General features: G+C 56.8%; 93 protein-coding genes and 1 riboswitch. Of the genes, 63 read left to right on the top strand and 30 right to left on the bottom strand.

All coding sequences use genetic code 11. The features are described from left to right. The 3 genes from trmB to R6U90_RS08575 form a co-directional block, all read left to right on the top strand. Window positions 1-689, top strand: a 689-nt coding sequence (gene trmB, locus R6U90_RS08585) for a tRNA (guanosine(46)-N7)-methyltransferase TrmB (protein WP_410352265.1), incomplete at its 5' end; no start/stop codon positions are given. Between the two features lie 214 nt (window positions 690-903). Next, complete coding sequence (locus R6U90_RS08580) at window positions 904-1,215, top strand: GIY-YIG nuclease family protein (protein ID WP_410352264.1); 312 nt, start codon at window positions 904-906, stop codon at window positions 1,213-1,215. A gap of 80 nt (window positions 1,216-1,295) precedes the next feature. Beyond that, window positions 1,296-2,042 (top strand): DUF4197 domain-containing protein, encoded by a 747-nt coding sequence (locus tag R6U90_RS08575; protein ID WP_410352263.1) that lies wholly within the window; start codon window positions 1,296-1,298, stop codon window positions 2,040-2,042. A 53-nt stretch (window positions 2,043-2,095) separates the two neighbouring features. Here the strand turns inward: R6U90_RS08575 and R6U90_RS08570 are convergent, their stop codons facing one another. The 10 genes from R6U90_RS08570 to R6U90_RS08525 all read right to left on the bottom strand — a co-directional run bounded on the left by R6U90_RS08570 (window position 2,096) and on the right by R6U90_RS08525 (window position 9,282). Continuing rightward, window positions 2,096-2,983, bottom strand: coding sequence for an ROK family protein (locus tag R6U90_RS08570; RefSeq protein WP_410352262.1), 888 nt, complete (start codon window positions 2,981-2,983; stop codon window positions 2,096-2,098). Between the two features lie 3 nt (window positions 2,984-2,986). Then, window positions 2,987-3,346 carry a cupin domain-containing protein gene (locus R6U90_RS08565; RefSeq protein WP_410352261.1) on the bottom strand — a complete coding sequence of 120 codons (360 nt, stop codon included), beginning with the start codon at window positions 3,344-3,346 and terminating at the stop codon, window positions 2,987-2,989. Then, entirely contained in the window at window positions 3,346-3,606 is a 261-nt protein-coding gene (locus tag R6U90_RS08560) for a transcriptional antiterminator, Rof (RefSeq protein WP_410352260.1), read from the bottom strand. Before R6U90_RS08560 ends, R6U90_RS08565 begins: the two co-directional genes overlap by 1 nt. Beyond that, a complete protein-coding gene (locus R6U90_RS08555; protein ID WP_410352259.1) occupies window positions 3,599-3,787 on the bottom strand; it encodes a CPXCG motif-containing cysteine-rich protein in 189 nt (62 codons plus the stop codon). The genes R6U90_RS08560 and R6U90_RS08555 overlap by 8 nt, the downstream gene beginning before the upstream one ends. Continuing rightward, the gene (hemW, locus tag R6U90_RS08550; RefSeq protein ID WP_410352258.1) at window positions 3,777-4,934 is read right to left on the bottom strand and encodes a radical SAM family heme chaperone HemW; all 1,158 of its coding nucleotides are present in this window, start codon (window positions 4,932-4,934) and stop codon (window positions 3,777-3,779) included. The genes R6U90_RS08555 and hemW overlap by 11 nt, the downstream gene beginning before the upstream one ends. A gap of 144 nt (window positions 4,935-5,078) precedes the next feature. Further along, entirely contained in the window at window positions 5,079-5,708 is a 630-nt protein-coding gene (locus tag R6U90_RS08545; RefSeq protein WP_410352257.1) for an OmpW/AlkL family protein, read from the bottom strand. Between the two features lie 335 nt (window positions 5,709-6,043). Then, a complete protein-coding gene (locus R6U90_RS08540; RefSeq protein WP_410352256.1) occupies window positions 6,044-6,646 on the bottom strand; it encodes an XTP/dITP diphosphatase in 603 nt (200 codons plus the stop codon). Between the two features lie 2 nt (window positions 6,647-6,648). Beyond that, entirely contained in the window at window positions 6,649-7,365 is a 717-nt protein-coding gene (gene rph / locus R6U90_RS08535; protein ID WP_410352255.1) for a ribonuclease PH, read from the bottom strand. 156 nt (window positions 7,366-7,521) lie between these two features. After that, window positions 7,522-8,379 carry a PP2C family protein-serine/threonine phosphatase gene (locus R6U90_RS08530; RefSeq protein WP_410352254.1) on the bottom strand — a complete coding sequence of 286 codons (858 nt, stop codon included), beginning with the start codon at window positions 8,377-8,379 and terminating at the stop codon, window positions 7,522-7,524. 3 nt (window positions 8,380-8,382) lie between these two features. After that, window positions 8,383-9,282: a serine/threonine protein kinase gene (locus R6U90_RS08525; protein ID WP_410352253.1), complete on the bottom strand. Its 900-nt coding sequence runs from the start codon at window positions 9,280-9,282 to the stop codon at window positions 8,383-8,385. A 133-nt stretch (window positions 9,283-9,415) separates the two neighbouring features. On the opposite strand from R6U90_RS08525, the gene R6U90_RS08520 reads away from it, so the two are divergent. From R6U90_RS08520 to R6U90_RS08500, 5 genes are all read left to right on the top strand, one after another. Beyond that, on the top strand, window positions 9,416-10,279 hold the full coding sequence (locus R6U90_RS08520; RefSeq protein ID WP_410352252.1) for a YicC/YloC family endoribonuclease: 864 nt from the start codon (window positions 9,416-9,418) through the stop codon (window positions 10,277-10,279). A gap of 19 nt (window positions 10,280-10,298) precedes the next feature. Then, window positions 10,299-10,943: a guanylate kinase gene (gene gmk, locus R6U90_RS08515; protein ID WP_410352251.1), complete on the top strand. Its 645-nt coding sequence runs from the start codon at window positions 10,299-10,301 to the stop codon at window positions 10,941-10,943. Between the two features lie 224 nt (window positions 10,944-11,167). Further along, window positions 11,168-11,614, top strand: coding sequence for a DNA-directed RNA polymerase subunit omega (gene rpoZ, locus R6U90_RS08510; RefSeq protein ID WP_410352250.1), 447 nt, complete (start codon window positions 11,168-11,170; stop codon window positions 11,612-11,614). Next, window positions 11,614-13,773 (top strand): bifunctional GTP diphosphokinase/guanosine-3',5'-bis pyrophosphate 3'-pyrophosphohydrolase, encoded by a 2,160-nt coding sequence (spoT, locus tag R6U90_RS08505; RefSeq protein ID WP_410352266.1) that lies wholly within the window; start codon window positions 11,614-11,616, stop codon window positions 13,771-13,773. The genes rpoZ and spoT overlap by 1 nt, the downstream gene beginning before the upstream one ends. 257 nt (window positions 13,774-14,030) lie before the next feature. Then, window positions 14,031-14,414 carry a RidA family protein gene (locus R6U90_RS08500; RefSeq protein WP_410352249.1) on the top strand — a complete coding sequence of 128 codons (384 nt, stop codon included), beginning with the start codon at window positions 14,031-14,033 and terminating at the stop codon, window positions 14,412-14,414. Between the two features lie 9 nt (window positions 14,415-14,423). On the opposite strand, the gene R6U90_RS08495 is transcribed toward R6U90_RS08500, so the two are convergent. Continuing rightward, entirely contained in the window at window positions 14,424-16,082 is a 1,659-nt protein-coding gene (locus R6U90_RS08495; RefSeq protein ID WP_410352248.1) for a diguanylate cyclase domain-containing protein, read from the bottom strand. Window positions 16,083-16,239: 157 nt separating this feature from the next. Between R6U90_RS08495 and recG the strand changes: the two genes are divergently transcribed. The 11 genes from recG to R6U90_RS08440 all read left to right on the top strand — a co-directional run bounded on the left by recG (window position 16,240) and on the right by R6U90_RS08440 (window position 27,222). Next, the gene (gene recG / locus R6U90_RS08490; protein WP_410352247.1) at window positions 16,240-18,336 is read left to right on the top strand and encodes an ATP-dependent DNA helicase RecG; all 2,097 of its coding nucleotides are present in this window, start codon (window positions 16,240-16,242) and stop codon (window positions 18,334-18,336) included. A gap of 15 nt (window positions 18,337-18,351) precedes the next feature. Further along, on the top strand, window positions 18,352-18,912 hold the full coding sequence (locus R6U90_RS08485; protein WP_410352246.1) for a chorismate--pyruvate lyase family protein: 561 nt from the start codon (window positions 18,352-18,354) through the stop codon (window positions 18,910-18,912). A gap of 91 nt (window positions 18,913-19,003) precedes the next feature. Further along, entirely contained in the window at window positions 19,004-19,897 is an 894-nt protein-coding gene (ubiA, locus tag R6U90_RS08480; RefSeq protein ID WP_410352245.1) for a 4-hydroxybenzoate octaprenyltransferase, read from the top strand. 232 nt (window positions 19,898-20,129) lie between these two features. Further along, complete coding sequence (pilM, locus tag R6U90_RS08475; protein WP_410352244.1) at window positions 20,130-21,059, top strand: pilus assembly protein PilM; 930 nt, start codon at window positions 20,130-20,132, stop codon at window positions 21,057-21,059. Further along, complete coding sequence (locus tag R6U90_RS08470; RefSeq protein ID WP_410352243.1) at window positions 21,056-21,673, top strand: PilN domain-containing protein; 618 nt, start codon at window positions 21,056-21,058, stop codon at window positions 21,671-21,673. Before pilM ends, R6U90_RS08470 begins: the two co-directional genes overlap by 4 nt. Beyond that, the gene (locus tag R6U90_RS08465) at window positions 21,670-22,332 is read left to right on the top strand and encodes a hypothetical protein (protein WP_410352242.1); all 663 of its coding nucleotides are present in this window, start codon (window positions 21,670-21,672) and stop codon (window positions 22,330-22,332) included. The genes R6U90_RS08470 and R6U90_RS08465 overlap by 4 nt, the downstream gene beginning before the upstream one ends. Then, window positions 22,325-22,657, top strand: coding sequence for a general secretion pathway protein GspB (locus R6U90_RS08460; RefSeq protein ID WP_410352241.1), 333 nt, complete (start codon window positions 22,325-22,327; stop codon window positions 22,655-22,657). Before R6U90_RS08465 ends, R6U90_RS08460 begins: the two co-directional genes overlap by 8 nt. 50 nt (window positions 22,658-22,707) lie before the next feature. Next, entirely contained in the window at window positions 22,708-24,432 is a 1,725-nt protein-coding gene (gene mshL / locus R6U90_RS08455; protein WP_410352240.1) for a pilus (MSHA type) biogenesis protein MshL, read from the top strand. Window positions 24,433-24,456: 24 nt separating this feature from the next. After that, entirely contained in the window at window positions 24,457-25,386 is a 930-nt protein-coding gene (locus R6U90_RS08450) for an ExeA family protein (RefSeq protein ID WP_410352239.1), read from the top strand. Further along, window positions 25,383-26,480, top strand: a complete 1,098-nt coding sequence (locus R6U90_RS08445; RefSeq protein ID WP_410352238.1) for a tetratricopeptide repeat protein — start codon at window positions 25,383-25,385, stop codon at window positions 26,478-26,480. The genes R6U90_RS08450 and R6U90_RS08445 overlap by 4 nt, the downstream gene beginning before the upstream one ends. A 40-nt stretch (window positions 26,481-26,520) precedes the next feature. Further along, window positions 26,521-27,222 carry a hypothetical protein gene (locus tag R6U90_RS08440; protein WP_410352237.1) on the top strand — a complete coding sequence of 234 codons (702 nt, stop codon included), beginning with the start codon at window positions 26,521-26,523 and terminating at the stop codon, window positions 27,220-27,222. A 243-nt stretch (window positions 27,223-27,465) separates the two neighbouring features. Here R6U90_RS08440 and R6U90_RS08435 read toward each other — a convergent pair whose 3' ends face one another. Continuing rightward, window positions 27,466-28,161 (bottom strand): ComF family protein, encoded by a 696-nt coding sequence (locus R6U90_RS08435; RefSeq protein WP_410352236.1) that lies wholly within the window; start codon window positions 28,159-28,161, stop codon window positions 27,466-27,468. Between the two features lie 86 nt (window positions 28,162-28,247). Between R6U90_RS08435 and R6U90_RS08430 the strand changes: the two genes are divergently transcribed. The 10 genes from R6U90_RS08430 to R6U90_RS08385 all read left to right on the top strand — a co-directional run bounded on the left by R6U90_RS08430 (window position 28,248) and on the right by R6U90_RS08385 (window position 38,353). Next, the gene (locus tag R6U90_RS08430) at window positions 28,248-28,709 is read left to right on the top strand and encodes a hypothetical protein (protein WP_310692500.1); all 462 of its coding nucleotides are present in this window, start codon (window positions 28,248-28,250) and stop codon (window positions 28,707-28,709) included. Next, window positions 28,710-29,684, top strand: coding sequence for a biotin synthase BioB (bioB, locus tag R6U90_RS08425; RefSeq protein WP_410352235.1), 975 nt, complete (start codon window positions 28,710-28,712; stop codon window positions 29,682-29,684). A 226-nt stretch (window positions 29,685-29,910) separates the two neighbouring features. Beyond that, a complete protein-coding gene (bioF, locus tag R6U90_RS08420; protein ID WP_410352234.1) occupies window positions 29,911-31,068 on the top strand; it encodes an 8-amino-7-oxononanoate synthase in 1,158 nt (385 codons plus the stop codon). Window positions 31,069-31,071: 3 nt separating this feature from the next. Further along, window positions 31,072-31,869, top strand: coding sequence for a pimeloyl-ACP methyl ester esterase BioH (bioH, locus tag R6U90_RS08415; RefSeq protein WP_410352233.1), 798 nt, complete (start codon window positions 31,072-31,074; stop codon window positions 31,867-31,869). Further along, on the top strand, window positions 31,859-32,737 hold the full coding sequence (gene bioC / locus R6U90_RS08410) for a malonyl-ACP O-methyltransferase BioC (RefSeq protein ID WP_410352232.1): 879 nt from the start codon (window positions 31,859-31,861) through the stop codon (window positions 32,735-32,737). The genes bioH and bioC overlap by 11 nt, the downstream gene beginning before the upstream one ends. 8 nt (window positions 32,738-32,745) lie before the next feature. Next, window positions 32,746-33,438, top strand: a complete 693-nt coding sequence (gene bioD / locus R6U90_RS08405; protein ID WP_410352231.1) for a dethiobiotin synthase — start codon at window positions 32,746-32,748, stop codon at window positions 33,436-33,438. A gap of 469 nt (window positions 33,439-33,907) precedes the next feature. Beyond that, window positions 33,908-35,047, top strand: a complete 1,140-nt coding sequence (gene coxB, locus R6U90_RS08400; protein ID WP_410352230.1) for a cytochrome c oxidase subunit II — start codon at window positions 33,908-33,910, stop codon at window positions 35,045-35,047. A 21-nt stretch (window positions 35,048-35,068) separates the two neighbouring features. Then, a complete protein-coding gene (gene ctaD, locus R6U90_RS08395) occupies window positions 35,069-36,640 on the top strand; it encodes a cytochrome c oxidase subunit I (RefSeq protein ID WP_410352229.1) in 1,572 nt (523 codons plus the stop codon). 170 nt (window positions 36,641-36,810) lie between these two features. Further along, entirely contained in the window at window positions 36,811-37,449 is a 639-nt protein-coding gene (locus R6U90_RS08390; RefSeq protein WP_410352228.1) for a cytochrome c oxidase assembly protein, read from the top strand. A gap of 37 nt (window positions 37,450-37,486) precedes the next feature. Next, window positions 37,487-38,353: a cytochrome c oxidase subunit 3 gene (locus R6U90_RS08385; protein ID WP_410352227.1), complete on the top strand. Its 867-nt coding sequence runs from the start codon at window positions 37,487-37,489 to the stop codon at window positions 38,351-38,353. A 218-nt stretch (window positions 38,354-38,571) separates the two neighbouring features. Here R6U90_RS08385 and R6U90_RS08380 read toward each other — a convergent pair whose 3' ends face one another. After that, window positions 38,572-38,778 (bottom strand): twin transmembrane helix small protein, encoded by a 207-nt coding sequence (locus R6U90_RS08380; protein WP_410352226.1) that lies wholly within the window; start codon window positions 38,776-38,778, stop codon window positions 38,572-38,574. Window positions 38,779-38,851: 73 nt separating this feature from the next. Between R6U90_RS08380 and R6U90_RS08375 the strand changes: the two genes are divergently transcribed. The 14 genes from R6U90_RS08375 (at window position 38,852) to R6U90_RS08310 (ending at window position 53,623) form a co-directional block, all read left to right on the top strand. Continuing rightward, the gene (locus R6U90_RS08375) at window positions 38,852-39,592 is read left to right on the top strand and encodes an SURF1 family protein (protein WP_410352225.1); all 741 of its coding nucleotides are present in this window, start codon (window positions 38,852-38,854) and stop codon (window positions 39,590-39,592) included. Then, window positions 39,579-40,196 carry an SCO family protein gene (locus R6U90_RS08370; RefSeq protein ID WP_410352224.1) on the top strand — a complete coding sequence of 206 codons (618 nt, stop codon included), beginning with the start codon at window positions 39,579-39,581 and terminating at the stop codon, window positions 40,194-40,196. Before R6U90_RS08375 ends, R6U90_RS08370 begins: the two co-directional genes overlap by 14 nt. Before the next feature lie 6 nt (window positions 40,197-40,202). After that, window positions 40,203-41,216 carry a COX15/CtaA family protein gene (locus tag R6U90_RS08365; protein ID WP_410352222.1) on the top strand — a complete coding sequence of 338 codons (1,014 nt, stop codon included), beginning with the start codon at window positions 40,203-40,205 and terminating at the stop codon, window positions 41,214-41,216. Next, window positions 41,216-42,139: a heme o synthase gene (gene cyoE, locus R6U90_RS08360; RefSeq protein WP_410352221.1), complete on the top strand. Its 924-nt coding sequence runs from the start codon at window positions 41,216-41,218 to the stop codon at window positions 42,137-42,139. Before R6U90_RS08365 ends, cyoE begins: the two co-directional genes overlap by 1 nt. A gap of 239 nt (window positions 42,140-42,378) precedes the next feature. Then, complete coding sequence (gene ccoN, locus R6U90_RS08355; protein ID WP_410352220.1) at window positions 42,379-43,833, top strand: cytochrome-c oxidase, cbb3-type subunit I; 1,455 nt, start codon at window positions 42,379-42,381, stop codon at window positions 43,831-43,833. A 25-nt stretch (window positions 43,834-43,858) separates the two neighbouring features. After that, window positions 43,859-44,608 carry a cytochrome-c oxidase, cbb3-type subunit II gene (ccoO, locus tag R6U90_RS08350; protein ID WP_410352219.1) on the top strand — a complete coding sequence of 250 codons (750 nt, stop codon included), beginning with the start codon at window positions 43,859-43,861 and terminating at the stop codon, window positions 44,606-44,608. A gap of 17 nt (window positions 44,609-44,625) precedes the next feature. Beyond that, complete coding sequence (locus R6U90_RS08345; RefSeq protein ID WP_410352218.1) at window positions 44,626-44,823, top strand: cbb3-type cytochrome c oxidase subunit 3; 198 nt, start codon at window positions 44,626-44,628, stop codon at window positions 44,821-44,823. Then, complete coding sequence (ccoP, locus tag R6U90_RS08340) at window positions 44,816-45,724, top strand: cytochrome-c oxidase, cbb3-type subunit III (protein WP_410352217.1); 909 nt, start codon at window positions 44,816-44,818, stop codon at window positions 45,722-45,724. The genes R6U90_RS08345 and ccoP overlap by 8 nt, the downstream gene beginning before the upstream one ends. A gap of 127 nt (window positions 45,725-45,851) precedes the next feature. Continuing rightward, complete coding sequence (ccoG, locus tag R6U90_RS08335) at window positions 45,852-47,258, top strand: cytochrome c oxidase accessory protein CcoG (RefSeq protein WP_410352216.1); 1,407 nt, start codon at window positions 45,852-45,854, stop codon at window positions 47,256-47,258. A gap of 10 nt (window positions 47,259-47,268) precedes the next feature. Beyond that, the gene (locus R6U90_RS08330; protein WP_410352215.1) at window positions 47,269-48,093 is read left to right on the top strand and encodes a FixH family protein; all 825 of its coding nucleotides are present in this window, start codon (window positions 47,269-47,271) and stop codon (window positions 48,091-48,093) included. 11 nt (window positions 48,094-48,104) lie between these two features. Continuing rightward, a complete protein-coding gene (locus tag R6U90_RS08325; protein ID WP_410352214.1) occupies window positions 48,105-50,600 on the top strand; it encodes a heavy metal translocating P-type ATPase in 2,496 nt (831 codons plus the stop codon). A 32-nt stretch (window positions 50,601-50,632) separates the two neighbouring features. Next, window positions 50,633-50,836: a cbb3-type cytochrome oxidase assembly protein CcoS gene (gene ccoS / locus R6U90_RS08320; protein ID WP_410352213.1), complete on the top strand. Its 204-nt coding sequence runs from the start codon at window positions 50,633-50,635 to the stop codon at window positions 50,834-50,836. A gap of 406 nt (window positions 50,837-51,242) precedes the next feature. Next, entirely contained in the window at window positions 51,243-52,925 is a 1,683-nt protein-coding gene (locus tag R6U90_RS08315; RefSeq protein WP_410352212.1) for a vWA domain-containing protein, read from the top strand. Beyond that, complete coding sequence (locus R6U90_RS08310; protein WP_410352211.1) at window positions 52,922-53,623, top strand: hypothetical protein; 702 nt, start codon at window positions 52,922-52,924, stop codon at window positions 53,621-53,623. Before R6U90_RS08315 ends, R6U90_RS08310 begins: the two co-directional genes overlap by 4 nt. A gap of 457 nt (window positions 53,624-54,080) precedes the next feature. On the opposite strand, the gene rpoH is transcribed toward R6U90_RS08310, so the two are convergent. From rpoH to ftsY, 5 genes are all read right to left on the bottom strand, one after another. Beyond that, window positions 54,081-54,932: an RNA polymerase sigma factor RpoH gene (gene rpoH, locus R6U90_RS08305; protein ID WP_410352210.1), complete on the bottom strand. Its 852-nt coding sequence runs from the start codon at window positions 54,930-54,932 to the stop codon at window positions 54,081-54,083. A 127-nt stretch (window positions 54,933-55,059) separates the two neighbouring features. Then, window positions 55,060-56,403: a diguanylate cyclase gene (locus R6U90_RS08300; protein WP_410352209.1), complete on the bottom strand. Its 1,344-nt coding sequence runs from the start codon at window positions 56,401-56,403 to the stop codon at window positions 55,060-55,062. Between the two features lie 91 nt (window positions 56,404-56,494). Beyond that, on the bottom strand, window positions 56,495-57,484 hold the full coding sequence (gene ftsX / locus R6U90_RS08295; RefSeq protein WP_410352208.1) for a permease-like cell division protein FtsX: 990 nt from the start codon (window positions 57,482-57,484) through the stop codon (window positions 56,495-56,497). 4 nt (window positions 57,485-57,488) lie between these two features. Beyond that, a complete protein-coding gene (gene ftsE, locus R6U90_RS08290) occupies window positions 57,489-58,160 on the bottom strand; it encodes a cell division ATP-binding protein FtsE (protein WP_410352207.1) in 672 nt (223 codons plus the stop codon). Between the two features lie 212 nt (window positions 58,161-58,372). After that, a complete protein-coding gene (gene ftsY / locus R6U90_RS08285) occupies window positions 58,373-59,368 on the bottom strand; it encodes a signal recognition particle-docking protein FtsY (protein WP_410352206.1) in 996 nt (331 codons plus the stop codon). Between the two features lie 134 nt (window positions 59,369-59,502). On the opposite strand from ftsY, the gene R6U90_RS08280 reads away from it, so the two are divergent. The 6 genes from R6U90_RS08280 to ggt all read left to right on the top strand — a co-directional run bounded on the left by R6U90_RS08280 (window position 59,503) and on the right by ggt (window position 65,984). Next, entirely contained in the window at window positions 59,503-60,861 is a 1,359-nt protein-coding gene (locus tag R6U90_RS08280; RefSeq protein ID WP_410352205.1) for a M16 family metallopeptidase, read from the top strand. Window positions 60,862-60,896: 35 nt separating this feature from the next. Beyond that, window positions 60,897-62,252 (top strand): M16 family metallopeptidase, encoded by a 1,356-nt coding sequence (locus R6U90_RS08275; RefSeq protein WP_410352204.1) that lies wholly within the window; start codon window positions 60,897-60,899, stop codon window positions 62,250-62,252. Between the two features lie 248 nt (window positions 62,253-62,500). Beyond that, a complete protein-coding gene (gene rsmD / locus R6U90_RS08270; RefSeq protein ID WP_410352203.1) occupies window positions 62,501-63,067 on the top strand; it encodes a 16S rRNA (guanine(966)-N(2))-methyltransferase RsmD in 567 nt (188 codons plus the stop codon). A 77-nt stretch (window positions 63,068-63,144) separates the two neighbouring features. Next, window positions 63,145-63,624, top strand: a complete 480-nt coding sequence (gene coaD, locus R6U90_RS08265; RefSeq protein ID WP_410352202.1) for a pantetheine-phosphate adenylyltransferase — start codon at window positions 63,145-63,147, stop codon at window positions 63,622-63,624. A gap of 35 nt (window positions 63,625-63,659) precedes the next feature. Beyond that, window positions 63,660-63,908, top strand: coding sequence for a YfhL family 4Fe-4S dicluster ferredoxin (locus tag R6U90_RS08260; RefSeq protein WP_410352201.1), 249 nt, complete (start codon window positions 63,660-63,662; stop codon window positions 63,906-63,908). Between the two features lie 408 nt (window positions 63,909-64,316). Next, a complete protein-coding gene (gene ggt, locus R6U90_RS08255) occupies window positions 64,317-65,984 on the top strand; it encodes a gamma-glutamyltransferase (protein WP_410352200.1) in 1,668 nt (555 codons plus the stop codon). Between the two features lie 197 nt (window positions 65,985-66,181). On the opposite strand, the gene mutM is transcribed toward ggt, so the two are convergent. From mutM to R6U90_RS08230, 5 genes are all read right to left on the bottom strand, one after another. Next, complete coding sequence (mutM, locus tag R6U90_RS08250; protein ID WP_410352199.1) at window positions 66,182-66,997, bottom strand: bifunctional DNA-formamidopyrimidine glycosylase/DNA-(apurinic or apyrimidinic site) lyase; 816 nt, start codon at window positions 66,995-66,997, stop codon at window positions 66,182-66,184. A 422-nt stretch (window positions 66,998-67,419) separates the two neighbouring features. After that, window positions 67,420-68,295, bottom strand: a complete 876-nt coding sequence (locus R6U90_RS08245; protein ID WP_410352198.1) for a DUF4340 domain-containing protein — start codon at window positions 68,293-68,295, stop codon at window positions 67,420-67,422. Further along, window positions 68,295-69,671 carry a GldG family protein gene (locus R6U90_RS08240; RefSeq protein ID WP_410352197.1) on the bottom strand — a complete coding sequence of 459 codons (1,377 nt, stop codon included), beginning with the start codon at window positions 69,669-69,671 and terminating at the stop codon, window positions 68,295-68,297. Before R6U90_RS08240 ends, R6U90_RS08245 begins: the two co-directional genes overlap by 1 nt. Window positions 69,672-69,689: 18 nt before the next feature. Next, window positions 69,690-70,451, bottom strand: a complete 762-nt coding sequence (locus R6U90_RS08235; protein ID WP_410352196.1) for an ABC transporter permease subunit — start codon at window positions 70,449-70,451, stop codon at window positions 69,690-69,692. Beyond that, window positions 70,448-71,401, bottom strand: a complete 954-nt coding sequence (locus tag R6U90_RS08230; protein WP_410352195.1) for an ABC transporter ATP-binding protein — start codon at window positions 71,399-71,401, stop codon at window positions 70,448-70,450. Before R6U90_RS08230 ends, R6U90_RS08235 begins: the two co-directional genes overlap by 4 nt. A gap of 292 nt (window positions 71,402-71,693) precedes the next feature. Here R6U90_RS08230 and R6U90_RS08225 point away from each other — a divergent pair, with 292 nt between their 5' ends. Beyond that, complete coding sequence (locus tag R6U90_RS08225; RefSeq protein ID WP_410352194.1) at window positions 71,694-73,706, top strand: hydantoinase/oxoprolinase family protein; 2,013 nt, start codon at window positions 71,694-71,696, stop codon at window positions 73,704-73,706. A gap of 1 nt (window position 73,707) precedes the next feature. Here the strand turns inward: R6U90_RS08225 and R6U90_RS08220 are convergent, their stop codons facing one another. The 6 genes from R6U90_RS08220 to metK form a co-directional block, all read right to left on the bottom strand. Continuing rightward, the gene (locus tag R6U90_RS08220) at window positions 73,708-74,766 is read right to left on the bottom strand and encodes a succinylglutamate desuccinylase/aspartoacylase family protein (RefSeq protein ID WP_410352193.1); all 1,059 of its coding nucleotides are present in this window, start codon (window positions 74,764-74,766) and stop codon (window positions 73,708-73,710) included. A 4-nt stretch (window positions 74,767-74,770) separates the two neighbouring features. After that, complete coding sequence (gene rimK / locus R6U90_RS08215; RefSeq protein ID WP_410352192.1) at window positions 74,771-75,676, bottom strand: 30S ribosomal protein S6--L-glutamate ligase; 906 nt, start codon at window positions 75,674-75,676, stop codon at window positions 74,771-74,773. Window positions 75,677-75,724: 48 nt separating this feature from the next. Further along, entirely contained in the window at window positions 75,725-76,171 is a 447-nt protein-coding gene (locus tag R6U90_RS08210; RefSeq protein ID WP_410352191.1) for an ATP-dependent zinc protease, read from the bottom strand. Window positions 76,172-76,372: 201 nt separating this feature from the next. Then, window positions 76,373-77,230 (bottom strand): methylenetetrahydrofolate reductase [NAD(P)H], encoded by an 858-nt coding sequence (gene metF, locus R6U90_RS08205; protein ID WP_410352190.1) that lies wholly within the window; start codon window positions 77,228-77,230, stop codon window positions 76,373-76,375. A gap of 88 nt (window positions 77,231-77,318) precedes the next feature. Then, a complete protein-coding gene (ahcY, locus tag R6U90_RS08200; protein WP_410352189.1) occupies window positions 77,319-78,737 on the bottom strand; it encodes an adenosylhomocysteinase in 1,419 nt (472 codons plus the stop codon). Between the two features lie 17 nt (window positions 78,738-78,754). Then, window positions 78,755-78,886: riboswitch (S-adenosyl-L-homocysteine riboswitch) on the bottom strand. Between the two features lie 68 nt (window positions 78,887-78,954). Then, complete coding sequence (gene metK, locus R6U90_RS08195; RefSeq protein ID WP_410352188.1) at window positions 78,955-80,115, bottom strand: methionine adenosyltransferase; 1,161 nt, start codon at window positions 80,113-80,115, stop codon at window positions 78,955-78,957. Between the two features lie 698 nt (window positions 80,116-80,813). Here metK and R6U90_RS08190 point away from each other — a divergent pair. After that, window positions 80,814-81,632: a class I SAM-dependent methyltransferase gene (locus tag R6U90_RS08190; RefSeq protein ID WP_410352187.1), complete on the top strand. Its 819-nt coding sequence runs from the start codon at window positions 80,814-80,816 to the stop codon at window positions 81,630-81,632. Then, the gene (locus R6U90_RS08185) at window positions 81,625-82,467 is read left to right on the top strand and encodes an SAM-dependent methyltransferase (RefSeq protein ID WP_410352186.1); all 843 of its coding nucleotides are present in this window, start codon (window positions 81,625-81,627) and stop codon (window positions 82,465-82,467) included. The genes R6U90_RS08190 and R6U90_RS08185 overlap by 8 nt, the downstream gene beginning before the upstream one ends. 182 nt (window positions 82,468-82,649) lie before the next feature. On the opposite strand, the gene R6U90_RS08180 is transcribed toward R6U90_RS08185, so the two are convergent. Next, window positions 82,650-83,456 carry a phosphate/phosphite/phosphonate ABC transporter substrate-binding protein gene (locus R6U90_RS08180; RefSeq protein WP_410352185.1) on the bottom strand — a complete coding sequence of 269 codons (807 nt, stop codon included), beginning with the start codon at window positions 83,454-83,456 and terminating at the stop codon, window positions 82,650-82,652. 136 nt (window positions 83,457-83,592) lie between these two features. On the opposite strand from R6U90_RS08180, the gene R6U90_RS08175 reads away from it, so the two are divergent. From R6U90_RS08175 to R6U90_RS08125, 11 genes are all read left to right on the top strand, one after another. Next, a complete protein-coding gene (locus R6U90_RS08175) occupies window positions 83,593-84,156 on the top strand; it encodes a thioredoxin family protein (RefSeq protein WP_410352184.1) in 564 nt (187 codons plus the stop codon). 368 nt (window positions 84,157-84,524) lie between these two features. Further along, window positions 84,525-86,513: a transketolase gene (gene tkt, locus R6U90_RS08170; protein WP_410352183.1), complete on the top strand. Its 1,989-nt coding sequence runs from the start codon at window positions 84,525-84,527 to the stop codon at window positions 86,511-86,513. A 42-nt stretch (window positions 86,514-86,555) separates the two neighbouring features. Then, window positions 86,556-87,557: a type I glyceraldehyde-3-phosphate dehydrogenase gene (gene gap, locus R6U90_RS08165; protein WP_410352182.1), complete on the top strand. Its 1,002-nt coding sequence runs from the start codon at window positions 86,556-86,558 to the stop codon at window positions 87,555-87,557. 183 nt (window positions 87,558-87,740) lie between these two features. Next, on the top strand, window positions 87,741-88,925 hold the full coding sequence (locus R6U90_RS08160) for a phosphoglycerate kinase (RefSeq protein ID WP_410352181.1): 1,185 nt from the start codon (window positions 87,741-87,743) through the stop codon (window positions 88,923-88,925). 123 nt (window positions 88,926-89,048) lie between these two features. Continuing rightward, window positions 89,049-90,509 carry a pyruvate kinase gene (pyk, locus tag R6U90_RS08155; RefSeq protein ID WP_410352180.1) on the top strand — a complete coding sequence of 487 codons (1,461 nt, stop codon included), beginning with the start codon at window positions 89,049-89,051 and terminating at the stop codon, window positions 90,507-90,509. Window positions 90,510-90,577: 68 nt separating this feature from the next. Beyond that, window positions 90,578-91,654, top strand: a complete 1,077-nt coding sequence (gene fba, locus R6U90_RS08150; RefSeq protein ID WP_410352179.1) for a class II fructose-bisphosphate aldolase — start codon at window positions 90,578-90,580, stop codon at window positions 91,652-91,654. Between the two features lie 278 nt (window positions 91,655-91,932). Beyond that, a complete protein-coding gene (locus R6U90_RS08145; protein WP_410352178.1) occupies window positions 91,933-92,196 on the top strand; it encodes a hypothetical protein in 264 nt (87 codons plus the stop codon). A 393-nt stretch (window positions 92,197-92,589) separates the two neighbouring features. Next, window positions 92,590-93,699 carry a 4Fe-4S dicluster domain-containing protein gene (locus tag R6U90_RS08140; protein ID WP_410352177.1) on the top strand — a complete coding sequence of 370 codons (1,110 nt, stop codon included), beginning with the start codon at window positions 92,590-92,592 and terminating at the stop codon, window positions 93,697-93,699. Beyond that, window positions 93,696-94,529 (top strand): FAD/NAD(P)-binding protein, encoded by an 834-nt coding sequence (locus R6U90_RS08135; RefSeq protein WP_410352176.1) that lies wholly within the window; start codon window positions 93,696-93,698, stop codon window positions 94,527-94,529. Before R6U90_RS08140 ends, R6U90_RS08135 begins: the two co-directional genes overlap by 4 nt. Before the next feature lies 1 nt (window position 94,530). Then, window positions 94,531-95,322: a sulfhydrogenase subunit delta gene (locus tag R6U90_RS08130; protein WP_410352175.1), complete on the top strand. Its 792-nt coding sequence runs from the start codon at window positions 94,531-94,533 to the stop codon at window positions 95,320-95,322. Continuing rightward, window positions 95,322-96,376 (top strand): Ni/Fe hydrogenase subunit alpha (locus R6U90_RS08125; protein WP_410352174.1); only part of this gene is annotated, 1,055 nt, incomplete at its 3' end. The genes R6U90_RS08130 and R6U90_RS08125, both read left to right, overlap by 1 nt.

The raw sequence follows: 96,376 nt of genomic DNA, 5'->3' as shown, positions 1-96,376 counted from the left end.
CTGAAGAAAAACCGTTTTACCGCCGTATCCGCAGTTTCGTGCGCCGCGAGGGTCGTTTAACCAAAGGCCAGCATCGGGCGCTGGAGGAGCTCTGGCCCCGCTTCGGGGTCGACTTCACGCCGCAGTTACTGGATCTGGATGCGCTGTTCGGCCGAACCGCGCCGCGCATCCTGGAGATTGGCTTCGGCAACGGCGGCGCGCTGGCGCAACTGGCGCAGCAACATCCACAGAACGATTACTTCGGTATCGAGGTCCATCGCCCCGGCGTCGGCAATCTGTTGCTGCATATCGAGCAGGATCAGCTGAGCAATGTCCGGGTCAGCCAGCACGACGCGGTGGAGGTGCTGGAGCAGCAGATCCCTGACCACAGCCTGGACGCGCTGTATTTGTTTTTCCCCGATCCCTGGCACAAGAAAAAACACCACAAGCGTCGTATCGTCCAGCCCGCGTTCGTGGAAATGGTGCAGGCCAGACTGAAAAGCGGCGGCGTGTTTCACATGGCCACCGACTGGGAAGACTACGCCGAACACATGCTGGAAGTGATGCAGCAGGCTCCCGGTTTTGAAAACACCGCCGGCGCCGGGTGCTTTGCCGAACGTCCCGAATACCGGCCCCTGACCAAGTTCGAACAGCGCGGCCAGAAGTTGGGTCACGGCGTGTGGGATCTGATTTTCGAGAAGTTGGATTAGCGGGAATACCGGGTATTGATTGGAAGATTGCTTCGTCACGTTGTTCCTCGCAATGACGGTAGTCGTTGAAGTTCTAAATAAAGAGGAGTCATTGCGAGCGCAGGAATCGCATGATATCTGTAAGAACAGGAGAAATGACAGTCATTGCGAGCGAAGCGAAGCAATCTCTTGATGATCACGTAAATTCAGCTAGATAGATAATCGGAGATATGCCATGGACCGGCAATATTATGTCTACATTCTTACGAATAGAAAAAATACGGTACTCTATACCGGTGTAACCAACAATCTGCTGCGCAGGGTGTACGAGCACAAGGAAAAACTACAGCCAGGATTCACCCGAAAATACAACGTAGATAAACTCGTGTATTACGAAATGTTCATTGATCCGGAAAACGCTATATTACGAGAAAAGCAGATAAAAGCAGGTTCCAGGCAGAGAAAGCTGGATTTGATTCTCGGGTTCAATCCAGACTGGAGTGATTTGTACTATGATTTGCAGAATCACAATGTAATCGAAGATTAAAAATAAGGGCCTGAACCTAACCGTAGTGTCATTGCGAGCGAAGCGAAGCAATCTTCTGGAAGCCAGAAAGAATATAAAAAATGAATAGACAAAGATATGATTTAAGCACAGCGAAAGCACTCGTCTTCGTGATCTTCAGCAGCGGATTGCTGATTTCCTGTAATAGTGACTTACTCAAACAGGGCGAAGATATGCTGAATCAATACCGCCCGCTGACCGAAGACGAGATCACCGCCGGCCTGAAAGAGGCGCTGAAGGTCGGAACTGAACGAGCCGTCGACCAGGTTGGGCACCAGGGCGGTTATTACCAGGACCGGGCGATTCATATTCCCCTGCCGGCCAAACTGCAGCCGGTGCAGGACGCGCTGGTCAAAATCGGCCAGGGCCATTACCTGGCCGAACTGGAACAGGGCATGAACCGCGCCGCCGAAGTCGCGGCCCCGAAAGCCCGGGCATTGTTTGTCGACGCCATTCGGCAAATGAGCTGGCAGGACGTCAAACAGATCTACGACGGCCCGGAGGATGCGGCCACACGCTATTTCCAGAAAACCATGACACCGGAACTCAAACGCACGATGCGCCCGGTGATCGACGACAGTCTGGCACAGGTGGGCGTGGTACAAACCTATGACAGGGTCATGGACCGCTACCGCGCCATCCCGTTCACGCCAGAATTGAACTTTGATTTAAACGATTACGTCATCCAGCACGGTATCGACGGCATGTTCTATTACCTGGCCAAAGAAGAAGCCGCCATTCGCCAGGATCCGGCCAAGCGGACCACCGAGATCCTGCAGCGCGTCTTTGGCCCTGCGGACCGGGGCTAGATACTAGCGGCCAGCATCTAGAAACCAGTTACTGGCTTTGGTCCCGTTACGGGTTAAAGCCATGCCGCACCCCTGACGCCACTGGAGTCGCCATGCTTCGGCGGCACCAGTTTGGTGTCGACCCGATCGGAGAAGACGTAGGTGGTCCAGAGTTTGGGGACGTTGTCGTACAGGCGCTGAATGTTGGACATGCCGCCGCCCAGCACGATGACCTGCGGATCCAGGATATTGATTACCGAGGCCAGGCTCTTGGCCAGGCGTTGTTCGTAACGTTCCAGTGAGGCTTCGGCCAGGGTGTTGCCCTGTGCGGCCAGTTGCGCGATTTCGGGCGCCGGTAGATGGCCGCCGCCGCTGAGCTGGTGATCGCGGCTGAAGCCGGGGCCGGAGAGCCAGGTTTCGATGCAGCCTTTTTTGCCGCAGTAACAGTCCCGTCCCGGGTATTCGTCGGGCCGGGGCCAGGGCAGGGGATTATGGCCCCATTCGCCGGTGATGGCGTTGAGACCGACGATCGAGTTGCCGCGTACGTACACGCCGCCGCCGGTTCCGGTGCCGATGATCACGCCAAACACGACATCGGCCCCCTGTGCCGCGCCGTCGGTCGCTTCGGAGACGACAAAACAATTGGCGTCGTTTTCTATTTTGATTTCACGGCCGAGTTGCTGCTGCAGATCTTCGAGCAGGGGCTGGCCGATCAGCCAGGTGGAGTTGGCATTCTTGACCCGGCCGCTGGCCGGCGAGATGGCGCCGGGAATACCGATACCTACCGTGGCTGGTTTGTCGAGTTCGCGTTCCAGTTGGCTAACGAGATCGCCGATCGCCTGCACCGTGGCGTCATAGTCATTACGCGGGGTATCGAGGCGCTGGCGCTGTTGTTCACGGCCCTGCTCGTCGAGCAGGATGCCCTCGATCTTGGTACCGCCCATGTCGATGCCGATACGCATGACTTACTCCAGCAGTTCGGTGTCGTCGTGGGCGTAGGGCGGGGAGCAGCTGCAGAGGATGTGCAGGGGATCCTCGCCGATGTTTTTGATGCAATGCGCGGTGCCGGGCGCGATGGCGACGGTGTCGCCGACGTTCACTTCGAACTCCTGCTCGCCCAGAGTCATCCAGCCTCGGCCGCGGGTGATGTGATAGAGCTCTTCGCTCTTGCCATGGCGATGCAGTTGAGTGATCTCGCCGGGCGAAACGATGGCTTCGGCCAGGCTCTGGTTGCGGTTGCCATGAACGTCGGGGTGCATCAGCTCGCGGATTTGCGAGCCATCCTTGGTGGTGTAGGTGTCGATGTCGCGGTCGCGGGTATGCATCAGGCTTCATCCGGGTTGCAGCGCAGGATTCGATCCAGGCGAATGTGGAGGGACTCTCCGCCGCTGACCGGTCTGGCGATCAGAAACTCCTGCCCGCTGCGGGATTGTAAATCGAGCGGTTGCAGCAGGCCGATGTATTCCTGGCCCTGTGCATCGCGCCAGGCGAGTTGCAGCCGTTGCCCGTGCAGGATCCACAGTTCATAGCGGCTGTAGTCCGCACAGGAGATGGCCTGGTAGCGGTCGTCGTTATCGTCACTCATTGTCCTGTCGGGTGATGACCTCGGCCAGTTCACCGTTGATATCCACCATAACGCTAAAGCGGATCGGTCGGCAACAGACATAACAGTCTTCAATGTACTCCTGATCGCCGGCGGAATAGTCCACCACGGTGGTGAATACTTCGCCACAGTAGGGACATGCGATGCTGATTTCATCCAGCATCGGGTAAAAACCGGGCAATCAGATCGTTGAGATATTGTTGTCCACGCATACTGCTTTTTATATGGTCGCTTCTCTGTTCGATCAAGCCACCGGCGACGGCCTGTTGCAACGGCGCCTGCAACACGTCGCGGGAGAGGCCGGTATGGTGCTCGAACAGGGCCAGCTCAAAACCCTCATTCAGACGCAGCGCGTTGAGCATGAACTCGAACAGCACCTCCGTTTCATCCGGGACCTGTTCGCTCTGAACAAAGTTTTCGCCCTGCAGATAATCCCGCGGATGGCGCTGTTTGCTACGGCGCATGATCCGCCCGGCGGGGGCATCGCTCAGCTTGTCATGGGCGCCGGCACCGATCCCCAGGTAGTCACCGAACTCCCAGTAGTTGCGGTTATGCCGGCACTGGCGGTCGGGCCGGGCATAGGCCGAGACTTCATACTGGGCATAACCGTGCTCCCCCAGTACGGCCTGACAGCGGGATTGCATCTCCCAGGCCAGATCGTCATCCGGAAGCGCTGGCGGATGGTGATGGAACCAGGTGTTGGGCTCGATCGTGAGCTGGTAATGGGACAGATGGGTTGGCTCCAGGGCAATGGCATTGTGCAGATCAGCCAGGGCCTGATCGAGGGTTTGCCCGGGCAGGGCAAACATCAGATCCAGATTGAAATTATCAAACCCCGCCGCGTGGGCGGCCTCGGCGGCGGCAAAGGCCTGCTGGCGATCGTGAATGCGGCCCAGTTTTTGTAACTGATCCCCGTCGAAGCTCTGGATGCCGATGGAGAGCCGGTTGATCCCCGCCGCACGAAACTCGGCGAACCTGGCCGCCTCGGACGAGCCGGGATTGGCCTCCAGGGTAAGCTCGCAATCGGCGGCCAGGGCCAGCCGGGCGCGCAGTTGCGAGAGCAGGTATTCCAGCGACTCGGGCGAAAACAGGCTGGGCGTGCCGCCGCCCATAAAAATCGAGATGATCCGGCGCCCCCAGATCAGCGGCAGGTCCTGATCCAGATCCCGCAGCAGGGCATCGATATAGGCCCGCTCCGGCAACGCGTCGCTCAGGGCATGGGAATTGAAATCACAATAGGGGCATTTGCGCGTACACCAGGGGAAGTGGATGTACAGCGACAGCGGGGGCAGGGTTGTAAAACGGAGCATGCGGCTATTGTAAGCCAAACCCGCCGGGAAGGGACGAGGTACGAGGAAATAAAAACACCGGAACTTCAGGTCGTTCAACCTGAAGCTCCGGTAGTAGGGGGGGGTGGGCTTGTGACTCGTCCCTCGTCACTCGGCCCTGTATTTTTAGAACGTGGTGCCTACGCCCAGGCCGACGACCCAGGGATTGATCTCCACATCAACACTGCCGCTGCCGACGAAAGTTGCGGTTGTCTCGATGTTCATGTAACGCAGATCGGCATTGAAGAACCAATCCTCATTGATGTCGACATCCACACCAACCTGGGCGGCCAGGCCCCATGAATCATCCAGGCTCGTAGGGAGCCCCCCGGCGATATCTTTTTCACTGAAGAAGGTGGTGTAGTTGATACCGGCACCGACATAGGGTCGCACGTCATTTTTTGGAGTGAAATGATATTGTACGCCTACGGTGGGTGGCAGGTGCTTGGTTTCAGCGGACTTAACGCCATTGACGGTGATGTCGTGGGTGAACGGCGTGGCGCCAAGGATGTCCAGACCAAGGTTATCGGTGAACATCCAGGTTACGTTGATGAACGGCTGGGTGTCGTCCTCTACACCGACCGCATCGGCAGGCAAACTGAGCGATGCTGAAGCGTCGCTGCCATCATTGGGGCTGACGTTGGCCAGACCGAAACGCAGCAGCAGGTCGCCTTCTTCGATGGCGGTGGCGGGCTGGCTGGCCAGGCCCAGGGCTACGGCGGCGGCCAGGGTAGAGAATAAAGTCGTGTGTTTCATAGTGTGTGCCTCATCTCGTCATGAAATTTGTTGTTGACGCCGACTGTGGCAGAACTGGGGATAAGAATATTGATCTGGATCAGGTTGTGTCAGTAATGTGACAGAGAAGCCGGGCTTTGTTGATCTGGATCAAAATTCTTGAGTGCTGAGTGCTGAGTGCTGAGTGCTGAGTGCTGAGTGCTGAGGAAGATGCCCGATACCGCTTTGCTATATCGGGCCTACTAATAATGTGGCCAGTCGGTAGGCCGGACATAGCGCAGCGGTGTCCGGCAATCGGGATGCCCGATAATGCTGTGGGCCTACACATAATATGGCCCGTCACTGGCGGCTGGAAACTAGCCCCTGTTGCCGTGCGACAGCGCGGTAACCAGCTGACGCAGCGCCTGGCCGCGGTGGCTGAGCCGGTTCTTGGTTTCGGCGGGCAGCTGGGCGGCGGTGCAGTGCTGGTCCGGGACATAAAACACCGGATCGTAACCGAAGCCGTTGTCACCCTGCGGTTCACGGGTGATCAGGCCTTCCCAGGTACCCTGGCAGATCAGGGGGGTGGGATCGTTGGCGTGGCGCAGGTAGACCAGCAGGCATTGAAAGCGGGCGGCGCGCTCTGGCTCGGGAACGTCTTTCAGATCGGCCAGCAGTTTTAGCAGGTTCTGTTCGTCACTGGCGCCGGGCCCGGCATAACGGGCCGAGTAGATGCCGGGCGCGCCATCCAGGGCGTCAACTTCCAGGCCGGAATCGTCGGCGATGGCCGGCAGGCCGGCGTGTTGCGCGGCGTTGCGAGCTTTGAGAATCGCGTTTTCGACAAAGGTCAGGCCGGTCTCGTCCACTTCGCCGGCGTTGAACTGGGACTGGGGCAGCACCTGCATGTCGATCCCGGCCAGCATCTGATCGATTTCCCGCACCTTGCCCGGGTTGTTACTGGCCAGCACGATGCGCTGCATGCTCAGGCCCCCAGGGCTTCGCGCTGTTTGTCGATCAGCTGGTCGATGGCCTGCTTGCCGAGATCCAGCATGGCTTGCAACTCCTGCGGCGAGAACGGCTCACCTTCGGCCGTGCCCTGTATCTCGATGAACTTGCCCTCGTCGGTCATCACCAGGTTCATGTCGGTTTCGCAGTTGGCGTCCTCGGCGTAATCGAGATCCATCACCGGGGTACCGTTGTAGACGCCGACCGAGATGGAGGCGACATGGTTGATGAGGGGATCTTTTTTGATCTGTCTGGTTTCCAGCATGTGGCTGATGGCATCGGCCAGCGCCACGTAACCGCCGGTGATCGAGGCGGTGCGGGTGCCGCCGTCGGCCTGGATGACATCGCAGTCGACGGTAATGGAAAACTCACCCAGCGCCTTGAGGTCCACTGCGGCGCGCAGGGAACGACCGATCAGTCGCTGGATTTCAACCGTGCGCCCGCCCTGCTTGCCTCGTGCCGCTTCACGGCCCATGCGACTGCCGGTGGATCGCGGCAGCATGCCGTATTCGGCGGTGATCCAGCCCTGGCCCTGGCCGCGCAAAAAGCCCGGGACCCGATCCTCGACACTGGCGGTGCAGATCACCTTCGTGTCGCCAAACTCGATCAGCACTGAACCCTCGGCATGCTTGGTGTAATGACGGGTGATCTTGATATCGCGTAACTGATCGGGGTTTCGGCCACTGGGTCGCATAATTTTTGAATCTCGTCGCTTGAATGAGGCGGCAGTATAGCGCGTCTGGCTCCGGCCGTTAACGCCTGAAAATATTCACCACCAAGACACCAAGGCACAAAGAAAAGATATTTAATTTGGAAAACTTTGTGTCTTTGTGTCTTGGTGGTGAGCTGTTTATTTCATTTCGTCTTCGTAGGTTTTGATGGCGCGTTCGATCTCTTCGATGGCGTCGTCAAGGTTGTTGATGTTGCGCTGCTGCCGGGTTTGCTGACGGGGTTTTTTGTGCAGTTGTTGCAGGGAGATTACGCGCGCGGCGACGGCGCTGGTGTTGTCGCTGTGGGGGTAGCTGGACTGTTCGGCCCGTTCGGCCAGTTGATCGACCGTGTCGCGCAGGCTGCCGGATTCAAGGCTGGAGCCGATCAGGGCATCGTCCAGCGGTTCCCAGAAGCCGTCCGAACATAACAGCAGCACGTCGCCTTCCTGGATCGGGACGCTGTTACTGATCGAGACCTGCGGCTCGCCGGGATTGAGTCCGATGCACTGGGTGACGAAGTTGCGCATCGGATGGCCGTGCCGCTTGGCCAGCGAGATGCGACCTTCCTGATAGAGCTGTTCCACATAGGAATGGTCCCGGGTGCGGTAGATCGGCAGGCCGTCCCGGAACAAATAAAAGCGGCTGTCGCCGACATGCGCCCACCATGCCTTGCCTTCCTGAACCAGGCACAACACCGCGGTGGTGCCGGGTGCCAGCGGCGGGTCCTGTTCCTGGCCCTTTAACAGCACGGCGCGATGGGCCCGGCGTAGCAGTTCACGCAAAAAGCGCGGCGGATCCTCGGCGGGCAGGGGGTGCATTTCCAGTTCGGTCTCGATGGTGTCCACCAGTGCCTGGGCGGCCAGATCCCCGCCGGGGCGGCCGCCCAGGCCGTCGCCCAGTACCAGCAGGGCCCCCTGTTCACTGATAAAGGCGCCAAGTCGATCCTGGTTGACCTCGCGGTTGCCAAGGCGGCTGGTACGACCAATCTCCACCTGCACGATTCAGCCTCCCCCTTCCACCACAGTGTCGGGCTCGCCGCGTTCCAGCAGAGTCTGTAATTCATCCACTGACTGGGGACGCAGCATCGGGTCAACCTCCATGGCACGATCCACGGCGGTGAGCAGGCGTTGTGAATAACCCTTTTTAAAGGCATAGACGGCCGGGCGCAGGTTATCCCGTTCGCGGCGCTTGGTGGCGGACATGGGCGGCTGGCCGCTCATGCAGGTGCGCAAGGTAGCGCCGATGGCATAGATATCGGTCCAGGGTCCCACATAACCACCAGGGTCCAGCTGTTCGATGGGGGAGTAGCCGGGCGTGACCACCTGGTTGGGCTGGAACTGGCGAGTGTGCATCATCTCGTGCACGGCGCCGAAATCGAGCAACAGCGGCCGGCCGCCCGGGCGCAGGTGAATATTGCCGGGCTTGATGTCCAGATGCAGCAGGCCCCTGCTGTGAATATGCTGCAGGCCGTTAAGCAGGCCGTTGAACACGGTGAGGATGAAGGCCTCGCTCATCTTGCCCTTGTGTTTGAGGATATAGCCCTGCAGGTTCACCCCTTCCTCGAACTCCATCACCATGTAGACCGTGCCGTGCTGGCGAAAAAAATTGATCACGTTGACGATATTGGGGTGCTTGATGGTCGACAGGGTCCCTGCTTCCTGAAAGAACAGACGCCGGCCGTGGGCGAAGCGTTCGACAAAATGATCCTGCGAGGCCACCACATCCAGCTGCTCGTCGCGTACCGCCAGCTTGCTGGGCATATATTCCTTGATCACCACCTTGTGGCCGCTATCATCGGTAGCCAGATAGACGATACTGAAGCCGCCACCGCCGATCACGCGCTGGATGGTGTACCCGTCAAGTCGGGTGCCATTGGGAAGTTCGTGGGTGATTTTGGCCATAGCGTTTTGTTGCCCTTATCAGCCCGGCAAGGTTACCACACTCCTGGTCCGGATGGATGGTCAACCCCGGTAGCTTGCTGTACGCTACAAGTATCGGCATCTACCACCAATTCATAAAATAAAGATAACGCACATGGTCTACAGCATGACCGCCTTTGCCCGCCAGCGCTGGTCGGGTGAACCGGGCGAATTCAGTATTGAGATACGTTCCGTCAATCATCGTTATCTTGATTTGAACCTGCGGCTGCCCGAGGATATGCGTGCCTTTGAACCACTGATTCGCGAGCAGGTGAGCGCACGAGTGGCGCGTGGCAAGCTGGATATCAGCCTGCGGTTTCAGCCCGCGGTGGCGGCCCAGGAACTGGATGTGGATCTGGCGCTGGTCGAAAAGCTGGCCAAAACCAGCCACGCGATAGATAAGTATATTTATAATCCGGCGCCGGTCAGTTCGCTGGAACTTATGCGCTGGCCGGGCGTGATGCGCAGCGGGCCGGCCGATGAGGCGCAATTGCGTAAAGCCCTCGGCGAGTTGCTTGATAACGCGCTGGAGGATCTGCAGGCCATGCGCCGGCGCGAGGGAGAAAAACTGCGCGAGGTTCTGTTGCAGCGTTGCGAGGGCATCGAGACGATCGTGGCCGAGCTACAATCGACGCTGCCCGGAATTCACCAGGCATGGCGCGACAAGCTACGCGCCCGCCTGGCGGAATTGCGCCACGAAGTCGATGAAGATCGGCTGGAACAGGAACTGGTATTGCTGGCGCAAAAGGCTGACGTGGACGAGGAGCTGGATCGCCTGCGCATGCATCTGGGGGAAATCCGCCAGGTGCTGGCGGGCGATGAGCCCGTGGGACGCCGGCTCGATTTTCTGATGCAGGAGTTACATCGCGAAGCCAATACGCTGGGTGCCAAGTCGGTCGACAAGCAGATGACCCGGGCCTCGGTCGATTTAAAAGTGCTGATCGAACAGATGCGCGAACAGGTCCAGAACATCGAATAACAGATACGGATAACAACCAATGGCACTGACAGACAAAGAGTCCACCCTGGGCACCCTGTATGTGATCGCCGCTCCCTCCGGGGCTGGCAAGACCTCGCTGGTGGCGGCCCTGGTAGAGAGCACGCCCGATATCGACGTCTCCGTTTCGCACACTACCCGGCCCATGCGTCCCGGAGAGCAGGACGGTATCCATTACCACTTTACCGATGTGCCGACCTTCGAGCGAATGATCAACGAGGGCCGCTTTCTCGAACATGCCAGGGTGTTCGATAACTATTACGGCACGGCCATGGCTAATATTGAACAGGAACTGGAAGCCGGGCGTGACGTGATCCTGGAGATCGACTGGCAGGGCGCGGCACAGGTGCGCAAGCAGGTTCCCGATTGCGTCAGTATTTTCATCCTGCCGCCCTCCCGCGAGGCGCTGGAAGAGCGGCTACGTGGCCGCGGTCAGGACCCTGATGAGGTCATCGCCCGGCGTATGCGCGACGCGGTCAACGAAATGTCCCACTACGCCGAATTCGACTATCTGGTCATCAACGATGATTTCGAAACCGCCCTCGCCGATCTGCAAAACATCGTCCTGGCCCGGCGCCTGCGCTTCGCTGCCCAGTCCCGACGCCACGCGGACAGCCTCAAGCAACTGCTTGAGGCTGGTAACTAGGTCCTGGGGGCTAGGTTCTAGGTTTTTGCCGGGGGCTGATTTTCTATCACCCCATCCTCGTGGCTCCTGGCCCCTGACCCCTGGCCCCTAGCCCCTAGCCCCTAGCCCCTAGCCCCTGATTTTATGTCTGGCACCACCGTCCCCGGATGTCTATAATAATCGGTCCCTGACCGAATTGTCGGTCGCGCCAGCAGGGGCGCGACCCGAAATCTCCGGAGTAAATAATGGCACGAGTTACTGTAGAAGATTGTCTGGAAAACCTCGAAAACCGCTTCGAGCTGGTACTGGTCTCCGCCCGCCGGGCGCGCCAGATTGCCAATGGCCGTGAGACGATGGTGGAGCCGGGAAACGACAAGCCGACGGTGGTCGCCCTGCGCGAGATTTCCGAAGGTCTGGTCGATGCCTCCATTTTGAACGAGGTGCCGGAAGTGGTGGACCACTTCGCCGAGCTCAGCGATGAGCAGGCCGCCGCCGAACTGGAAGCGGCCGCTGATCTGGAAGCCGGCAGCACCCCGCCTGATCAACCCGAAGCCAGTGATGAGGAAGAAGTGGACGTGGCCGCCGCGATCAAGGCGGCACTGGGTGCCGAGCTGGGAAGTGACAGCGAGGATAATACCGCCGGTCAGGCCTCCGGCGAAGCCGCTCCTGATTCAGAAAAGGACAGCGAGTAATCGCTCGCCCGATTTCAGAGCTTCCAGATGCCCGGCACGAGACGTTTCGCATCAGACACCTGTGTGAGACGCTCGATGAATATCTTGAGCCCGAACAGGTCGCCGAAGTCTACCAGGCCTACCTGTTCGGGGCAGAGGCGCATGACGGCCAGCACCGCCTGAGCGGCGAACCCTATATCACCCACCCGATCGCCGTGGCCCGCATCCTCGCGGAGCTGCATGTAGATCACCTCAGCATCATGGCGGCCATATTGCATGATGTGATCGAAGACACCGAGATTCCCAAAGAACGCGTCGAAAAACGTTTCGGTAAAGACGTGGCCGAACTGGTTGACGGGGTCTCCAAGCTGACCCACATCCACTTCGAGAACAAGGCCGAGGCGCAGGCGGAAAACTTCCGCAAGATGATGCTGGCTATGACTCGTGATATCCGGGTCATTCTGATCAAGCTGGCCGACCGGCTGCACAACATGCGCACCCTGGGCGTGATGCGCCCGGACAAGCGCCGGCGCATTGCCCGCGAAACACTGGACATTTACGCACCCATTGCCAACCGCCTGGGCATGAACAACGTGCGCCTGGAACTGGAAGATCTCGGTTTTTCCGCCATGTATCCCTGGCGCAGCCGGATTCTTGACGAAGGCCTGCGCAAGGCGAGAGGCAATCGCAAAGAGATCGTCACCAAGATAGAAGAAACCATCAAAACCCGACTGGAGCAGGAAGCGTTGAACGGCCAGGTGATCGGTCGCGAAAAACATCTGTACAGTATTTATAAAAAGATGCGCGAAAAGCATCTGGCTTTCAGCGAAGTGATGGATGTCTATGCGTTTCGCATTATTGTCGACAGCGTTGATGCCTGTTACCGGGTACTGGGCGTGATACATAATCTCTATACACCGGTCCCCGGTCGTTTCAAGGATTACATCGCCATTCCCAAGGCCAATGGTTATCAGTCCCTGCACACCGTCTTGATGAGCCCTTACGGAGTGGCCATTGAAGTACAGATTCGTACCGGGGATATGCACAAGGTTTCCGAAGCCGGGATTGCCGCTCACTGGCTGTACAAGACCAACGAAAACATCAGCAACAATGCCCAGATGCGGGCCCGTCAATGGCTGCACGAGCTGCTGGAGATGCAGCAGAACGCCGGTAACTCCATCGAGTTCCTCGAACACGTCAAGATCGATCTGTTTCCCGACGAGGTTTATGTGCTGACCCCGCATGGCGAGATCAAGGTCCTGCCGCGCGGGGCAACCGCCGTAGACTTTGCTTATGCCGTGCACACCGATGTGGGCAATCAGTGCGTGGCGGCCAAGATCGATCGACGTCTGATGCCACTGCGCACTGTGTTGCTCAATGGACAGACCGTCGAGATCGTCACCTCGAAAGGTGCTCAGCCCAACCCGGCGTGGCTGGACTTTGTCACTACTGCCAAGGCCCGTTCCAACATTCGCGCGTTTTTGAAAAACCTGCATAAGGAAGAGGCAACCATTCTCGGTATGCGATTGCTCAACAAAAGCCTCGCTGCGCACGGTTCGGGACTCGACAATATGGCCGAAGAGCAGGTTCAACAAGTACTCAATGAGTTTAATTTCGAGAACATGGAGCAGATGTTCAGTGAGATAGGTTTCGGTAATCAGATGGCCATGGTTATTGCCCGCGCCCTGATGTCCGGCGAAAGCGAGGCCGCCGGAGAGAGCGACAAAACCGCGGCCCGGCCATTGGCGATCAAGGGTACTGAGGGCACGGTAGTGACCTACGCCAAATGTTGCCGGCCTATCCCGGGTGACCCGATTCTGGGCTTTGTTACCTCGGGTCGCGGTATTGTCATTCATACCGAGGATTGCAAAAATGTCGCCGAGTATCGCAACCGGCCCGAGAAATGGATCGACGTCAAATGGGAACAGGATATTGAAGGTGAGTTCCCCATCGATATTCGGATGCTGGTCCATAATCAACGTGGTGTCCTGGCAACCATCGCCGCGACGCTCTCGGAAATGGAAGCCAACATCGAAAACGTCAGCATTGAAGAGCGCGATGGCCTGCATTCGACCCTGAGTTTTACCGTCTCGGTGAAACACCGCCAGCACCTGGCGCGTGTTATGCGGCGTCTTCGGTCGCTGGATATGGTTTCCCGTATTCATCGTTTGAAACGGTGAATGCGGAGTTGGCAGTATTCAATTTTCTGCAAACTGCATACTGATGACTGTCAACTTTTCAGGTTGTGCAGCGATAGAATAATAAGCTCTCGCCAAGACGCAGAGGCGCAAAGAGTTCAAAGATAAGCATGATTCTCTAACAAGTCGGTTGACGTTAATTTCAGGTAGCCAGATTCATATGACGTGGCGGGCTTTGCGTCTTTGCGAGAGACAATTTTTTTGTGTAATAAGTATAGGTTTAATCACAGGAGTTAAGTATGACTCGCCAAATCATCCATACCGATAACGCCCCGGCCGCCATTGGCCCCTATTCCCAGGCGGTGAAGGTCGATAACACCGTCTATCTGTCCGGCCAGATACCGCTGATTCCCGAGAGCATGGAACTGGTGACCGGTGATATCAACGGTCAGATCCGCCGGGTGTTCGACAACCTGAGCGCGGTATGCCAGGCCGCTGGTGGCAGTCTGAACGATATTGCCAAACTGAATATCTTTTTGACCGACCTGAGTCACTTCCCGACGGTCAACGAGATTATGAGCGAATACTTCGACGAGCCCTGGCCTGCCCGCGCCGCGATTGGTGTGGCTTCTCTGCCCAAAGGAGCCGAGGTGGAGATGGATGCTATTATGGTAGTCGAGTAACTAACCCCGTTATTTCAGATTCGGGTGGTAAACATAATAGCGGTTCTTGCCGGTTTGCTTGGCCTGGTACATGGCGAGATCGGCATGACGCGTCAGTGAGTCCATATCAGTACCGTCTTTGGGGAAACAGCTGATACCGATGCTAACGCCAATATCGATCGCATTGTCCTTTAGCTTCAGCGGTTGGTTGATTATGGCGATGATTTTTTCTGCGATAACGATGGCATCGTTGGGAGTGTCGATATTCACGGCGATCAGCGTGAACTCATCACCTCCGATCCGGGCAATCGTATCTTCTTCACGGACCACACTTCTCAGACGTGCCGCCATCTCTTGCAGAAGTATGTCGCCGGACTCGTGACCGAAAGTGTCGTTGATCTCTTTAAAGCCATCAATATCTGCATATAAAAGTGCCAGTTCATGCTGATGGCGACGCGCGCTGGACAATTCCTGTTTGAAACGGGTGGTAAACCGGAAGCGGTTGGGCAGGCCTGTCAAGGTGTCGAAATTGGCCAGTTGTTCCAGTTTCTCGTTGGCTCTCTGCAGTTCCCAGGTACGTTGTTCGACGCGTTTCTCGAGTTCTGCCTGTGTTGCGCGTAGGTCCGCTTCATATTCTTTTTGTCGGGTAATGTCGCGTATAGTTCCGATAAAGATTTTTGAGTCATCGAGTCGACACTCGGTCAGGGCGACTTCAATCGGGAAGACAGAACCATTCTTGCGTTTGCCCAGCAGTTCGCGGCCCTTGCCCATTACCGTGGTTTTACCGGTTGAAGTATAGTTCTTCATGTACTTGTCATGCGATTTACTATGTTCCTCTGGCATGATGATGCTGATGTTTTCACCGAGTGCTTCCTGCTGTGAGTAACCGAACATTTGCTGTGCCCGGGTGTTGAAGTCCTGGATAATGCCGCGCTCATCCGTGGTGATGACAGCATCGAACACCCCTTGCAGAATAAGCCGCTCACGCTTTTCCTGCAGTTTCAGTTTGCCCGTGAAGTTCGACAACTCGCGAACGAAGTGACTGGTTTTTACGAAAACATACGCCGCGATCAGAGTGATCAGCAGTATTATAATCATACCCAGCGGAATCAGGATATTTAAACTGGATTCAAACGCGCTGGCAGCATCCGATAAAGTAGACTGATATTTTGACTGTTCCCGGGCAATCATCCTGTCCAGGCGTTCGAGAAGTATCTCGATATTGGGGAGCATGTTTTGCATCATTATCTGCCGGGCCGGCTTGAGTTTCTCCTGCCGCAGTAATTCGATGATTTGATAAGTGTATTGGGCCGTATTGTCTGCAGCAGCAATGACTCGTTCCAATCGCTGTGCTTCGTGCCCGGATAGCTCAAGTTGTTCCAGGTTTTTGCGTGCCTTGATAAAGATTGAACCCTGCTTGAGTACTCTTTGCAGAAATTGATCGCGTTGGAACGGATCCTCGGAAGACACCTTGGCAAACAGCGCCAGCGCTCGTTCCCTGGCGGCAGTGCGCATGGTATAGGCATAATTCAGCTTGAGATTCTGGGCGTGGACGGCCCGGGTCATGTTGGTACCGTAATTGATCAGGTAATAGAGGCTAATCCCGGTCAGGCTGAAGGTGAGAAGAATGACCAGGGCAAAGCTGGCCAAAAGCAGGGATTGGGGCGAGAGAGGGCGCTGACTTTTCATGGTTCCGGGTATACTACTCAGGTTCCCAGAGTTATCGGCAATGGCCGGCGGATATTTAGAGATGCCGGGCTGATGGCACGAACAAGTGACATTTCAGATAGAATGACTCGGATATATAGCAATTTCAGACCAGACAGGGAAGGTTCGGGCAGACTTCATGGCCAGTAGCACTCACGCTGTTTCAGCAACCCCCCTGACCCGTCTCAAAGGGATCGGCGACAAGATGGCCGAGCGCTTTGCTCGCCTGGGCATTGAGTCGGTGGAGCAGTTATTGTTTCACCTGCCGTTGCGTTACGAGGACCGGACCCGGATTACCCCGCTGGGGGCATTACGTGCCGGCGTGCATGCGGTGATTCAGGGGGAAGTGCAGCTCAGCGAGATCAAGTTTGCCCGTCGGCGCATGTTGTTGACGCGGCTGAGCGATCGCACCGGATTTATCACCCTGCGCTTTTTCCATTTCAATGCCCGTCAACAGGAAAGCCTGTCTCGAGGTAACTGGTTACGGGCCTACGGCGAGGTTCGCCGGGGCAGTGCCGGACTGGAGATGGTGCATCCCGAATTCAGTATGATCGAACCGGCGTCGGCCCCCGAGGTTGAGCCGAGTCTGACACCGATCTATCCGGCCACCGAGGGACTGCATCAGCTGACCCTGCGCAATGCCATGCATCAGGCGCTGGCGTTGTTGCGTTCGGACCGCTTGCAATTGCCCGAACTGTTACCGGCCGAACTGCTAAATGGTGAAAGCCTGCCGGGGCTCAAACAGGCGCTTTTGTATGTCCATCAGCCGCCGGTGGAAGCGGACCTGGATGAGCTGCTGGAAGCGCAACACCCGGCCATGCAACGGTTGATCATCGAGGATTTGCTGGCACATGTGCTGAGTTTGCGTCAGTTGCGCCAGCGCAGCCAGACCCATCAGGCGCGAATCCTGTGCGTACATAATGAGCCGGGAGAACGATTCCTGGCGGCGTTGCCGTTTGAGCTGACCGGCGCGCAGCAACGGGTGGTGAACGAGATAGATCGGGATTTGCAGCAGGGGGTACCGATGCAGCGCCTGGTACAGGGCGATGTCGGTTCGGGCAAGACGGTGGTCGCGGCGCTGGCGGCGCTGGCGGCGGTACAGACCGGCGCCCAGGCGGCGATTATGGCACCCACCGAGATCCTGGCCGAACAACATTATCGCAACTTCGATCAGTGGCTGGCGCCGCTGGGGATTAACGTGACCTGGTTGTCGGGCAAGGCGAAGCAGGGTGAGCGACGCGCGGCGCTGGAGAAGCTGAGCTCGGGCCAGGCGGCTATCGCCGTGGGAACTCATGCCCTGTTCCAGGAGGAGGTGATGTTCGATGATCTGGCGCTGGTGATCATCGACGAGCAGCACCGCTTCGGCGTGCATCAGCGCCTGGCGTTGCGTGAGAAAGGGCGCCGGAACGATGTTCTGCCGCATCAGCTGATCATGACCGCGACACCGATTCCCCGTACTCTGAGCATGGCAGTATACGCCGATCTCGATTGTTCGGTGATCGACGAGTTGCCGCCGGGGCGCACACCGGTGGAGACCGTCGTGATTCCCGATACCCGACGTGACGAAGTGGTGGCACGGGTTCACCAGGCCTGCCGTGCGGGCAGCCAGGTCTACTGGGTCTGCACGTTGATCGAGGAGTCAGAAGCATTGCAATGCCAGGCGGCGGAGGAGACGGCGCAGGTGCTGGCGGAGGCCTTGCCCGATGTGCGTATCGGTCTGGTACACGGGCGGCTCAAGCCGGCCGACAAGGAAGCGGTCATGACCCGTTTCAAGGCCGGCGAGCTGGATTTACTGGTGGCGACTACCGTGATCGAAGTCGGGGTGGATGTGCCCAACGCCGGGCTGATGATCATCGAAAACGCAGAACGGCTCGGCCTGGCCCAGTTACATCAGTTGCGCGGGCGGGTCGGGCGAGGTAGCCGGGCGAGTGCCTGTGTTCTCATGTATCATGGCTCGCTTTCAACCAATGCGCGTGAACGACTGGCGGTGATGCGCCGCAGTAACGACGGGTTTGAAATCGCGCGCAAGGACATGGAACTGCGCGGTCCCGGCGAAGTGCTGGGTACGCGCCAGACCGGGATGCTGCAATTGAAAATCGCCGACCTGCAACGTGATGAAGCGCTGATGCCCACCGTGATCCAGCTGAGCGATCAGCTGCTCAGGGATCGTCCCGAAGCCGTCACGCCGCTGATTCAACGCTGGGTGGGCCAGGCCGTGCGTTATGGCAGTGTCTGAGGTGGGGATGGGTCGATGAGACGTTGCCTGCACACGTTTTGTGAACCGGTCTGGCGTCGGCGCGAACAGCTGTTACCCGGTACTCTGCCCCCGATACAGGCCTGGTTATTCGACAAGGGCTCGCTGACCCGGCGTTTGCAACAGGCCTGTGGTAGTACTTTCCGGGTCGAGGTGGTGGAGCAGTGCTGGCAGCGTCCCCGGCTCAATGAACGTCGCCGTCTGGCCATGCCGGCATGGCAGGTCGCGCTGGTGCGCCAGGTCTATCTGTATTGTGGCGACCAACCCTGCGTGTTTGCCCGTACCATTATACCCCGGGCCACGCTGGCCGGTGCCCAAAGGCATCTGGCTGTGCTGGGTACCCGCCCGCTGGGCGCGGTATTGTTTGCCGACCCGCGCATGCATCGCGAACCGATGGAGTTCACCCGCCTGCAGCCCGGTGAACGGTTGTTTGAGACGGCCGTGCAACGGCTCGATGCCCCGCCGTCAGAAATCTGGGGGCGCCGTTCGCTGTTTTACCTGGCGGCCAGGCCACTGCTGGTGAACGAAATTTTTCTGCCCGCAATTGAAAAACTGTGAACTTCGTCTTTGACAGATTCTGATTCCGTATACCTCTGGATTATTGTTACAATTCGGCATCCACCTTGGCCCGGCACACGACAGAGGTTGAATGAATTCGCAGCGACCGGTGATAAACCGCGAACAGATTCTCGACCGCCTGTATCAGTATTTTCTACTGACCCGCCTGCACCGACCGATTGGTATTTTCCTGCTGTTATGGCCCACCCTGTGGGCGCTCTGGATAGCGGCCGAGGGATTCCCGCGGCTGGAAGTGTTCGTGGTGTTTGTGCTGGGCGTGATCCTGATGCGCTCGGCCGGTTGCGTGATTAACGATTATGCCGATCGCGAGTTCGACCCGCATGTGGCGCGCACCCGCGAACGGCCCCTCGCCAGTGGCAAGGTGCAGCCGCGCGAGGCCCTGGGACTGTTCGTGGTGCTCTGCCTGGCGGCTTTTTTGCTGGTGCTGACCATGAATCGGCTAACGATTTATCTGGCCTTCGTCGGGGTGGCGCTGGCGGCTCTGTATCCGTTCATGAAGCGGTATACCCATCTGCCGCAGGTGGTGCTGGGTATGGCCTTCGGCTGGGCGATTCCCATGGCCTTCGCCGCCCAGACCGGCGAGGTGCCGAAAGTGGCCTGGCTACTGTTTGTGATCAACGTGGTCTGGTCGGTGGCCTACGACACCATGTATGCCATGGCTGACCGTGAGGACGATCTGAAAGTCGGGGTCAAATCCACCGCCATCCTGTTCGGCGACGCGGATCGGATGATCGTCGGTTTGCTGCAGGGGCTGGTCTTGCTGGGGCTGCTGCTGCTGGGCGGCCAGCTGGCATTGGGAACACCTTATTATACAGGCCTGCTCGTGGCGCTGGGTTTTGTCCTGTACCAGCAGTACCTGATCCGGGAGCGGGAACCGGCAGCCTGTTTCCGCGCCTTTTTGAATAACAGCTGGCTGGGCGGGGCCGTATTTACCGGGTTGCTGGTGGCCTATGCCTGGAGCTGAATTCCGGGCTTAACAGGAAGGAATCCTGCCCGGACTGTAAATTGCACTACAATACTATATACTACAATAAGTTAGGCCGGATTTCTCCAGCTGGACATGAAGAGCCGGTCATAACTTCGATGCCAGAAACATCGGGTAATTACTGAAGGGATTCCGGGTTTCCCACTAAACAAGGGGGTGTTCCCTGTTCGGATGGCTGAAAAAATCCAGGGCGGTACCGGGACTGGTCGGAGTGCATCTTTCCGATCAGGGCATCGCCGTGGCGGCCGTACGTCATCAGGCACAGCAACCGGTACTGGTTGCGTGTGAGTTTGTGGCTGTCCCCCTCGCTGAACGCCCCCGGGCTCTGGCCAGATTACTGGACGCAGAGGACCTGAACGGCATGCGGGTCAGCACCGTGCTCAACCACGGCGAGTTTGACCTGCAAATGATCGAGGCGCCGGAGGTGGCCGAAGACGAGTTGCAGGCGGCAGTGCGCTGGCGCATCAAGGACCGGCTCGAGTTCGATATCAATGAGGCGGTGCTGGATGTATTTACTATCCCCGGTCAGCAGGAGCGCGGCCGTCGGCCCATGGTCTATGTGGTAGCGGCGCATCAGGATCGGGTCAAGCAGTATATCGATGAACTGGAGGAGGCCGGCGCGGATCTGTGCTGCGTGGATATTCCCGAGCTGGCGCAACGCAATCTGGCCGTTCGCCTGCCCGAGGATGCCCGCGGAGTGGCCATGTTGTCGCTGGGCCCCGATTCGGGCCTGCTGACCCTGACCCGCGAAGGGGCGATTTATCTGGCGCGGGAACTGGATGTCGGTTATCGCATGCTCGAATCGTCCACCGCCACGGCAGACGGTGACAGCGACCTGCAACTGGAGGCCGACATTTCACCGGATCAACAGCGCGCGTTTGACACCATCGTGCTGGAAGTCCAGCGCTCGCTGGATTATTTCGAAAGCCATTTCGGGTTGCCACCCATCGGCCATCTGGCGCTGGCCCCGACCCCGAGGCCGCTGCCGGAGTTGCTCGAATACATGAGCAGTAACCTGGGAGTTCAGATCAAACCGCTGGAACTGGGTGAGCTGGTCGAGGCGGAATCCCTGCCGGATCGAAACACCCGGGCCGAAACGTTGCTGGCCATCGGGGCCGCCCTGCGGGAGCCGGGAACATGATGGCCAATCAGCAGATCAATCTCTACCAGGACATCTTCCGCGAGCAGCAGCAGCCGGTTTCCGCACGGCAGGTGGGCCTGGCGGTGCTGGGCCTGATCGTGTTGCTGGCGCTGGTCTCCGGATTTTTGCAGTGGCAGCACCAGGGGCTCAATACCAAGCTGGCCGAACGGGAGCAGCGCAAGGCCGAACTGGAACAACAGGTCGCGACACTGCGCCAGAAACTTGAAGCTCGCCAGGGCGATCGGCAATTGCAGGAGGCCGTCGAAGCCCTGAATAACGAGCTGGCGGCCAAGCAACAGATTCTGCAGGCGCTGTCGGGCAAGCGCTTCGGCAATACCGATGGCTTTGTGGAACATTTGACGGGACTGGCACGCCAGCGCATCGATGGTTTGTGGTTGACCGAACTGGCCCTGCGCCAGGGTGGTACACGCCTGGATATGCAGGGGCGCAGTCTCAAGCCCGAGTCTGTGCCGAATTATTTGCAGAAACTGTCTGCGGAGACGATTTTCGCCGGTACCGAATTCGATAACCTGTCCATCAGCCGCAATGCGGAGCAACCCCGACACATGGACTTTCAGTTGCAAAGCCGGGTGAAGCAGGAGCCGGCCGAATGAAGCAGACACTGCAACAGTGGGCTGAACGATTTGATGCGCTGACGTTACGCGAGCGCCTTATTCTGGGCGTGGGGGCCCTGCTGGTGATCGGCATCGTCTGGCTGGAGTTTATCTATCTGGTCCAGACCGGGGAGAACGAGAGCCTCGGTAACCGCATACAGACCGCCGATTCGCAGATTGCGGCCCTCGAACAACAGATTGCGGCGATGAACAGTGAGTCAGGGCGCGATCCCGATCAGGCCAACCGTCGGCGTCAGGAAAAATTGCAGGAGCAACTGTCCGAGGTCGATGCCCGGCTGCAGGAAAAAACCGCCAGTCTGATCAGTCCGGCGCAGATGGCGCAGGTACTGGAAGCGGTGTTGACGCAAAAAACCGATCTCAAGTTGATCGCGGTGCGTAATCTGCCGATTCAACCGTTGCTCGAATTGTCCGCGGATGGCGAAGGTGACTATCCCGACTCCGGAGTATACCGTCATGGAATGCAGATCGAATTCAGCGGTAGTTACCTGAGTACGCTGGAGTACCTCAAGGCATTGCAGGAATTGAAATGGGATTTTTACTGGGACAGTCTGCAACTGCAGGTGAAAAGTTATCCGGTTTCCAGTGTGACCATTACTGTGCATACACTGAGTCTGGAAGAGGGCTGGATCGGTGTTTGACAGAACCGCCACAGGATTATTGATATTGGGACTGGTGTTTGCCGTGCCGGTGAACGCCCGGCTGGATGATCCAACCCGGCCGCCGGGGTATCGACTGTATGTGCCAGGGGGTAAATCCACGGCGCCCAGCTGGCATGTCGATACCATCAAGATCGGCGAGCGGCAACGTATCGCTGTGATCAACGGCAAGCGCGTGCGGGAGGGCGACAGCGTCCACGGCGCCAGGGTGCTGGCAATTCAGCCGGGATATGTACAGTTGCGCTACAAACAGGAAGAGTTCGTCATCCGGCTGGTGCCGGGTGGTATTCGCAAACAGTTTCGCTAGACAATGATCGCGGCCTGGCCGCGGAGCAGGTAATCGTGCTGGAACATGCTATGACAAAAACACTGAAAATGACCCTCGTCGCCGGTTGTATCGCGCAACTGGTCGCCTGTGCAGGTACCCAGCCGCCACCGGCGACGCTGGAATCGATTGACGAGGCGCTCAATGAAGCGGGAGCCCGTTCGGCCGATCGACAGGGTGACGCCCCGGCCAGTATCAGCGAGGCCCTGATGCCGGAGTTTCATCTGCAGTTGCCCGACAGCAGCGGCATTGATACCGAGCCGCGTTTTGATATCAAGGTCAATCGCGCCGACGTGCGGCGTTTTTTCATGGAACTGGTAGAAGGTACACCGCACAACATGGTGATGCACCCGGATGTGGACGGGCGCATTACGCTGGATTTGAAGAATGTGACGGTGGCTGACGTGATGGAAGTCGTGCGCGATGTCTATGGTTATGATTATGACCAGACCCGCACCGGGTTCAGGGTGTTTCCCAATACGCTGACCTCCCGTATTTTCAGTCTTGATTATCTGGACATCAAGCGCAAAGGGGTCTCCAACCTGCGGGTCAGTTCCGGGCAAGTCACCGAGAATGCCCCGGCCAGCGGGACAGGAAGTACGGGAGGGCTGGCCGGCGGGGGAAGCAATATCAACCAGCCGGGCGGGCAGACCAATACCCTCTCCGGCAGTTCCATCAACACCGAATCCGAGTCGGATTTCTGGAAGGGTATGGAGTCCGCCCTGAAGACTATCGTGGGCAACAAGGAAGGGCGCAATGTGGTGGTCAATCGCCAGTCAGGACTGGTCGTGGTCAATGCCATGCCGGCGGAACTGCGCGCGGTGGAACGCTTTATCAAATCCACCCAGAATGTCGTTCAACGGCAGGTCATTCTTGAGGCCAGGATTATCGAAGTCGAACTCAATGAGCGGTTTCAAAGCGGTATCAACTGGTCAGCTCTGCACGATACGGCCAATAACAGCTTTTTGATCAACCAGACCGGCGGCGGCAGTGTCTTCGGCGGCTCGGGCGTGGCGAATACTGCCGGCGGTGACGGGAATCTCAATCCCAGCGCCCTCAACCAGGTGGATGGCTCGGCGGCTTCGGCTTTTGGCGGCGTTTTCTCCATGGCGCTGAACATCGGTAACGATTTTGCTGCCTTTATCGAACTGCTCAAGACCCAGGGTGATGTACAGGTCCTTTCCAGTCCGAAGGTCTCGACCATTAACAATCAGAAGGCGGTCATCAAGGTTGGCGAGGATGAGTTCTTTATCACCGACGTCGCCTCCAACACCGACATTACCACCGGGACCTCGACCACCAGCAGTAACGTGGAACTGACGCCGTTCTTCAGCGGGGTGGCGCTGGATGTGATCCCCCAGATCAGCGATGACGGCAATATCATTTTGCATGTTCATCCGTCAGTCAGTACGGTCACCGAAAAAACCAAAAATATCAGTGTCTCCTCGAGCACCAACTTCAGTGTGCCGCTGGCAATCAGTACTATCAGGGAATCAGACAGCATTATCCGTGCTCGCAGTGGCCAGGTTGTTGTCATCGGGGGGCTGATGCAGGATTCGGTCACCGATGAGGATGCCTCGGTGCCGTTACTCGGCGATTTGCCGTTGATTGGCGGTCTGTTCCGTCATACCCGTGAAGTGACTCGCAAGAGCGAACTGATCATTTTGCTCAAGCCGGTACTGGTCGAAGGAGATGATACGTGGTCCGATGCGGTTCGTTCCTCGCAGGAACGGATACGGCAGATGCGTAACCGATAGTAGGCAAAAAATGGGCGCAAGAACATGATGTATCTGCAACATTTCGGACTGCGGGAAGTGCCCTTTTCGATAACTCCGGATACGGCCTATTTTTTTTCTTACGGGCATTATGCCGACGCCCTGAATACCTTGCTGGTAGCCCTGCGCAGTGGTGAGGGATTTATCAAAGTGACCGGCGAGGTCGGCACCGGTAAAACATTACTGTGTCGCAAGCTGCTCAACACACTGGATAAGGATTTTTTCACTGCTTATATTCCCAATCCGATGGTGACACCTTCCGGTCTGCTGGCCGGCCTGGCTACGGAGTTGGGTGTTACCCTGTCTAACCGGCCTTACGGACAGTACCAGTTGCAAAAGCTGATCAGTGATCGACTGATTGAACTGACTGCTGAAGGCTGTAAAGTTGTGTTATGTCTGGATGAGGCTCAGGCCATACCGACCGATACCCTGGAGACTCTGCGCCTGTTGACCAACCTGGAAACGGAAAAATACAAGCTGATGCAGGTGGTATTGTTTGGTCAGCCGGAACTGGATGATCGGCTGAATACCCGGCAGGTTCGTCAGCTCAAGCAACGCATTAGTTTCTCCTATCGACTGGAGCCGATCGATCGCGAGGGACTCGATTCCTATGTCTCTCACAGGCTGGTGGTGGCCGGCTACCAGGGAGGCGGACTATTCGAGCACGGGGCGATGCGCACGTTATATAAATGCAGTCGCGGTATACCGCGGTTGATCAATATTCTGTCACACAAAGCGATGATGGCCGCCTATGGACGGGGCGATACCACGGTTGACGAGCAACATATGCGTCTGGCGGTCAGGGATACCGAGGATGCCCAGCTGTCACGTCCGCCTCGGCGCTACTGGTCGTGGTGGCTGGTTGCGGTGACCGTGCTGGTGTCGGTTATAGTGTTCTACTGGCAGGGTGACAGGTTGCCGGGAGTCAGTTTATGAGCCTGATTAACCAGATGCTCAAGGATCTGGAAAAACGGCGGGCCGATTCGGTGGCATCGCCGGACGGTACGTTGCAAGGCGTGAATCGGTATACGGTGTCCCGTCGGCGTCCGCCCTATCTGATTTATACCCTGACTGCGGCACTGGTATTACTGGTAGTGGTCGTCGGTGTGCTTGGCTGGTTCTATTTCAATGTGCCGCAATCGTCCGGGGCAAGCGCGCCGCCGGTCGCCACGGCCCCGGTGCAAGCGGTCGAAACCGCCCCGTTGCCACAAGCGGACGGCGAGCAAACTGCTCCACCCACTGAGAGAGTCAGGTCCGGGTTGGCAACGGCGGAACAGGATGCGACCGAGGAAAACGCCGCGCCGAAAACTGCGGACCCGTCGCAGAATAAACCGGCCGCCAGGCCCGAGCCGGAATCCGCCTCGTCACGGCCCGAACGCCGTTCGGCGCAGACCGATACGGCGAACAGGGCATCGCAACCGGTCACCAAGCGCAGTCGGCCATTGAGCGATGAACAGCGCGCGGAGCTGGCATACAAAAAGGGTTATCAATTACTCGGCCGGGATCAAAATGAAGCCGGCGAACGCCACTTGCGGGAAGCATTGCAGCATTACCGGCAACATCACAGGGCCCGGGAGCTGCTGGCCGGGGTTTATATTAAAAGCGGGCGTTATGTGGAAGCGGCCACCTTGTTGAAAGAGGGTGTGTCCCTGGCGCCGCAGAACAGTACGTTTGCCAAACTTTACGCCCGGGTTCTGCTCAAGCAGGGCAAAGCGGCGCAGGCCATCACCGTGCTCGAACGTCAGCCGCCGCAGATGGGGGTGGACAGTGATTATCATGCCCTGCTGGCGGCGATCTATCAGCAGGCGGGCTACCATCTCAAAGCCGCGGCAACCTACCGGGATCTTTTGCGGCTCAACCCCCGTCAGGGGAACTGGTGGATCGGGTTGGGGATTTCCCTGGAACAGCTGCAGAAATACACCGAGGCACGCTCTGCCTATAAACGGGCCAGGAACAGCCCGGCCCTGCCGGGAAATCTTAAAGAGTTTGCCGAAAAACGACTGAGCGCGCTGGCGGCTGCGGGATTGTAAATTCCGCACCAGGTCACGTTTTGGCGAGTGGTTTGCGCTGGTGGTCTGTTCTATAATCAGTGGCAACGAATTCTTGCCGACCTTGCCCATGTTCCTGATCAAGTATCTCAATGCCGGATTGCTCAGTGTCGCCGTGAGCCTGCTGCTCATGGCACCGCCGCTGTATGCCGGTGAGCATGAGCCGGGCTACTTGCCGCAGTTTAGTCTGAACCTGGATGCAGAAACCCGGCGGACCCTGCAGCTGCATGACGACAGCGAATCCCGCCAGACTATTCTGCAACCCCGGTTACAGAACGTGGACGCACTTTCGGCCTCGGCCGGTACGGCCGATCGTTTGCAGGAATATGACACCCGCTTGTTCTATCCGGTCAGTACGGCGCACGGTATGTCACTGGATCTGGGGCTCAATATCAAGTATCTCGAAGCGACAGGTCGTTATCCGCAGGCGGAAGGCCCGGCTGCCGTACATAATTTCAACCAGGCCATTCCCATGTTTTATGCCACCGCCCTGTTCGAACTGCCGTTTGACGGATTGTCGGCTTCACTGGAAGGCAGCCATCGCGATAGCGAACGGGCCCGTGCCTTTGATTATCAGGCCAAGCTGCAATACAAATGGCATCGCGGCCTCGGGCTTGAAGGCGGCTGGCGACACCAGCAATATTCCCTGGATAACGGCCAGACCGCCCCCCCACTGGAATATGAATCCAGAGGCATCTTCCTCGATCTGTTCATGGATTTCTGATCTTGGGGGCGGGTTGCAGGCAATAACCTTAAAACAGAAGGATGTATCCTGCTCGCCCACTGCCTTGAACATACCGGATCCAGCGACGATTCCATTTACTGTTTTTCCGGTACTGTTCGGTGATTATGTCCATGCTGGACGCCGTTTTATTCACCCCACAACAATAAATCATTATCTTCTTTGCGCTCTTTACGCTTTTTGCGTTAATTCCAGCGCTCGTCACTCGGTGAAGATACCGGCGTTTCAGCGTGGAAAGTCAGCACGAGCAACCGCGATGACGGTGATTGGCCCCGCCCCGGCGCATTGCAGGCAATGGGCCAGTTCGTTAACGGTATGACCGCTGGTGACCACGTCGTCAATGATCCCAATGGCGCAACCTTGCAGATCGGCATGGGTATAAAATGCCCGGTGCAGATTCCTCGCCCGTTGCGCCAGAGGCAGGCTGCTCTGTACGGCGGTTGGACGAACCCGGTGACAGAGATGCACCGGCAAAGGCAACTGGTACTGCCGTGCGAGGAAACGACCGATCTCCAGTGACTGATTGTAGCCCCGTTCACGCAGACGTTGCGGATGCAGGGGGACCGGCAACAGGACATCCAGCGTTGCGAGGCGATTTGGTGGCAGGAGCTCGCTCAGCAATTCGCCCAACAGGCGGGCATATTGCAGCCGCTGTTGGAACTTGAAAGCGGTAATCAACTGGTCGATGGGACGCGCATAAACGAAGGGAATCAGCGCCTGTTGATAGTGCGGTGGACGGACCAGACACTGGCCACACAGGGTCTGGTCGGGGGCCGTAGGCAGGGCACAACGGTGGCAGGCATGTTGATTGTGCGGCAGGGCGGCGAGACAGGCGGCGCACAGGGGTTGGCCGGGCGCCAGCGGTGCATGGCAGAGCCAGCAGATCGGCCGAAAAAGCTCGAAATTTAACCAGTTGTTCACTCTGCGCATCCTTGCGAGTTGACACCGGCGGTGGGGTGTCTATTATGCGGTTCCTTGCCCCCCAGTCTAGCCGAGAGTCATGCGCCGTGGAATCGCAAAACAGCACTTCAAGCTATTTTATCAGTGCTGACAGTTGTCGCCGGATGGCGCGCCTGTTCAATATCGGCAATATCATTGCCGTGGCGCCGGGGCTGATCATGGCGCCCTGGATCCTGCTGGGGGAGCCGCCCGCCATGACTCTGATTTTCATGTTTATTCTGATGGTGGTGCCGCCGATTTTGTGGTTTGGTGTCTCCATCGCGGTCTACACCATCGCCCGCCACCATCCCAATGAGCGGGTCGGGCATTACACCCAGCAGGCGGCCTACCGGTTTTATGGGGCATTCGGCATCGTCATCCCGGTAGGTACCTTTTATGGCACACAGTGGCAGTTGTGGATCATCACCGGCGGTATCGTCGCGTTGATTCTGATCCCCTGGTCGCTGTGGGAGCTGTATCGCATTCAACAAGAGCCCTGGCAAGACACGTACGGGGAAGGGGAGAACTAAATGTCACAAATCGCCAGCGCTACCACGATCGATAACAATCTTCGCCATGACTGGCAGGTCGAGGAGATCGATGGCCTGTTCAATCTGCCATTCAATGATCTGCTGTTCCATGCCCAGCAGGTACACCGCCACTATTTCGAGCCCAACCAGGTGCAGGTCAGCACGCTGCTGAGCATCAAGACCGGTAAATGTCCGGAGGATTGCGGTTATTGTCCGCAAAGCATTCGTTACGATACCGGCCTGGAAGTCGAACCGCTCATGCCCCTGGAAGAGGTAATCGAATCCGCGAAGGCGGCCAAAGCCAATGGCTCCAGCCGCTTTTGCATGGGCGCGGCCTGGCGCAGCCCGAAAGATCGGGATCTGGAGCCGGTCATCGAGATGGTACGGGCGGTCAAGGATCTCGGACTGGAAACCTGCCTGACCCTGGGGATGCTGACCGAAAGCCAGAGCCGGCGGCTCAGGGAAGCGGGACTCGATTATTACAACCATAACCTGGATACCTCGCCGGAATATTACGGCGAGGTAATCACTACCCGGACCTACCAGGATCGCCTCGATACCCTGGAACACGTGCGCAATGCCGGCATGCATGTCTGTTGCGGCGGCATCCTCGGCATGGGTGAGAGCCGTTATGATCGTGCCCGGCTGATGCAACAACTGGCCAATCAGCCGCAGCATCCCGAAAGCGTGCCCATCAACATGTTGGTACGCGTGGAAGGCACGCCGCTGCAGGAAGCCGGGGATTTCGACCACATCGAATTCGTGCGCAGCATTGCCGTGGCCCGGATCCTGATGCCCGGATCCTACGTGCGCCTGTCGGCCGGACGCGAGGAGATGTCCGATGAAATGCAGGCACTGTGCTTCCTGGCCGGCGCCAACTCGGTCTTCTACGGCGAAAAACTGCTGACTACCCCCAACCCCGGTGCCGACCACGATATGCAACTGTTCGACAAACTCGGCATCCAGGCGGTTTAAAAAATTCATAACGCAAAGGCGCAAAGAACGCAGAGGATTTATTATTTGATTGTTCTTGTCGTACCGGGTTACCAGGCAGTTAATAGCACCGGTTGGAGTTCTTTTTGATGACCAGCGCGACTGAAAGAGGACGACCAAAATGAAAACGGCGTTGATGGTACACGAATCATTTTATTCCATTCTTTGCGACCTCTGCGCCTTTGCGCCTCTGCGTTAATCTCTTTTTATGGTCAGTTATCAGAAGTTGCAGGAAGGTCTTGAGGAACGCCGGGCGCGGCATTTGTATCGCTCGCGGCAGGTGCTGGAGGGGCCACAGGGGCCGCGGGTGGTGATTGACGGGCGCGAATATCTGAATTTCTGCAGTAATGATTATCTCGGTCTGGCCAATCACCCCGAGGTTAAACAGGCGTTCAAACGCGGCGTCGATGAGTACGGCGTGGGCAGCGGGGCGGCACATCTGGTGAGCGGGCATGCCCGGCCACATCATCAGCTGGAAGAAGAGCTGGCCGGGTTCGTCGGACGGCCCCGGGCACTGCTGTTTTCCACGGGCTATATGGCTAACCTCGGTGTGGCCAGTGCCTTGCTCGGGCGCAGGGATGCGATATTCGAAGATCGCATCAACCATGCCTCGCTAATCGATGCGGCACAATTGTCCGGCGCGCGATTGCAACGCTACCGGCATGCTGACAGTGAACACCTGCAGCAGTTGCTGGACAGCAGCAAGGCAACAACCCGGCTGATTGCTACTGATGGCGTGTTCAGCATGGACGGCGATCTGGCGCCGTTGCCGTCACTGGCGCAACGGGCCCGGCAGCAGGACGCGTGGTTGATGGTAGATGATGCTCACGGGCTGGGTGTCATCGGCGGCAGCGGCCGGGGCTCGCTGGAACAGTATGATCTGGGAATCAATGAGGTGCCAATTCTGGTCGGCACACTGGGCAAGGGTTTTGGGACTTTCGGCGCGTTTGTCGCCGGCGAGGAAGCCCTGATAGAAAGCCTGATTCAGCAGGCCCGCAGTTATATCTATACCACGGCATTGCCCCCGGCCGTGGCCGAGGCAACCCGGGCCAGTCTGCAACTGGTACAGACGGAAGCCTGGCGGCGAGACAAACTGCAGCAGTTGATCACACAGTTTCGTGCCGGCGCCGCGCAGCTGGGGTTGGATCTGGGTGCATCGACCACCCCCATACAGCCGTGGATTGTCGGCGAGACCGAACGGGCGCTGGCCTTGAGTGACAAGTTGAAACAGCAGGGCATTCTGATCAGCGCGATCCGTCCGCCGACGGTGCCCCGGGGCACGGCGCGTCTGCGTATTACTTTTTCGGCCACGCATGAGCCGGCGGATATCACGCAGCTGCTGGACAGGATCGAGACGGTGTTATAAAGCATGACGAACACATCACCACTTCAGGTGACTCGCACGGGACAGGGGCCGGACCTGGTGTTATTGCATGGCTGGGGCATGCATAGCGGTATCTGGTACACGGTGAGCGAGGCGCTGCAGGCGCAGTACCGTCTGCATCTGGTGGATTTGCCCGGGCACGGGCAAAGTCAGCACGCTGACAGTGAGTTTGACTTGCCGCAACTGGCGGAAAGAATATGGCAAAGTGTGTCGCCGCAACTGGACGGGCCGGCTTTCTGGCTGGGCTGGTCACTGGGGGGGCTGGCGGCTCTGCAGATTGCGCTGCAACGACCCGAACAGATTCGGGGAATGCTGCTGGTGGCCAGTACCCCGCGTTTCAGCCAGGCCGACGACTGGCCGCATGCGATGCCGCCACAACTGCTGGAGAGCTTCGCGGCACAACTGCGCGAAGATCATCGAATGACTCTGCAACGTTTCCTGGCACTGCAGGTCAAGGGCAGTGAGTCGGCCCGGGAGGCATTGCGTACCTTACGTCAGCAGGTACTGGAGATGGCCGGGGTTAACGTAACGGCGCTGCAAAGCGGACTGACCATTTTGAAAGAGGCGGATTTGCGCGAACAGTTAGCGCGAATCCGCCAGATGCCGCTGCTGCTGGTGATGGGAGAACAGGACATGCTGGTGCCAGCGGCGGCCGCAGTAGCTCTGGCAGGCGAATTTGAAGACAGTCAGACTGTGGTTATCGAGGGGGCGGGACATGCGCCGTTTGTCTCTCACCCGCAGACATTTATTCAACAAGTGATGATGTTTCTACATGCAAGATAATGACGCACAGATGGTCGACAAGCGGCAGTCCCGTACAGCGTTTGATCGTGCCGCCAAAAGTTATGATCAGGCCGCGGTATTGCAGCGGGAAGTGGCTGATCGCATTCTGGAACGACTCGATTACATAAAACATGTTCCGCAACGTCTGCTGGATGTGGGCTGCGGTACGGGCTATACATTACCCGCGCTGGCACAGCGTTATCCTGGCAGCGAGATATGGGCACTTGATGTATCCTTGAATATGCTGGGTCAGGCCCGGGGCAAACCGGGTTTATGGCAGAAGATGCGCAGCCGCTTTCGGTATGTAGCCGGCGATGCCGAGCAACTGCCGCTGGCCGATGCCAGTGTGGATATGATTTTTTCCAGTCTGGCCATCCAGTGGTGCGTGGATCTGGAACAGACCTTTGCCGAAATGCGTCGCGTCCTGAAGCCGAACGGGTTGTTAATGTTCAGCACCTTCGGGCCGGATACCCTTGGCGAGTTGCGCCAGTGTTTTGAGGCAGTGGATGCATACTCACATACCAACCGGTTTATTGATATGCATGATATTGGCGATGCCCTGTTGCGTCACGGTTTTGGCGACCCGGTCATGGACATGGAAATGCTGACAGTAACCTATCCGGATCTGTTTTCCATCATGCGTGATCTAAAACAAATTGGCGCGCATAACGTTACCCGGGGACGTGCCCGTGGCCTGACCGGCAAGCGGCGCATGCAGGCGGTCAAAGAAGCCTATGAGAAATTTCGCCGTGAGCAGCGACTGCCGGTAAGTTATGAAGTGTTATATGGGCATGCCTGGGCAATGGAATCCAGTGGTCAGAGCTGCGCGGATCCCCGTGAAGTACCTGTCAAATTCATCGGCCGATGAGTAGTTCAATGACACAATACCCGGGCGTGTTTGTTACCGGTACCGACACGGAGATCGGGAAGACCTTTTGCAGCCGTTTGTTGATCGCGGCTTTGCAACAGCATGGGTTACGGGTCGCCGCGATGAAGCCTGTTGCCAGCGGCGGGGAGTATCAGCAAGGGCAGCTGGTCAATGATGATGCGCTGCAATTACAACAGCAGTCTGGTCTGCCGCTGGCGTATGAATTGATCAATCCCTATGTGTTCGAGCCCCCGATCGCCCCGCATCTGGCGGCCAGTCAGGCAGGTGTTCGTATTGAGCGTGAACCGATCCTCCGGGCTTTTGAGCAATTACAACGACACAGCGATCAGGTTATTGTCGAAGGTGTCGGTGGTTGGCGCGTACCCCTGAATGACAGTTTTTCTGTTTCAGATTTACCTGGCTTGCTGGGCTTGCCGGTAGTGCTGGTAGTCGGAATGCGACTGGGTTGTTTGAATCATGCAATGCTAACGATCGAAAGTATCGAACAACAGAATATCCCGGTGGTCGGCTGGATCGCCAATGGGGTCGACCCCGATTTTGCGGCTCAACAGGGCAATCTGCAGACCCTCGAGTCCCGTCTTCCTGTACCCTGCCTGGCGCAGATTCCCTACCAGCGCACTCCACTTGCTCCGCAACAATTCGAACAACTGGTAGCAAGCATCAATATAAGTTTGTTGTAATATTCTGAATGAATGAAACTCATTGGCAATTTCCAGGTTAATCGTTAAGCTCATTAAGCAAGCCACACCACTGAAAGTACATTACTGGTTAGCAGGTAGCAGAAAACCGGCAAATAGCTAATTAGAAGATAATCATATTAGCGGTTACTTTTATATCTGTTTGTTATAAGCCCATACTTTCTTTTTTATTGCGGAGCCGGATACGCCTGACTACCATGGATAATAATCTGTAAAAGATGGCATTCCGCTGGCCGGCAAAAACAGGCCGGGGCAGTTGTATTTGAAAAACAAGAATAAACAAAAGCCTGCTGCCAGCAGGTAATCAACAGTCTCAGGCAGCAGATAAGATTCAATTTATAAATTTTCCACTCTGGCTGATCATAAATATTAAAACAAGCGTGTGTGGCGAGAGCATAGAAAAACCATAATCAATAAAATCAAGTGATTCCCAACCGGAAGAGGTAGAGGTATGTCGGCAAATACTATAACGAGAAAGCTCCGAAGCTTCCTATATGCTGTTTTGTTGTTGGGTCCGGGCAGCGCATTTGCAGAATACGGCCTGAATATGTCCGAGACAGTGACTGTCGTCGGCAAGGAGATTTATGGCCTGCACATGCTGGTGCTGTGGATTGTCACTATCGTTGGTATCGGTGTATTCGGGGTAATGATTTATTCCCTTTTCAAGCACCGTAAATCCAGGGGAGCGAAACCGGCGCAGTTTCATGAAAGTACCACCGTGGAAGTCATCTGGACTATTGTCCCGCTGGTGGTTCTTGTCTTGATTGCCATACCGGCGACCAAGACGCTGATTAAGATAGAGGACACCAGCAATGCCGACGTTACCGTCAAGGCGACCGGCTGGCAATGGAAATGGCAATACGAATATTTGGATGAAGACGTAAGCTTTTTCAGTAACCTTGATTCAGCCAGTAACGAAGCTCGACAAAAAGACTCTGGCGTGGATGTACGGACAGTAGAAAACTATCTGCTGGATGTAGACAACCCGATCGTGGTTCCGGTTAACAAAAAAGTCCGGATACTGACCACGTCAAATGATGTGATTCATGCCTGGTGGGTCCCCGACCTCGGGGTCAAGCGTGATGCTATTCCCGGCTATATCAATGAAAGCTGGTTCGAAGCGACTGAAACCGGGACCTATCGCGGTCAATGTGCCGAGCTATGTGGCAAGGATCACGGCTTTATGCCTATCGTCGTCAAGGTGGTCGCTGAGAATGAGTATCAGGACTGGGTTGCAGAGCAAAAACAGGCTGCCGCAGCAGCCAGTGCCGGAAGCGACCAGGAATGGGCCGAGGAGGAACTGCTGGCCCGGGGCGAAGAAGTGTACAAAGCCAACTGCGCTGCCTGTCACCAGGCCAACGGACAGGGCATTCCAGGTACTTTCCCGGGGCTGGTCGACGGGGAGATTACTACCGGTCCGGCTGAAGGCCATATCGATATTGTTCTGAATGGCAAGAGCGGGACTTCAATGCAGGCCTTTGGTCCGCAGCTCAATGATGCCGATCTGGCCGCGGTTATCACTTATGAACGTAAAAGCTGGGGCAACGACGCCAGCGTTGTGCAACCGTCAGCCGTAAAGGCAGCACGCTAAGGCGTAGCGGAGGAGATAAGAATGAGTACAGTAGCTGCGACACACGAGCATCACCACCCGACGGGTATTACGCGTTGGCTGTTTACCACCAACCATAAAGATATCGGTACCCTGTATCTGTGGTTCGCTTTCATTATGTTCCTGACCGGCGGCGCCATGGCTATGGTTATTCGTGCTGAGCTGTTTCAGCCGGGTATGCAGATTGTCGATCCCCACTTCTTTAACCAGATGACCACCATGCATGGCCTGATCATGGTCTTCGGGGCGGTCATGCCGGCGTTCGTCGGTCTGGCCAACTGGCAGATTCCACTGATGATCGGTGCGCCGGACATGGCCCTGCCACGCATGAACAACTGGTCATTCTGGATATTGCCGTTCGCTGGCACCATGCTGGTCAGCACCCTGTTCATGGAAGGCGGCGGCCCGGCCTTCGGCTGGACCTTTTATGCCCCATTGTCCACGACGTTTGCGCCGGCCAGCACGGATTTCTTCATCTTTGCGATTCACCTGCTCGGCTTCTCGTCCATCATGGGGGCCATCAATATTATCGCAACCATTTTGAACATGCGCGCGCCGGGCATGACGCTGATGAAGATGCCGCTGTTCGTCTGGACCTGGTTGATTACCGCCTTCCTGCTGATTGCCGTTATGCCGGTACTCGCCGGTGCGGTAACCATGATGCTGACCGATCGCAACTTTGGCACCAGCTTCTTTGATGCGGCCGGCGGTGGTGACCCGGTACTGTTCCAGCATGTGTTCTGGTTCTTCGGACACCCAGAGGTTTACATCATGATCCTGCCGGCCTTCGGTGTGGTCTCGCAGATTATTCCGACCTTCGCCCGCAAGCCGCTGTTTGGATATGCGTCGATGGTTTATGCGACCGCAGCCATTGCGTTCCTGTCATTCATCGTCTGGGCGCACCATATGTTTACGGTAGGCATGCCGCTGGCGGGTGAGCTCTACTTTATGTACGCCACGGTAATGATTGCGGTGCCGACCGCGGTCAAGGTGTTCAACTGGACCGCCACCATGTGGAAAGGCTCGATGACCTTCGAGGCACCGATGCTGTGGGCGATCGCCTTTGTGTTCCTGTTCACCATTGGCGGGTTTACCGGCCTGATGCTGGGTGTGGCGCCGGCTGACTTCCAGTATCACGATACCTATTTTGTTGTGGCGCATTTCCACTATGTACTGGTGACCGGTGCGGTGTTCGCGATTATCGCAGGCGTGTACTACTGGCTGCCGAAATGGACCGGTAACATGTACAGCGAAACACTGGCCAGGTGGCACTTCTGGCTGTCAGCCATTTCCGTCAATGTGCTGTTCTTCCCGATGCACTTTGTCGGTCTGGCCGGTATGCCGCGACGGATTCCGGACTATTCCCCGATGTTTGCCGAGTTCAACATGATGGCCTCGATCGGCGGATTTGTCTTCGGTGCCAGTCAGCTGCTGTTCCTGTATATCCTCATTAAGACTATTCGAGGTGGAGAAAAAGCCACCGACAAGGTCTGGGATGGCGCAGACGGCCTGGAATGGACGGTTCCTTCACCGGCGCCGTATCATACCTTTGAAACACCACCACAGGTTAAATAAGTCGAAAGTGGGGAGGCAGTAATAAATGTCTCCCCGTATGACCAGACAAGGCAGGTATGATGAGTAGTTACGTGGCACGATCGAAAGCAAAAAAATCGACAATTGCAATCCTGGTGTTGATTGCCCTGGGATTCTATATCGCGATTTTTGCCAAATACTGGTAACCGGTCATGACACAGGACAACAATCCCGAAAAAACACATGGTCGACTGATAAGCAAGCTGACCGTAGTTGTGTTTGCGATGTTCGGCTTTGGGTTTGCACTGGTTCCTTTGTACGATATGGTCTGTGATGCCTTCGGTATTAATGGTCGCTTTCTGGAGATTCAGGATGGCAGTTATACCGCGGAAAAAGGCTCCGCCAAAGGCCGGGAGCTGGCAGCAAGAAAGGATCTCGATCGCACAGTAACAGTCCAGTTTACGACTACGTTAAATCAGAATATGGCCTGGGAATTCAAAACAATGACCCGGACCATGAAGTTACACCCTGGTGAAATCAGGCAGGTGAAATTTTATGCCAGGAACAGGACAGACCAGACTGTTGTGGCACAGGCAGTGCCTAGTCTCTCGCCGTCCCAGGCAGTGAAATATTTCACCAAGATGGAGTGTTTCTGCTTTAACCAGCAAACTTTCGAGCCGGGGGAGGTCAAGGAAATGCCACTGGTATTTGTAGTTGATCCGGATTTGCCTGACCACGTCAATACGATCACTCTTGGCTATACATTTTTTGATACTGATAAAAACGCCAGGCTGGAAGGTAACAACAAGCAGATTACGATTGCTGAAAACAGTCAGGTCTATTCGAACTAATAACAATTAGCATAATAAGCATAAAAGAGGGGTAGCCATGTCACACGCACAAGGTAGCTATTATTTACCCGAGCCGAGCCATTGGCCAATTGTCGGCTCGGTTGGTCTGTTCACGCTACTGGCCGGTTTTGCCGGTTGGTTGCATGGTGGCAGCAGCCTGTGGATGATCGCCGGCGCCATTATCGTCATCGTGATGATGTTTGGCTGGTTTGGCAAAGTCATCTCCGAAAGTGAAGGTGGACAATACAATGCGCAGGTAGACACCTCTTTTCGCATGAGCATGGCCTGGTTTATTTTTTCGGAGGTGATGTTTTTTGCTGCCTTCTTTGGCGTCCTGTTCTACGTAAGGCAATGGGCATTGCCCTGGCTTGATGGGGCAGGCAACAATGCCATGACCGGCGAATTGTTATGGCCTAACTTCCAGGCAGCCTGGCCCTTGCTGGATGTGCCGGGTGAAGGCTTTGACAAACCGAAGGATGTTATCGGTGCCTGGGGAGTCCCTTTTTACAATACAGTTATCCTGCTGACGTCCGGTCTGACCGTTACCTGGGCTCACTGGGGTCTGAAGAGAAACAATCGTACGCAATTGATCGCCGGGCTTTTTCTGACTGTGTTACTCGGCGCAGTATTTATTTCACTGCAGGCCTGGGAATATGGTCATGCTTATAGTGATCTGAATCTCAAACTGTCATCCGGAATTTATGGGTCGACTTTCTTTATGCTGACCGGTTTTCATGGTCTGCATGTAATGGTTGGCGCGATCATGTTGCTGGTGATGTTGTTAAGATCAATCAAGGGGCACTTTACGGCCAAGCATCACTTTGCCTTTGAGGCGGCAGCCTGGTACTGGCACTTTGTTGATGTGGTATGGCTCGGTCTGTTTATCTTTGTCTACTGGTTGTAACAAACGATAACATGGCTATGGAAAGCGCCGCGATAGCGGCGCTTTTTTTTGCATATAAACCTGTTGTGATGCTGTCAATGGCAAGATGATAGTGCCCTGACCGGGAGAGTTTGCGTTTGTTACCGGATTTTAGTAATTGTCTTGTGGATTGTTACGACACCATCTCGTCAATCCTGTTACAAGACAGGCGTGATAAAAAGGGAAAATTCACCGTAGCGTTATATCAACGCGTGTGGTGAAATAAGGCCCAGCGAGTACCCGACCATAATAAAGATCAGCAGCCCGATGGACAGGGCTATTCGGAGGGTCAGAGCCTTGACGGTACGCGTAGAATCCTGGTTGCCCTTGAGCATTGAAAACATGGCAGTGGCCAGGCTGAATAAAATCAGTATAAGGACAATGACAATCGCTGCTTTAAAAAGCATGTTTACCTCCGCTATCTGATAAATAAAGTATAAACAAAATGTCGCGATGAGCATATGGACGGCGGGTAATAAAATGCAATTTGGAAATCGTGAATTCAGACCACGTCTCTGGCCGACGCTCGCAACAATTGTTCTGTTGCCGGTATTATTGCACCTGGGTTTCTGGCAGCTGGAACGGGCACAGGAAAAACGGGAAATCGAGCAGCGCTATGCAAAGCAACAAGCACGGCCTGCTGTTGAGTTGTCCAGTCTCGATCCGACAAGTCGAATAGAATATCGACAGGTCAAGGTCAGTGGAAAGTTTGACGACGATAAGCACATTTTGCTGGATAACCAGGTTCACCAGAAGCATGCGGGTTACCAGGTGTTGACGCCATTACAAATCGGTGATTCCGAACTATATATTCTGGTGAATCGCGGCTGGGTCGACAGCCGTTTACAACGCAACAGGTTTCCGGTAATTGCGACCCCGAAAAATAATGTTGCGTTGACAGGTCGTCTGAAATTGCCCTCAGAGCCTGGTCTCAAGCTGGGGGAACAAAGTTATACCGACATGAGTTGGCCATTGGTCGTGCAATGGCTGGATGTGGATGAGCTTGAAGAGCTAACAGGCTACAAGCTGTATCCTTATATAATGCAGCTGGGTGAAAGTGAACCACATGGGTTTGTCAGGGACTGGAAAATTGTCAGTAGCTCACCCGAGAAGAGTACCAGTTATGCCGTACAATGGTTTGCGCTGGCGCTGGCGCTGGTTTTGATATTCATATTCGTTAACAGTAGAAAAATTGATCATGCAAAACATGAACGTAAGTAAAGCACAGCGAAACAAGGGGCGGCGGGAATTCCTGTTGCTGGTTGCCGTATTCTTTTTGCCGATTATTATTGTCCTGGTACTGTATTTTAACATGGATAAATGGGATATAGGTGGAGAGCGGAATCACGGTGATCTGATTCAGCCCCCACGTCAGCTAAAGGATGTCACGCTAACTGAGCAAGACGGTTCATCTTTTCAGTTTTCCGACGTGCGCGATAAATGGTTGATGATCCATTTTGGTGGTGCCAGTTGCAATTCGGCGTGTGTCGAAGAATTGTACCTGATGCGCCAGATTCGTCTGGCCCAGGGTGGTAATCGGCAACGGCTGGTCCGGATTCATGTCTCGACAGAAGGCGCGCCACAGGCGAGCCTGCAAGACGTAATGGCTGACCATCAGGATTTGAAGGTTGTGTATGGGAGTGATGGAAACCTGCAGGAAGTGATTGAGCAGTTTGACCATGATACCGGTGCCGGACCGTTTGTGCAGTCAATGTATCTGGTGGATCCCCGGGGTTATCTGATAATGAGCTATCCCGAGGATTACGAACCAAAGGGCGCAATCCGGGATCTGGAACGGCTGCTTAAGTTTGCGCGATCAGGATAATAAAACATGGACAATAAAACGTTGTTTGCCAGGCTGGGGTTGATCGCTACGGTACTGACTCTGTGTGTTGTAATCTTGGGCGCTTACGTTCGTTTGTCCCATGCCGGGTTGGGCTGTCCTGACTGGCCGGGCTGTTATGGACATCTGGGTGTGCCGAAGTCCGAACAGGAAGTGTTGATGGCCAATGCGCTTTATCCGGAACGTCCGGTTGAGTCGCACAAGGCCTGGAAGGAAATGATACACCGCTATTTTGCCGGTATTCTCGGCCTGCTGGTATTTACACTGGCCTTCGTTGCCTGGCGTAATCGCCGTGATCCGCAACAGGCAGTCAAGTTACCGTTATTTTTGAGTGCTTTGATTATTTTCCAGGCTTTGCTCGGGATGTGGACTGTGACGATCAAGCTCAAACCGGTGATTGTGATGTTGCATTTGATGGGCGGGATGGCAACGTTATCCCTGCTGTGGTGGATAACCCTGCGGCATATGAACCTGTTCCCCCTGCTACGTGCTGGCAGACAGGTCGGCCGGTTGAAAAAACTGGTCTTCGTGGGGCTTCTGATCGTGATATTCCAGATCATGCTGGGTGGCTGGACCAGTGCCAACTATGCCGCTTTGCATTGCACCGATTTTCCGACCTGTCAGGGCCAGTGGTGGCCCCAGACGGACTTTGGCGAAGCCTTTACTTTCTGGCACGGTATCGGGCCGGACTATGAAGGCGGGGTGATGAGCAATACCGCGCGGGTGACGGTTCACTTTATGCATCGTCTTGGCGCACTGATTACCTTTTTGTATCTGGGGACACTGGGCCTGATGTTGTTGCTCGGTCGTTTCGGTAAAAATCTCCAGCCCATGGGCGTGACCCTGCTGGGCATATTGCTACTGCAGGTCAGCCTGGGGATTGCCAATGTCCTGCTGTCCCTGCCGCTGGGTGTGGCTGTGGCACATAACGGTGTAGGTGCGTTATTGTTACTTACCCTGGTGACCCTGAACCACCTGGTATTCGAGCCGCGGAGAACATAATGGGGGAGACCGTCAAACAGTCTGAAGTTCGCCCGGATATTTTCCGGTTATGGTGTGACTACTATACCCTGTGCAAACCCAAGGTCGTGGCGCTGATCGTGTTCACAGCCATTGTGGGGATGTTTCTATCTGTACCGGGGATGGTGCCGTGGCAGCCACTGATCTTCGGCACACTTGGTATCGGTCTGGCCGCGGCGTCGGCGGCGGCCATCAATCAGATCGTGGATCAGAAGATCGATGCCCAGATGCAGAGGACGTCGAAACGGCCTCTTCCTTCCGGCACGATTACCAACAAACAGGCATTGTTGTTCTCCGCCCTGCTTGGCATTGCCTCAATGGTGATCCTGGTCTATCTGGTCAATCCGCTGACCGCGATGCTGACCCTGTTGTCCCTGATCGGTTATGCCTTTATTTATACGATGTACCTGAAGCGTGCTACGCCGCAGAACATCGTGATCGGCGGCGCCGCCGGTGCCGCGCCACCGGTACTGGGCTGGACCGCGGTGACCGGGCATATCCATCCCGACAGCCTGTTGCTGTTTTTGATCATCTATACCTGGACGCCACCGCATTTCTGGGCCCTGGCGATTTATAAACGCGAGGAATACGCCAGGGTCAATGTGCCGATGTTACCGGTCACCCACGGGGTACAGTTCACCCGGCTGCATGTGTTGCTGTATACCATCATCATGTTTGGCGTGACGCTGTTGCCGTTTGCTACCCGGATGAGTGGCTGGCTCTATTTTATCGGCGCCCTCATTCTCGGGGGGATATTTCTCTATTACGCCATTCGCATGCAGTCGGACAGGGATCCTAAAATCGCCATCAAGACCTTTGGCTATTCCATTCTCTATCTGATGTTGCTATTCGCGTTGTTGCTAATCGACCATTACATTCCCTTGCTACTGGCGTTCTGGCCATAAACCCTGGATAAAATGAGTTAATAAGGGGTCGAGTTGGACAAATCTCTTCGGTTAATGGGGGTTCGGATGGCACGTGTATACTGATGAGATGATCGGCAGTTGCCTGCCGGTTTACAGATACTTTACAATATTCTGATATTTTGATATTCCCGAGGGATTTTCTCAGGTTTTCTGTGGCGGTGCAGGCGGGAAACTCCCTTATCATTACCCTGATTCAACCAAGAACCAAGAGGCGTTATATGGCCCACTCAACTGCACAGGCTGCGGAACAATATAACTACGATATTGTGCGCAAGTTCACCATTATGACCATTGTCTGGGGTGTACTGGGAATGTTCGCAGGTTTGTACATTGCCTCCGAACTGGCCTGGCCCTTTCTGAACTTTGATATCCCGGAAATCACCTTTGGTCGTCTGCGTCCGGTACACACCACCCTGGTCATCTTTGGCTTTGGAGGGAGTGCGCTGTTTGCTACTTCCTATTATGTGGTGCAGCGGACCTGTCAGGTGCGCCTGTATAACGACGGTCTCGCCAATCTGACCTTCTGGGGCTGGCAGGCCTCGATCGCACTGGCCGCGATTTCCTATCTGTTCGGCTATACCCAGGGTCGGGAATACGCCGAAATGGTCTGGCCGATCGATCTGTTGATTGCCGTCACCTGGGTGGCCTATTTCTGGATTTACGTGCAGACCCTGCGCCGTCGCAGCCAGCCACACATCTATGTGGCTAACTGGTTTTTCATCGCCTTTATCCTGGCTACTGCCCTGTTGCATATCTTCAATAATATGGCCGTACCGGTCAGCATGTTCAGTCTTTCTTCCTACAGTCTGCATGCGGGGGTTCAGGATGCCATGACCCAGTGGTGGTATGGCCATAATGCCGTGGGCTTTTTCCTGACCGCGGCGTTCCTCGGGATGATGTATTACTTCGTGCCCAAGCAGGCCGGTCGTCCCGTCTATTCCTATCGGCTGTCCATTATCCATTTCTGGGCTCTGATCTTCCTCTATATGTGGGTAGGTAGCCATCATCTGCACTGGACCGCGATTCCTGACTGGACCTCGACACTGGCAGCTACCTTCTCCATTCTGCTGCTCATGCCCTCATGGGGCGGGATGATCAACGGCATCATGACCCTCTCCGGTGCCTGGGACAAACTGCGTACCGATCCCATCATCCGGTTTTTGATTGTGGCCCTGTCGTTCTACGGGATGTCGACCTTCGAAGGGCCGCTGATGTCGCTCAAGAGCGTTAATGCGCTGTCGCATTACACCGACTGGACCATCGGTCACGTGCATTCCGGTGCTCTGGGCTGGGTTGCCATGATCACCTTCGGTTCCCTGTACCATCTGATCCCGCGCCTGTGGGAAACCAGGATGTACAGCGACCGGTTGATCTACCTGCATTTCTGGCTGGCGACCATCGGCATTGTGCTCTACATCAGTGCCATGTGGGTGGCCGGTATTGGCCAGGGCCTGCTGTTGCGCGCCTTTGATGAATACGGCAATCTGGCCTACACCTTTGTAGAATCCGTTGCCTTCTTGCATCAGCCGTATGTTTTCCGCGCCATTGGCGGAGCGTTCTTCGTCGCCGGTATGTCCCTGATGGCATTTAATGTCTACATGACCATCCGCAAGGCAAGTCGTGAAAGGGCTGAACTGGAAGCCAAACTGGCCGCGAAAATGGCCAAGGCCTAAAGAACAACAGGATTAGAGAAGAGCAATGAAACACGAAACTATAGAAACCAATGCCGGTTGGCTTATCGTCCTGACTCTGATCGTCATCAGTATCGGCGGCCTGGTCGAAATCGTCCCGCTATATATGATTGATGATACGGTGGAAGAGGTAAAAGTTGCCGGCAAGGACACGGTCCGCCCTTACACGCCCCTGGAGCTGCGTGGCCGTGATCTGTACCTGCAGGAAGGGTGTTACACCTGCCATTCACAGATGATACGTCCGTTCCGTGATGAGGCCTTGCGCTACGGACATTATTCTCTCGCTGCCGAATCGAAGTTCGACCACCCGTTCCAGTGGGGATCCAAGCGGACCGGGCCGGATCTGGCGCGTGTTGGCGGCAAGTACTCCAACGAATGGCATGTCCAGCATCTGGTCGCGCCACGTTCCGTAGTTCCCGAATCGATTATGCCTAACTATCCCTGGCTGCTGGAAAACAAGCTGAAGTACAAGGACGTGGCTGATCGCATGCGTGCGCTGAAAGTCGTGGGAGTACCCTATTCCGAGACCGAGGCGGAGTACCAGGCCAACGTCGAACGTTTCGGTGAAGATGTCGCCAAAATGCTGGACATCAATACTGCCACACAAAACCTTGTTGCTCAGGCCAGCCAGGGTAACTACGATGGCAATACGATGGTTGTTACTGAAATGGATGCTCTCGTGGCCTATTTGCAGGTACTTGGCACCATGGTGGACTTCAGTGAGTTCGAAGACGGCCACTTTGTGCAGTACCGTTGAAGGTAAACTGACCTGATATGTATGACTGGATAAAATCGATGGTGTATTCCGGGGACGCAAAAACGTTCCTGTTGCTGCTTTTCTTTATTACCTTTGTAGGCATCATTTTGTATGTCTTTACAAACCGCAAGCGCAGTCGCCGTCTCGAGTCATACAAGAATATTCCGTTTGAAGATGATGACGTAGGCCATCGCAAGGATACAGACAATGAGTAAAGATAAAAGCCAGAAGACAGTACAGACTACCGGACATGCCTGGGATGGGGACCTCCAGGAGTTTAATAATCCGCTTCCGAACTGGTGGTTATGGGCATTCTATGCCACGGTAGTATTTGCGATTATTTACTGGATTCTTTATCCAACATTGCCCCTTGGCGATACGTATACCAAAGGGGTGATGAACGACATTACCTATACCACTGAGGACGGAAAGACAGTCACCACGCACTGGAATACCCGGGCTCTGTTCGAAAAGGAAATGCAGGAAGCCCGTCAGGCGCAGGCCAAGTACGTGGAACAGTTGAGCCAGGCTTCATACCAGCAGATCCAGGCCGATCCTGAACAGACCGGGTTTGCTTTCTCCATGGCCAAGGTGTTGTTCGCGGATAACTGTGCCGCCTGCCATCAAACCGGCGGTAATGGCGTGATGGGCAAATACCCGAACCTGATCGATGATGCCTGGCTGTGGGGCGGCTCTTTCGAGCAGATTGAACACTCCATTCGGGAAGGTCGTCAGGGCAATATGCCGGGTTTCAAGGGGCAGCTCTCGCAGGAACAAATCAGCAATGTTTCAGCCTATGTGCTGAGTCTGTCCGATCATGATATGGATACCGGGGAAGTCGAGCGCGGCAAGCAGGTCTTCGATGCCAATTGTGCGGTATGTCATGGTGAAGATGCCAAAGGCAAGCCCTCAATGGGCTCGGCAAACCTGACCGACAGTATCTGGACAATTGTCGACGTTCCCGGTGCAGCCAGCACCGAAGCGCAGAAAGAGGCCGTAATGAAGCTGGTGCGCAATGGTGTCGCGCGCGAAATGCCGGGCTGGAAAGAGCGCCTGTCGGATACCGAAATCAAGATCCTGACTTATTATGTGCACGAAATGGGCGGCGGGAACTAGGCTCGATTGCCCGACTCAAAGACAACAAAATACAACCGGTGGGAGGGCGCGTTTGCACCAGGCGAACGTCCCTCCCTTTATTTATTTGGCATTACCAGTGGATGTCTGACACCTAATTGATGCAGGAATGACAGAACCCGCTTATCAGGCCCGTATTCCAATCTATCCGCGTTCGGTTAAAGGACGCTTTCGTACGCTTAAATACGCGATACTGACGCTCGCCTACGGCGTCTATTTTTTGTTGCCCTGGCTGCGCTGGACGCGTGAAAACGCACCGGACCAGGCGGTATTATTCGATCTGGCCGGACGACGTTTTTATCTGTTTGACCTCGTGGTATATGCCCAGGATATCTTCTGGCTGGCGGGGCTGCTGGTTATATTCGCATTATTACTGTTTTTCGTTACCGGAGTTGCCGGGCGTGTGTTTTGCGGCTATTTCTGTTTCCAGACCCTGTGGACGGATGTTTATATCCTGATCGAACGTCTGGTACAGGGCGAACGAAATGCCCGAATCAAGCTGGCAAACGCACCGTGGGACATGGCCAAGTTTTTAAAACTGGGTGTGACGCACCTGCTATGGCTGGCTATGGCTTTTGTGACCGGTTTGACCTTCACGCTTTACTGGGGGGATGCCCCTCAACTGGCCCTGAACTTCTTCCAGGGACAGGCCCCCTTCGCGGCGTATGCTACGACACTGTTTCTCACCGCCACGACTTATGTAATGGCCGGCCTGGCACGCGAGCAGGTCTGTACCTATATGTGCCCTTATGCCCGCTTCCAGGGTGTAATGTTCGATCGCGATACCCTGATAGTGGCATATGACGAACAACGCGGGGAACGTGAACAGGGTCGACATAAACCGTCCAAAGATTACATGGAGCGCGAGGCGCGTATTGCCGACAAGGTGGGGGATTGTATCGATTGTGGTTATTGCGTCCAGGTGTGTCCGGTCGGCATCGATATTCGCAATGGCCTGCAATATCAGTGTATATCCTGTGCACTGTGTATCGACGCCTGCGATACTATCATGGACAGTATCGGTTATCCGCGCGGACTGATCCGCTATACCTCGCAAAAGGCTCTGGAAGGGGAAAAGAGCAATCCCTTCAATCTGAAAAATCTGGGCTACGCGCTGGTACTGGTTGCCACGATCAGCCTGTTGGCCTGGGCGATTTCGCATCGGGACAAAGTTGAGCTGAGTGTGGCCCAGTTCCGTCAACCGCTGTCGGTCACATTGTCCGATGGCCGGATTCAGAACCGTTACGAGATCAAAATTAATAATAAAACCAGTGACGCGATCCGTTACCGGATCAGTATCAAGGGTCTTCCCCGGGCGGAACTGGATCTGGGAGGCAACAGCGAAGTGACTGTGGGCCCTGAACACAGCCTTAAACTGATCGCCAAGGTGAACCGGCGGCCGCAAATGGCTGAACAGGAACGCCAATCATTCGAGTTTGTGATTCGCCAGATGAATAGTGAAGCCCCCCTGACGGCCCGGCGCAATACCGTGTTCTATACCCCCTCAACAGACTAAGGTTACTGCCATGACAGATATTCTGTATTCCCTGCTCGGTGGTATCATTGTTATTACCATTGGCTTCGCCCTGCTGTATCGCTTCAGCAGACTGGACGGCAAGATGGTGGCAGTGGTCGCGGCCTTGCTGGTAATCGGCATCTATATGCCCACGGTCATTATTAGCTGGCCGGGAGCCGATGTATTTGCCATTCACATCGCCGTTTATCTTGTGACTGTCTATGTACTGGGGATTATCACCAGTCAGCGTGATGCGCGCCGCGCGGCTGGCGAAACCGGCCGCTGGTTTCACTGGGGACCGGCGGCGATCGTGATCTTTTTCATGGTTGTCATTGGTGTCAATTCCGTCTATATCCTGCTGGCGCAAAAAGGTCTGGATACCGAGGCGACCCGCTGGCTGCTGCCCGAACCACGCAGCGGCGGGCAGGTCAGCTCCCATTTCCCCGGTACCGTGGCGCGTGATTTTCGCAAAGAGCAGGATGAATTCAACCAGTTTCAACAACGCATCCAGGAACAGCAGGAACGGGGCTGGCAGGTGCAAAAGGGCTGGCTGGGTGAGCCCCGCGCCGGGCAGGCGTCTGTCTTCAAGGTGCGGGTACTGGATCGGAATGGCACGCCTGTCAGCGACGCCGAGGTACACGGAGTCTTTTTGCGTCCGGGGGACAGTCGGCTCGATCAGGCGTTTACCATGTCGCCACAGACGGATGAGCCCGGGAGTTATCTGGCCAAACCGGTGTTACCCGAAGGCGGACGCTGGGAATTACTGTTGCAGATACGCCGGGGGGAGCAAAGCCATGAGATCAAGGCAACCACCCGGATAGAGGCGGCGCGCTGAGCCGTTTGCCGATGGCCGGGGAACATCACAGCTGTTTTCATTGCGGGCAGCCGGTTCCTCCAGGCAGTCATTATCAGGCTGTGATCGACGCTGAGGCGCGGCCTATGTGTTGTCCCGGCTGCGAAGCGGTGGCCAATGCCATTGTCGATGCGGGACTGGAAGATTTCTACCGCTATCGCACCGAAAACGCCCCCAACCCCGCGCAGCTGGTACCTGAGGCACTGAAGACGCTGGATCTCTACGATCGCCCCGAAGTGCAGCAACGCTTTGTCAGCGGCGAGCCAGAGGAGCGTGAGGCTTCGCTGATCCTGGAAGGAATTACCTGCGCTGCCTGTGTCTGGCTCAACGAGCGACATGTCGGCAGCCTGCCCGGGGTACTGGAATTTGCCATCAATTACAGCACGCAGCGTGCCCGCGTGCGCTGGGACGAGCGACAGATTCAGCTGAGCGACATCCTCAGGGCGATCAGCGCTATTGGTTACCGGGCCCATCCCTATGATCCCCATCGCCAGGCCCAGGTTCAGCAGCGCGAGCGCAGCCGCGCTCTGCGACGCCTGGCCATTGCCGGGCTGGGGATGATGCAGGTGATGATGCTGGCTGTGGCGTTGTATGCCGGCGAGGACCAGGGCATGACTGCGGACATGATGCATTTTTTGCGCTGGGTCAGCCTGATTATTGCCACCCCGGTGATCGTCTACGCGGGCTGGCCGTTTTACAGCGCTGCCTGGCGGGATCTTCGCCAGCGTCAACTGGGCATGGACGTGCCGGTGGCGCTGGCCGTGGGCGGCACCTACTTCGCCAGCGCCATTGCCACCGTCACGCGCAGTGGCGAGGTCTATTTCGAATCGGCCACCATGTTTGTGTTTTTCCTGCTGCTGAGTCGCTATCTGGAGATGGGGGCACGCCAGCGCGCCAGCGCGGCGGTGGAAAATCTCGCGACCCTGCTGCCGGCGCTGGCCACCCGGCTGAATGCGCAGGGGGAGGAAATCCAGGTCGGGGTGGCCGAACTGGTGCCCGGCGATCGGGTCCGTATTCGTCCCGGGGAGACGGTGCCCGCTGACGGCGAAGTGCTTGGCGGGACATCCAGCGTCGACGAGTCGCTGTTGAGCGGGGAGAGCCTGCCTCGCACCCGCCAGGCGGGCGATACCCTGATCGGCGGTGCCGTCAACGTGGAGAGTCCGCTGGAGATGCGGGTCACCCGGGTCGGACAGGATACGGTGCTGTCCGGTATCCAGCGTCTGCTGGATCGGGCCCAGATTGAAAAACCGCGCATTGCCCGGCTCGCCCAGCGGGGAACCGGTTACTTCGTGTTGCTGGTTTTGTTACTGGCGACCAGCGCGGGACTGATCTGGTGGCAGATCGACCCGGCCCGGGCTTTCTGGGTCGCGGTGGCAGTGCTGGTGGTCAGCTGTCCCTGTGCCCTGTCGCTGGCCACCCCGGTTGCCATGACCGCCAGTACCGGGCAATTGACCCGGCGCGGCGTGATAACCACGCGCGGCCATGCGCTGGAGACTCTGGCGCGCATTGATACGCTGGTCTTCGACAAAACCGGAACCCTGACCGAGGGGCAGCTGTCGCTCGCCCGGGTTCGCCCGCTGGGAGCGCTGTCGGCGCAACAGGCGCTGGCCCTGGCGGCGGCCCTGGAACGGGGTTCGGAACACCCGCTGGCGCGGGCTATCAGCGCCGCCGCCGGGTCGCCGCCGGCGGTCGAACGGCTGCAGGCCACACCCGGTTGCGGGGTGAGCGGCGAAATTGACGGGGTGACCTACCGGGTCGGGACGCTGGCTTTTGTCAATCAATTGAGTGGTGCCGATACCGGTATGCTGCCCGCAGCGATGCCGGGCGCCAGCCCGGTGTATCTGGGGTCGGCCGATGGATTACTCGCCTTGCTGGAGCTGAGCGATCGGCTGCGAGACGATGCCCGGGCGACCGTGGCCGGTCTGCATAAACTGGGGATTGAGGTCCGGCTTTTCTCCGGCGATGACCCCGCGGCGGTGACCCGGGTGGCCAGGCAGCTGGGGATCGCGGAGGCCCGGGGCGCACTGCTGCCGGCGGATAAACTGGCCGGTCTGCGTGAACTGCAGGAGCAGGGGCATACCGTGGCGATGGTGGGCGACGGGGTCAATGACGCCCCGGTCCTCTCCCAGGCTCATGTTTCCATTGCCATGGCCAGTGGTGTCGAACTGGCGCACAACAGCGCTGACATGATTCTGCAGTCCAACCGGCTGGATCATCTGCTGGCCGCCGTCAGACAATCACGCGCCACGTTGCGCATCGTACGTCAGAATATCGGCTGGGCACTGGGATATAATCTGGTGGCCCTGCCGGTAGCCGCTGCGGGCTTCCTGACGCCCTGGCTTGCCGCCCTGGGCATGTCTTTGAGCTCGCTACTGGTCGTGCTCAATGCCCTGCGTCTGTTGCGCGGGAAGACGAAGGCGGCGACGCAACGAGAAGCCGGGCTTTCACCGCTGCCGCCAGTGGCGGATAATGAGGGGCGTCCCGGCTGAGATACCCGGGACGGCGCACGCAAGGAGAGATTATGGAGATCCTGTATCTGCTCATCCCCATTGCCGTGATTGTGCTGGCAGTGGCCATCGGAGCGCTGATCTGGGCGGTGCGCAGCGGGCAGTTCGAGGACCTGGAAGGCCCGGCGCACAGGATTTTGATGGATGACGATGATCCGCGGATTCCCCGTCGGCGCCAGGAAGACGACGCCGGTGAAGATAAGGACAGGCCGACTTGATGCCGTGTCCCTGGTTTATTAGAATTTACTTATTGAAGATGATGCCTTTTTGGAGAGCCCCATGAAAGAAATGTTCACGTTCCAGAATTTGCCCATGGTGATTGTGATCGTGCTGATTGCCATTGCCTGGTTCAGCTTCCTGTCCGTCATTATCGCCGGCTGAACCGTTTCCGGCCCGAAAAGTGCGTGGCTGCTTTTCGGGTCGGTTGTCTTTCCGCCTTCCCCTTGTGCCACTTTTTCTGCCAATAAATCCGCCAAAGACTCAACTCGGTCGTCGTATTCGCCGATAACTGAATGAACCGCCGGGGTTTTTCTCCTGGCGGCCGTCATTTCAAGATGGAGTTTCGGGTTTTTGTCTTTGTTGCAACGCTCACGCTGTTACGTGTTTCCCTTTCTTGCTCTGCTTATGTCAGTCGTTGCACCCGTGTGGGCGGACGAGACGCCGACGACCGATTTGCGCGTGCTGATTGATATTTCCGGCAGCATGAAGCAGACCGATCCCGACAACCTGCGCCGCCCGGCGTTGAAGCTGCTCACCGGCCTGATGCCCGACGGAATCCATGCAGGTGTCTGGACCTTCGGCCAGTACGTGAATATGGCCGTGCCCTACGGTCAGGTCGATGCCGACTGGAAAGCGCGGGCCCGGCGTGAAGCGCAGGCGCTCCATTCCCGCGGCCTGTTTACCAACATCGAGGCGGCGCTGGAAAAGGCGGCATTCAACTGGCAATCGCCGGATCCGGCCTATGACCGGCATCTGTTATTGCTGACCGACGGCAAGGTGGATGTCAGCGACAAAACGCAGGCCAGTGACCGCTCCCGTCGGCGGATTCTGGAGGAACTGTTGCCCCGTCTGCAACGCGCCGGGGTCAAAATCCATACGCTCGGGCTTTCCGACGGCGTGGATCGGGATTTGCTCACGACACTGTCGGCCGCCAGCGGAGGCTGGTATGAAGAGGCGCGGGACAGTGAAGCATTGCAACGGTTGTTTCTGCGGCTGTTTGAAAAAGCAGTAACAGTGCAGACCCTGCCTCTGACGAACAACCGCTTTGTCGTCGATGAAAAGATCGAGGATATGACCTTGCTGGTGTTTCGTCGCGATGGCGAACCGCCGCTGAATGTCATTCCTCCCGGGCAGCAAGTCTGGAATGAAGCAGACCATCCTTCGACAGCCCGTTGGCACGCTGAAGCGGACTATGATCTGGTGACCATCGAGCAGCCGCAAAGCGGTGAATGGCTGTTAAAGACCCGCGAGGATCCCGATAACCGGGTCATGGTGCTGACCAACCTCCAATTGCAGGTGGATCCCTTGCCGGATCATCTGCTGCGCCAAGACGAGTTGAGGTTAAGTGCCTGGCTGAGTGACAAGGGGCAGCGGATCAACGATCAAAGCTTTCTCGAACTGATCGATTTCACTCTGCAGACCGATAACCCGCCTGATTCCGGGCCATCGAGCTATCCATTAAACGCCCCGGATCTTGATGGGGTTTATCAACGTGATGTACAGCAGATACTGGTAGCCGGCGAGCATACCTTGCGGGTGCGGGCCAGCAGCCCGACCTTCGAACGCGAGCAGGTCCATCATCTGCGCATATATGAGGCGCCGTTCGTCATTCGGCTGGATAAGCAACCCGGGGGACATTACCGGCTGCATGTTAACCCGGTAACCGCGCTGTTCAGGCCCGAATCAATGCAGCTGTCGTTACATAACAGTGCCGGGGCACCGATTGAACTGAACCGTGAGGGCAATGCGTGGCAAGCGGACGTGCCGGCAAGTCTGACCGGCGAGATCCTGAGCGTGGATTTTCAGGCGACCCGCCAGGATGGACGCGAGTTTGTCAGTCAGGTGCAACGCCGGATAGACGCTAAACCTGCCGGCGCCTCTCTCGGCGAAGAGACGCGTCCGGACTCGAGCGATGCGGACAAGCGCAGCGAACCCGGAAGTGAACGGGAACTGGACTGGCGCTGGGTTATTGCCATGGTGGTTCTGACCAATCTGCTACTGATTCTGGGCGGCGTGGCGATCTATGTTTATCTGCGCAAGCTGCGCCGTGATGTTCTGGCCTCTGAAAAGAAGGAGTTGGAGCTATGAACGAGTTTCAGACCGGACTACTTGTGCTGACCAGCGAATTGAGTGCGGTATTGTTACTGGGGGCCGTGGTGCTGCTGGTATTGATGATTCGCCGTCAGCGCAAGCATCGGCGGCTGGCCCTGGAGCTTATCAATCGCCTGCGTGATTCCGAGTCCGAACGCCGGAAGAAATTGATCGGACTGCTCACCGAGCAGCTTGAGATGGACGCCGAGCAGGCCGATGCCCGGGCCCGGGCCATGCTCAAACATGAAACCAGTCTCTATGCCCATATCTTGCGCCTGTTCATGGGACGGAACCCGGAACAGCTGCTGCAGGTGGATCACGACGTCGAAAGGCTGCTCAGAAGCTACTATCATTTACTGGAAGAGGAGGATGAGGGGGATGCCGAGCGTGAATCACTGCTTGTCAAACTCAAGCGTGAAAACAAGCAATTGCGGGATGAAAAAAATAATCTGCAAAAAAACCTCGAGACCACCATGGAAACCATGGAGAACATGATGGACGAATATGCTTCCATGTATGAAGGCGGGCACAAGGAAGGCGAGCAGCGTCTGAAAAACGAAATGTTCAAGCTGCAGCAGAAGATCAGTAAGGTCATCAGCAATGACGAGGACGGGAACGAGAACAACAAAGAGGAGGGGAAGGGACAAGCTATCCCGGAGCTCAGGACGGAGGATGCTGAGAAACCCGAACAGTAAACCGGTCACCCCGAACCCGGAGGTGACTATGAGCAATCACCTGGCGGCAAGATGATCCCGTAACTCATGCTGCATGCACGAAGGTTTCGCCGTCTGGCGCGACTGTGGTTCCTGCGAAGCCGAATCCTGTTAGTGGATGGTAGCCGAGGAACTCGGCACCGATCTGGGCAGTGACTACGAACCCGAAATCGTGCCAGACAAGGCCGGGGCTACCACTTTTCGAGGCTCTGGAAAGTAACGCGGAGGACGCGGAGTCGTAGAGGCGTGGAGAAATGAATTATTATGTCAGTGCCGTCGTTCTATTCGTGCGAGCTGCCGGTGCGTAGTACGCACCTATCTTGACAGATCTTGTAATGTTGTCGACGACATAAAAGAAAACCCCGGTCCCGTTTACACGGGCCGGGGATTTTGACTCTGCCAACCAGGACCTGGAAGCTAGAGACTAGCCCCTTTGAAGTCAGGCAGCCAGTGCACCACGCAGTTTTTTCATGGCGTTGTTTTCCAGCTGGCGAATCCGCTCGGCCGAGATGTTGTACTGATCGGCCAGGTCGTGCAGCGTGGATTTGCTGTCGCTCAGCCAGCGCTGGGTGATGATGTCGCGGCTGCGATCGTCCAGCTTTTTCAGGGCACCCAGCAGCTGCTGTTTGCTGTGATCTTCCCACTGCTGATCTTCTACCATCTGCGACGGCTCATGGCTTATGTCTTCCAGAAAGCCGACTGGCGACAGGTTGGGACGATCATCGTCGTCATCGTCCGGCTGATCGAAGCCGATGTCCTGGCCGCTCATGCGCGATTCCATCTCACGCACGTCCTTGGTGGTCACACCCAGATCCTCGGCGACCGATTCGACTTCGTCATGGTTGAACCAGCCCAGACGCTGCTTGGCGCTGCGCAGGTTGAAGAACAGTTTGCGCTGTGCCTTGGTGGTGGCCACCTTGACGATACGCCAGTTGCGCAGGATGTATTCGTGAATCTCGGCGCGGATCCAGTAGACCGCGAAGGAAACCAGGCGCACCCCCACATTGGGGTCGAAGCGTTTGACTGCTTTCATCAGGCCGATATTGCCTTCCTGGATCAAATCGGCCTGGGGCAGGCCGTAGCCGCTGTAGCTACGGGCAATGTGCACCACAAAGCGCAGATGTGAGAGCACCAGCTGTTGCGCGGCGTTCATATCCTGCTGTTCCTGCCAGCGGCGCGCCAGTGAGGTCTCTTCCTCCGCCGAAAGCATTGGAATACTGCGCGTTGCCTGGATATAGGATTCCAGGTTACCGGTCGGGACGGCCAGTTGCAGTTCTAGACCCTTACTCATTGTCTGTGTTTCCTCTTTCATCATATAGACCAATATTAGCACTCGTATATTGAGAGTGCCAAATACCTTATTAGTTCCCTCTAATATATAGACGAGGACCGCGAAGATTTCAAAGTCTCGTGGAACACTATTGGCTCGAATAGTTCCACGGAGAAGCCTGTATCCCTTCGCTGGCGAACAGGCTGGCGCGGTTTCGGCCCTGCTGCTTGGAGTGGTAGAGGGCCTGGTCGGCCTTGTTCAGAAACTCGCTCAGGGGCAGTTCGGGGTGGTCTTCGGTGCTGGCGAGCCCCAGGCTGATAGTGATATCGACCCCGGCCGGACGCAGCTGCTGGATATGCTGGCGTAGCGTTTCCGCCTGCTCGAGCATGGCGTCAGCCCGGGCTCCTTTGACCAGCACGCAGAATTCTTCCCCGCCGAAACGCACCGCCATATCGTTCGGGAACCACTGGTTGAGTGTTTCGCCCAGCTCGGCCAGGACATGGTCGCCGGTGATGTGGCCCCGGGTGTCGTTGATCTGTTTGAAGTGGTCGATGTCAATCAGCACGGCCCAGACCGGCTGGTGTGCGGGGTCCTGTATGTAGCTTTCGCCCTTATCTAGCAGATAGCGCTTGCTGCGCACGCCGGTCAGGCTGTCGGTGGCGGCGATCCAGCGCATCGCCTCGGTCTGTTGCTTGAGGGCGTCATACTGGTGTTTGATCAGCAGCAATGAGCGAACCCGGGCCATCAGCACCTCTTCGATCAGGGGCTTGCCGACAAAATCGTTGCCCCCGGCGTGGAACACTTCGACCTGCTTCTGTTTGTCGTCGGAGCCGGTCAGTACCAGCACCGGCAGCTCCTGCTGTGAAAGGTGCAGTCGGGCGCGAATCGCGTGCAGCAGATCCCCGCCGGTCAATGCCCCTTCGAGGAAGAAATCGGTGATGACCATGTCGAACCCGGTGTCGGGATTGGGGTTGTCCAGCAGCACGATAGCCTGTTCGGCGTTGTCAGTCAGGGTGACCTTGAGGCCATGCTTTTCCAGGATTTTCCTGGTTACCGCAGCGGCGGTCCGGCTGTCTTCCACGTACAGGATATGACCGACCAGTCCGGTATTGCGCTGGATAAATGATTTAATGAAGTCGCCAAAGGCCCTGTAGCCGTTGGATTTGTCAAAATAATCGGTGATGCCGGCTTCGAAACCCTCGCGCAGCAAACGCTCGTGGGCATCGCCGGAAACCACGATAACCGGAGTGTAATGATGCTGCCTGGTATCCCGGACCGCACGGCTCAGGGCCAGGCCGTCCATGTCCGAGAGCAGCATGGCGGTGGTGATCAGATCAAAATGCTGTTGCCCGAGCAGCGCCTGTGCCTCGGTTCCCGATTCGCAGGTCATTACTTCGACGTTGTCCAGCTCCTCGCGCAGGATGCGAGCGAGAATCGCCCGTGAAACGGATGAGCCATCGACCACCATGATCCGGGTATGTATATCTGACATTTTTGAGTTTTGACAATCTGTTTACTGCAACCTACAAGGTATCGACTGTAACAGGGCAATCTGTAACGAATTTTCAGGTTATTTTCCGGCGTCAGCCCGGTTCGATGTCGCGTAAATGGCGGCCTACGGCGATCCATGAACCCACCAGTCCCAGTGCAATGCCCGAGATGAGTAATATGACGGTGGTCTGGATATTTAACCCGGTCAGGCTGAAGCTGTTTTGATACAGACCGGCCAGTTTTTCCACCGGTCCGCTGAGAATCCACAGGGAAATTGTGATTAGCAGCCAGGCGATCAGGGCACCGAACAGGCCGTACCAGAAGCCGGTATACAGAAACGGGCGACGAATGAAGGCGTCGGTGCCGCCGATCAGCTTGATGATCACGATCTCGTCCCGGCGATTCTGAATGGCCAGGCGAATGGTGTTGCCGACCACCAGCAACACCGCCAGGGCCAGCAGGCTGGCCAGTACATAGACCCCCTGGCGCAGGATATCCATGATGGCGTAGAGCCGCTTGACCCATTGCACATCGAGCCGGGCCAGATCCACGCGCGGGTTCTCGCGCAGCTCGCCCAGCAGCGCTTCGGTGGCTGATGGGTCGCTTCGCTCGACTACCGGCAAGACCACCAGTACTGCCGGCAGGGGGTTCTCCTGCAGTGCGTCCAGTGCCTCGCCGAAGCCCGACAGACGCTGAAATTCAGCCAGTGCCTGTTTGGGTGATATGTAACTGACCTGGCGAATCCGGGGGTGTTCCTCGAGCTGGCGGACCAGGCGGCGCGCCTCGTTATCGGGAGTGCCGCGCTGCAGGAACAGGGAAATCTGACTCGCCTCGTCCCAGCCGCCACTGAGTTGCTGGGCGCTTTTGAGGACCACATGCAGGCCGGCGGGCAGGGCCAGAGCAATGCCGATGACGGCGGCGGTCATCAGCATCGAGGCCGGTCGGCGACTGAGCTGGCCAAGGGTGTAGAAAAATACCTGGGCATGCCGCAGCAGGTGAATGCGCAGCCGGCCCGGCCGGCCGCTACGGCGCGATTCCGTGCGCCGGGGTTTTGGGGACGGGACAGGGCGGTCGCGGCGCATTGGCTTACTCGCTCGGGTCACTGTCGGTGCTCAACCGGCCCTGCTCCAGGGTCAGGCGACGATAGGGCAGGCTTGAGATCAGGGCCAGGTCGTGACTGGCCACCAGCACGGTCACTCCTACCTGACTGAAATCTTCGAAAATGCTCATGATTTCCCTGGACAGGGCCGGGTCCAGGTTGCCTGTCGGCTCGTCAGCCAGCAGCAAAGGCGGCTTGTTGACGACTGCCCGGGCGATGCCGACCCGCTGTTGCTCGCCGCCGGAGAGCGTAATCGGGTAGGCCTTTTCCTTGCCGAGCAGACCGACCTTGTCCAGCGCGGCGCGCACCCGCCGGCCGGTCTCGCGCTGCGGTTGACCGGCGATGATGAGCGGCAGGGCCACATTGTCGAACACAGTGCGATCGAATAATAACTGGTGGTCCTGGAAGATAATGCCAATGTTGCGCCGGAAATAGGGGATGCGACGGCGACCGATGCGCGCCAGGTTCTGGTTGTTGATCAGCACCTGGCCGCGGCTGGGCCGCTCCAGCAGGGCAATGAGCTTGAGCAGGGTGCTCTTGCCGGCACCCGAGTGGCCGGTTAAAAACGCCATCTGCCCGGCCGGCATGTGGAAACTGACGTTGGTCAGTGCTTCATAGCCGCCAGAGTAGCGCTTGCTGGCCGAGGTAAAGCGAATCATCAGCAATAAAAGGGACGAGGGACGAGGGACGAGGGACGAGGAAAACTCGCACGCTGCCTGGCCAAAGCCGGTTTCAGTGGCTTCAGTGTCTTCGATGGTTGATTTAGATTCACCCCGGGTTCCCCTTTTACCTGCCTACTGTAAAGCGTAACGCTTTGGTTGAGTCTGTTTGCCTGACGCGGTCACGCATTTATTGGTTGCCGCTTTATTTATTATTGCTCTTGCGCCTCGCCGGCGTCGCTGCCCAGCAGGGCCTGAACGAATTCGCCGGCGTGGAACGGGCGCAGGTCCTCGATGCTCTCGCCGACACCGACGAAGCGAATGGGTATACCCAGCTTCTGGGCAATGGCAAAGATTACCCCGCCTCTGGCGGTGCCGTCGAGTTTGGTCAGGGTGATCCCGGTCAGACCGACGGCATTATGAAACTGCTCGGCCTGGACCAGGGCGTTCTGACCGGTGCCGGCATCCACCACCAGCATCACTTCATGCGGAGCGGCCGGGTCCAGCTTGGTCATCACCCGTTGGACCTTCTTCAGCTCGTCCATCAGATTGGACTGGGTGTGCAGGCGTCCGGCGGTGTCGGCAATCAGCACATCGATACCCCGCGAGCGGGCCGCAGCCATGGCGTCATAAATGACCGAGGCACTGTCGGCACCGTGTTGCTGGGCGATGACAGGGACCGCGTTACGTTCTCCCCAGGTTTGTAACTGTTCGGTGGCAGCGGCGCGGAAGGTATCGCCGGCGGCCAGCATGACAGAATGGCCCTGTTGCTGGAGTTGTCGTGCCAGTTTGCCGATCGTGGTAGTCTTGCCTGCACCATTGATGCCGACCATCAGGATGACAAATGGCTGGCAGGCGGTATCAATGGCCAATGGCGCCTCGCAGGGGGTCAGAATCTGTTGCATGTTTTGTCGCAGGGCTTCCAGCAGGGCGTCGCTGTCCTGCAGTTCCTGGCGCGACACCCGGGCAGTGAGTTCATCGATGATCCGCCGGGTGGCTTCCACGCCGACGTCGGCGCTCAACAGCAGGGTCTCGATCTCTTCGAGCAATTCATCGTCGATCTGCTTTTTGCCGCGGGCCAGGCGGGCCAGGCTCTCGGTGAGACCGGAACGGGTGCGCGACAGGCCCTGTTTCAGACGGGCGAACAACCCCGGCGTGCCGGCTTTTGCGTCGCTGTTCTCAGAATCAGATTTACGGAAACCAAACATCAATTTCAGGGTCGTAGTGATTGTGATCGAGGAATGTGGAGGAACCGGTTGTTCCCGCCTTTCAGGCGCACTATCCTACCATTGCTTGATGTTTTGAGTAAGCCACTAACCCCTCATACAGGCCAAATAAATCAATGCGACGTATACTGATTCTGCTCGGGCTGGGACTGTTTTGTTTACCGGTACTGGGCCAGGTCCATGAATACAATCTGGATAACGGCATGAAGCTGCTGGTGCGAGAGGATCATCGCGCACCGGTGGTGGTATCCCAAATCTGGTACAAGATTGGTGCCAGTTACGAACACAACGGCATCACCGGCAGTTCCCATGTGCTGGAACATATGATGTTCAAGGGCACTGAAAAACTCGGGCCCGGGGAGTTCTCGCGGATCATCGCTGAAAATGGCGGGCGGGAGAACGCCTTTACCAGCAAGGACTTCACCGCCTATTTTCAGCAACTGGAAAAAAGCCGCCTGGCGATCAGTTTTGAACTGGAGGCCGATCGCATGCGTAACCTGACCCTGCCGAAGGATGAGTTCGCCAAGGAACGTCAGGTGGTCGTGGAAGAACGCCAATTGCGCACCGAAGATAACCCGCGCGCCCTGGCCTATGAAAAATTTAATGCCACTGCCTTTATGGTCAGCCCGTATCGGCATCCAACCATCGGCTGGATGAACGATTTGGAGAACCTGACCGTTGAGGACCTGCAACAGTGGTATCAGCAGTGGTATGCCCCGAACAACGCGACCCTGGTTGTCGTCGGCGATGTCGAGCCAGATGCGGTTTATCGCCTGGCCAGACAACATTTCGGCCGCCTTCCGCAGGTCGATGTGCCGACGATCAAGCCACGGCTTGAACCGCCACAAAAGGGGGAGCGGCGAGTCGTCGTACAGGCGCCGGCCCAATTGCCCTATTTGTTGTTTGGCTATCATGTGCCGGTACTTAAAACCGTTGAACAGGAGTGGGAGTCTTACGCACTGGAAGTGATGGCCGGCATTTTAAGCAGTGGGCGCAGCGCGCGCCTGCCGTCGCGACTGGTACGCGGTCAGCAGATCGCCGCCGGTGCCGACGCCGGTTATGATCTCTATTCCCGGCAGGATAACCTGTTCATGTTCAGCGGGACACCGGCACGAGGGCATGATATTGCGGAACTGGAGCAGGCGTTGCTTGACGAGATCGAAGCGTTAAAAAACGAACCGGTCGGGGAGTCGGAGCTGGAACGGATCAAGGCCCAGGTGGTTGCCAGCGATGTTTATGAAAAGGATTCCATGTTCTACCAGGCCATGCAGATAGGCATTCTGGAAACCGTGGGACTCGGCTGGCAGACTATGGATGTGTATCGCGAGAAAATTAACGCGGTCACACCGCAACAGATTCAACAGGTGGCACGCAAGTATCTGCACAAAAATAATCGCAGCGTGACCATTCTCGAACCATTACCGCTTAACGGCCAGCAATTGCCTGAAGCAACGACAGCCACCTCCCGACATTGAGAACCGCCAACCTGATGATAAACATGATGAAGCGAATGAACTGGAAAATTGCCCTGGCCGTTATCGCTATTCTGGCATTGACCTTTACACTGGCCCGGTTCGAGCATGGCAGCGATACGCTTCCCGTCAGCGCAGATAGCCGTTTTGAGGTCCAGAGCTGGACAACGGACAACGGTGCCCGGGTGGTGTTCGTGCCGGCGTCGGAACTGCCCATGGTCGATGTCCGCGTGGTGTTCGATGCCGGTAGCGCTCGCGATGGTGAATTGCCTGGCCTGGCCAAGGTTACCGCCGGTATGCTCAATGAAGGCGCCGGGCAGTGGGATTCGGATCAACTGGCCGGGCGGTTCGATAATATCGGCGCCAATTACGGTGTGTCGGTCAAACGGGATATGGCCGCTTTCAGCCTGCGCGGCCTGACCACAGAGGCACTTCTGGAACAGGCCGTGCAAACCTTTGCCACGATTCTGGCCGAACCGACTTTTCCGCATGAGGCTTTCAACCGTGTGCGGCGTAACACGCTGGTTGGTTTGCAGAATAAGAAACAGTCGCCCGGGGATCTGGCCGAGGATCTGTTTTATCGCCATTTGTTTGGTCAGCACCCCTATGCTACGCCGGTCCTGGGTAAGGAAGAGAGCATAAAAGCCATGGAACTGGCCGATCTGAAAGCATTTCATCAGCGTTACCTGGTGGCAAACAACGCTGTGGTCGCCATTGTCGGGCAGCTGGACCGTCAGCAGGCCGAAACCCTGGCCGAACAGGTCACAACAAAACTGAAGCCCGGTGAATCGGCGCCCGCCCTGCCGGAAGTGGAACCGTTGGATGAGGCGAACCGGGTGGACCATTCTCATCCGTCGGCTCAAACCCACTTGCTGGTAGGACAGCCCGGCATGCGGCGTGGCGATCGTGACTATTTCAGTTTGTATGTCGGCAATCACATCCTGGGAGGCAGCGGGTTTGGTTCCAGAATTATGGAAACCATTCGTGAAGAGCGGGGACTGGCCTACAGCAGTTACAGCTACTTCGTTCCGCAACAGGTCAACGGCGCGTTTATCATGGGATTGCAGACCAGCAATGATCAGGCCGAACAGGCGCTGAGCCTGTTGCAGGAGGTGCTGACCCGCTTCGTCGACGAGGGCCCGACCGCAGAAGAGTTACAGCACGCCAAGAAGAACATCACCGGCGGTTTTCCGTTGCGCATCGACAGTAACAAGGACATTGTCCAGTATATCTCGATGATTGAGTTTTATGGACTGGCTCATGATTATCTCGATACCTTCAACGACAAGGTCGAGGCAATTACTGCCGCCGATATTCGCGATGCTTTCCAGCGTCGCATCCATCCCGACAAATTGCTCATCGTCACTGTCGGCAACAGAAATAGTAGTGAATAATTCCTGATATTCTCGCCAATCCAGAGCGCCCGGATTATGTTGTTTCCTGTGCGTTTCTGCGCCCTGGCGAGCGTTTCATTATTGAGAGAAGACACAGCTGTATTATAAGGCCTCTCATGATCTCGCAGAGACGCAGAGCTCGCCACGTTATGTCATTCCCTTGTGGCTTTCGAGAGTAATCATGATTGGTACAACTCAGGTGGCGTGATATAACACCCGTGACGATATATTAGCGGGAGTCAGTCAGGATGGCGGGGCAGCGTAACCAGTTTCGAATCATCGGCGGGCAGTGGCGCGGACGCAAGCTGGGCTTTTTCCCCGCCCCCGGTTTGCGTCCGACGCCGGATCGGGTGCGCGAGACGCTGTTCAACTGGCTGGCGCCGGTGATCGACGGTGCCCGGGTGCTGGATCTGTTCGCCGGCAGTGGGGCACTCGGTTTTGAAGCAGCTTCGCGTGGCGCATCGCAAGTGACCCTGGTGGACAGCCATCCAAGAGTGATATCGCAGTTACAACAGAATATTCGACTTTTACAGGCGCCCGGTATGACGACCTGCCAGTCAGAAGCATTGCGTTACCTGGAGCGCCCGGCCGAACCCTGTGACATTGTGTTTCTCGATCCACCCTACCAGTCCCGGGTACTGGAAGCCTGTTTTATCGTCCTGGAAGCCAGCTGGCTATCCCGAGAAGCCTGGATCTACTACGAATACGACAGTCACATGCCGTCTCCCGCGCTGCCGGCCAACTGGCAGGTATCGCGTAGCAAGCAGGCAGGGCAGGTGGCCTATCAGCTTGCCCGTCGTCAGCCGACGCAGTAATAACCGCATACTGACCGGACATGGTCGCGGCGCGGACGACGCGTTACACTAGTGCTGTTCACTTGTTGGGATGATATATGCGTATTGCGATCTATCCGGGAACTTTCGATCCGATCACCAATGGCCACAGCGATCTGGTCCAGCGTGCCGGACGTCTGTTTGACAGGGTGGTTGTGGCGATTGCCGCCGGGGGAACCGGCAAGCAACCGGTTTTTTCGCTGGAAGAGCGGATCAGCATGGCGCAGGAAGTCCTGCAGGATATCAACAATGTGAGTGTCTGTGGATTTGATATCCTGTTGGTGGATTTTATGCGTCAGCAGGAGGCCTCGGTGATTATTCGGGGGTTACGCGCGGTCTCGGATTTTGAGTATGAATTTCAGCTGGCCAGTATGAACCGGCGCCTGGCCGAGAATATCGAAACCGTGTTCATGACGCCGGCGGAGGAATATTCCTATATTTCCTCAAGTCTGGTACGGGAAGTTGCCCGGCTGGGCGGTGATGTATCGCCGTTTGTCCACGCGAAAGTTGTGGCTGCATTGAACCGGCGGATGCGATAAAATTTTTCCGTGCGAAAGATTATCAGGAGTTCGGCATGTCCTTATTGATTACCGATGAATGCATCAATTGTGATGTCTGTGAACCGGAGTGCCCGAATACCGCCATTTATCAGGGCGATGAGATTTACGAGATCAACCCGAATTTGTGCACCGAATGTGTCGGTCACTTTGATGAACCCCAGTGTATCGATGTCTGCCCGGTCGATTGTATTATCGTGGACCCGGATAATAAGGAAAGCAAAACACAGTTACAGGCTAAATATGAGAAGCTGATTGCCTCCTGATATCCTGCTCTGTTCCTGCTGTCTGATAAAAAAGCCCCTTTACGGGGCTTTTTGTTTTGAAATACAGAAAACACCTTCTCTCTTCAAGGGGCTGTCCGTTGAGCTGTGAAGGATCGAATTTGTTGTGCGGGTTAACCGGGGAGGTACTCGCGATATTGATTTTCTGACTATCGGAAACGCCGAATCGATGGATTCGTTCGTCGGTGGTTTGGATTATATACTGGATGAGTACCCTGCCAGTCTCCGGTTTGAGCGGGTATCTGTCTTGCGCAACCTGAACATTGCCTCGGGACCGGGAGAAAAATTTGTTAAGCTTAAACCATAAAGGTGAGGCGACCCTGGCTATTGACCGGGTTGGACCTGTGCCGGAATCCCGCTTTTAGACGATTATTGTGTAGGGGAGAGTTCATGAAAATCATTCGCCTGGGTCTGGTTCTTCTGGTTGCGCTGGTTGCGGCCTGCGACCGCCCGGCGCCCCCGGCCGCCGCCGTGGCTTCGGCGCATCCAACGGCAACCGAAGCGGGTCTGCAAATCCTGCAAGCCGGGGGCAATGCTTTCGATGCGGCGGTGGCGGTCAGTGCAACGCTGGCGGTGGTCGAACCCTACAGTTCCGGCCTGGGCGGCGGTGGATTCTGGCTGCTGCATGAGGCGGACACTGGCCGTAACATCATGCTCGATGGACGCGAAAAAGCGCCCCTGCAGGCACACCGGGATATGTACCTGGATAACGAAGGTAAGGTGATCGAGGGGCTATCGGTGGATGGTCCGCTGGCTGCCGGAATTCCCGGCGAGCCGGCGGCTCTGGTGCACCTGGCCGAGCAGTACGGTCGCCTGCCTCTGGGTCGTTCGCTGGCGCCGGCGATTCGCGCCGCGCGCGAGGGATTTGAAGTCACGCCCCATTACCGGCGGATGGCCGGTTTTCGCCTCGAGGTATTGCGCCAATCCCCGGCCGCAGCGGAACTCTTTTTACTGAATAACGAGGTGCCGCCGCTGGGGTACGTGATACATCAACCGGATCTGGCCGATACGCTCACACGCCTGGCCGACCACGGGCGGGCCGGTTTTTATCAGGGCGAGCTGGCCCGGCGCCTGATAGAGGGCACGCGTGAGGCCGGGGGGATCTGGACGCAGGCGGATCTGGCGCAGTATACGGTCGAGGAACGCGAGCCGATCAGCGTCCGTTATGGCGATTACCGGATCGTTTCCGCGGCCCCGCCTTCCTCCGGCGGCGTGGCACTGGCGACCATGTTGAATATTCTCGAACCCTTTGAGCCGGGCCAATTATCCGCAGTGGAACGTCAGCATCTGATCATCGAGGCCATGCGGCGAGCCTATCGTGATCGTGCCGAGTATCTGGGCGATCCCGATTTTGTGGCAATGGATATCCCGCGTTTAACGGGCAAGGCGCATGCCGCACACTTGCGTGAGAGTATTGAACTTGAATGGGCCACCGATAGCCGTCTGTTGCCGGCCGTAACCGTGGATCAGGAGGGAAACGATACCACGCATTTTTCAGTACTGGATCGTGAAGGCAACCGGGTCGCGGCCACCCTGAGTATCAATTATCCGTTTGGTTCGGGTTTTATGCCACCAGGTACCGGTATCCTGCTCAACGACGAGATGGACGATTTTTCGGTCAAACCGGGGGTGCCCAATGTGTATGGTCTGATCGGGGCCGAAGCCAATGCGATAGAACCGGGCAAGCGAATGCTTTCCAGCATGAGCCCGACGTTTGTCGAACATGCCGATCGCCTTGCCATTCTTGGTACACCGGGCGGTAGCCGGATCATTACCATGGTGTTGCACGGAGTTCTCGGTTTTATCGACGGCGAAGACGCCACCGGCATTGTCGCCAGGCCGCGCTATCATCACCAGTACCTGCCGGATCAGGTGCAACACGAACCGGAGGCTATCGAACCGGCGCAACGTCGGGAACTGGTCCGGCGCGGACATATTCTGACAGAGTTGCCCCGGCGTTATGGCAACATGCAGCTGATTATCTGGGATAAGGCGGGCCGGCGAGTGACTGCGGCCAGCGACCCGCGTGGCGAAGGTATGGCGGCAACGCGTGATTGAATAAATGCTTCTGTTGCAAATGCTATCTGAATAAAAAGTCACAATACCCGCTCACCCTTGCGCAAGGTGATGCGAGCGAAACAAACCCACCCGAAACCGGTAAAATCTGGCTCCGGCGTGTTATTGCTTGAGTCAGGCCGCTGGGTTTATGTTCTGGTATCCGGCGCTCTTTTATTATCTCGCGGCGGAGGAACATCTCAACGCTGGCAACGGCTGCAATAGTAACTGGAGCGCTGGCCAATTATGCGCTGTCGCAGGGCCTGGCCGCACTGATGGCAGGGCTCATGCTCGCGCTCATATACCTGCAGTTGCTGACGAAAATAGCCCGGGTTGCCGTCGCTGGCAGTAAAATCGCGCAAGGTAGTGCCACCCTGGCGGATTGCGGCTGCAAGCACCTGTTTGATCGCTTCGACCAGTTGTTGATAGCGTTCACGGGAAATGCGTCCGGCGGCCCGCTGCGGATGAATCCCGGCCAGAAATAGCGCCTCATTCGCATAGATATTTCCCACCCCGGTGACGATCTTGCTGTCCATCACAAAGGATTTGATCGCCAGCTTGCGTCCGCGCGAACGTTGCCACAGATAATCACCGGTAAAGGCCTCGGATAAAGGTTCCGGACCAAGCGTTTTTAGCAGCTTGTGTTGCAATGGATCTTCCCGGCTCCACAACACGGCGCCGAAACGACGCGGATCGCGCAGCCGCAGGCATTGCTCGTTATCCAGGACGATGTCCAGGTGATCGTGTTTTTCCGGTGGTGTCGTTGCCGGCAGAATACGCAGGCTGCCGGACATGCCCAGGTGCAGGATCAGGGTACCCGTATCCATTCCCAGCAACAGATACTTGCCGCGTCGATCGATGTGCTGGATCGTCTGTCCCTGCAGCAAGGCATTGAGATTGCGCGGTATGGGCCAGCGCAACTGGCGCTGGCGCACGATTACTTCGCGTACCTGGCGTCCCTGTAAATGCGGAGCGATCCCGCGACGGGTGGTTTCAACTTCGGGTAATTCGGGCATGGGGCTTCGGAACAGTCTCGCTTTAAAATTTATAGTATTTCACCACCAAGACACGAAGACACCAAGTAATATTTTCAGGTACTGGATGCCTGAATCGGGCTGTTTGTTGATCAAGTGCCTGTGACTTGAACCATCAGTCATGAAAGTCGCAGGCCGTGCTGATAACAGCCTGTGTGACCCTTTCGCCATGGAAGTTGTATCAGGTAGCGTATCGCGCAACCTAACCTACACAATCTGCGTTCGTTCTTGGTGTCTTTGTGTCTTGGTGGTTAATTTTCAGTCGTAGGTCACGCTGGCGATAGTCTGCGTGACACTTCCTTCCTCCAGGCCAAAGTGCTCAGGCAGCGTGTCGCTCAACCAGAATGAGTGATCGGCAATTTTTCTTGGTGTCTTGGTGTCTTGGTGTCTTGGTGTCCTGGTGGTTAATTTTCAGTTTTCAGTTGCGGTTCGGGAAGTGGCTCGGGGAGTTGTAATAACTGTTGGCGTATCTCGTCGTTGATGACGTAGCGCATTCTGGCATCGTGGCGCAGCAGGCCGGGCTGGCCATCTTTTATCTGGAGCGTGAAGCGAACGGGATTTTCCCTGCCTTGCAGTTGTACTTCAATGTCGGTTTCGGGCAGGCTGTCCTGTGTATAGGGTTCGAGCCGCAATGCCTGGGCGTTGCGCCAGTTAGCGATCAGTTCGGTCAACGCATCGGCGGAATGTTCCGGCTGTGGTGGCCGGGCCTGCCATTGGCCCGCTTCCAGATCGAGACGGAGATCGGGCAATGTCAGCGCAATGATCTTGCCTTCGGGTAGCGGCGCATGGCTGAGATAACCGGTGGCCGGACTGATGGTGTGATAGTAATGGGTATCCGGCAGCAGATAGAGTCGATTGTCGATCCGTACATAGCGCTGTTTGGACAGCGGCTCACTGTCGCCGAACTCAATAACCAGCGAGTCATTATAAGTGAGGCTGGCGCGGGGTTGCTCCAGTCCGTAGCGGGCCGGCTCAAGTTCATCGAGACGGTGCGCGGTATCATACTCGGTCTGTAACAGGCGCAGCAGGGCCTGAACGCGATAGTCATTGGCCGCCAGCTGATAGGGTTGCTGCATATACCAGGTTCCCTGTTCTTTATATACTGTCACCGGTTCCTGAGCTTCCCGTTGCAGCCGAATCCGGTTGACGTTATCCGGCATCAGGTTGGTCAGTTGCGAGGTAACCGGGGTCTCATCTTCGTCCGGGGTATAACTGACCAGCAGCACCAGGACGATGACGGTTACAAGCAGGGCCAGGTTGAGCAGGAGACGGGCGCGCATCAGGGTTTACGCCGTTGCCACCAGATATACAGGCCATAGCCGAGCAACAGTAAGGGCAGTCCGAACAGGAACAGCAGACCAAGTATCGACCAGGTGGTCGAATCCAGGTTCAGATCGGTGTCCGGTGCGGTCCGGGCCGGGATATCAATAAACCGGTCATCATGGCTCAGCCAGTTGATCAGGTTATAGCCCAGATCCTGATTGCCCTGGTTGCCCAGATAGGCATTACTTAGAAAGTCACCGTCGCCCAGCACGGCAATGCGCTGCCCGGCGCTGGCCGGCTCCGTCTCTTCGTCGGCCGGTTCACGACTCAGGGCAATACCAATATTCAGCGGGCCGGCAGTATCTTCGCCGGGGTCATAGTCAATCACGCCATCAAGCGGGCCGGTTTCCGCCCAGCTGCGCGGCACGGTCTGCAGAAACGGAGTTGCCTGAAACTCACTGTCCTGGCGTACTTCGATACCCATGGCGCGCGGGAACAGGGTCATAAAGCGAAAGTCGCGGGTCACCGGATGATCGCTGTCACTGTAATCGGCGACCACGGCAAACGTCGGATCCTCGATCCCCAGCATGCGGGTGGAGGGATCGACAATGGTTCCCTCGACAAACCTCAGGCCCAGCTCCTCCAGCAGAGGCTGCAGACCATATAGCTTGCCGGGGTCGTGTAACCAGAGCAGATTACCGCCCTGGCGCACATACTCACGGATAATGGCCACTTCACCAGGCAGGTAATCGAGTTGTGGGCCAGCGATGATCAGGGCCGCGGTGTCCGTCGGAATTTCGGGGTTATCGCTCAGCTTGAGACTGCTGGTCTTGATGCCCTTGCTGTGCAGATGGCGGGTAAATTGGCCGTAATCATGATTGGCCTGCCCCCGCGGTTGACGTTCACCATGGCCGGAAATAAACACCAGATGTTTTTCGCCGCTGCGCAACAGTTGCTGCAGGGTGTTGGTCAGGCTCTCTTCATTGAGATGGCGTACATGTTCGCTCCGGCCGTTATAGGTGACGACCAGCTCGCCATCGACACTGATATTGTATTCGCGGGTCTTGTCCGGCGCGGTATCGGGGTTGATATAGCGAACACGAATATCGTCCTTGTGTTGCCGGTAACGATCGAGCATGTCGGCAATGTTGCGCCGGGTCGATACCATGTTGCCTGAGCGGGCAAAGGCGATAATCTCGATTGGATCGTCCATGCGCTCCAGCAGTTTGACCGTGGCTTCGGACAGGGTATGACGCCCCGAGGCCGTCCAGTCACTTTCATATTTGTATTGCAGACTGAGCCAGGCGAGCAGGCCAATGACTGCCAGAAACAATACGACAAACAGAATGTTCTGAAGGCGAATCTGTAAGCGACTTCGGGGGGTAACCTGCATACGGATTCCAAACCTGCGTTAGTGTTGCAGCCGGTCGGCATCCAGGCGGCGGATACCGAGGACCAGAAAGACGATAATAAACAGCAGAAAATAGACGATGTCGGCACTGTTGAAGATGCCCTGACTGAGCGATTCGAAATGGCGCAGGAGGGACAGATATTCCAGTAACCCGCTGGTGAGCCCCTCTCCGACCTGGTCGCCGGCCCAGTCGATGATCCACAGCAACAGCAGCACGCCAAATGTGCTGATCGCCGCAATGGTCGGTTGCACGGTCAGGGTGGAGAGAAACAGACCAACGGCGGCAAAACAGGCTACCAGCAAAATCAGCCCCAGCAGCATGGCCAGCAACAGACCGGTATCCAGCGGTCCGCCAAACATCAACGCCAGCGGCATCAGGCTGATCATCAGGCAGGCGAGCAGCAAGAAGCCAAGCAGTCCGAGGTACTTGCCCAGAATGATCTCGGTCATCGACACCGGGGCGCTGAACAACAAGGCAATACTGCGATTACGTCGCTCCTCGCTGATTATACGCATGGTCAACAGGGGCACCACCATCATGAAAATAAAAGCCGCACTGCCATAAACCTGGGCTACCACCAGTTCGGTGGCGCCGGGCGGGGATTCCAGGCTCTGCAGTCGTGGCTGCAGGGTGATAAAATCATTCAATGCAGTCAAAAACAGATAGGCGAGAATAAACTGCATCACCGCGAGAATCGCCCAGGCCAGCGGTGAGAGAAACAGCGTGCGTAATTCCCGTTGCGCGAGGGTCAGGATCATCATGCCGCATTACCCTCCGGCACAGCCTGTTCTGAACTGGTGATATCGACAAAGACCTGTTCCAGCGTCTTGTATTCCGGTCTCAGCTCGAACAAGCCCCAGCCCCGGGCAACCGCCTGTTCGGCGATCGTCTCGGCCGGCGTCTGTTCACTTGCGTGAAACAGGCGGAAGCGGTGATTGTCCAGAGGTTCTACGCCGCTGATCGCGGGCAAGGCGGCCAGCTCGGCTTCGGCCGGCGGCTGGTGCAGTCCCAGGATCAGGCTGCTCGAGTCCATGCGGCGATTGAGATTGTCGATATTATCGCTGAACACCAGCTGGCCCCGATTGATGATCTGGACCCGGTCACAGGTCATCTGCACTTCAGGCAGGATATGGGTAGAGAGAATCACCCCGTGGTCTTCGCCCAGTTCCCGAATCAGGTTTCGAATCTCGCGAATCTGGATAGGATCAAGTCCCACCGTGGGCTCATCCAGCACCACCACCGGCGGTGAATGAATAATCGCCTGGGCAATACCGACCCGCTGCTGATAGCCCTTGGAAAGGTTGTTGATCAGGCGTCGCCCGACCTGCTCCAGACCGCAACGTTGTTTGGCGCGCTCCACTGCCTGGTTCGCCGCGTTACGCCGTATACGGTTGAGTCGGGCACAAAACTGCAGGTATTCGTTCACCGTGAGTTCCCGATACAACGGCGGTTGTTCCGGCAGATAGCCGATCAGGGCCTTGGCCTGTTTGGGATTGTCCAGCAAATCGATCCCGTTGATCAGGATGCGGCCACTGCTCGGGGCAAGATTGCCCGTGAGCATCTGCATGGTCGAGGTTTTGCCGGCCCCGTTGGGTCCGAGAAAACCCAACACCTCGCCACGCGCCAGGTCAAAGCTGACATCATTGACGGCGGTCAACCCGGCATAACGCCGGTAAAGGTGTTTCGCACTGATCAAATTATCATTCGACATGTGGATAAGAGTAACCGGTATTATTATTCGGTATCGGAACTGGTATAGGAACTGGCCTGAAATTATAAGCTTCTGTGCCGTGCTGACAAGCCCGCATTGACGCTTTGGCCAAACAATTCACGTTTACTTTGACTGGCATTGCCATCGTTGGTTCAACCTGTACCTGAAACCGTGACAGCAAACCTTCGGGAGTGTTATCTGCAAAGATCCGAATGCGCGGGTAGCCGGCTCGCGTTGAAAACGATGTATGGGGCAAAATCATGACGCGGCGTGATTGTGACAGGATGTTACAATGACATACAAACCTGGACGGGGCTGTTTATCCATGAGCGTCATACTCGGCGTCGACACCGGCGGAACGTTTACCGATTTTGTGCTGGTTCGGGACGGCGCCATCACCACGCACAAGGTGTTATCGACACCGGCCGCACCCGAGCAGGCGATCCTGCAGGGCGTGCGGGATCTGCAACTGGATCAACTGCCGCCCGGGACGCTCTTTTATATGGTGCATGGCTCCACCGTGGCAACCAACGCCGTGCTCGAAGGCAAGACGGCGCGCACGGTGTTTATTACCAATCACGGCCTGGGCGATATGCTGGCGATTGGTCGTCAGAACCGCCGTGAACTGTATAACCTGCAACCGGCGGCGGTCGCACCGCCGGTCGCCCGGGAGCTGTGTCTGGAGACCGGCGGTCGGCTGGCGGCCGACGGGGCGATCATCGAGCCGCTGACCGAAACCGATCTGCAACAGTTACGGGACGCCGTCGAACGCCTGCAACCGGAGGCGGTGGCCATCAATTTGTTGTTTTCCTATCTCGATGCTGGGTTTGAAAAGCAGATCGAGGCGGCGCTGCCGTCGGAGCTGTTTATTTCCCGTTCCTCCCGCATCCTGCCGGAATATAAAGAGTATGAACGCGGCATGACCACCTGGCTGAATGCCGCGGTCGGGCCGCGGGTCCGGGGGTATTTACAGCGCCTGCAACAGGGCGTCCCGCACGCCTGTATCACGGTCATGCAAAGTTCCGGCGGCACCATCGCTGCCGAGCAGGCCGGCGAGGAGGCGGTGCACATGTTGCTCTCCGGCCCCGCCGGGGGCCTGGCGGCGGCGCGCTATATGGGCGAGCAGGTGGGCCAGTCGCGCCTGCTGACTTTCGATATGGGCGGGACCTCCACCGATGTGGCGCTGATCGACGGCGAGCTCCAGCTGACCAGCGAAGGCCGCATTCGCGATTACCCTGTGGCCGTGCCAATGGTAGACATGCATACCATCGGCGCGGGTGGCGGCTCACTGGCCAGCGTCGATGCCGGCGGATTACTGCAGGTGGGGCCCGAATCGGCCGGGGCCGCGCCCGGCCCCGCCTGTTACGGCCAGGGGGGCACCCGACCCACGGTGACCGATGCCAACCTGGTACTGGGCCGCCTGCGTCCCGGCGCCTTTCTGGGCGGCAACATGTCGCTGGATGTGGCGGCGGCCCGGGCGGCGGTCGAAGCGATCGCCGATCAGCTCGGCCTCGCCATCGACGAGGCGGCGCAGGGGATCGTCCGGCTGGCCAACGAACATATGGCCCATGCCCTGCGGGTGATGTCTGTGCAGCGCGGGGTCGACCCGCGTGAGCTGGCACTGGTCTCGTTCGGCGGTGCCGGCGGGCTGCATGTCTGTGCCCTGGCCGAGACGCTGAATATGCCCCGGGCGATCGTACCGGTCTATGCCGGCGTGTTATCGGCACTGGGGATGCTGGTGGCGCCGCGGGCCCGCCAGCTGTCGCAGACCCTGGGCCAGTTACTCGACACGCTGGACGATCAGGCTGTGACGGATCAATTACAGCCGCTGATTGAGGCGGGGCTCGCCGCCATGCAGGAAGAAGGGGTGGCGCGGGACGAGATCATGATTCAGCCCAGCCTGGACCTGCGTTACCAGGGCCAGTCCTATTATCTGAGTGTCCCCTGGCAGGACCGCCGGCAGGCCAGGGCGGATTTTCACCGCCTGCATGAACAACGCTACGGACACCGGCTCGACCTGCCGGTAGAGGTGGTGAATCTGCGGGTTGGCCTGCAGCGACCGTCGCAGGCGCTTACCCTGCAGGCCGTGAAGGCCACAGAGGAGGATACCGGGCCATCTGAAACGATTAATTTACCAGAGGTTGATCAGCCGGTACCGGTGTATGCGCGGGAGGCGTTGCCGGTCGGGCAGATCCTGCAAGGGCCGGCACTGATCACCGAGACCGTCTCAACCACCTATCTGGCCCCGCACTGGCAGGCCGAGGTACATGTCACGGGCTGTCTGCTGCTGACTTTCCGGGACTGAGTCAGACAATTGGCGGTTCGGTCTCGGGCGGCGAGTCGGGACGGGTGTCGGGCTGATGCTGTTCGGTGAATTCCTCGACCCTGGCGGTAACGGCCTCCAGCTTGCGATAGCGGGCAAGGTGGAACAACGCATCCCCTTCGTTGGCCAGGGGCAGGTTGGTGCGGCCGATGACAATGCCGTCGCAGGGGGCGTGAATTTCGATCTCGTGTTCGCCAAAGGGATCGGAAAGAATGCCCAGTAACTGATCTTTTTCCACGCTGCCGCCCAGCGGCACGATCGCCCGCAGGATGCCCCCGGCCGGCGCCCGCACCCAGCTGCTGGCGCGGGCATATAACGGTTTATGCTCGCGTTTGGCCTTGCGCCGGGAGGCGGGCAGCATGTTCAGATGCCGCATCACATTGACGATCCCCTTGAGGCCGGCACGAATACCGACCTCGTCAAAGCGCAACGCCTCACCCGCTTCATACAGTAACATCGGGATACCGTATTCGGCGGCGGCCTCGCGCAGGGAGTTGTCGCGCAGGTCGGCATTGAGAATGACCGGTACTCCGAAGATATGGGCCAGATCGGCGGTCCGGGGATCATCGATGTTGGCGCGAATTTGCGGCAGGTTACTGCGGTGGATCGCCCCGGTATGCAGATCGATGCCGTGCGTGCTTTGTTCGACGATTTCGCTCATGAACTGGTGCGCCACGCGCGCCGCCAGTGAGCCCTGTTCGTAACCGGGAAAGCTGCGGTTGAGATCGCGCCGGTCGGGGAGATAACGGGACTGCTGGATAAAACCGTAAACATTGACGATGGGGATCGCAAACAGGGTGCCGCTCAAACGTTTCAGTGCCGGCAGGTTGAGCAGGCGGCGAATGATTTCCACCCCGTTGAGTTCATCGCCGTGGATCGCAGCGCTGACAAACAGCGCCGGGCCCGGTTTTTTGCCCCGGATTACCTGCACCGGCATGGCCACCTGGGAATGGGTATAGAGTCGCGCCACCGGCAAATCGAGGGTGACACGGGAATTGCGCGGAATTTGGCTACCGTTGACCGAAATGATATCCGGATCCATGGGCTCAGCCCTTGCCCCGGGTCTTGGTTTTGTGGGGCTGGGCCGACTTGCTGATGAAATCAATGATTTGACCGGCGACATCCTTGTTGGTCGCCGCCTCGATGCCCTCCAGCCCCGGCGAGGAATTGACCTCCATGATGACCGGGCCGTGGTTGGAACGCAGGATGTCGACACCGGCCACGTTCAGTCCCATGGTGCGGGCCGCGCGTACGGCGGTAGAGCGTTCCTCCGGGGTCAGTTTGATCACCCTGGCCGAACCACCGCGATGCAGGTTGGAGCGAAACTCACCTTCTTTAGCCGTGCGCATCATGGCGGCCACGACTTTGTCGCCAATCACCAGAGCACGAATGTCCGAGCCGCCGGCTTCCTTGATGAACTCCTGCACCAGGAAGTTGGCATTGAGTTCGCGAAAGGCATCGATCACACTTTCGGCGGCTTTTTTGGTTTCGGCCAGAACGACCCCTTTGCCCTGGGTGCCTTCCAGCAGTTTGACCACCAGTGGCGCCCCGCCGACCAGTTTGATCAGACTGTCGGTATCATCCACATCGTGGGCAAAGCCGGTCACCGGCAGGCCCACACCCTTGCGGGCCAGCAGTTGCAGGGAGCGCAATTTGTCACGCGAGCGACCGATGGCGACCGATTCATTCAGGGGATAGACGCCCATCATCTCGAACTGGCGCAATACCGCCGTGCCATAAAAAGTGATAGAGGCACCGATGCGGGGAATCACAGCGTCAAATCCACCGAGCAGTTCGCCCCGGTAATAAATCGAGGGACGCATGCTGGTAATATCCATATAACACTTGAGTGGATTAATCACGCTCACTTCATGGTCGCGTTCCCTGGCGGCCTCGGCCAGGCGTCGGCTGGAATAGAGTTTTGCGTTCCGTGACAAGATCGCAATTTTCATACGGACTCCGTGATTGTATGAGGTAACAAATCGTTAGTGTAACTGGTCTTAGTGGTCGGGCCTATGACCGATCAGATAAGAAGCACGAGGGTCGATCAGAAAACGACCGGCCATGGCGGTGCGCCCGAGCAGCATACGAAAGCGCATGCTGTCCCGGTTGGTCAGGGTCATCTCGATTTCCCAACACAGGTCACCCAGGCAGGCCTCGGTGATGATCACAAAACGGAATTCCCGGTGTCCTCCCGAATCGGTGACCGAGCGCTCGTCCAGTACCGGACAGCGGCACTCGACGATCGGCTGAGGTTGATGTTGTACCGGATGTACCTTGAAGTGAACCATGCGCATGCCTTTGTCGCTATACGGTTCCAGATCAAATGTGTGCAGGGCGGAAGTGCGGGCGCCGGTGTCGATCTTGGCTTTGATGTACTCGATGCCCAGCTGCGGAAGCCGGACCCATTCACGCCAGCCGATAATCTGCGCTGTTTTGTCGGACATGAAAATTGTTGTTGCTCTGTAATATGCGGGACGACTTCACTATGCCGACCTCTTGCATGAGGGTCAAGCGGGGGGCTTTCAGGGCACCGAAGGTATTTGGGGTAACGATACAGCTTCACAGAGAAAAAAAGAAACGGCACATCCCTGTGCCGTTGGCAGCCATCCGGGAAAGACGGATGATAGGGTATCCCGGGATTAAACTCAGGACTGCTGGATACCAAGATTACGCCAGATGGCCAATGTTGGCGCGGACTGGTTCATGCAGTAGAAATGCAGTCCGGGCGCACCTGCTTCAAGCAGGGTATGGCAAATATCAGTGATGACTTCCTCACCGAACTGTTTGATGGATTCCTTGTCGTCGCCAAAGTCTTCCAGGCGCTTGCGAATCCAGCGCGGGATATCGGCGCCACACATTTCGGAGAAACGGGACAACTGTTTGTAATTAGTGATTGGCATGATGCCGGGAATGATCGGCAGGTCGACGTTCATTCGCTCGCACTCGTCGATAAACCGGAAATAGGCGTCCGGGTTAAAGAAGTACTGGGTAATAGCGGTATCGGCGCCGGCTTCCACCTTACGTTTGAAGTTTCTCAGATCATCCGAGGCAGACGGTGCCTGGGGATGAATTTCCGGATAGGCGGCCACTTCGAGTTCGAAGTAATCACCGGTTTCCTCGCGAATGAACTCGACCAGTTCATTGGCATAACGGAGTTCGCCGGGACCACGCATGCCCGAGGGCATATCACCACGCAGTGCCACGATACGCTTGATGCCGTTTTCCTTGTAACCGCTCAACAGCTCCCGCAGGCCGTCCTTGGTTGTACCAATGCAGGACAGATGCGGCGCAGCATCATCCCCGGATTTCTGGATCTCAGCGACGGTGTCGAACGTCCCTTGCTGGGTACTGCCGCCGGCACCAAAGGTGACCGAGTAATAACGCGGCTGCATGCCTTTGTTCAGATTCTTGCGAACCTTGCGCAGTTTCTCCGCGCCTTCTTCCGATTTGGGCGGGAAAAACTCCACACTGTAAACGGGTGAGTATTTCTTTTGTGATTCCATAGGCTCCAGTTAACGAGATAAAAAAGGACGGAGACGAAGTTGATGTTCTAACTCCGTCATCCGTCCCCGGTCACTCGTCCCTTAGTGTTTAGTAACGATAATGGTCAGATTTGTACGGACCTTCAACCGGGACACCGAGGTAGTCGGCCTGTTCCTGACTCAGCTTGGTCAGCTTGGCGCCGATCTTGCCAATGTGCAGGGCGGCAACTTCTTCGTCCAGTTTCTTCGGCAGTACATATACGCCAAGCGGATAGTTTTCCGGCTTGGTGAACATTTCGATCTGGGCAACCACCTGGTTAGTAAAGGAGTTGGACATCACGAAGCTCGGATGGCCGGTACCACAACCCAGGTTCACCAGACGACCTTCGGCCAGCAGGGTGATGCGTTTGCCATCGGGGAAAACGATCTGGTCGACCTGCGGCTTGATGTTGATCCACTCATACTTGCGCAGACTTTCGACCTGGATTTCATTGTCGAAGTGACCGATGTTGCTAACGATGGCCTGGTCTTTCATGGCCGCCATGTGGTCGTGGGTGATGACGTCTTTGTTGCCGGTAGTGGTAACAAAAATGTCGGCCTGGCTAACCGCTTCGTCGAGCGTGACAACACGGTAACCTTCCATTGCGGCCTGCAGGGCGCAAATCGGGTCGATTTCCGTAATCCAGACGTTGGCTCCGAGACCGCGCAGTGACTGAGCGGAACCTTTGCCGACATCACCATAACCACAGACGACGGCAATTTTACCGGCGATCATGACGTCGGTGGCACGCTTGATAGAGTCAACCAGCGATTCACGGCAGCCATACAGGTTATCGAACTTGGACTTGGTAACCGAGTCGTTGACATTCATGCCGGGGAACAGCAGTTCACCATTGTTGAACATCTGGTACAGGCGATGAACACCGGTCGTGGTTTCTTCGGTAACACCCTTGATGGACTCGGACATCTTGGTCCACATGCCCTTGTTCTTTTCGAGGTTGCGCTGCAGTACACCCAGTACGGCACGGAACTCTTCGTTGGTTTCCTTGGCGGGGTCCGGCACAGCACCGGCTTTTTCGAATTCGACACCCTTGTGAACCAGCAGCGTGGCGTCGCCGCCGTCGTCCAGGATCATGTTCGGCAGTTCGCCGTTGGGCCAGGTCAGTACCTGCTCGGTACACCACCAGTACTCTTCCAGGGTTTCACCCTTCCAGGCATAAACCGGGATGCCCCGGGCAGCGATAGCCGCAGCGGCGTGGTCCTGAGTGGAGAAAATGTTGCAGGAAGCCCAGCGTACATCGGCACCCAGTTCCACCAGGGTTTCGATCAGTACGGCAGTCTGGATGGTCATGTGCAGGGAACCGGTAATGCGGGCACCCTTGAGCGGCTTGTCCTTGCCGTATTTTTCGCGCAGGGCCATCAGGCCGGGCATTTCGGTTTCGGCGATATCCATCTCCTTGCGGCCAAATTCCGCAAGGCCGATGTCCGCGACTTTATAATCTGTAAAGTCTTTGGGAACAGCGTTCATGTTGTAGCTCCGTATATATACGGTGAGCGCCGTTGTTTATTTAGACTGGGTGGTCTGAGCCTGACCCCGCTACTCAATCCTGTCTCATCAACACGCCTGACGTGTGACAAAACGGATTGAGTAGCGTGGCTGCAGCGCTCCTCAGAGCCCCAGTGAATTCTTGCTGATTACGTTATAAAGAGAGGAGGTCAAAACCTCCTCTGCAAATCACATTTTATTAAATGCCGGCTGCTTTTTTCAGTTCTTCAGCCTTGTCGGTTTTCTCCCAGGGCAGATCCAGGTCTTCGCGACCGAAGTGACCATGGGCTGCAGTGGGGGCGTACATCGGGCGCAGCAGGTTGAGCATTTTCACCAGGCCACCGGCACGCAGATCGAAATGTTCGCGAACCAGTTCCTCGATGCGCTCCTCGGAAACCTTGCCGGTACCGAAGGTGTCAACCGAAATAGAGGTCGGCTCGGCCACGCCGATGGCGTAGGAAACCTGGATTTCACAGCGCTTGGACAGGCCTGCGGCAACAATGTTCTTGGCCACATAACGACAGGCATAGGCGGCGGAACGGTCCACCTTGGACGGATCCTTGCCGGAGAAGGCGCCACCACCGTGACGACCCATACCACCGTAGGTGTCCACGATGATCTTGCGGCCGGTAAGACCACAGTCACCTACCGGGCCACCGATAACAAAACGGCCGGTCGGATTGATGTGGAATTTGGTGTCCTTGGTGATCCAGCTTTCAGGCAGTACCGGTTTGATGATTTCATCCATCACGGCATCCTGCAGGGTCTTGAGATCGATTTCCGGGTTATGCTGGGTCGACAGTACAACGGCGTCAACACCCACCGGTTCGCCCTTGTCATAGCGGAAGCTGACCTGGCTCTTGGCATCCGGGCGCAACCACGGCAGGGTGCCATTCTTGCGAACTTCAGCCTGACGGCGTACCAGGCGATGCGCGTAGGTGATCGGCGCGGGCATCAGCACGTCGGTTTCATCGGCGGCATAACCGAACATCAGGCCCTGGTCACCGGCGCCCTGTTCCTTGTCGTCGCCTTCATCCACGCCCATGGCGATATCGGGAGACTGCTTGTCCAGGGCAACCAGCACGGCGCAGGTTTCCCAGTCAAAACCCATGTCAGAGCTGTTGTAGCCGATTTCCTTGACGCGTTCGCGCACGACGGTCGGCATATCAATCTGGGCCGTGGTGGTGATTTCACCTGACAGGATAACCATGCCGGTATTGATCATGGTTTCACAGGCAACACGGGATTTGGGATCCTGCTCCAGCAGTGCATCGAGAATGGAGTCGGAAATCTGGTCAGCAACCTTGTCCGGATGACCCTCGGAAACTGATTCAGAGGTAAAGATATATTTCTCAGCCATTAAAGTCCTCTCTTTCTTTCTATAAGTTTTATTCGCCGATACATGTGGCGCAGAGTCGCCGTATACGGCATGGTATCGCTAAAGTTACAACTCAAAATTCGCAGACGCTTTCGTGAATATCGAAAGCTAGGGCGGGTTAGTCTGGAGTATTTATTCAACCCTGATTAGTAATCATTAATATAATGCCAGAAAATGGCTTCAGATTAAAGGGCACTTCCCCTACATATAACAATAGTATTAATGTTACCTAATGTATCTATAAGTAGTTGTTTATAATTATCGCTCCGCAAAAAATTTATCAATCGTCGAAAATAGGCTAATTTCCCGGAAAATCAGGCTATTTTTACTGAGTTATGAAAGTCACCCGGGAATAAATCAGGGAAAACACTGGCGTTTTTTGTTCAGCACGGTAAGATATAGGGATTACACAAACACGGGTCCTCATCCCGTCAGTGAATACTTCAAGCAAGTTTCTGTCGGTGACTATCAAACGTGGTTTACGATAATATCGTAAATACGCTCAATCTGACGAGCCAGACTCGTATCTATTAGCAACAGAGCGCAAGTTCTGAAACAACTGGAATTAAACTGCCCTCGCATTATCGTGGCAACCAGGTTGTACACAGGATACGACTATAACTGTCTGGCTCATGAGGGGCCCGTTTTCTCTACATCTAGAGCAAGATAAGGAAAACGACGTGACCCAAGAAAAGAAAACGCAAGATTTTGGTGAAAATCCGCTGGACGTTCGCCATACGGATCATTACAAAGACGAATATGTCTCCGGCTTCGTAGACAAGTGGGATGAACTGATTGACTGGGACGGCCGCGCCAGCAGTGAAGGTGATTTTTTCATTAAACTGTTGAAGGAGCACGGCGCCAGGAAGGTACTGGATGTGGCGGCGGGAACCGGCTTTCACTCGGTACGCCTGCTGGAAAGTGGCTTTGAAGTTACCAGTGCTGACGGGAGCCCCGAGATGCTGGCCAAGGCTTTTGAGAATGGCCGCAAACGCGGACATATTCTGCGTACCGTCCATGCCGACTGGCGCTTTTTGAACAAGTCAGTCCATGACCTGTACGACGCCGTTATCTGTCTGGGTAACTCCTTTACCCATTTGCATAGCGATAAAGATCGTCGCAAGACTCTGGCCGAATTTTACGCCACGCTGCGTCACGACGGTATCCTGATTCTGGATCAGCGCAACTATGACGCACTGCTGGATCATCAGGTGCAGCCAACGCATAACTACTATTATTGTGGTGATAATGTAAAGGCGAGTCCCGAGCATATTGACGAGTCTCTGGCCCGCTTCCGCTACGAATTCCCGGACAAGTCCACGTTCCACCTCAATATGTTCCCGCTACGCAAGGAATATGTGCGCAAACTGATGCGTGAAGTCGGCTTCCAGAAAGTGACGACCTACGGCGACTTCAAGGAAACCTACCGTGAAGCCGAGCCGGATTTCTTCATTCACGTAGCCGAAAAACGCTACATCGAAGGGGAGAATAATGAGTAAGAGCTATTCCGATGTCGTAGAAACGGCCCGCGATTACTATAACAGCGAGGATGCCGATAATTTCTATTTCCACGTCTGGGGTGGCGAAGACATTCATATCGGGCTCTATGAGTCTGGTGACGAGCCGATCCGCGATGCCAGCCTGCGCACGGTCGAGTACATCGCGTCCAGGCTTCAAGTCAAGCTGGATGCCGATAAAACCGTGCTCGACATGGGCGCCGGTTATGGCGGTGTCGCCCGTTACCTGGCCAGGAACTATGGCTGCAAGGTTGTCGCCCTGAATCTGAGCGAACGGGAGAATGAGCGCGATCGCCAGATGAACAAGGAGCAGGGTCTGGATCATCTGATCGAAGTCTGGGACGGCAGCTTCGAATCCGTCGCTGCTGACGATGCCAGTTTTGACGTGGTCTGGTCACAGGATTCCATCCTGCACAGCAGCGAGCGGGCCAAAGTGATCGCCGAAGCCGCGCGGGTACTCAAGCCCGGCGGCGAGCTGATTATGACCGACCCCATGCAGGTTGATGACTGTCCCGAGGGCGTGTTGCAGCCGGTCTACGACCGGATTCACCTGCCGTCACTGGGTTCCATCGAGTTCTACCGTGAGGCGGCCAAACAGAACGGGCTGGAAGAGATCGAAGTGGAAGAGATGACCGAAAACCTGGTCAAGCACTACGGTCGGGTCCGTCGTGAGCTGGAAGAAAATCGCGACAGCATTACCGACAAGGTCTCCGATGCCTATATTGATCGCATGATCACCGGCCTGGGACACTGGGTCGATGCCGGCAGCAAGGGCTATCTACGCTGGGGAATTCTCCATTTCCGCAAGCCGGCGTAAGTGCCAGTAACTAGTCGCTAGCTGCTAGTGACTAGTAACCCCGGCTAGTAGGCCAGGTTGCGCGCAGCGCTACCTGACATTCTCCGTATTGGCAGGGGTGTCACGCAGGCTAACGCCAGCGTGACCTACAGGGTTAGCCTGAATATTGGTCAATGCCAGCGACGGGTCGCCAGTGCTGGCGACTAGTAACCCCAGACCCCCTGGAGCAGGGCGGCGTAGGGTCGGTAGAGGTCGTTGTCGGCCGCTTCGAAGCCGCTGATATTCACTTTCTCCAGCATGGCCTGACCGGTCTCGTTCTGGTGTGCTTCGAGCAGGGCGCGCTGGATCTGGCGACGGAGCTCGTCCGGCAGCTCGGGTGAAGCGGAGACCGCCAGATGCGGGACCGGTTCGGTCGTGGTGACGGTGTTGACCGTGGTATCGCCACTGATCATCGGTGTCGGAACCAGGGCGGCCTCGGCGTGACCCGCCCTGAGTCGTTGCAGCGCTTGTTCAAAGTTCGGCTCACTGATCGTGTTCGGCTGACGCATCTGGTTGGGAAATATTCTGGCCAGCTCGACGCCGCTCAGGCTGGGCGAGGCCGGTGTGACCACCCGCTTGCCGATTAGCTCGTCCGGTTCGAACAACAGCAGATCCTCATTGGTAATCAGACTGAAACTGAGGGTATCGCGGATTTTGGCGAGTACCTGATAGTTGGCTTTGCGAACCCGGTAGCCGGTAAAATGGGGCGGATCCAGCACCAGGTCGGTCGGCTTGCGGCGCATGGCCTCCCAGTAGGCCACAAAATTGTGGTGAGCGACGATCCGGAACTGATGGCCCGTGCGGTCACTTAAGTATTCGCTCAGTGGCCGGTAGAAGGTTTTGGTTTCGGCCCGGGACATGATGGGCTGGATGCCCAGCGTATAGGTCTCGGAGTGGGCTGGCGGAACGTTCAGTAACAGTAACAGGGTGGTGACAACAGCGATCTGTCGACAACAGGTGACAGGGTGCATACAAACCTCCTGAACAGCAACGTATGACAACAAGCCGGACGCGCAGGGGTTCGCTCGAATGAGTTTGTTTTCGGGGAACCGAACAGGTAAGTTCCCTGACGTCTGCTTCAAGTATAGATGAAAAAAAGGAGGGTTTATGGTCAGTCTTGAGACACCGGTCTGTGATTTTGACGCACCGGCGGTGGATTTTGCCCTCCCCGGGGTCGACGGCAAGACCTGGACGCTGGAGGCGTGCCGGGGCGAAAACGGCCTGCTGGTAATGTTTATCTGTAACCACTGTCCGTACGTCAAGGCGATCCGCGAGCGGCTGGTACGCGACACCCGGGAGTTGCGCGACCAGTACGGCATCAACACCGTGGCCATCATGGCCAACGATCCGACCGAGTACCAAGAGGACTCGTTCGAGAATATGCAGAAGATAGCCGCCGAGTTCGACTTTCCCTTTCCTTATTTAATAGACCAGACCCAGGAAGTTGCCAAAGCCTATGGCGCGGTCTGCACCCCGGACTTTTTCGGCTACAATACCGACCTCAGGCTGCAATACCGGGGACGATTCGATGCCAGTCGCAAGGAAAGCGCACCGGCGGACGCACGCCGGGACCTGTTCGAGGCGATGAAGCAGGTGGCGCAAACCGGCCGGGGACCGGTCGAGCAGATCCCCGGCATAGGCTGTTCTATCAAGTGGAAAGATGACGGCTGAGCCAGACCCCGGTTGTTTTGCTAATAAATTTCACTGTTCGGCCCATAAGCCAGGCGCTATCCGGGAGCGATGGCGGCTCCCGGAGCTTGCCCGCCACTGGTAAAAAATGGGAAAATCCCGGCCTCGTTAAACCGGGAGGAAGCCGGAGCAGCATTTTCATCAGGCGGCACAGCGTCTGAAAAACAATAATGCACGACTTCCATCATTACGGTAATCCCGACGGAAGCCAGTAACCGAATTCAGACGCGCCGACCGAGGGTGCGAAATGGGCGCTTATTTCTGATGCAACAAGAACATCAGATAAAGATGCCGCCCACGGCAGTACCGATAACAGATTTTTTGCAATTTAATGAACCGAGGGGAACTTTATGGCATCTCGCAAAGATCTCGCCAATGCAATCCGCGCCCTGAGTATGGATGCGGTGCAAAAGGCAAATTCCGGCCATCCGGGCGCGCCTATGGGCATGGCTGATATCGCCGAAGTCCTGTGGAATGACTTCATGGAGCACAATCCGGCTAACCCGAACTGGTACGACCGGGATCGTTTTGTGCTCTCCAATGGTCATGGTTCCATGCTGATCTATTCCTTGCTGCATCTGACGGGTTATGACCTGCCAATGGAAGAACTGAAAAACTTCCGTCAGCTGCACTCCAAGACGCCGGGGCATCCCGAATACGGCTATACCGCCGGTGTGGAAACCACCACCGGTCCCCTGGGTCAGGGCATTTCCAATGCCGTGGGTATGGCGCTGGCCGAAAGGACGCTGGCCGGTCAGTTTAACCGCGACGGCCATCATATTGTCGACCACTTCACCTATGTATTTTTGGGTGACGGTTGCATGATGGAAGGCATCTCCCATGAATCCTGCGCTCTTGCCGGTACCTTGGGCCTGGGCAAACTGATCGCCTTCTGGGACGACAATGGCATCTCCATCGACGGCCACGTGGACAACTGGTTTACCGACGACACACCGAAGCGTTTTGAGGCCTATGGCTGGCATGTGATCCGCGATGTCGACGGTCACAACGCGGAGGCCGTGAACAAGGCTATTCACGAAGCGAAGTCAATCAACGACAAGCCGACCCTGATCTGCACCAAAACCACCATCGGTTTCGGGGCCCCCAACCTGTGCGGCAGCCATGATTGCCACGGCGCCCCGCTGGGTGATGACGAAGTCAAGGCGACTCGCGAGAACATCGGCTGGCAGCACGAGCCGTTCGTAATTCCCGATGAAGTCTACAGCGGCTGGGACGCCAAAGAGAAAGGCAAGCAGGCTGAAGCCGAATGGAACAAGAAGTTTGACGCCTACAAGAAAGACCACCCGGAACTGGCCGCCGAGTTCGAACGCCGTATGAAGGGCGAACTGCCGGGCAACTGGGATGAAGTTGCCAACGGTTTCATCAAGGAATGCATCGACAAAGCTGACTCGCCGGCCACTCGCAAGGCCTCCCAGGGCGCGATTACCGCCTTCGCCAAAGCGCTGCCGGAATTCCTCGGCGGCTCGGCCGACCTGACCCCGTCCAACCTGACCAACTGGCCGGACGCGAAAGTGATTACCAACACCGTGGCCGACGGCAACTATCTGTCCTACGGGGTTCGTGAATTCGGTATGTCCGCGATTATCAATGGCATTGCCCTGCATGGCGGCTTCAAGCCGTTCGGCGGCACCTTCCTGATGTTCTCCGAATACGCCCGCAACGCCCTGCGCATGGCCTCGCTGATGAAGGTCCCGAGCATCTTTGTCTATACCCATGACTCCATCGGTCTGGGTGAAGATGGTCCGACCCATCAGCCTGTCGAACAGATCGCGACCCTGCGCCTGATGCCCAACATGTCCCTGTGGCGTCCCTGCGACAGCGTCGAAACCGCCGTTGCCTGGAAGGCCGCGGTCGAGCGCAACGATGGCCCGACCTCGCTGATCTTCAGCCGCCAGGGGCTGGCACACCAGGAACGTTCCGATGAGCAGGTAGCAAACATCGCCCGCGGCGGTTATGTCCTCAAGGACTGCGACGGTACCCCGGACGCCATCATTATCGCCACCGGCTCCGAAGTCGCACTGGCCATGGGCGCGGCCGAGAAACTCTCCGGCAAGAAGATCCGCGTGGTCTCCATGCCCTCCGTCGACGTGTTCGAAGCGCAGGACGAAGCCTATCGCGAAGCGGTGGTTCCCGCTTCGGTGACTGCTCGCGTCGTGGTTGAAGCCGGTGTCACCGATGGCTGGTATAAATACGCCGGGCTCAACGGCAAGGTTATCGGCCTGGACCGCTTCGGCGAATCGGCCCCGGCCGGCAAGCTGTTCGAGTACTTCGAGTTCACTGTCGACAACGTGGCCAAGGCCGTTGACGACGTCCTGTAACAATTTTGATTTATAAACCTTAGAGTAAGGGGAGAAAACAACATGGCAATTAAAATCGGGATTAACGGTTTTGGCCGTATCGGACGTATGGTTTTTCGCGCCGTCGCCAAAGACTTTAACAACATCGAAATCGTCGGTATCAACGATCTGCTGGATCCGGAATACCTGGCTTATATGCTGCGCTATGATTCCGTGCATGGCCGCTTTGATGGTGACGTCAAGGTCGACGGCAACAACCTGATTGTCGATGGCAAGAAGATTCGCCTGACTGCAGAAAAGGATCCGGCCGCCCTGAAATGGGGTGAAGTCGGTGCCGATATCGTGGTCGAATCCACCGGTCTGTTCCTGACCGAGGAAACCGCCCAGAAGCACATCGAAGCCGGGGCCAGGAAGGTTGTCATGTCCGCGCCCTCCAAGGACGGCACCCCGATGTTCGTTTACGGTGTTAACCACGATGAGTACGCCGGTCAGAACATCGTCTCCGCGGCAAGCTGCACCACCAACTGCCTGGCTCCGATCGCCAAGGTACTGCACGACAAGTGGGGCATCAAGCGTGGCCTGATGACCACCGTGCACGCGGCAACCGCCACCCAGAAGACCGTTGACGGTCCGTCTGCCAAAGACTGGCGCGGCGGTCGCGGTATCCTGGAAAACATCATTCCGTCCTCCACCGGCGCGGCCAAGGCCGTGGGTGTGGTGCTGCCGTCGCTGAATGGCAAACTGACGGGGATGGCTTTTCGGGTACCGACTTCCGACGTTTCCGTGGTCGATCTGACCTGTGAACTGGACAAAGATGCCGATTACGATGAAATCTGCAAGGCGATGAAAGCCGCTTCCGAATCCGGTGACATGAGCAAGACCCTGGGTTACACCGACGAGAAAGTCGTTTCCACCGACTTCCGTGGCATCGGTTACTCCTCCATTTTCGATGCCGAAGCCGGTATCGCGCTGGATGGCACCTTCGTCAAGCTGGTCGCCTGGTACGACAACGAGTACGGCTATACCTGCAACATGATGCGCTTCGTGGAACACGTTGCTAAATAAAACAGGTGCTAGGAGCTAGTGACTAGGTGCTAGTAATTATGGAATCGGAGGCGAGTATTACTCGCCTCCGATGCTTACATTACTAGCCACTAGCAGCTGGCCCCTAGATACTTATTACCAGAGACTTTTGCTAACCCCGCGTTAGCAAAATTCTTTGACTTAATTAAATACGGAGTTCCCAACATGTCCTTTATCAAGTTGACGGATCTGGATCTGTCCGGCAAGCGGGTACTGATTCGCGCCGATCTCAACGTGCCGGTGAAAAACGGCAAGGTCACTTCCGATGCGCGGATTAGCGCTTCCATGCCAACAATCGAGCTTTGCCTGAAAGCAGGCGCGTCGGCGGTGATGGTCATGTCCCATCGCGGTCGTCCCGAGGAAGGCGTGCCGGACGAGGAAAACTCCCTGGCGCCGATCGCCGATGACATGTCTGCCAAGCTGGGCAAGCAGGTTCGACTGGCAAAAGATTATCTGGAAAACGACCCGCAACCGGCTGAAGGTGAAGTCGTCCTGCTGGAAAACGTGCGTTTCAACGCCGGCGAAAAGAAAGATGACGAAACCCTGGCGAAAAAATACGCCGCGCTGTGCGACGTCTTCGTGATGGATGCCTTTGGCACCGCGCACCGTGCCCAGGCCTCGACCCATGGTGTAGGTAAATTTGCCCCGACCGCCTGTGCCGGTCTGCTGCTGGCTGAAGAGCTGGAAGCGCTGGGCAAGGCACTGGCCGATCCGGCCCGCCCGATGGTGGCCATTGTCGGCGGTTCCAAGGTCTCCACCAAGCTGACCGTCCTTGAAGCGCTGTCTACCAAGGTCGACCAGCTGGTGGTCGGCGGCGGCATCGCCAATACCTTTATCAAGGCGGCGGGTCACCCGGTTGGCAAGTCACTGTGTGAAGAGGACCTGGTGGATACCGCCAAAGACCTGATGCAAAAGGCCGAAGCGGCCGGCGCCAGTATTCCGATCGCCACCGATGTCGTGGTTGGCAAGAAGTTCGATGAAAACGAGCCGGCGGTTGCGAAGAAGGTGGATGAAGTGGAAGAGGACGATATGATCTTCGATATTGGTCCCGATTCTGCGCAGCAACTGGCAGACATTATCGCCAAAGCCGGTACCATTGTCTGGAACGGTCCGGTCGGGGTGTTCGAGTTCGACCAGTTCGGCGAAGGCACGAAAACCATTTCCATGGCCATTGCCAATGCCAGGGGCTTCAGCCTGGCCGGAGGCGGCGATACCATCGCGGCAATCCAGAAGTATGATATTTATGACAAGGTCTCCTACATCTCGACCGCCGGCGGTGCCTTCCTGGAATACCTGGAAGGCAAGACTCTGCCGGCCGTGGCCATGCTGGAAGAACGGGCCAAAAAATAACAGTGACGAGTTACGAGGGACGAGTAACGAGTCGTATGAGAGCTGGCCGGACAACGGCCAGCTGCTATCAATTATCCAATCGGCAGATTTGCCGGCCGGTAACAGGAACCCGTCACTAGACCTATGAGAAGAACTAAAATTGTTGCCACGCTCGGTCCCGCGACCGATGATCCCAAGGTGATGGACAAGATCATCGAGGCCGGGGTGGATGTTGCCCGGATCAATTTTTCCCACGGCACGCCGGAAGAGCACATGGATCGGGCCGAGAAGATCCGCAACCGGGCTCGCGCCCATGGCCGCCAGGTCGGGGTGATGTGCGACCTGCAGGGCCCGAAGATCCGCATCGAGCGTTTCAAGGACGGCAAGATCACCCTCAAGGATGGCGAGAGCTTCATCCTCGATACCAAGCTGGATCCCGAAGCCGGGACGCTTGAGCGGGTCGGCATGGCCTACAAGGAGTTGCCCGAGGATGTGACCCGCGGCGACACCCTGTTGCTGGATGACGGGCGGATCGTCCTGTGGGTCGACTCCATCGAAGGGCCCGAGGTGCATTGTCGTGTCGTGGTCGGTGGCGAATTGTCGGATCGCAAGGGACTTAACAAACAGGGCGGCGGCCTGTCGGCACCGGCCCTGACCCACAAGGATCGTGAGGACATCAAGACGGCCGCTGCCATGAAGGCCGATTACATCGCGGTCTCCTTTCCGCGCAATGCGGCGGATGTTAACGAGGCCCGCCAGCTGATCGAAGCGGCAGGGAGTAACGCCCATGTAGTGGCCAAGATCGAGCGCGCCGATGCCCTGGACAAGGTCGAGGAGATCATCGATGCCTCGGATGTGATTATGATTGCCCGCGGCGATCTGGGCGTTGAAATCGGCGATGCCGCCCTGCCACCGGTACAGAAGAACCTGATCAGCAAGGCCCGTGCCATGAATCGGGTGGTGATTACGGCAACCCAGATGATGGAGTCAATGATCACCAGTCATATCCCGACCCGGGCCGAGGTTTTTGACGTGGCCAACGCGGTGCTGGACGGTACTGATGCGGTGATGCTCTCGGCCGAAACGGCCAGCGGTCGCTATCCGGACAGTGCCATTGCCGCCATGGACCGGATCTGCCGCGAGGCCGAAAAACAGCGCACCGCCAAGCGTTCCGACCATCGCATCGATACCCGCTTCAAACGCATCGATGAGGCCATTGCCATGGCGGCCATGTATACGGCGAACCATCTCGGGGTCAAGGCGATCGCGGCTCTGACCGAGTCTGGCTCGACCACGCGCTGGATGTCGCGCATCAGCTCGGGGATCCCCATCTACGCCTTGACGAGCTATGTGGAGACGCGTAGAAAGGTGACACTTTACCGCGGCGTCTATCCGGTCAGCTTTGAAGTCCCGCCCGATCTGGATCGCGCCGCCGTTAACCGGGAAGCCATTGATGAGCTGTTGCGACGTGGCACGGTCCGCGATGGTGACCTGGTCGTGATTACCCGGGGCGACCTGATGGGCGTTCAGGGCGGTACCAATGCCATGACCATCGTCCGGGTGGGCGATGTGGACGGTATCGATCTGGATAATTCACTTATCTGATCAAGTCTTTAAGATTAAGCGAAACACAGTAAAATAGTCGGAAACACACATTTAAGGAGGTCCCGAAAATGGCCCTGATTTCACTCCGTCAATTGCTGGATCATGCCGCTGAAGTTGGTTATGGCATGCCGGCGTTCAACGTCAATAACATGGAGCAGGTGCATGCCATCATGCAAGCTGCTGACGAAACCAACAGCCCGGTCATCATGCAGGGTTCGGCCGGTGCGCGTTCCTACGCGGGCGAACCGTTCCTGCGCCACCTGATTACCGCCGCGCTGGAAATGTACCCGCATATTCCGGTTGTCATGCATCAGGACCACGGTTCCGCGCCGGGTGTCTGCCTGCGTTCCATCCAGTCCGGCTTCAGCTCGGTCATGATGGATGGCTCCCTGATGGAAGACATGAAGACCCCGGCCTCTTATGAATACAATGTCAACGTCACCCGCAAGGTCGTGGAAATGGCCCACGCCGGCGGTGTTTCCGTCGAAGGCGAACTGGGTTGCCTGGGCTCGCTGGAAACCGGCGAAATGGGTGAAGAAGACGGCCACGGCGCCGAAGGCAAGCTGGACATGGACATGCTGCTGACCGATCCGCAAGAGGCGGCGGATTTTGTGGCCCAGACCGGTGTTGACGCGCTGGCCATCGCCATCGGCACATCCCACGGTGCTTACAAGTTCACCAAGGAGCCGACCGGCGACATTCTGCGCATCGACCGCATCAAGGAAATTCACGAGCGCATTCCGGATACCCACCTGGTGATGCACGGTTCGTCTTCCGTTCCGCAGGAGTGGCTGGAAATCATCAACAACCACGGTGGCGACATGGGTGTAACCTATGGTGTGCCGGTGCATGAAATACAGGAAGGCATCAAGCACGGCGTACGCAAGGTCAACATCGACACCGACCTGCGTATGGCCTCGACCGGTGCCATCCGCAAGCACCTGGCCGACAACCCGAGCAACTTCGATCCGCGTAAATTCCTCAAGGAATCTACCAGGGCCATGAAGGATATCTGCAAGGCCCGCTTCGAAGCCTTCGGTTGCGCCGGCAATGCCAGCAAGATCGACGTGCTCAACCTGGAAAAAATGGTTGAGCGTTACGCTTCCGGCGAGCTGGATCCGAAGGTCAAGTCCAAGGCGGCTTAATTCTACGGACTATCGCTGTAGCAAAGGCGGGCCTCGGCCCGCCTTTTTTATTGGAACAAAAGAAGATCTCAACGCAGAGACGCAAAAAATAGTTTTGAATTTTTAATGTTGAATTTTGAATTGGCAGTCACGTTAGTGACAGACTGCCGAGGATCGCTCCGCACGTGGCACGCTAAACCGGCCAGTACCCCCGGAATGAAAATCCAAAATTTAAAATTCAACATTCAAAATTATATCCAGCGCCTCTGCGTTGGATATTCATCTCCGGAGAAGTGATTATGTCGAATGATGTACTGGAACAGGTAGCGTCGATCATCGAGGCGGATCCCCGTTCGGGGCAATCGTTATTGTTGTTCGCGCTGGTCTCTACGCTGAACGTGGAGAAGACCGGGCACATGTATATGCTCGGCAAGCTCAAGGAATTTACGCCCGAAAACCGGCAGCTGGCTTACGGGTTAATGGAATTGATGGCCGACAACCGGATTCATGATGAGCCCTGGCAGTCAGCCATGGCCCGCATGGAACAGGCCGTACGCGGTTAAATAAACGTTCCCACTAATACCCGCTCATCCCCTGTAGGGTGGAACAAGCGAAGCGGTTCCACCTGAACTGGCGGTTCTGGCCCGGGATGCAGCAGAAGGAAAAAGCGTATCTCTCGCAGAGACGCCACGGCGCAAAGAGAATGGATATTGATCACTCTCCGCGGCTCTGCGTCTTTGCGAGAGTATTATAGCCGGTTAAGCGCACAGCCCCCGATCGGGAGAAGGCTACGTGGAACGCACTTTGCCCCTGATATCGCGCCGGCGGGGCGTTCATCCTGCTATCTGATTTGCAGGACGTCGCGGGTTAATTCCTTAAAATGGCAGCGGAATGGTTTGACGCCGACCACCCCCGCTGGCTACGCTTGAAGACTCAATACTTGCCAGGGTCAAAGGATGGGGAAAAAGGACGCTTTTTTACTGCGTGAGCGCCTGCCGCTGCTGCTGGAAGTCGTCCAGGCAGAAGGTTACGAGTGCATCGGCCCGCAATGGCAAAACGATGCCATTGTCTATGAGCTCCTGAGCCACGTCGATCAACTGCCCCGGGGTTTGCAGGTTAACCAGTATCCCGGCGAATATTGCGGTGAAGTTCAGGACAACAATGTCCGCTATTTTGCCTGGGCCAACGGCCCCCAGGCCCTGAAACCGTTTTTATTCGTCCCTCGCGAGACCCTGTGGCGTGTCGACCGCAATAACGACGGGCGATTGCAGTTTGAATCAGCCACGCCAGCGGTACCAAAACGGGCGATCTTCGGTGTCCGGGCCTGCGATCTGGCTGCCCTGGCCCTGCAGGACCACCATTTCCTCGACGGCGAGTTTCGTGATCCGGCCTATGCCGCACGCCGCAAGAATCTCCTGCTGATTGCCGTCAACTGTTCGCATCCGGCCTCAACCTGCTTTTGTGCTTCCACCGGCGACGGGCCGGTGGCGCAAACCGGATATGATCTGGCGCTCGATGAGCTCGACGATGGCTTCCGGGTGCAGGCCGGCAGTGAGGCGGGGGAGGCGGTGATGGCGCGTTTGAATCTGATACCGCTGACCGATGGTCATTGTGAAGCGATCGAGATACAGCAGGAAAAGGCGCATGAACAGTTGAGAAAGGTTCCGGGGAAACAGTTGCGCGATGCGCTGTTTGCCAATCTCGACCATGAACGCTGGGACGAAGTGGCGGCACGCTGTCTCTCCTGCGGTAATTGCACCTCGGTCTGTCCGACCTGTTTTTGTCACAGCGAGGAAGAGCTGGCGCCATTGGACGGGCGCAGTTCGGAACACGTACGTCAGTGGGATTCCTGTTTTACTGCCGGCCACAGTTATATCCACGGTAAGACCCTGCGTCAGCAGACCCGCGAGCGCTATCGTCAGTGGCTGACTCACAAGTTCGGCAGCTGGCATGATCAGTACGGACGCAGCGGTTGCGTCGGTTGCGGACGCTGTATTGCCTGGTGTCCGGTCGGTATCGATGTGACCGAGGAGCTGCAGGCTATTTGCGGGAGCGATAGCGCATGAGTTCACCGTATATGCCGCATGAAGCCGTGATATTCGAACGCCTGGAGGAGAGCCGCGATATATTTACCCTGCGTCTGCGCTTCACCGACCCCCAGGTACACGAGGCCTACCGGTTTGATCCGGGTCAGTTCAACATGCTGTATGTCTATGGCGTGGGAGAAGTCCCGATTTCGATCGTTTCGGATCCGGAAGATGAACACGCTTACGATCATACGATCCGCCGTCTCGGCCGGGTAACCAATGTGCTGGCCGGTTTGCAGGAAGGCGATCACATTGGCGTGCGCGGCGCCTACGGACGTGGCTGGCCCATGCAGCAGGCCGAGGGCAGAGATTTGGTGTTAATTACCGGCGGGCTGGGTTGCGCACCCGTCGTCTCGGTGATCAATTATGTATTGAAGCGCCGCGAGCGGTTTCGAAGGCTGATCATCATGCAAGGCGTGAAGCACGCCGATGATCTTATCTGGCGTGAGAAATACGAAACCTGGAACAGCATGCCCGATACCCAGGTCGTGCTGGCGGCCAGTCAGGGTGGTCAGGGCTGGCCCTGGGCCACCGGCCACATTACTGAACTGGTGGATCAAATCGACTTCGACCCGCAAAATTGCAGCGTCATGATGTGCGGCCCCGAAGGGATGATGATCGCGGCGATCAAGGAACTGTTACCCCGTAACGTGCCCGAGTCGTCCATCTGGCTGAGCATGGAGCGTAACATGCAGTGTGCCGTGGGCCATTGCGGCCACTGCCAGCACGGCCCGCACTTTGTCTGCAAGGATGGGCCGGTATTCAATTATTCCCGGATCAAGACTCTGCTTGGGGTTAAAGGATTTTAGGATGAGCGATAAACACACTGTCAAACCTCGCGTGGCGGTGCATAAATTCGCGTCCTGTGACGGTTGCCAGCTTGCGTTTCTCAACGCCGGTGAGGCGTTGTTGAGCCTTGCACAACAGGTAGAGCTGGTGCATTTTGCGGAAGCGGGGCCGATGAATCCCGAAGCGCAGGTCGATATTGCCTTTGTCGAAGGGAGTATCTGTACTTCTCATGATGAAGAACGAATCCAGGCCATTCGCCGTAACAGTCGCTATCTGATCACCATTGGTGCCTGTGCCACTGCCGGGGGATTGCAGGCGCTGCGCAACCTCGCCGACGGCAAACAATGGCTGGCCGATGTGTATGCCTCGCCACAATATATCGATAGTCTGGCGACATCCACGCCCATTTCACAGCACATCAAAGTGGACCATGAATTATGGGGCTGTCCGGTCAATGGTCGACAGGTGATGGGCGCGATACGATCCCTGTTGCACGGCGCCGTACCGGTGCTGGAACAGGACAAGGTTTGTCTTGAGTGTAAACGGCAGTTGAATGTCTGTGTCATGGTGACTAAAGGAGAGCCGTGCATGGGGCCGGTCACCCGCACCGGTTGCGGGGCCATCTGTCCGTCACTGGGACGCGATTGTTACGCCTGCTACGGTCCGGCCGAAAATATTAATACCGACGCGCTGGGCGAGGAATTTCGTCAACTGGGACTGCTGCCTGCGACCGTCGGTCGACGGTTTCATTTTATCAACAGTGGTGCCGAGCCGTTCACGGCCGCAGGACAACGCTGGAAACGGGGCGATTAATGGACGAGCAACGCGATATTCGTATTCAGGTGCCGGTGCTGGCGCGGGTCGAAGGAGAAGGCGCACTGGAGCTGCTGGCGCGTGACGGGCAAATCGAAAAACTACAACTGCGCATCTTCGAGCCGCCCCGCCTGTTCGAGAAGTTTCTCGAAGGCCATAACTATAGTGAAGTCCCGGACATGGTCGCCCGGATCTGTGGTATCTGTCCCGTAGCCTATCAAATGAGTGCGGTACAGGCGATCGAGCAGGTTTTCGGCACGCCCGATAACGATTGGATACATTCCATGCGCCGCGCCATGTACTGTGGCGAATGGATCCAGAGTCACACGTTGCATATCCATTTGCTCGCCGCACCGGATTTTCTCGGCTTTAATAACGCCATCGAAATGGCGCAGGTACATCCCGAGGCCGTGCAGCGAGGCCTGCAACTGCAGGCACTGGGCAACAAGCTTATCAGCCTGTTCGGGGGGCGTTCGGTCCATCCGGTCGGGGTCTGTGTCGGCGGATTTCATCAGGCGCCCTCACCCGGGGCCGTAGAATCCTTGCGGGATGAGCTGCAGGCTGCCCTGCCGCAGGCCAAAGAACTGATACGCTGGACAGCCGGACTGAACTTGCCCGATGACAGGCAGACGTTTGTCAGCGTTGCTCTGCGTCACGAGCAGGAATATCCGATGTCCCGCGGGCGACTGGTCTCGGATGCCGGGCTGGATATTGCCATTGATGAATACGAGCAACATTTTCGCGAATATCAGGAGCCCCACTCCACTTCCCTCTATTCGGTGCTGGACGACAAACCTTACCTGGTCGGACCGCTGGCGCGTCTGAATCTCAACCGGGATTGTCTGTCTGAAAATCTCCAGGCATTGATCGACGAAATCGGTTTGCAGCTGCCCAGCCGGAATGTGTTTCATTCGATCATCGCCCGCGCCATCGAAACCTGCCATGCCTTCGAGGAAGCCATACGTCTGCTGGATAACTATCAAATACCTTCGCAAAGCGCTGAATTCATCGAACCGAAGGCCGGCACCGGTTACGGCTGTACCGAAGCCCCGCG

The organism is Thiohalophilus sp. (assembly GCF_046483665.1).
GTDB lineage: Bacteria > Pseudomonadota > Gammaproteobacteria > UBA6429 > Thiohalophilaceae > Thiohalophilus.
Note: the sequence above shows the minus strand (reverse complement) of the source record. Positions and strands in the feature narration are given on the sequence as shown.

Coding starts and splice junctions, on each gene's coding strand:
- R6U90_RS08160 (WP_410352181.1), top strand. CDS start 87,741: ATGTCCTTTATCAAGTTGACGGATCTGGATCTGTCCGGCAAGCGGGTA.
- R6U90_RS08180 (WP_410352185.1), bottom strand. CDS start 83,456: ATGCACCCTGTCACCTGTTGTCGACAGATCGCTGTTGTCACCACCCTG.
- bioC (WP_410352232.1), top strand. CDS start 31,859: ATGCAAGATAATGACGCACAGATGGTCGACAAGCGGCAGTCCCGTACA.
- rimK (WP_410352192.1), bottom strand. CDS start 75,676: ATGAAAATTGCGATCTTGTCACGGAACGCAAAACTCTATTCCAGCCGA.
- R6U90_RS08225 (WP_410352194.1), top strand. CDS start 71,694: ATGACATACAAACCTGGACGGGGCTGTTTATCCATGAGCGTCATACTC.
- R6U90_RS08385 (WP_410352227.1), top strand. CDS start 37,487: ATGTCACACGCACAAGGTAGCTATTATTTACCCGAGCCGAGCCATTGG.
- R6U90_RS08565 (WP_410352261.1), bottom strand. CDS start 3,346: ATGCATACCCGCGACCGCGACATCGACACCTACACCACCAAGGATGGC.
- R6U90_RS08555 (WP_410352259.1), bottom strand. CDS start 3,787: ATGCTGGATGAAATCAGCATCGCATGTCCCTACTGTGGCGAAGTATTC.
- hemW (WP_410352258.1), bottom strand. CDS start 4,934: ATGCTCCGTTTTACAACCCTGCCCCCGCTGTCGCTGTACATCCACTTC.
- R6U90_RS08235 (WP_410352196.1), bottom strand. CDS start 70,451: ATGATGATCCTGACCCTCGCGCAACGGGAATTACGCACGCTGTTTCTC.
- ccoO (WP_410352219.1), top strand. CDS start 43,859: ATGAAACACGAAACTATAGAAACCAATGCCGGTTGGCTTATCGTCCTG.
- mshL (WP_410352240.1), top strand. CDS start 22,708: ATGACAAAAACACTGAAAATGACCCTCGTCGCCGGTTGTATCGCGCAA.
- R6U90_RS08525 (WP_410352253.1), bottom strand. CDS start 9,282: ATGGCCAAAATCACCCACGAACTTCCCAATGGCACCCGACTTGACGGG.
- fba (WP_410352179.1), top strand. CDS start 90,578: ATGGCCCTGATTTCACTCCGTCAATTGCTGGATCATGCCGCTGAAGTT.
- ahcY (WP_410352189.1), bottom strand. CDS start 78,737: ATGAACGCTGTTCCCAAAGACTTTACAGATTATAAAGTCGCGGACATC.
- R6U90_RS08210 (WP_410352191.1), bottom strand. CDS start 76,171: ATGTCCGACAAAACAGCGCAGATTATCGGCTGGCGTGAATGGGTCCGG.
- R6U90_RS08240 (WP_410352197.1), bottom strand. CDS start 69,671: ATGCAGGTTACCCCCCGAAGTCGCTTACAGATTCGCCTTCAGAACATT.
- R6U90_RS08175 (WP_410352184.1), top strand. CDS start 83,593: ATGGTCAGTCTTGAGACACCGGTCTGTGATTTTGACGCACCGGCGGTG.
- R6U90_RS08370 (WP_410352224.1), top strand. CDS start 39,579: ATGAACGTAAGTAAAGCACAGCGAAACAAGGGGCGGCGGGAATTCCTG.
- ftsE (WP_410352207.1), bottom strand. CDS start 58,160: ATGATTCGCTTTACCTCGGCCAGCAAGCGCTACTCTGGCGGCTATGAA.
- ccoG (WP_410352216.1), top strand. CDS start 45,852: ATGACAGAACCCGCTTATCAGGCCCGTATTCCAATCTATCCGCGTTCG.
- R6U90_RS08260 (WP_410352201.1), top strand. CDS start 63,660: ATGTCCTTATTGATTACCGATGAATGCATCAATTGTGATGTCTGTGAA.
- bioF (WP_410352234.1), top strand. CDS start 29,911: ATGGTCAGTTATCAGAAGTTGCAGGAAGGTCTTGAGGAACGCCGGGCG.
- gmk (WP_410352251.1), top strand. CDS start 10,299: ATGGCACTGACAGACAAAGAGTCCACCCTGGGCACCCTGTATGTGATC.
- R6U90_RS08300 (WP_410352209.1), bottom strand. CDS start 56,403: ATGTCAGATATACATACCCGGATCATGGTGGTCGATGGCTCATCCGTT.
- R6U90_RS08545 (WP_410352257.1), bottom strand. CDS start 5,708: ATGAAACACACGACTTTATTCTCTACCCTGGCCGCCGCCGTAGCCCTG.
- cyoE (WP_410352221.1), top strand. CDS start 41,216: ATGGGGGAGACCGTCAAACAGTCTGAAGTTCGCCCGGATATTTTCCGG.
- R6U90_RS08310 (WP_410352211.1), top strand. CDS start 52,922: ATGAACGAGTTTCAGACCGGACTACTTGTGCTGACCAGCGAATTGAGT.
- R6U90_RS08380 (WP_410352226.1), bottom strand. CDS start 38,778: ATGCTTTTTAAAGCAGCGATTGTCATTGTCCTTATACTGATTTTATTC.
- R6U90_RS08345 (WP_410352218.1), top strand. CDS start 44,626: ATGTATGACTGGATAAAATCGATGGTGTATTCCGGGGACGCAAAAACG.
- recG (WP_410352247.1), top strand. CDS start 16,240: ATGGCCAGTAGCACTCACGCTGTTTCAGCAACCCCCCTGACCCGTCTC.
- R6U90_RS08560 (WP_410352260.1), bottom strand. CDS start 3,606: ATGAGTGACGATAACGACGACCGCTACCAGGCCATCTCCTGTGCGGAC.
- R6U90_RS08570 (WP_410352262.1), bottom strand. CDS start 2,983: ATGCGTATCGGCATCGACATGGGCGGTACCAAGATCGAGGGCATCCTG.
- R6U90_RS08135 (WP_410352176.1), top strand. CDS start 93,696: ATGAGTTCACCGTATATGCCGCATGAAGCCGTGATATTCGAACGCCTG.
- ubiA (WP_410352245.1), top strand. CDS start 19,004: ATGAATTCGCAGCGACCGGTGATAAACCGCGAACAGATTCTCGACCGC.
- pyk (WP_410352180.1), top strand. CDS start 89,049: ATGAGAAGAACTAAAATTGTTGCCACGCTCGGTCCCGCGACCGATGAT.
- R6U90_RS08140 (WP_410352177.1), top strand. CDS start 92,590: ATGGGGAAAAAGGACGCTTTTTTACTGCGTGAGCGCCTGCCGCTGCTG.
- metF (WP_410352190.1), bottom strand. CDS start 77,230: ATGGAATCACAAAAGAAATACTCACCCGTTTACAGTGTGGAGTTTTTC.
- R6U90_RS08280 (WP_410352205.1), top strand. CDS start 59,503: ATGCGACGTATACTGATTCTGCTCGGGCTGGGACTGTTTTGTTTACCG.
- tkt (WP_410352183.1), top strand. CDS start 84,525: ATGGCATCTCGCAAAGATCTCGCCAATGCAATCCGCGCCCTGAGTATG.
- ctaD (WP_410352229.1), top strand. CDS start 35,069: ATGAGTACAGTAGCTGCGACACACGAGCATCACCACCCGACGGGTATT.
- R6U90_RS08230 (WP_410352195.1), bottom strand. CDS start 71,401: ATGTCGAATGATAATTTGATCAGTGCGAAACACCTTTACCGGCGTTAT.
- rph (WP_410352255.1), bottom strand. CDS start 7,365: ATGCGACCCAGTGGCCGAAACCCCGATCAGTTACGCGATATCAAGATC.
- R6U90_RS08130 (WP_410352175.1), top strand. CDS start 94,531: ATGAGCGATAAACACACTGTCAAACCTCGCGTGGCGGTGCATAAATTC.
- bioB (WP_410352235.1), top strand. CDS start 28,710: ATGTCACAAATCGCCAGCGCTACCACGATCGATAACAATCTTCGCCAT.
- coaD (WP_410352202.1), top strand. CDS start 63,145: ATGCGTATTGCGATCTATCCGGGAACTTTCGATCCGATCACCAATGGC.
- mutM (WP_410352199.1), bottom strand. CDS start 66,997: ATGCCCGAATTACCCGAAGTTGAAACCACCCGTCGCGGGATCGCTCCG.
- gap (WP_410352182.1), top strand. CDS start 86,556: ATGGCAATTAAAATCGGGATTAACGGTTTTGGCCGTATCGGACGTATG.
- metK (WP_410352188.1), bottom strand. CDS start 80,115: ATGGCTGAGAAATATATCTTTACCTCTGAATCAGTTTCCGAGGGTCAT.
- ftsX (WP_410352208.1), bottom strand. CDS start 57,484: ATGCGCCGCGACCGCCCTGTCCCGTCCCCAAAACCCCGGCGCACGGAA.
- R6U90_RS08220 (WP_410352193.1), bottom strand. CDS start 74,766: ATGGATCCGGATATCATTTCGGTCAACGGTAGCCAAATTCCGCGCAAT.
- coxB (WP_410352230.1), top strand. CDS start 33,908: ATGTCGGCAAATACTATAACGAGAAAGCTCCGAAGCTTCCTATATGCT.
- ccoN (WP_410352220.1), top strand. CDS start 42,379: ATGGCCCACTCAACTGCACAGGCTGCGGAACAATATAACTACGATATT.
- R6U90_RS08390 (WP_410352228.1), top strand. CDS start 36,811: ATGACACAGGACAACAATCCCGAAAAAACACATGGTCGACTGATAAGC.
- R6U90_RS08500 (WP_410352249.1), top strand. CDS start 14,031: ATGACTCGCCAAATCATCCATACCGATAACGCCCCGGCCGCCATTGGC.
- R6U90_RS08450 (WP_410352239.1), top strand. CDS start 24,457: ATGATGTATCTGCAACATTTCGGACTGCGGGAAGTGCCCTTTTCGATA.
- R6U90_RS08495 (WP_410352248.1), bottom strand. CDS start 16,082: ATGAAAAGTCAGCGCCCTCTCTCGCCCCAATCCCTGCTTTTGGCCAGC.
- R6U90_RS08575 (WP_410352263.1), top strand. CDS start 1,296: ATGAATAGACAAAGATATGATTTAAGCACAGCGAAAGCACTCGTCTTC.
- R6U90_RS08275 (WP_410352204.1), top strand. CDS start 60,897: ATGAACTGGAAAATTGCCCTGGCCGTTATCGCTATTCTGGCATTGACC.
- R6U90_RS08315 (WP_410352212.1), top strand. CDS start 51,243: ATGTCAGTCGTTGCACCCGTGTGGGCGGACGAGACGCCGACGACCGAT.
- R6U90_RS08485 (WP_410352246.1), top strand. CDS start 18,352: ATGAGACGTTGCCTGCACACGTTTTGTGAACCGGTCTGGCGTCGGCGC.
- R6U90_RS08520 (WP_410352252.1), top strand. CDS start 9,416: ATGGTCTACAGCATGACCGCCTTTGCCCGCCAGCGCTGGTCGGGTGAA.
- R6U90_RS08580 (WP_410352264.1), top strand. CDS start 904: ATGGACCGGCAATATTATGTCTACATTCTTACGAATAGAAAAAATACG.
- rpoH (WP_410352210.1), bottom strand. CDS start 54,932: ATGAGTAAGGGTCTAGAACTGCAACTGGCCGTCCCGACCGGTAACCTG.
- R6U90_RS08330 (WP_410352215.1), top strand. CDS start 47,269: ATGACAGATATTCTGTATTCCCTGCTCGGTGGTATCATTGTTATTACC.
- R6U90_RS08325 (WP_410352214.1), top strand. CDS start 48,105: ATGGCCGGGGAACATCACAGCTGTTTTCATTGCGGGCAGCCGGTTCCT.
- ccoP (WP_410352217.1), top strand. CDS start 44,816: ATGAGTAAAGATAAAAGCCAGAAGACAGTACAGACTACCGGACATGCC.
- rsmD (WP_410352203.1), top strand. CDS start 62,501: ATGGCGGGGCAGCGTAACCAGTTTCGAATCATCGGCGGGCAGTGGCGC.
- R6U90_RS08245 (WP_410352198.1), bottom strand. CDS start 68,295: ATGCGCGCCCGTCTCCTGCTCAACCTGGCCCTGCTTGTAACCGTCATC.
- R6U90_RS08470 (WP_410352243.1), top strand. CDS start 21,056: ATGATGGCCAATCAGCAGATCAATCTCTACCAGGACATCTTCCGCGAG.
- bioH (WP_410352233.1), top strand. CDS start 31,072: ATGACGAACACATCACCACTTCAGGTGACTCGCACGGGACAGGGGCCG.
- R6U90_RS08540 (WP_410352256.1), bottom strand. CDS start 6,646: ATGCAGCGCATCGTGCTGGCCAGTAACAACCCGGGCAAGGTGCGGGAA.
- R6U90_RS08365 (WP_410352222.1), top strand. CDS start 40,203: ATGGACAATAAAACGTTGTTTGCCAGGCTGGGGTTGATCGCTACGGTA.
- R6U90_RS08375 (WP_410352225.1), top strand. CDS start 38,852: ATGCAATTTGGAAATCGTGAATTCAGACCACGTCTCTGGCCGACGCTC.
- bioD (WP_410352231.1), top strand. CDS start 32,746: ATGACACAATACCCGGGCGTGTTTGTTACCGGTACCGACACGGAGATC.
- R6U90_RS08445 (WP_410352238.1), top strand. CDS start 25,383: ATGAGCCTGATTAACCAGATGCTCAAGGATCTGGAAAAACGGCGGGCC.
- R6U90_RS08145 (WP_410352178.1), top strand. CDS start 91,933: ATGTCGAATGATGTACTGGAACAGGTAGCGTCGATCATCGAGGCGGAT.
- ftsY (WP_410352206.1), bottom strand. CDS start 59,368: ATGTTTGGTTTCCGTAAATCTGATTCTGAGAACAGCGACGCAAAAGCC.
- ccoS (WP_410352213.1), top strand. CDS start 50,633: ATGGAGATCCTGTATCTGCTCATCCCCATTGCCGTGATTGTGCTGGCA.
- ggt (WP_410352200.1), top strand. CDS start 64,317: ATGAAAATCATTCGCCTGGGTCTGGTTCTTCTGGTTGCGCTGGTTGCG.
- R6U90_RS08185 (WP_410352186.1), top strand. CDS start 81,625: ATGAGTAAGAGCTATTCCGATGTCGTAGAAACGGCCCGCGATTACTAT.
- R6U90_RS08465 (WP_410352242.1), top strand. CDS start 21,670: ATGAAGCAGACACTGCAACAGTGGGCTGAACGATTTGATGCGCTGACG.
- rpoZ (WP_410352250.1), top strand. CDS start 11,168: ATGGCACGAGTTACTGTAGAAGATTGTCTGGAAAACCTCGAAAACCGC.